The following is a 111,675-nucleotide window of genomic DNA, read 5'->3' as shown; positions in this document are numbered from 1 at the left end:
CGGCGCCCCAGAGCGCGGCGCCGACCCGGGAGCCGGCGCTCGCGTCGAAGGTCTCCGCCGCCAGCGCCGCCTCCAGCTGGGCCACCAGCCCGGGCAGCATCATCGGCCCGCCCGGCCCGCCACCGGGCGCGACACCACCGGTGGCCAGTGCCTGCCACCAGATCCGAGCCAGTGCGGCGCCGCCGCTGCCGTCCACAACACCCCCGTCGACATATCGCGTTCCCCGGACACCGGAGTGTGCCGGAAATGCTGCTGTGATTCTCCGACAATAGTCCCCCGGAGACGAATTCCGGCAGCGCCTCGACCCGGGGGCCGGTCAGTCCAGGCGATTCTCCTCGAAGATCGACCGGCCCTTGTACCGGTGCGTGGTGATCTGCCAGACCCAGGTGGCCTGGACCGCGCCGCGCAGATCGGCCACGTGCGCCGTCACCCGCCCGCCCGGATCGACCTCCGGCCGGGCCGCCACCGCCGCCGCGATCCCCGCGCTGACCTGCCGGAACTCGGTGAGCAGGTCGCGCACGATGGTCGCCGCGCTCGCCACCGCGCCCGCCAGCCCGGCCGCGGGCGCCTCCAGCAGGCACATCGGCACCAGGTTGAAGTCGGCGCCGTCGGCGATGCACTCCTTCTCGAAGGAGAACACGTCGTTCATCAGCGCGCCGATCTCCACGGTGAGCTGGCGCAGCGTGCGCAGCTCCCCGGCGAGCCCGGCCGCCTCCAGCTGCGCCCAGTCCAGGTAGGCGTCGCGGCCGAACTCGCAGAGCGCGATGGCCGGGTACATCCCGGAGACGTGCGAGCGCAGCTCGATGTACCCGGCCACCGAGAGCACGTCACCCCGCGCCCTGGCGTTCTGGTCGCGGATGGCGGGGCGCAGGTGCCCGGCGGTGTCGGCGAGGAAGCCGCGCATCCAGGCCGGGTCCGCGAGCGCGGCGGTGCGCTCCAGGTATTCGTGCGTCGCGGCCTCCACCGGCTCCGGATCGGCGGCGGGGCTGCCGGTTTCGAGCAGCCGGGTGAGCCTGCGCACCGTCTCGGCCGCCGCCGCCTGCTGCTCGGGGGTGAGCGCGGCGAACTTCTCCCGGCCGACGGTGTCGTTGAGCCAGAACAGGATCGCGTTGTAGATGCCGATCAGCGTCATCCGCTCCGCCGTCACCGCGTTCGGGTGCAGGTACGGCGTCATGCTGTTGTAGTGCGAGCCGCCCGGCTCCAGCCAGATGCCGTATCTGCGGCAGAACTTCTCCGCCCCCGCCAGCGCCTCGTCCCCGAATTCATTGGGCGCGAACCCCGCACAGTACGCGTCGATATCGCTCTCCGCGGTGCTGAACAGCTCCCGCAGCGACCATCCTCGACCCGACTCCAGCAACTCGTCGTATTCGGCCCGCATGCGCGCGAGCCGCGCCTCGACGTCCGGCGTGTAACGATCCACCACAGCACTCCTTCTAGCTCCCCTTACACCGTAAGAGGCGGCGGCCGAAAATGTGCGCCGGATGGCGTTCTCCGGTGGTGCAGCGAACACCCTACGGGGCAAGGGAATCGATGGGGCAACCTTGCGCGGCGTTTCCCGGCGGTATATGTTCGTACTTACTTACGTAAGTGGAACCGAACACAATCGACCCGGAGGATGTCGTGAGCGCTGAAGTGGGCCGGTTCGACGAGGACGGCGCGGACGAGGTGTTCCGCGCGCTCGCCGAGCCGCGCAGGCGGGCGATCCTGCGGCTGGTGGGCGCGCACGAGCTGGCGGCGGGGGAGATCGCGGGGGCGTTCGAGATCAGCAGGCCCGCGGTCAGCCAGCACCTGGGGGTGCTGCGGGCGGCGGGGCTGGTGCGCGAGCGGCGCTCGGGGACGCGGCGGCTCTACCGGGCCGAGCCGAGCGGGGTCGAGCAGGCCCGGCGGGCGCTGGCGGGTATCTGGTCGTCCGCGCTGGACCGGGCCGCGCGGCTCGCCGAGGAGGAGACGCCGTGAACGCCGAACCCGAGGGCCGGGTGCTCCCCATGACCCGGCCGCCGATCCGCCGCACCGTGCTGGTCCGCGCCTCCCGGGAGCGGACCTGGGCGGTCTTCGTGGGCCGGATGGCCGAGTGGTGGCCGCTCGACCCGTTCTCGGCGGGGCGCGAGCGGGTCCGCGACGTCACCGTGCAGGCCAGGGTGGGCGGCACCGTCGCCGAGGTGTGGGACGACGGCACCACCATCCCGTGGGGCGAGGTGCTCGCCTGCGCCGAACCCGAGCACTTCGCCATGACCTGGAACATCACCGGCACCCCGACCGAGGTGGCGCTGCGCTTCCGCGCGGTCGCCCCCGCCCTGACGAAGGTCGACCTGGAGCACACCGGGTGGGACCGGCTCGACACCGGGGAGCTGCGCCGCGACTGCGCCCTCCCCGGCGGCTACGAGGGCGGCGCCATCGCCGCCGGGTGGGACCACATACTGGCCGCGCTGCGACGCGCCGCCGCACAGGAGGACGAATGATCACCGACGACGCCATGCTCGCCCTGCTCTCCCGCTCGCGCGGGTACCCCGTCTGCGTGCTGCGCCCCGGCCCGGCCGCCGATCGCGAGGATCGGGACCGGCTGCTGTGGGAGCACGGGCGCCTCAACTGCGACCTGCGGGAGCGGGGGCTGCTCGCCATCACCCTGCGGATCCCGGAGTCGCCGGAGCTCGCCGGGGTCGGGGTGTACGGCTGCGAACCCGAGCGGGTGCGCGAGCTGCTCGCCGCCGACGGCGCGATCGCCGCGGGCGTGCTCAGCTACGAGCTCTACGACGCGCAGGGCATCCCCGGCGACGCCCTGCCCTGAACCCCCCGCGATACGCGTTCCTGATCGGCCGATCAGCACTTCTTCTCGGCCCGCGCGGCGCGCCCCCGCCCGCCTACGCTCGGAGCTGTTCGAGCCGAATCTCCGCTCCCGCAGCGGGATTCGGCGCTCCGACCCGTCGTGAGGGAGCTGCCATGTCCGGCGAGGACGCGCCCAGGCGCGCCGCCCCGAGGAAACTCGCGGTGGACAGCCCGTACCTGCACCGCCTGCAGCGCCGCCACTTCCTGCTCTTCGACGTGGCGCCGATCTTCGGCACGCTGGCCGCGCTGGCCTTCCTGCTGGTGCACCCGCTCGGAATCACCGAGATCGTGCTGCTGATCGGCGGCTGGGCGGCCACCGGGCTGGCCATCACCGTCGGCTACCACCGGCTCTTCACCCACCGCACCTTCCAGGCGCGGCCATCGGTGCAGGTGGCGCTGGCGGTGATCGGCTCGATGGCGGGGCAGGGCGGCGTGCTCTCCTGGGTCGCCATTCACCGCAGGCACCACGAGAACGCCGACCGCGCGGGCGACCCGCACTCGCCGAACCTCTCCGGCGGCGGGCTCCGCGGCCGGGCGCGCGGGCTGCTGCACTCGCACTTCCTCTGGATGCGCCGCCACGAGTACCCGAACATCGTGCACTACGCCCCCGACCTGCTGAAGAACCGCCTGGTGCTGAAGGTCTCGCGGTACTACCACTGGTGGGTCGCGCTCGGCATGGCGATCCCGGCGGTGATCGGCGGGGTGGTGTACCAGAGCTGGACCGGCGCGGTCAGCGGGCTGCTGTGGGGCGGGCTGGTGCGGATGTTCGTGCTGGAGCACATCATCTGGGCGATCAACTCCTTCCTGCACATGTTCGGCACCATGCCGTACCGGGCACGCGGCAACAGCCGCAACGGCGGCGTCTTCGCGCTGCTCTCGTTCGGCGAGTCCTGGCACAACAACCACCACGCCTTCCCGGACTCGCCCTCCTTCGGCCTGCAGTGGTACCGGCTCGACCCCGGCTACTGGCTGATCTGCCTGCTCGCCGCCACCGGGCTGGCCTGGGACGTCGAGGTGCCGTCCCGGGATCGGCTGGAAGCACGGCGCCTCCGCCCCGCCACCGGCGCGGCCACCCCCTGAGAACGGACGGACAACCATGGACCGCACAGAGATCATCACGTGGAGCCGCGGCTACCTGGCCGAGGCGCTCGGCGTGCAGCCCGAGACCATCGACCCCGCCGCCGATTTCGACCGCCTCGGGGTGGACTCCGTGGTGGCGGTGGCGCTGCTCATGGAGATCGAGCAGCGCTACGGGGTCGACATCCCGCCGGACGAGCTCTTCGACGAGCCGACGCTGGACGCGGTGGCGGGCTACGTCGTCGAACGGTCCGGGCAGCCCGCATGAGCGAGTCAGGCCCGGAGGCGGTAGCGGAGCGTGGCCACGGAGGGCCCTCGCTCGTGCGAATGGGCACAGCATGAGCGCCACGGCCGCCGCCGCGCGGGCGGAGTCGGCGGCGGCGGCCGTCCGGCACCACTACGACGTCGGCAACGAGTTCTACGCGCTCTGGCTCGACCCCTCGCTCACCTACTCCTGCGCCATGCCGTCCGGCCCCGCCGACACCCTGGCCGCCGCCCAGCAGCGCAAGCTCAGCTACCACCTGGACGCGGTCCGCGCCCACGACGCCACCGCCCTGCTCGACATCGGCTGCGGCTGGGGCGCGCTGCTCGCCGTGGCCGCGAGCGAGGGCGTCGGGCGGCTGACCGGGCTCACCCTGGCCGAGGAGCAGGCCGCCCACGTGCGCGCCCTCGACCTGCCCGGCACCGAGGTCGCGGTGCGGAACTGGCTGCACTACGAGCCGGAGCACCGCGTCGACGGCATCGTCTCCATCGGCGCCTTCGAGCACTTCGCCACCCCCGAGGACACCCCGGCCGAGAAGATCGCGGTCTACCGCGCCTTCTTCGAGCGCTGCCGGAGCTGGCTGCACCCCGGCGGCGCGCTCTCGCTGCAGACCATCGCCTACGCCAATATGACCCGCGACCGGGCCAGCACCTTCATCCAGCGGGACATCTTCCCGGACGCCGACCTGCCGACGCTGGCCGAGATCGCCGCCGCCGCCGACGGCCTGTTCGAGGTGCGCACCGTGCGCAACGACCGCCTGGACTATGCCTGGACCTGCGAGCAGTGGGCCGCCCGGCTGAAGGCCCGCCGCGCCGAGGCGGTGGCGCTGGCCGGTCCCGAGCTCACCGAGCGGTACGAGCGCTACCTGCGGCTCTCCGCGCTCGGGTTCCGGATGGGCAAGATCGGGCTGCTGCGCATCGTGCTGGAGCCCTACCGCAGCGGCCACTTCACCGGAGGCGGGGCCCGGCGATGACCGCTGCCCCGGTGCGGTTCAACCCGTTCACCGACGAGTTCCGCGCCGACCCGTACCCCGGGTACGCCGCGCTGCGCGCGCAGGCGCCGGTGCACCGCACCATGGGCATGTGGGTGCTGACCGGCCACGCCGAGGTGCGCGCGGTGCTGCGCGACCGGAGCTTCGGCGTCGACGTCATCCCGCTGGCCCTGCGCCGCCAGGCCGACCGGCTCGGCATCACCGGCACCGAGCGCATCGACCGGCTCGGGCTGAAATCCCTGGTCTTCACCGAGAACCCGGACCACGCCCGGCTGCGCGCCCTGGTGAACCGGGTCTTCACCGCCTCCGCCGCCGCCCGGCTGCGCCCGCGCATCACCGCCATCGCCGAGCGGCTCGCCGCCGATGCCGGGCGCGACGGCGAATTCGAGCTCATGACCGCCTTCGCCGGAGAGCTGCCGGTGCTGGCGCTCTGCGACTGGCTCGGGCTCCCCGCGCACCTGCACCCGCTGGTCGGCGGGTGGACGCACGACATCCGCTTCCTGCTGGAGCCGGGGCTCATGACCGCCGCCGACTTCGCCCGGGTGCGCACCGTGGCCGACACCTTCACCGCCGAACTCCGCGCGGTGATCGACCGCCGCCGCGCTGATCCCGGCGACGACCTGATCAGCCTGCTGCTCGCGAGCCGCACCGGCACCGGCGACCGGCTCACCGACGAGGAGCTGGCCACCATCGGCATCATGTGCTTCGTCGCCGGGGTGGAGACCACGAAATCGCTCATCGGCAATGCCGTGCTCGCGCTCACCGCGCACCCCGCCGCCCAGGACCGGCTGCGCGCCGACCCGGCGCTGATCGGCGCCGCGGTGGCCGAGACGCTGCGCTACGACAGCCCGCTGCAGCACACCAAGCGCGTCGCCCGCCGCGACACCCCGCTCGGCGACCGGCTGCTGCGCGCGGGCGACCAGGTGCTGCTCTGCCTCGGCGCCGCCAACCGCGACCCGGCGGCCTTCCCGGAGCCGGACACCTTCGACCCCGCCCGGCCGCCCGCCGCCCACCTGGCCTTCGGCCACGGCCTGCACGGCTGCCTCGGCGCGCCGCTGGCCGAGCTGCAGGCCCGCATCGCGCTGGAGCGGCTGCTCCGGCTGCCGGGCCGGCTGGTGCGCGCGGGCGAGCCGGAGTGGCAGGACCACAGCTTCATCGTGCGCGGCCCGCGCCGGCTGCCGCTCGCCGTCGAGACCACCTGAGGGGAACCCACCGTGCTGCTGCCGGACGTCCTGCGCGAGCGCGCCCGCACCGCACCGGCGGCCACCGCCTACCTCTTCCTGGACGAGCACGGCGCCGAGGTGGCCGCGATCAGTTACGCCGGGCTCGATGAGCGCGCCCGCACCATCGGGGCCCGGCTGGCCGCGGTGACCCGGCCGGGCGACCGCGCGCTGCTGGTCTTCCCGTCCGGGCTCGACTTCGTGGCCGCCTTCTTCGGCTGCCTGTACGCGGGGGTGATCGCGGTGCCGGTGATCCCGCCGCGCCGCGGCCGCGCGCACCCCGCCACGCACGGCATCGTCGCCGACTGCGCCCCCGCGGTCCTGCTCACCGCCGGCGCGCTCGAGGTCGAGCTGCCGATCGCCGAGCGGATCGCCGTCGACGAGGTGCCCGCGCACGGCCCCGCGCTCGACCCGAAGCCCTGTGCCCCGGCCGACCCCGCCTTCCTGCAATACACCTCCGGCTCCACCGGCGCGCCGAAGGGCGTGGTGGTGACGCACGGCAATCTGCGCGCCAACCAGGAGATGATCCGCGCGGCGTTCGGCCACGACGAGCGCTCCACCTTCGTCGGCTGGGCCCCGCTTTACCACGACCAGGGGCTCATCGGGAACCTGCTGCAACCCCTGTACCTGGGCGCGCCCTGCGTGCTCATGGCGCCGCTCACCTTCATCCGCCGCCCGCTGCTCTGGCTCACCGCCATCTCGGGGTACCGCGCGCACACCAGCGGCGGCCCGAACTTCGCCTTCGATGCCTGCGTGCGCCACGCCGAGCGGGCGGGCGTCCCCGCCGGGCTGGACCTGAGCAGCTGGCGGGTCGCGTTCAACGGCGCCGAGCCGATCCGCGCCGAGACGCTGCGCCGCTTCGCCGCCACCTTCGCCCCGCACGGCTTCGACCCCGGCGCGCTGTACCCCTGCTACGGCCTCGCCGAGGCCACGCTGCTGGTGAGCGGGAGCCTCCCCGGCCGCGGTGCGCGGGAACTCCGCGCCGATATCGCGGCGCTGGGGGCGGGCACGCTGCGCGAAGCGGCGCGGGGGGAGCCCGCCCGGGTGCTGGTCGGCTCCGGGCGCCCCGCGCCGGGCGTCGACATCCGGATCGTGGACCTGGAGTCGGGGGAGCCGTGCCCGCCGGGGCGGATCGGCGAGATCCGGCTCGCGGGCGCGAATATCGCCGCGGGGTACTGGCGCGCCCCGGACGCCACCGCCGCCGTCTTCGGCGGGAACTCCCTGCGCACCGGCGACCTCGGCCAGTTCGTCGACGGCGAGCTGTTCGTCACCGGCAGGCGCAAGGACCTGATCATCGTGCGCGGCCGCAACCACTACCCGCACGATCTCGAGCACACCGCGCAGGCCGCGCACCCGGCGGCGCGCGCCGGCGGCACCGCCGCCTTCACCGCGGACGACCAGCCGGTCCTGATCCAGGAGATCGAGCGCGGCACCGAGCCGTCGGCGGCGGCCGAGATCGCCGGCGCCATCCGCGCCGCCCTGCTGCGCGACCACGACCTCGCGCTCGGCGCGCTGGTGCTGACCGTGGCCGGGGCGCTCCCCAAGACCAGCAGCGGCAAGATCATGCGCAGCGCCGCGCGTGCGCACCACCTGGGTGCCGGCTTCGAGCGGTGGGGCACCCCGCCGGTCGAACCGGGCCGCCGGGTGAACCCTGGGCCAATTCACTAGCACGCCCGCCGGTACTTCGTCGTGAGTTAACCGCAGCGCCATGATTCCGGCTTCCGTACGGCCGGGTGGGTTCATCTGCGGTTACCTCGCGCCGCTAGCGTTTTTCCTACGCGGAAGAAGGGGCCGGCGTCATGGAGATCCGTCATCTGGTTTCATTCATCACGATCGCCGAAGAACTGCATTTCGGTCGCGCAGCGCAGCGCTTGCATCTGACCCAGCCGAGTCTCAGCGCCCAGCTGCAGAAGCTGGAGAAATCGCTCGGGGTCCAGCTGGTGGCCCGCAACTCGCACGAGGTCAAGCTGACCCCGGCCGGGCGGGAGTTCGAGGCACAGGCCCGCCTGGTGGTGGCCCAGCTGGACCGGGCCGCCGAGGCCGCCAAGGCCACCGCCGCGGGCCGCTCCGGCCGCCTCGACGTGGGGTACAACCTCCCGGCCAGCAGACACGTCCTCCCGGACGCACTGGCCAGGATGACCGAGCGGCACCCGGACATCGAGGTCTCGCTCTGGGAGAAGCGCACCGGCCCGCAGCTGCAGGCGCTGGCCGACGGCGCGCTCGACATCGGCATGGTCTACGGCCACCCCAGCTCGCCGGAGTTCCGGTACCGGCGGCTGCTGCACCGGGTGCCGCTGGTGGCGGTGGTGGGCCGCAGGCACCGCTGGGCCGAGCGGCCGGGGGTGCCCTTCGCCGAGCTGGCCGGGCAGGATTGCGTGCTCTTCGCCAGGGAGCAGTGTCCGGCCATGTACGACTCGATCTTCCGGGCCGCGGCGCAGAACGAGATCTCGCTCGCGGTCACGCACACCGCCGATGATCCCGGCGCCACCGCGCACATGGTGTCGGTGCGGCCGCTGGTCGGCTTCGCCTCGCTGCCGCGCGCCATCTCGATGGGGATGGGCGGGCCGGGGAACGGCTCGGTGGCGGTGAAACTGTTCGACCCGGTTCCCACTCTGGATTTGTACGCGGTGTGGCGGGCGAACGAATCGAAGCCGGCCGTGGAGATGTTCCTGGATTGCCTGGATTTCCCCGATCCGGTGCACATCGATACTGCCGCCGCCGTTCCGACCCGCGCGGTTGGATAGGCGTTGACATTCGCGCGGTAGGAACAGCTGCCGCCGCCGGAGTTCGGTTCGTGATCCCCCGGAGAATTCTGTGGTGTGAACACAGTTTCGGTGGCCGAGAACGGATTCGACATAGCGGATACCGAGAGTCTGCACTCGGTGGTCGCGGGTGCCGCGCGGCGGCATCCGGAGCGGCTCGCGCTGGGCGGCGCGGACGGCGCCCGGCTGACGAGCGCCGAGCTCGACCGCCGGGTGCGGGCGCTCGCCTCGGCGCTGCTGAGCCGCGGGGTGGCGCCGGGTGACCGGGTCGCGGTCCTGGGCCGCACCACCGTGGAGTGGGCGCTGCTCGACTTCGCGGCGCTGGCGATCGGCGCGGTGGTCGTCACCGTCTACCCGACCTCCTCGCACCCCCAGATCGAGCACATCCTCGCCGACAGCGGCAGCGCGCACTTCGCGGCCGAGTCCGAGGAGGACGCCGATAGGCTGCGCGCCGCCGGCGCCGACCGGGTGTGGCTCTTCGCCGAGGTCGGGGCGTGGTCGACCGGCGCCGAGGCGCCCGGGCTGGACCGGGTGCTCGGCGCGGTGCGCGCCGCCGACCCGGCCATGATCGTCTACACCAGCGGCACCACCGGAGTGGCCAAGGGCTGCGTGATCACGCACCGCAATATGTTCGTCTCCGCCTCGAACACCGTGCGCCGCACCGGCACCCTCTTCGAGGGGACCACGGTGCTCGCGCTCCCGCTGGCCCACGTCTTCGGCCAGACCATGCTCTTCGCCTGCGTCTACGGCGGCAGCACCACGCACCTGCTGCCCGCCATCCCCGACCTGGTCCCCGCGCTGCCCGCGCTGCGCCCGACCTTCCTGCCGATGATCCCGTACGGGCTGGAGAAGATCCGCAAGTTCTGCCGCACGACGCTCGCCGCGGGCGAGGAGGAGGCCGCCGTCGAGCGCGGGCTGGAGCTGCTGCGGCAGGGCGCGATCCCGGAGCCGTCCGAGCACCCGGTGTACGCCGCGCTCGGCGGCAGGCTGCGCGCGGTGATCTCCGGCGGCGCCTCGCTGGACGAGTCCACCCAGGGCTTCTACGCCGGGTTCGGGGTGCAGCTGCTGAACTGCTACGGCCTCACCGAGGCCGCCACCGCGGTCACCGTGAACGCGCCGGAGAGCAATCGCTTCGGCACCGTCGGGCGGCCCATCCCGGCCACCGAGGTCGGCATCGCTCCGGACGGCGAGGTGCTGGTCCGCGGCCCGCACGTCTCGCCCGGGTACTGGGGCGCGGCGGCCAACCAGCCGATGGCCGACGCCGAGGGCTGGCTGCGCACCGGCGACCTCGGCGAGCTGGACGCCGACGGCTACCTCACCATCACCGGCCGCCGCAAGGAGATCCTGGTGACCTCCGGCGGCAAGAACGTCGCGCCCACCCCGCTGGAGGACCGGGTGCGGCTGCACCCGCTGGTCAGCAACTGCATGGTGGTCGGCGACGGCCGCGATTTCGTCACCGCGCTGGTGACGCTCGACCCGGACCAGCTGGCCCGCCGCCGCACCGCCGATCCCGCGCTCGACACCGAGGCCGAAATCGAATCCGCGGTGGCCGACGCCAATTCCCTCGTCTCCCGCGCGGAATCCATTCGCGCATTCCGCATCGTGGACGGCGACTTCACCGTCGAGGAAGGGCTGCTCACTTCCTCCCGGAAACTTCGCCGGGCCGCGATCGAAAAGGCGTACGCGGCCGATATCGCCGCGCTCTACGCACCGCGCACCGTCGCGCGCTAGCCCCTTTTCATTCACCGATCGGAAAGTGAAGCGAAACATGTACGACGTCATCGTTGTCGGTACCCGGGTGGCCGGTTCGCCGCTGGCCATGCTCCTCGCCCGCCAGGGGTACCGCGTCCTCGCCGTCGACCGGGCCACCTTTCCCAGCGACACCCCGTCGACCCACTACATCCACCAGGCCGGCTCCGGCTTCCTGAAGTCGTGGGGGTTGCTGGACCGGGTCGTCGCGACCGGTGTCCCGGCGATCCGGCACCTGAACTTCTCCTACACCGACATCAACATCGCCGGGTTCGCCCGCACCGCGCCGGACGGGGTCGACGCCGTGTACTGCCCGCGCCGCACCGCGCTCGACACCGTGCTGGTGGAGGCCGCGGGCGAGGCGGGCGCCGAGGTGATCCAGGGCTTCACCGTGAGCGGGCTGGTCTTCGACGGCGACCGGGTGACCGGCATCCGCGGCAGCGAGGCGGGCGGCACCGAGCAGGAGTTCCGGGCCAAGCTCGTGGTGGGCGCGGACGGCGCCAACTCCACCGTCGCCAAGGCGGTCGGCGCCGAGACCTACGAGGGCTCCGCGGCCGCGTGCTTCATCTACTACTCGTACTACGACGGCGTCGACTGGGGCATGCAGCACCGCACCGGCTTCGGTGAGCAGCAGTTCGCCGGCTGGCCGACCAACAACGACCAGACCCTGGTCGCGGTGATGCGCAAGCGCGACCGGTTCCGCGAGTTCCGCCAGGACCCCGACGCCGGCGTGCAGGAGGTCGTCAGCCAGGTCGACCCCGAGCTCGGGGAGCTGCTGCGCGACAAGGGCAAGCGGGCCGAGCCGTTCCGCCCGATGCTCTACCCGGACAACTACCGCAGGAAGTCCCACGGCCCGGGCTGGGCGCTGGTCGGCGACGCCGGCTACCACAAGGACCCCTTCACCGGCTGGGGCATCACCGACGCCTTCAAGTACGCCCAGCTGCTCTCCGAGAAGATCCACCAGGGGCTCTCCGGGGAGCGGCCGCTGGACGAGGCGCTCGCCGAGTACCAGACCGAGCGGGACGCGCAGAGCGCGAGCACCTACGAGCTGACGCTGAGCATCTCCGAGCTGAGCCTCACCCCGTACTACGACTCGGTGTTCCGGGCCACCAGCATGGACGCCGAGTACATCAAGAACTTCTTCGGGCTGATCGCCGGTATCTACCCGCCGGAGAAGTACTTCGGCGAGGAGGAGCTGGCCGCGCTCTACGAGAAGGTGAACTTCCCGCTGGCGGCCAGGCACCTCACCAAGGACGGGGTGACCGCGTGAGCGCCGCCCTGGTCGCGCTCGGCGACAGCTTCGTGGAGGGGCGCGGCGACGACGCGCCCGGCGGCGGGTACCGGGGCTGGGTGCCCCGGCTCGGCGGCCAGCTCGGGCTGCGCCCGGCCACCGTGCGCAACCTCGGCGAGCACGGCGCCACCACCGCCGCCGTGGTCGAGCACCAGCTGCCGCGGGCGTTCGCCGCCCGCGCCGGGCTGTACGGCGTGGTCTGCGGGGTGAACGACCTGGTCAGCGACTTCCACCCGGCCCGGTTCGAGCGCAACCTGCGCACCCTGTTCAGCACGCTGCGGGCGAGCGGCGCCACCGTGGTCACCGCGAACCACCCGGACATCCCGGCCCGGCTCCCGGTGCCGCCCGGCATGCGGGCGCTGCTGCGCGAGCGCTTCGCCTTCGCCAACGCGGTGCTCGGCGAGGTCACCGCCGACACCGGCGCGCTGCTGCTCGACCTGGCCGGCGACCCGGCCTGGGAGCGCCCCGAGATGTGGACCGCCGACGGGCTGCACCCGGCCCCGCTCGGCCACCACACCTTCGCCGTCGCCGCCGCAGGCGCCATCGCCGACCGCACCGCGACCACCGTCGCCGCCTGACCCGCCCGGTCCGAGAGGAACTTCCGTGACGGACGAACGACGCCTCGCCCGCACCCCGATCGCCATCGTCGGCATGTCGGGGCTGCTGCCGCAGGCGCGCAACCACCGCGAGTACTGGCAGAACATCATCGACGGCGTGGACTGCACCACCGAGGTGCCCGCATCGCGCTGGAGCCTGGACGACTACCACGACGCCGACCCGGCGGCACCGGACAAGACCTACTCCCGCCGCGGCGCCTTCCTGCCCGACATCGAGTTCGACCCGCTGGAGTTCGGGCTGCCGCCGAACCAGCTCGAGGTCACCAGCACCATGCAGACGCTGAGCCTCGGCGTCGCCCGCGACCTGCTCGCCGACGCCGGCGCCACCGGCTCGGAGTGGTACGACGCGAGCCACACCGGCGTCGTACTCGGCACCACCGGCCCGGTGCCGCTCATGCACCCGCTCGCCGCCCGGCTCTCCACCCCGGTGCTGGAGGAGGCCGCGCGCTCGGTCGGGCTCAGCCAGGCCGACGCCGAGGCGGTCTCGGCCAAGTTCGTCGCCGCCTACGCGCCGTGGGAGGCGAACTCCTTCCCCGGGCTGCTCTCCAACATCACCGCGGGGCGGGTCGCGAACCGGCTCGGCCTCGGCGGCATCAACTGCACCGTCGACGCCGCCTGCGCCGCCTCGCTCGCCGCGCTGCGCACCGCCGTCGCCGAGCTGCAGGACGGCCGCGCCGACATGATGATCACCGGCGGCGTCGACACCGAGAACACCATCTTCATCTATCTGTGCTTCTCCAAGGTCGGGGCGCTCTCCAAGTCCGACCGGATCAGCCCGTTCGGCAGCGACGCCGACGGCACCCTGCTCGGCGAGGGCATCACCATGCTCGCGCTGCGCCGGCTGGAAGACGCCCGCCGCGACGGCAACCGGATCTACGCGGTGCTGCGCGGGCTCGGCTCGTCCAGCGACGGCAGGGCCAAGAGCATCTACGCCCCGCGCGCGGGCGGCCAGCGGGTCGCCCTGGACCGCGCCTACGCCGACGCCGAGGTCTCACCCGCCACCGTCGCGCTGCTGGAGGCGCACGCCACCGGCACCCCGGTCGGCGACAAGACCGAGCTGACCGCGTTGAAGGAGCTGCTCACCGACGCGACCGACGAGCCGAAGTTCGCCGCGCTCGGCAGCGTGAAGTCGCAGATCGGGCACACCAAGGGCGCCGCGGGCACCGCCAGCCTGATGAAGCTGGCCTTCGCGCTGCACCAGAAGGTGCTGCCCGGCACCATCAATGTCACCGCGCCGAACGCCGAGATCGCCCCCGACGACGCGCCGTACTACGTGAACTCGCGCACCCGGCCGTGGATCCGCGACCCCGAGCGCCCGGTGCGCCGCGCCGCCGCCTCGGCCTTCGGCTTCGGCGGCACCAACTTCCACGTGGTGCTCGAGGAGGCCGACGCCGAGCGGCCGAGCGTGCTGCACCGCACCGCGCGGGCCCACCTCTGGCACGCGGCCGACGTCGCCGGGCTGATCGACGCCGTGCGCGGCACCGCGCCGAGCGACGGCGGCGAGATCCCGGAGGCGCACCCGCGCATCGGCTTCGTCTCGCTGGACGACGAGAACGCCGAGCACCTGCGCGGGCTCGCCCTGGACGAACTGGTCCGCAACCCCTCCGCCACCTCCTGGGAGCACCCCGAGGGCGTGTACTACCGCGCCGCGGCGCTGCCGGACCGCAAGGTGGCCGCGCTCTTCGCGGGCCAGGGCAGCCAGTACGTGGACATGGGCGCGGACGCCGCCATCGCGCAGCCCGCCGTCGGCGCCGCCTTCGACGCCGCCAACGAGGCGTTCACCGGGGCACCGCAGCGGCTCTCCGCCGTGGTGTTCCCGCCACCGGCCTTCGACGAGGAGACCGCCGCCGCGCAGGAGCGGGCGCTGCGGCGCACCGAGTTCGCGCAGCCCGCCATCGGTGCGCTCGCCGCCGGGCAGTTCGCGGCGCTGCGCGAGCGCGGGTTCCGCGCCGACGGGTACCTCGGGCACAGCTTCGGCGAGCTCACCGCGCTCTGGGCCGCGGGTGCGCTGAGCAGTACCGACTTCCACAGCCTGGCCAGGGCGCGTGGCGTGGCGATGACGCCGCGCGACGGGGTCGAGGCGGGGACGATGGTGGCGCTGAACGCGACCGTCGAGGTGGCGCGGGAGATCGTGGACGGCATCGACGACGTCTGGATCTGCAACCACAATGCCCCCGACCAGGTCGTGATCGGCGGCGGTTCCTCGGCCGTGGCGGCCGCGGTCGCCGTCTGCGGGGAGCGCGGGGTCGCCACCAGGGAGCTGCCGGTCTCCGGCGCCTTCCACACCCCGTACGTGGCGCACGCGGTGGACGCCTTCGCCGCCGCCCTCGCCGAGGTGCGGATCGGCGCGCCGGACGCACCGGTGCACGCCAACAGCGCGGGCGCGCGGTACGGCGGCGACGCCGCCGCCAACCGCGCGGTGCTCACCGGGCAGCTCGGGCAGCCGGTCGAGTTCGTGGCGGCGCTGACGGCGCTGCGCGAGTCCGGGTGCACCGTGTTCGTCGAGTTCGGGCCCAAGCAGGTGTTGACCTCGCTGGTGCGGCGCACGCTCGGGGACGAGGTGATCGCCATCGCCACCGACTCCGGGCCGATCGGGAACAGTGATCTCGCGCTGTCCCGCGCCGCGGTCCGGCTCGCGGTGCTCGGGTTCGGGTTGTCCGGGATCAACCGGCACGCGGCGCCGGTGCTGGAGCCGCACAAGCCGAGCCGGCCGATGACGGTGACCATCTCGGCGCCCGAGTACGTGCCGGAGGCGCGGAAGGTGGCGTACGCCGCCGCGCTCTCCGACGGGTATCGGGTTCGGCTCGATGGGGCCGCTGCGAACGGGAACGGTTCGGCGCACGGCAATGGAGCCGGTGCCGCGAAGGGTGGTGTCGGCAATGGTGCCGGTGCCGCGACGGGCGGTGCGGGCAACGGTGCCGGCGCCCGCTCGAACGGCGCCGGCGCCGATGCCGCGTCGAACAGCGCGGGCGCCGGTGCCGCCGCGAACGGTGCCGGTGCCGGGAATGGGGCTGGTGCCGGGAACGGTGCCGCCCCGGTCGGGCACGGCTCCGGCAAGCCCGACCGGCCGGGCGCCGCCGCCGCGCCCGCCCGCACCTCCACCGCCGTGGCCACGGCACCCGGCCCGGTTCCGGCGCCGACCAGGTACACCCCCGACCCGACGGAGACCTCCGTGTACTCGACCCAGCAGGACGGCGCCCTGGAAAGCGCGCTGACCCAGCACCTCCGATCCCACCACCAGTTCCTCGACGGCCAGCTCGACATGGCCCGCGCCCTGGTCGGCGCGCTCGACGCCGGCGTACTGACCGAGTCCACCGTGCGCGCCATCGAAGCCGTCAAGGACCACGGCGTGGCCATCGCCGCCAGCCACACCCGCGCCTCCGACGTCCTCGCCCAGCTCGCCGAGCTCGAGGCCGGTTTCGCCCGCCCCTCCGCCCCGCGCCCTGCCTACCAGGCGCCTGCCGTGCCGCAGCACCGTCCCGAGGCGCTCGCTGCCGGGCACACCAACGGTGTGACCGAAGCGCTCCCCGCCGTCCCCGCCCCGGCCGCCGCCTCGGTGCAAGCCCCGGCCGAAACCCCCGCTGCCGTAGCCACGGCAGAAGCATTTACCTCGGCCCCGGCCGCCGCCGCTCCGGCGTCGGGGTCCGCCCCGGCCGCCGCTCCGGCGTCGGCGCCCGCGTCGGCACCGGCGCCCGCGTCGGGCCCGGCTCCGGCCGGAAATCCCGCTGCCGTGGCTACGGCAGCCGCGCCCGCGTCGGCTCCGGCACCGAACGTTCCGGCGTCCGGAACGCCCACCACTCCGGCATCGGGAACGCCCGCCGCCCCGGCCGAAAACTCCGCTGCCGTGGCTACGGCAGCCGCCCCTGCGTCGGCTCCGGCACCGGGAGGCAGCAGGGACGACCTGCGCCAGGCCCTGCGCGAGGTGGTCGCGGAGAAGACCGGCTACCCGGTCGAGATGGTAGACACCGGCATGGACCTGGAAGCCGACCTGGGTGTCGACTCGATCAAGCGGGTCCAGGTGATCGGCGCTCTCCAGGAACGGTTCCCGGCCCTGCCGAACCTCGGCCCGGAACAGCTGGGCACCCTCCGCACCCTCGACCAGATCGCCGACCTCCTCGGCGAGAGCACCACCACCGAGCCCGCCGCGAACCCGCCCGAAGCCCCCGCGGATTCCCCCGCCGGAGACGACAAGGCGGAAACCCTCCGCCAGGCCCTCCGCGAGGTCGTCGCGGAGAAAACCGGTTACCCGGTCGAGATGGTCGACACCGGCATGGACCTCGAGGCAGACCTGGGGGTCGACTCGATCAAGCGAGTCCAGGTCATCGGCGCCCTCCAGGAACGCTTCCCGGACCTACCCAACCTCGGCCCGGAGCAACTGGGCACCCTGCGCACCCTCGATCAGATCGTGACCGAGCTGAGCACCGGCGGTGATGTCCACCCAAAAGCTGAGGCCGCGGCGCGCGCGCCGCGGCACACCGTCGAACTGATCACCCTCCCCGCCGCGGACACCGCGATCAACGCCTACCGCGACAACCCGGTAGCCCTGCTCGTGACCCCCGCGACCAGCGCGGACTCCACCGCACTGACCACCGCGCTCACCGCGCGCGGCTGGTCGGTGCGCACCACCCCCGAACCGGGGGAGCAGCCCGACCTGTGCCTGATCCTGCTCGGCGCGGGCACCCCCGAGGCCGAGCTCACCGACACCATCCTGACCGCGGGCCGCATCACCCCCACCATGTCGGCGGAGCACGGCCGCGCCACCGTCGCGACCCTGATCCGCCTGGACGGCGGCCTCGGCTTCCGCACCGCCGGCGACCCGGGGCGGGCCCTGCTCGCCGGCGTCGGCGGCATCCTGAAAACCCTCGCCGCCGAGCGCCCCGACCTGTTCTGCCGAGCCATCGACATCGACCCGGCGGCTACCCCGGAACGCTGCGCCGACCTGATCCTCACCGAACTGGACGACGCCGCATGGGACATCGTCGAGGTCGGCGTCACCGCCGACGGCACCAGGTCGACCCTGGTTCCCGGCGGCTTCGGCCCGGCCCGCACCACCACCGCGATCCGCCCGCCGGAGCAGCAGCCCGAGCTCACGCTGACCGCCGATGACCTGCTCGTCGTCTCCGGCGGCGCCCGCGGCGTCACCGCCACCTGCGTGCTGGCGCTGGCGGAGCGGGTTCCGGCCCGGTTCGTGCTGCTCGGCCGGACCGAACCGGCGCCGGAGCCGGAGTGGGCGACCGGCATCGCCGACGCCGACCTTCAGCAGGCCGCGCTCCGCGCCCTCGCGGGCACCGGCGCGAAACCCCGCGATATCGCCCGCACCTGCTCCGGCATCAGGGGCGCCCGCGAGATCCGCGCGACACTCGCCGCGCTCGACGGCCGCGCCGACTACGTGGCGGTCGACGCCACCGACGCCGACGCGGTCCGGAAGGCGCTCGCCCCCTGGTCCGGCGCGATCACCGGCATCGTGCACGGCGCAGGCGTGCTCGCCGACTCCAAGATCCCGGACAAGACCGCGGATTCCATTGCCCGCGTGTTGAATCCGAAGATCGCCGGGTTGGCGGCACTGCTCGCCGCGGTGCCGGAGCCGGAGCACCTCATCCTGTTCACCTCGGTGGCGGGCCTCTACGGCAATACCGGTCAGGCCGACTACGCCGCCGCCAACGAGGCGCTCTCCCGCTTCGCGGTGGCCTGGCGCCGGGCGCACCCGGACCGGCACGTCACCGCGATCGACTGGGGTGCGTGGGACGGCGGCATGGTCACGCCCGCGCTGCGCGAGCACTTCCAGGCACTCGGCGTCGAGCTGCTGCCCCCGGAGACGGGAGCCGCGGCCTTCACCGAGCAGTTCACCGCCGAACGCGAAGCCGACACGGTGGTGCTGATCGGCCCGGCCGAGTCGCTCTCCGGCCCGGCTCCGGTGCCGCTCGGCCCGGTTCGGCTGCGCCGCAACCTGATCGGGCTCACCGACGAGCCGATCATCGCGGCGCACCGGGTGGGGGAGCACGTGGTGCTCCCCGCCACCTTCGGCCTCGGCGCCATGGCGCACGCGGCGGAGCGCGCCCTGCCGGGCCGCACCGTCATCGGCGCCAGGGATTTCCAGGTGCTCAAGGGGCTGATCTTCGACCACGCGGTCGAGGCGCTCGAGCTCGAGCTGGAGCCCGGCACCGAAGTGAGCGGCGTGCTCCCGGTGCGGGTCACGGTGCGCGACGGCGCTGTCGCGCACTTCCGGGCGACGCTGGAGCTGGCCGCCGCACCGGCGGATGCGCCGGTGCTCACGGTGCCGACCGGCCCCGCGAGCCCGCTCGACATCTACCGCGATGGCATCCAGTTCCATGCCCCCGCCCTGCAGGGGCTGCGCCGGGTGGTCGCCGACACCGGGGACACCGTGGTCTTCGAGTGCGCGCTGGACGCGGCCCCGGTCGCCGGCGGCGCCTATGCGAGCAGGCTGCACGACCCGGTCCGCGCGGACCTCGTGCTGCAGGGCCCGCCGGTGCTCGGGCACCGGCTGCTCGGCGCGGCCTGCCTGCCGCTCGGCATCGGGCGGGTGGAGTACCACCGGCCGCTGCCGACCGGCGAGCCGTTCCGGCTGGTCGTCGGCAATGCCCGCGCCGGTCGCTTCGACGCCCGCGTCGACGCCACCGCGGTCGCCGCGGACGGCGCGGTGCTGCAACGGTTCTCGGACGTCGTGGTGGTCACGACGCCCGATCTGACGGAGAAGTTCCAGACCTCGGTGAGGCGGTGGATGGTATGACGACACTGGAGTTCGACGGCATTGCGTTCGATCCCGACGCGGTGGAGAAGCCCGCCCCTCCGGCGGAGCCGCAGGCGGCCCCGGCGGTGTCGGCGGGGGCGGTCCCTGCCGCCCGGGCGGTGCCCACGCGGGCGGCTCTCGCCGCCCCGGCGGTGCCGACCACAAGCACCCCGAACCCGCTCGCGCAACTCCGCGCGGGCGTCGCGGACGCACACCGCGCCGCCCTCGCGGCGCAATACGCACTCCAGCGCGCCCTGTGGGAGCGCGCGGGACTGGCGCCGCCGGCCGATGCCGAGCGGGCCGCTGATACGGCCCCCCGGCCGACCACGTCGCACGCCCCCGAATGGGCCTTCAAACCCCAGGCCCGCACCACCAGAACCCATCTCGACCACCCCGCCCTCCGGCAACTCGCCGACGGCGACATCGCAGGCGTCTTCGGCCCTACCTACCACCGCCCCGGCATCCGCCCCGCGGCAAAGCTGGCCGCCCAACACCCCTTGGTCCTCACCGAGGTCACCACCCTCGAACTCTTCGGTGCCGAAGGCCACGGCCGCCTCACCGCCGCCTACGAGGGCGACCCCGGCACAGCGGCAACCCAGGCCGCCGAGGTCTTCGCCCTCTACACGGCGCTCCCCCTGAGCCTGACCGGCTCCACCCTGGTGTCCTCCGGCCCGGCGGGAGCCCCCGGCCCGCACTCCGGCACCCTCGAACTCCGCGTCACCGAGATCGACCTGGTCCCGCGCCCGCACCTCACCGCCGAGGTGCACATCGACGGCGCCGCCCCCCTCTCGGTCGAGGTCACGGCGACCGAGCCGACCGGCGCGGAGATCGGCCCCGGCCGAGCCGACGAAACCCTCCTGCTCAGCGAATTCCACATGACCCACCTCGCCCGCGGCGACCAGGCCATCGCCATGGGCCCGGAGTTCGCCGAGTACACCGGCGTCCGCGCCACCCGTCTTCCGACCGGCGGCCTGCTGCTGGTCGACCGGGTCCTCGACTTCGACGGCGAACGCGGCGAATTGAACACAGCCGCGTACACCACCGAGTACGACTCACCCGCCGATTCCTGGTACTACGGCGACACCGCCAACGAATCCATGCCGCACTTCGTCTACATGGAGACATCGCTCCAGGCGGCGCTGCTCATGGGCTACTACGCGGGCCCCACGCTCACCCAGCCGGGCACCACCCTGAGCCTGCGCAACCTCGGCGGCACCGCCACCGTCCTGCGCCGGGTCGACCTGCGCGACAGCACCATCCGGCAGCACTCGCGGCTGCTCTCGACCACCATCCTCCCCGGCTCGTCGCTGCAGACCTTCGACTACACCCTGAGCACCGGCGGCGAACCCTTCTACCGGGGCGAGACCATGTTCGGCTATTTCAGCGACGAGGCGCTCGCCAACCAGACCGGCCTGGACGCGGGCCGCCCGGCCCCCACCTGGCTGGCCGAGCACCCCGAGGCCGCGACCAGGAACATCGACGTGGCCGCCCGCCGCGCCGACCCGGCGGCCCCGCTCGCCTCGCGCGCCACCCTCGCGCTCATCGACCGCGTCCAGGTGGTCGACGGCGGCGGCAAGTACGGCGCGGGCTACCTGCACTCCCTGCGCGAGATCGACCCCGCCGACTGGTACTTCGACCGCCACTTCCACCTCGACCCGGTGATCCCCGGCTCGCTCGGCGTCGAGTCGGTGATCCACGCCGTCCAGGAGTGGATGCTGGACGCCGGGTACGCCGACGGCCTCGAAGACCCCGCCTTCCGGATCCCCGCCGACATCGCCTTCAGCTGGCGCTACCGCGGCCAGTTCCTGCCTACCGACGGCACCGTGGAGCTGGAGGCGCACATCAAGGAGCTCCGGCACGGCGAGCACGGCGTGATCGCGGTGGTCGACGGCTCGCTCTGGAAGCCGGGGCTGCGCATCTACGAACTCACCGACCTGGCCATCGAGCTCGGCGAGCGGGAGGTTCGGTCGTGACCACGGTGCACCGGCCGGTCGCCGAGACGGCGGCCGAGATCACCGCGCTGCTCCGCGACGTCACCCGGCCGGTGTGGGTGCTGCACCGGGACGGCCGGGTCGGGCTCACCGCCGACCGGGCCGCAACGGCGGGCGCGCAGGTGCTCGCCGCGGTCGGCCCGCTCACCCCGGATCGGCTCGGCGACAGCCGGTTCCGCGCTGCGCACGGGCTGCGCGGCGCCTACATGGCGGGCGCCATGGCCAATGGGATCGCGGCGCCCGCGCTGGTCTCGGCGCTGGCCGGCGCCGGGTACCTGGGCTCGTACGGCGCCGCGGGCGTTACCCCGGACCGGGTGGACGCCGCGCTGGCCGGGCTGCGCGCCGAACTCGGCGAGCTGCCCTACGCCTGCAACCTGATCCACAGCCCGTCCGAGCCCGCGCTGGAGCGCGCCATCGTGGACGCCTGCCTGCGGCACGGCGTGCGCTGCGTGGAGGCGTCGGCCTTCATGAACCTCACCACCGAGGTGGTGAGGTACCGCGCGGCCGGGCTGACCACCGGCCCCGACGGCCGGATCAGGGTCGGCCACCGGATCATCGCCAAGGTCTCCCGGGTCGAGGTCGCCGAGCTCTTCCTGCGCCCGGCCCCGGCCGCGCTGCTGCACCGGCTGGTCGAGTCCGGCGACATCACCGCCGAGCAGGCCCGGCTCGCCGAGCGGGTGCCGATGGCCGACGACGTCACCGCCGAGGCCGACTCCGGCGGCCACACCGACCGGCGCCCGCTGGTGGTGCTGCTGCCGGAGATCATGGCCGCGCGCGACCGGCTCGCCCGCTCCGTCCCCGGCGCCGCCGAGGTGCGGGTGGGCGCGGCGGGCGGCATCGGCACCCCGGCGGCGGCCGCGGCCGCCTTCGCGCTCGGCGCCGCCTACATCGTCACCGGCTCGGTGAACCAGGCGACGGTGGAGGCCGCGCAGTGCGCCGCCACCAAGCAGCTGCTGGCCGGCGCGCAGTTCGCGGACTGCGTCATGGCGCCGTCGGCGGACATGTTCGAACTCGGCGTCCAGGTGCAGGTGTTGCGCCGCGGCACCATGTTCGCGGGCCGCGCGCAGAAGCTCTACGACGCCTACCGCGCCTACGACGGGCTGGACGCGCTGCCCGCCGAGCTCCGCGCCGAGCTGGAGCGCACGCTCTTCCAGCGCCCGGTCGAGCAGGTGTGGGAGGAGTGCGTGCGCTTCTTCACAGAGCGCGACCCGGCGCAGCTGGCCGGCGCCGCCGAGCACCCGAAACGCCGGATGGCGCTGGTCTTCCGCTGGTACCTCGGGCTCTCCTCGGGCTGGAGCATCCGCGGCGAACCCGGCCGGGTCGCCGACTACCAGGTGTGGTGCGGCCCCGCCATGGGCGCCTTCAACACCTGGGCGGCAGGCACCCACCTGGCGGCGCTGCCGAACCGGCGGGCCGCCGAGATCGCCGACCAGCTCCTGCTCGGCGCGGCGTACCTCACGAGGGTGGCCCAGCTGCGGACCGCGGGGGTCCGGCTGCCCGCCGGGTGCGCGGATTTCGTCCCGATTCCGCTGGAGTCCTAGTCCAGGCAGAACTCGTTGCCCTCCGGATCGGCCATGACGATGAAGCCGTGGCTCATCGGCGGGGCCGGTTCGGAGCGGCGCAGCCGGGTGGCGCCGAGCGCGGTCAACCGGTCGCACTCGGCCTCCAGCGCCGCCATCCGCTCGTCGCCGGTGAGCCCGGGCGCCGCGCGCACATCCAGGTGCACGCGGTTCTTGGCCACCTTGTCCTCCGGCACCCGCTGGAAGAAGACCCGCGGGCCGGTGCCGGCCGGATCCTCCACCGCGGAGTTGCTGTTGCGCTGCTCCTCGGGCACCCCCAGCTTCGCGAGGAACTCGTCCCAGGCGGCGAGCGGGTCGGCGCCATCGGCGAGCTCGACCCCGGGCGGGCCGGGGATGACGTAGCCGAGCGCGTCCCGCCAGAAGGTGGAGAGCCCGCGCGGGTCGTGCGCGTCGAAGGTGATCTGGACGGTCCGGCTCATGCGGTGACTCCTCGATGGCTGTGCAGGTAGAGGTCGCGCAGCAGGCAGACCTCGGAGAGATGGTGGATCAGCTCGCGGTGGATGTGCAGGACCAGGTCGGCCATCGGCGCGTCCGGGTGCGCGGGCTCCTTCGGCCCGACCGGGGTGGCGAGCGCGGCCTCGTCCAGCCCGCGCACCCCGGTCAGCCAGGCATCGAGTTCGGTATCCAGTTGTGCCAGAGCCTCTTTCGCGGTTCCGGCGTAGGCCCAGCTCTCGTACGACGCGGCAGGTCCGCCGAAGTGCGCGGCATTGCGCATGGCCAGCACGCCGACGATCACGTGCCCGAGCCGCCAGGCGATGGTGGTGAAGGGCTCCGGGTCGGGGGTCGGGAAGGCGAAGTCGATCAGGTGCTCGCCGGTGCCGAACTGGTTCGCCGACCCGTCGCGCGGCCGCACGTTCCACGGCTCCGGCACCGGTGACCAGGTGTACTCGTCGTCGGTGAGGTCCGCCAGCCGCGGCCGCACCTGATGGTTCCAGTGGTGCTCCCACTGCTCGCGCAGCGCGCGGTTCCAGTCGAGTGTCGGTGTCATGGCTCCACCCTCACAGCACCTGCGGACAGGATCGGTCCGCTAGTCTCGGGACGCTATGGGTGTGGCGGACGAGGAAGCGCGCGGCACGACCGAGCGGGTGCTGATCCTGCTCGGGCTGCTCCAGCAGCGCCGGGTCTGGACCGGTGACGAGCTGGCCGAGCGGCTCGGCGTCACCCCGCGCACGGTGCGCCGCGACGTCGAGCGGCTGCGCGGCATCGGATACCCGGTGCGCGCCGAGCACGGCATCGGCGGCGGCTACCAGCTCGGCCCCGGCCAGGAGCTGCCGCCGCTGCTCCTCGACGACGCGGAGGCCATCGCCACCGCCGTCGCGCTGCTGGCCGGCACCGGCGCCGGGAGCACCGGCGACGCCGCGCTGCGGGCGCTCACCAAGCTCGACCGGGTGCTTCCGGTCCGGCTCCGGCACGAGGTGCGCGCGCTCTCCGGATCGGTCGAATCCTTCGGCGCCGGCAGCACCCCGGTCGACCCCGAGCTGCTGATGACGCTGGCCCGCGCCTGCCGCGACGAGGTCGAGGCCGGGTTCGAGTACCCGTCGAAGGACGGGTTCGGCCGCCGCCGCGTCGAGCCCTACCGCCTCGTCGCCTCCGACCGCCGCTGGTACCTGCTCGCCTACGACCTGGACCGGGCCGGCTGGCGCAGCTTCCGCGTCGACCGCATGACCGAGGTCGCCGCCCGCACCTGGCGCTACCGCCCGCGCCCCGACGCCCCCGACGCCGCCGCCTTCGTCCAGCGCGGCGTGGCCAGCGGCGTCTACCGCCACCAGGCCCGCTTCCTGGTGCAGGCCCCCGCCGCGACGGTCCGCGCCCAGCTCTCGGCCTCGGCCGCCATGGTCGTCGAGCTCGACGCCGCTACCTGCGAAATCCACAGCGGCGCCGACAATCTCGACGTCGTCCTGATGTACGTTGCCACCCTCGGCCACGCCTTCCAGGTGCTCGACCCCCCCGAGCTGGCGGCCCGCGCCGAGGAGCTGGCCGCCCGCCTGCGCGCCGCGGTGCGGCCCTAGACCGACCCCAGGTCGGCCGAGAGCCACTGCTCCGGCCGCATGTACACGGCGACCTGCTCGCCGTGCGACTGCGCGTACTCCAGGTACCCCTCGAGCTTCTCGGCGGGCAGGTACCGCGCCGCCATCTCGCGCACCAGCGCGTCACCGGGCTCGATCCGGGTGACCGGCCCCTCCGCGGTGACGTAGCGGATGGTCGGCTCCAGCACCTGCGCCATGAGGCTGAAGCGCTGCGCCGCGCGGAGCAGCTCCAGCTTCCTGGAGGTGCTGCCGGTGAGCACCCAGAGCTCGCCACCGGGGGTGTACTGGTACCAGATCGGGACGTTCAGCGGGGCCCGGCCGGGGGCACCGGCGACGGCGAGCGCCCCGATGTGCGGCTGGGCGAGGAATTCCTGTCGTTCTTCCAGGGGAAGCGCCATGCGTCCAGCGTAGGCGATCGCTACTTCAACCCGGAGCGCACGAAGGCGTTCACGATGTGCCGCTGCAGCAGCAGGTACATGATCAGCACCGGCAGGCAGGCGAGCCCGGCGAGCGCCATCATCGGCCCCCACTGGTCGCCCTCGGTGCCCATGAAGCTGCGCAGCCCCAGCTGCAGCACGCTGTTCGACTGCCGGAGCACCACCGCGGGCCAGAAGTACTCGTTCCAGGCATTGATGAAGAGCAGGATGCCGAGCGCGGCCAGCGCGGGGCGCAGGTTCGGCACCACCACGGTCCACAGGATGGACCAGGAGGAGCGGCCGTCGATCCGGGCCGCCGCCACCAGCTCCTTGGGGAAGCTCGCCATGTGCTGGCGCAGCAGCAGCACCGCGAGCGCCGAGCAGAGCGTCGGCAGCGCCACCCCGATCAGCGTGTTGATCAGCCCGAGCTGGGTGAGCAGCACGTAGTTGGGCAGCATGGTCACCTGGAACGGCACCAGCCAGGTGCCGACGAACGCCAGGTAGAGCACGCGCTGGAACGGGAAGGTGTACAGCGCGAAGGCGTACGAGGCGAGCAGCGCCACCAGCAGCTGCCCGGCCGCGGAGAACGCCGCGACGAAGAAGGTGTTGCCGATCAGCCCGAGCACGTCCACCTTGTGCGCGGCGTCGGTGTAGTTGGCGATCGAGAGCGGCCACGGGAACGGCGTCAGCGACGTCACGTCTTCCGGCCTGCGCAGCGAGGTCGCGAAGAGCCAGTAGATGGGGAAGACCGCGACCAGCGCGGTGGCGCCGAGGAGCAGGTGGCTGCCGAGCGCGCGCAGCCGGTCAATCGTCATGGAAGGCCACCTTCTCCGAGATCCAGACCAGGGCTCCGGCGAGCACGCCGAAGCCGAGGAAGAGCAGCACCCCGGCCGCGGCGCTGAGCCCGGCGTCGAAGCTGTGGAAGGCGTAGTCCCACAGCAGGTAGTAGATGTTCGTGGTGGCCTGGGACGGCCCGCCCTGGGTCATCGAGTCGATGAGCGGGAAGGTCAGCGCCGGGCTCAGCAGCACCGTGGTGAGCACCATGAACATGAGGGTGGGGGAGAGCAGCGGCAGCGTGATCCAGCGCCGGAGCTGCCCGGGGCTCGCGCCGTCCACCCGGGCGGCCTCGTCGTAGTCGCTGCTGATCCCGGCCAGCCCGGCCCAGATCACCAGCACCGCGAAGCCGAGCAGCTGCCAGCCGGTGATCACGATGATCACCGTGTGCGCGGTGTCCACGTCGTACACCCAGTTGCGGTCGCTGCCGAGCAGCTGCCCGACGAAGCCGCCGCCCGGGTGCAGCAGCCACCGCCACACCGCGGCCGCCGCGACCGGCGCCACCAGGAAGGGGGCGAAGACGAAGGCGTGGTACAGGGTCCGGGCGCGGCCGTGCACCCGCCGCCCGGCCAGCGCGACGAGCAGCGGGAGCAGCACGGTGAAGGGCAGCAGCCCGAGGATGAGCACGCCGGTGCGGCCGAGCGAGTCCCAGAAGGCCGGGAGCTCCAGCAGCCGTTCGTAGTTGCCGGTGCCGACCGGCTTCATGGGCTGGGTCGGCAGCAGGTTCCAGGAGTAGGTGGAGAGCTCGAACGCCTGCACCAGCGGCCGGTAGGTCCACACCACCAGGAGCACCAGCGCGGGCGCCAGGTAGAGGTAGGGGACGAGGCCGCGTCCCAGGCGGCGGAGCCGGGCTCTGGGTGCGACAGGTGTTGCGGCAGCGGGCTTGTCGATGGCTACCGGCGCGTCGAGCACGAACATGACTACCGCGCCTCCGCCGCCAGCGCGGCGAGCTGGTCCAGCGTCGCCTGCTCGTCCCGCTCGTAGAGCACCTCGACCGGCGTCGCCTCCACCGCGGTCGCCACCAGCGACTCGCCGACGACGTCGATCCGGCTGTACCCGAAGGCCGCGTACCCGCGCTGCCTGCCCACCGGGGCGAAGGAGTCCTGCCGGAACGAGGTCGCGGGGCCGACCCACACCGGGATCCCGGCCAGCGCCGAGGCCGCGGTGAGGTGGCTGTGCCCGCAGACGATCAACCGGACGTCGGTGCCGCGCAGCACCTCGCCCAGCCGCTCCGGCTGCCGCAGCCGCAGCAGCTGCGAGACCGGAAGCGCCGAGGGGATGGGCGGGTGGTGCAGCACCAGCAGGGTGCCGTGCGGGGCGGGCTCGCACAGCGTCTCGCGCAGCCGGTCCAGCTGCTCGTCGGTGAGCTCGCCGTGGTGCAGCCCGGGAACGCTGCTGTCCAGCAGCACGATCCGCAGCCCGGCGACCTCGGCCACCTGATCGGTCGCGGCGTCGGCGGCACCGAGCAGCTCGGCGCCGAAGGCGGTGCGCTCGTCGTGGTTGCCGGGGGCGTAGAGCACGCGCGCGCCGAGCTCGGCGGCGACCGGCTCGACCGCGGAGCGCAGCCGCCGGTAGGCCGCGGGCGAGCCGTCATCGGCGAGATCGCCGGAGAAGACGATGGCGTCGATATCGCGGTGCGAGGCGCGCAGCTGGTGCAGCACGTGCGTGAGATTGGCGAAGGTGTCGACGGTGCCGTGCACCCGTTCACCGGTGGCGCGGATATGGGTGTCGGTGAGCTGGACGATGGTCACCTCGGACATGGGGCCCCCTCCGGAACCGCGCGCCCCCGGTCGGGACGCGCGGCTCGATTCGTTGGTCGGTTACGGATGGCCGGTCACTGCTGCGGCATCAGCTGGGCGCCCTGATCACGCGCCGCGCCCAGCGTGGACTTCGGGTCCTTGTTCTGGAAGACGACGGCCTCGACCGCGTCCATCATGCCGTCCCGGATCTGCAGATAGTTGTTGCCCGGCATGGAGATCCAGGGCTCCATGCTCGCCAGCTGGGCCACGTTCGGCGCCAGCAGCGGGTTCTTCGCGGCCCAGCCCTGCAGCCCCGCCGGGTCGCTCATCAGCCCGGTGCGCAGCGGCAGGTAGCCGATGCCCTGCGAGATCGTGGTGTAGGCGCCCTCGCTGGTCAGGAACTTGATCAGCTCCCACGAGGCGCGCTGCTTGGCCGGGTCGTTCGACAGGATGTGCAGCGACGCACCGGAGTTCGTCGGCACCACCGGCTTGCCCGCGAAGGCGGGCATGGGCGCCGCGCGCAGATCCCACTTGTCCTTGGCGCCGGAGACGAAGGTGCCCTGCACCGCGCTGGTCTCCAGGATCATCCCGATCTCACCGCGGCCGAACGCCTCGTACCCCTGCTTCTGCTGCAGCCGGGGCATGCCGCCCGACTCCACCAGCCGCTGCCCGAGCGCGGCCACCTCGACCGCGGGCGTCTCGGCGAAGGTCAGGTTACGCCGGTCCTCGGAGATCACCCGGCCGCCGTTGGAGCGCACCAGCGACTGGAAGCACCAGTCCTTCGCGGTCTTGGTCAGGCAGTCGATGTAGATGCCGCCCTTGCCGGTCGCGGCGATCGCGGCCGCGGCGGTGCTCACCTCGTCCCAGGTGGCCGGGGGCTTGGCCGGGTCCAGCCCGGCCTCGGTGAAAAGCGAGGCGTTGTAGTAGAGCACCGGGGTGGAGAACACGAACGGCACGCCGTAGGTGTGGCCGTCCCAGTCCGCCAGGGTGCGGGCGCGCGGGGCGTAGGGGTGCTTGCTGCCGTCGAAGTTGGCGGCGACGGCGTCCTTGCCGACCAGCGTGTCCAGCGGCTTGGCGCCGAGCTGGTTGATGGTGAAGTCCAGGTCGCTGAAGCCGAGCTGGGCGACGTCCGGCGGGGTGCCCGCCACCATCTGGTTCTGGATGCTGGAGATCGTGTCGGTGGCCGGGTTGGGGCTGTTGCCCTGCGGCTTCTGCGCCGTGACCGCGATATTCGGGTGCGTGGCGCGGAACTCGCCGAGCAGCTTGTCGAAGGTGTCGGTCCACGCGCCCGCGAGGCCGTAGTTGTAGGACTCGAAGACGATCGAGACCTTCTGGTCCGGAGCCAGCTCCGGGACCTGCGAGGTCTGCGCGTCCCCGTCGGACGCGGTCGGGCCGAGGCCGCCGCACGCGCTGAGCGCGAGGACCGCCGCGAACACCAGGCCCAGTACGGGCACGGTGCGTTTCACTGTGTTCTCCTCATCGTGTGGCCTGATCGGATCAGGCGACCGCGACGCGGGCGTCGCGGTCGATCGGGGCGCCGGGCTCCGGTTCGCGCCAGCGCAGCCGCAGCCCGCTCTCGGCGTCGAAGAGGTGCAGGTCGGCCGGGTCGGCGCGGACACCGAGCAGATCGCCGGTGGCCACCCCCGCGGGGCGCGGCACCCGCACGCCGAGGGTGTGCTCGCCGGTGTCGAGGTGCAGCAGCTCCTCGCTGCCCAGGTTCTCCACCATCCGCACGCGGCCGGTGATCGCGCCTGCGGGGTCGGGGCGCAGCCGCTCCGGGCGGATGCCGGCGGTCACCGCGAGCGGCTCGGTCAGCTCGCCCGGCTGCTGCGGCAGCACGATGTCGACGCCGCCCGCGACCAGGTGCAGCCTGCCGTCGCGCGGCGTCACCGTGGCCGGGAAGAGGTTCATCGGCGGCGCGCCGAGGAACCCGGCGACGAAGGTCGAGCGCGGCCGGTCGTACAGCTCGGCCGGGGTGCCGACCTGCTCCACCCGGCCGTCGTTGAGCAGCGCGATCCGATCCGCCATGGTCATCGCCTCGACCTGGTCGTGCGTGACGTAGAGGAAGGTGGTGCCCAGCGTCCGGTGCAGCGTGATGAGCTCCGCCCTGGTCGCCGAGCGCAGCTTGGCGTCCAGATTGGAGAGCGGCTCGTCCATCAGGAAGGCGCCCGGGTCGCGGACCATCGCGCGGGCCAGCGCCACCCGCTGCCGCTGCCCGCCGGAGAGCTTGGCCGGCTTGCGCTCCAGCAGCTCACCGAGGCCGAGCACCGCCGCCACCTCCGCCACCCGCTGCGCGATCGCCGCCCGCGGGGTGCGCCTGGCGCGCAGCGGGAAGCCGATGTTCTTCGCCACCGTGAGGTGCGGGTAGAGCGCGTAGCTCTGGAACACCATGGCCAGATCCCGGCGCTGCGGCGCCTGGTCCGTGATGTCGCGGTCGTCCAGCAGGATCCGCCCCGAGCTCGGCTCCTCCAGCCCCGCCACCATGCGCAGCAGCGTCGACTTCCCGCACCCGCTGGGGCCGAGCAGCACCATGAACTCGCCGTCCGCGATGTCCAGCTCGACCTCGCGCACCGCGACCGCCGCGCCGAACGCCTTCGACACCTTCTCGATTCGCAACCGTGCCATCACGCGCCCCGCGCCCAGGCGGCGATCCGGGCGGCCAGCACCGGCGAATCCTTCACCCAGGTGAAGTGATCGCGGTGCGCGACACCCGAACTCGCGTCCACATGCCAGCGGGTGACCCGCGCGCTCGGCATCCGCTCCACCAGGAAGTCCACATTCGACTTCGGCCCGAGCACATCCTCGTCGAGCGAGATCACCAGCACCGGCTTGGCCAACCGCCGCAGCAGCGAGTTGTACCGCCGCGACGACCCCTTGGGCCGGTAGAAGCTGGTGAGCGAGTGCATCGACCAGTCCCGCATGACTCCGCCCGGCATCGGCGCCGGGATGAGCACGCCACCCGGCCACTGCCCGGTCCGCCGGGCGACCCAGCCGATGTACTGGATCTGGCTCAGCGCCTCCCACCAGCGCCGCACGCCGAACGCGTACCAGAAGACGGTGCCGGTGCCGATGATCCCGACCCCGGCCACCCGCTCCGGCTCCGCGCTCGCGAAGAGCAGCGCGAGCTGCCCGCCCAGGCTGTGCCCGAAGAGGTACAGCGGCGCGTCCGGGAAGCGCTCCCGGACGGCGGCCACGATGGCGGGCAGATCGGTCTCGATCATCTCCCGGTAGCCGAAGTCGCGGTGCTCGCCGAGCGCGGGGGTGGCCTCGCCGTGCGCGCGCAGGTCGGTGGTGGCGACCGCGAGCCCCTCGGCGTGCAGGCTCGCGGCGAGCGCGAGGTAGTGCTTGGCCTTCATGGCCATGGCGGGCAGGATCAGCACGACCGGGGCGGCGGGCTGCTCGGCGGGGAGGAAGCGCACCGTGAAGGTGACGCCGTCCGCCGTCGCGACCGGCGCCGACTCCAGCTCGGTGAACTTGGGCAGCGCGGTGGTCATCGCTCGTCCTCCCCGGGGTTGGTGTCGCAGACGTAGTCAAAGCTGAACTCCGCGACCAGCACATCGGCGTCGTCCAGCAGCGCCGCCGGGATCACGATCTCGAACCGCTCGGCCACGGTGGAGGCGAGCACCCCCGCCACCGCCTCCGGCTCCACCGAGGCGACCGCGCGGATCCGCCCCGCCGCCGGGCGCCGGTACCGCACGCTCGCCCCCCGCAGCACCAGCCGCTTGACCCGGTAGAGCTTGCTCGCCGCCGCCCCGACGAAGGCCGCCGCGCCCGCGATGTCGGCGGCGGTGAAGAGCGCCCCCGCGTGCACGGTGCCCATGTGGTTGGTGGTCGGCCCCCCGGCCGGGATCTCGACGACCGCCCGCTCCGGCCCGATCTCGGTGATCTCGGTGCCGACGTGGGTGCCGAACGGGATCAGGGTGTGCGAGGTCGAGCGCAGGTACTCGTAGTCGACGTGCTCCGGATCCAGGTCCGGGTAGCCCGCCGCGAAGCCGGTGAGTTCACGCGTGGTCATGTGGTTCCCTTTCAGCGGTGCGCGCGCAGGGCGCGGCGGGCGATGGAGGTGCGCAGCACCTCGGACGGGCCCTCGTAGATCCGGAACGCCCGCGCCTCGATCAGGAACCGGGCCACCAGGTGGTCCTCGCAGACGCCGAGCCCGCCGTGCAGCTGCACCGCGCGGTCCAGCACCCGCCAGACCGCCTCGGAGACGAAGGTCTTCGCGATCGAGGCCTCGTGCCTGGACTGCGCGGCGGTCGGCCCGTGCGCGTCGATGGTCTCGGCGGCCGTGCGGATGACCCCGCGCGCCGCGACGATGTCCATCTCGCTGTCCGCGACCAGCGCCTGCGCCATGCCGTGCTCGGCGATCGGCGCCCCGAACGAGGTCCTGGCATTGATGTGCCGCAGCGCCAGGTGGTGCCCGCGCACCGCCAGCCCCAGCCAGTTCATGGCGAAGACCAGCCGCGAGGGCGCCAGCCGCACCTGCGCCAGCGGCAGCCCCTGCCCGACCGTGCCGAGCACCGCGGAATCGGGCACCGCGCACTCCTCGAACAGCACTTCGCAGTGCCCGCCCGGTGCGCTGGTGTAGTCCATGGTCGGCATCCGCCGCCCGACCTTGAAGCCCGGATTGTCGGCATCGACCAGGAACATGGTGGCGCCCTCGTCGGTATTCGCCACGCAGATGACGAAGGCCGCGCCCTGCGCGCCGGTGCAGAAGTGCTTGGCGCCGTTGATCACCCAGCCGTCGCCGGTCGCCCTGGCGTAGGTCTGCAGCATGCCGGGGTCGGAGCCGGCGCCGGGCGCGGGCTCGGTCATGGCGATCGCCGAGCGCACCTCACCGGAGGCGAGCGGCGCCAGGTAGCGCCGCTGCTGCTCCTCGTTCGCGACGTGGGCGAGCAGGTGGATATTGCCGTCGTCGGGCGCCCAGGCGTTCAGCGAGAGCGGGCCGAGCAGGCTCGCACCCGCGGCCTCCAGCACCTGCGCCTGCTCTGCGGTGGTCAGCCCGAGCCCGCCGTGGCGGGGATCGGAGAGCGGGCCGAAGACCCCGGCCTCCTTGGCCCGCTTCTGCAGCTCCAGCCGCAGCGCGTCGTCCATCACCCGACCGTCGACGACGACCTCGCGCTCCACCGGGACGACCTGCTCGTTGATGAACTGCGTGGTCCGTTCCACCAAATCCGCGACGTTGGTCATGGCGCCAGTCTCGGTCGGCGAGTCCCGGGCGTGTCGGGGCGATAGGCGTTCTCGATTGCGCGAATCATCTGCCCGTTCGCGCCCTGCGGTGCGGTCGGTTTCCGGTGACGGTTACCGCATCACACCGTCCGGTGAGGAGACCAGATGAACGACATCACGGTACGGGTGCGCGCCCGCCGGGACGAGGCGGCCGGCGTCTTCGCGCTCGACCTGGCCGACGCCGCGGGCGCGCCGTTGCCGGGCTGGCGTCCGGGTGCCCACATCGACGTCGCCGCCGGCCCCACCGGCGTCCGGCAGTACTCGCTCTGCGGCGACCCCGGCGACACCGGGAGCTGGCGCATCGCCGTCCTGCACGAGCCAGGCGGCCGCGGCGGCTCCGACCACCTGCACCGCACCGCGCTGGAGGGTTCCCTGCTCCAGGTCTCGCCGCCGCGCAACAACTTCGAGCTGGTCGAGGCCGAGGAGTACCTGTTCGTCGCGGGCGGCATCGGGATCACGCCGCTGCTGGCCATGACCACCACCGCCGCGGCCCCCTGGCAGCTCTACTACGGCGGCCGCAGCCGGGCCCACATGGCCTTCGCCGGAGCGCTGGCCGAGCGCCACCCGGCCGCCGTGCGGCTGCTGCCGCAGGACGAGCACGGCCTGCTCCCCATCGCCGAGCTCCTGGACCGCCACCCGCGCGCCACCGTCTACTGCTGCGGCCCCGAACCGCTGCTCGCCGCCACCGTCGCCGCGGGCACCGAGCGCGGAATGCCGGTCCACGTCGAGCGTTTCGCGCCGAAGCCGGTCCAGGCCGGCGCCGACACCGAGTTCGAGGTCCGGCTGGCGAGCACCGGCCGGACCTTCCGGATCCCCCCTGGCCGCTCCATCGCCGACGTGCTGGAGGCGGCCGGCGTCCCGGTCATCACCTCCTGCCGCGAAGGCACCTGCGGCAGCTGCGAGACCACCGTGCTCGCCGGCGCCGTCGACCACCGCGACTCGCTGCTCACCGCGGACGAACAGGCCGCCGGGACCACCATGATGCTCTGCGTCTCCCGCGCCGAGGACCTGCTCGTCCTCGACCTCTGACTACCCGGAGCCCGACCGGGCTGCCGGGTGCACCGAAAACCGAGAGGAAACATCAGGATGAGGAAGATCGTCGCGGTGGCCGCGGGCCTGGTCGCCGCTTGCGGAATCGCGTCCGGCACCGCCGGCGCGGCTCCGGCCGGTGACGGCACCGTCGATTTCACCGCGCACGCCACCGATACCCAGAGCATCATCAGCATCGACGAGGGCTCCCTCGTCGTCGAGGACGCCGCGCTGAAGATCAAGGCCCCGAACGGCGACCTCATCGCCGGGACGCCCCTGAGCTTCCGCATCGACGACTTCGAGTTCCCCATCGTCGCGCAGATCGCCGACCGCACCGCGACGCTGACGCCGCAGCTCGACGTGGCGCAGGCCGTCTACAAGCCGGTCGCGCTGCCGTACGAGGACAAGGCGCCGTTCAAGAACGAGTACGACCGCGAGGTCGCCGCCTGGTCGCGGCTGACCAGCACCATCAGCGCGGGTGCCACCATCGGCACGCTGGTCGGCGGGCTCGTCGGCGGTGCGGCCGGCTGCGTGCTCGGCGGGATCGCCGGCGCCACCGTCGCGTCGGCGACCATCGTCGGGCTGTTCGGGCCGTTCGTTCCGGCCGCCGCCATCGGCTGCATCGGTGGCATTCTCGCCATCGGGGCGCTCGGCACGCTGGCCGGCCAGATTCTGGTCACCGCGCCGGTGATCGTCGGGGCGGCGATCCAGTACTTCTCCACGATCAACGCGCCCGCGCCGGTTCCGCCGGCGGCGAAGTAGGGCGTACCGGCCCGGCGGTAGGTCCGGGGGACAGGCGGCTCCATCCGGTTCGTCCGGGTGGAGCCGCTGTCCGTTCCGCCACCGGCTTCCCGCCACCCCGCCGAGCGGCGTTTACCCGGTTCGCCCGCGGGCATCTCCGGCGATGTGCTGCTCCTGCCCGCCCCCGAATCCGGTGCCTCCGACTCGGTGCTCCCGGGCACCTCCGGCCCGCCCGCCGACCACCGCGCCGCCGCCGTCATCATGCTGGTCTACGGCCTCACGCCGGACCAGGCCGAGTACCTCCTCGGCCTGTGCGCCGAGCGCTCCGGCGAACTGCGCGATCGGTTCGCCGGAGAATTGTGCCGGGCCGCGGAGCAGTCCGGCGATCCGTCCGCGACGGTCCGCGCGCGCCTCGACCCCCTGATCGGCTGATTTCTCGCACGTCCGTTCGGAGCCGGTCGGGCCCGGCGTTTCCCGGGTTTTGTCGGTTTGACCCGGCCATAACACAATCTTCACGGTTGTAGTGACGTGCTGCTACAACATTCGGCGTGCGGCGCTCTAGACTGGCGCAAAAACATCGGCGGTGGAATCTCGATCGCCCAGAGTAGGGAGCGCATGTCCACACCCACGGAGCTCGAGCTGAAGTGCCGACCGGCTTGTTCGGCCGACCTCGCCCGGATCGTCGCCATCGAAGCGAGCGCCTTCCCCGAGCCCTACACCTATCTGATGCTTCGTCAGCTATTCGACGTGCACGGCAGCAAGTGGCTCGTCGCGGAGGCGGAGGGGCTGGTCATCGGATATGCTCTGATGCTCGAGAACGATGATGCGGCACTACTTTTCACATTCGCAGTCGACCCGCGCCACCGCGGCCACGGGTTCGGTAGCGCGCTGTTGCGCGACGCTCTCTCGGATCGGGACAAGCGGGTGTGGCTGACGGTGCGGCCCGACAACGGCGAGGCGATCCGGCGGTTCGAAAAGGCGGGTTTCCGACGGTCGCGATACGAGGAAGAGTATTTCGGGCCGAACGAACCTCGATACGTATACGAGTATCCGATCGACAATTGAAGTAGGACGCTTTATGGGGGGCTTGGAATCGTCGGACGCCTCAATGCAGGATCGCATATCGAATCGTGCGCTCAAGTATGACTCGAATGAGGATGCGAACCGACCGGTACTCCACGAGTTCGATGAGAAAGTCGAGGAGCTACTCGTCTTCTACACGCCGTCGGTCGCTCGGAATCGGTCGCATGCCCTTTTCTTCCATCAGCTGTACAGGGCGGCGATCGACCCCGAGCCCGACGATGCGCCGGGCCCGGTGCCGAGCGCCGTCATCGCGGCCTTCCTCGCCGCCGAACTGGAGTTCCGCAGTCCGCTGCGGCTGAGCGGCAGGCAGAGCATTCAGCTCGCGGCGGAGTTCGAGGCGGTAGCGGGCGTCTTCTCGGCGGCCCGGCTGCATCAGCACGCGGTCCGGGCCTACCAGCGGGCCAAGGCGCTGCACCGGATGACCGAGGACACCGAGGGCGAGGACAGGTGCGGGCTGTTGCTCGCCAGGGCCCGCACGGCCGCCCAGCCCGATGCCTGGCGGCGCGGGATGGGCCGGCTCGCCGACCTGCTGTGCGGTTACGGCTATCGACCCTCGTGGCTCCTGGGCTGGGTGGTGCTGCAGCTGGCGTTCTTCACCACCCTGGTCCTGGCGATCGGGGGTGGCGAATCGAACTGGAACCTCACCTACATGGCTCTGACCACCTTCCTCGGCCCGCTCGGTCCGGGCAACCTCGCGCAGGTCGACGGCGCGGCGCACGTGGTCTTCGGAATCGAATCCTGGGCCGGAGCCCTCACCATGGCGGTCTTCTTCGCCCTGCTCGTGCGGCGCTGGTTCCGGATGTAGCCCCGGGCCGCCTACTGGTCGAACTGCAGGGCCCGCTGTCGCAGGAACTCGAGCGTCGCCACTGCGATACCGTCACGAATCCGCGCGGCCTGGGTGTTCCACTGCCGGGTGAATCCGGGGTCGGTCTGCAGTTCTTTCCACAGGGTGCGCATGGCGGCGGGGGTGCGCGCCCCCGGCATCCACAGCCCCGTGAGGTGTACGAGGGCCGGGCTCAGGAGCTCGAGCTGGTCCCTGCTGGCGGTGCTGAAACGGTCCGCGTCCGAGAGCACCGTGGTGAGCACGGTCAGCAGCCAGTCGTGGGCCGCGAGGTCCTCACAGAATCGTTGCGCGTCCTCGATCCCCGCTTCGTCCCGGATGACGAGCCGCACCGAGCGGGTGGTGTCGTCGTCGAGCGACATGGACATCGACGGCCCGGTATTGCCGCCGATGCGAGCCGTCCACCGCAGCCGCGTGGCACCCACCCGCACCGGGGGCCGCTGGTCCAGCAGGGGGTGGCTGCGGGCGCCGGTCAGCAACCGCTCGCTGATCGAGCCGAGGTCGAGGATGTCCTCGCCGCGGGTGCCGTCCAGAAAGCCGTCCTCGAGTGCCGGGCTCGCCACGGCGCGCTCCGGAATGGAATTGATGACCTCGACCGTCCCCTTCCGGCGCAGGTAGTGCGACCACGGCCGCCGCCGTCGTTCCTCGGCCCGGAGCACCGCTGTCCTGGCGGACGATTGCAGGATCCGGCCGCCCGCCAGCCGGAGATTCGTCGCGACGGTTCCGACGATATGGGCGGGCTCGGGACGAAGCGCGAGCCGGCAATCGACCCCGACCGCCAGCGACGGCGAGATCGCCAGCGTGCCCGGACGCTCCCGCCACCACACGGAACGTCCCGGAATCAGGCTGAGAAATTCCCTGGCCTCCAGCCGGGCGAGCGCGATCGCCGAGGGCAGCAGACAGGTCCGGGTCTCCCCCAGCACGATCAGCGGAGTGCCCGACGGCATTTCACGACCCGTCGAGCAGCAGATGCGACACCCGCTCATTGATATTGCGGGACACCATGATCGGGTTGTCCTCGCTCGCGCCGCGGGCGACGACGTCGTGCGTGATGTCGTCGTCCAGATCCAGGTGGTCCAATATCACCCGGACGGCGTGCTCGATCGGGAGGTACTGCTTCGGCAGCATCGACAGGGTCTTGAACGCGGCGAACGGCGCGGCCGTCGGGTTCAGCTGCATCACCGGCGGCAGGTCCTGCCAGTTGTCCGGCCACGGCCTGCCCTGCCAGAGGTGCGGCTCCGCCACCACCGCTCCGTGGTGCCGCAGCATACCGAGCCGGAACAGGTGCCACACCGAGGCCAGGAACTGGCAGGACCATTGCCGCTCGGGCCGGCCCTGCCCGAGCCCTTGGCTCCAGAGCTCGACGTCGAGAAAGATCGAGTGCGATCGTCGGCCGAATTCCTCCGGTGGCCGATAGGTGCGCGTCCGCATCGCCTGGCTCGGCTCGTACTCCGAGGACCTGCGCCCGTTGCACAGCCACCCCGACTGGGCGGTGGGCGGCCTGCTGCCGTTGTCGGGCGGCGCGGGCTCGGAAACGATTCGCGCCGCGACCATCTCGGCGACCGGAAGGGGTTCACCGCATGCCGCGCCATTGGCGAACGGTGCGGCTCGCCAGCATGCCGATTCCCGCCCGAGATAGTCGATGACCAATCCCGCTTCACTCGCCGCGGTGAGCAGCTCGGGAAGGATCTCCGAGGGGTCGGTTTCCGGCTGGAAGTAGTCGTCGAGCAGGTAGCACGTGCTTATCCGTGCCCCGTCGCCGTGCCGAAGCCGGGTGGATTCCACGAATGCCGAGATCAACGGGACGATCCGGCGGAACTCCGCACGCACGAGAGCGGGGTCGTCGGTGATCTCCTTCAGCCGGAAGTGCCCGACCTCGATCGAAAGGTGCGACAGCGGAACGTGGGCGACCGGTGCGTGCTCGGTGGCCTCGTCGTAAGCGGAGCGAACGGCCATCGCGCTACACCTCCCAGGCCGCGTCGTCGACGAGACGCCGGGCGAGTTCTTGATACGCGGCCACGGTTTCGGGATTGGCGATGTGGGCGTTGATGTCGTTGTCCAGGATCACCTGCTCCCGCCACAGCAGAATCGGTTCGATCGGGGTGATGCCGAGCACCTTGGTCTTTCCGACCTTGTTGGCGGCGGCGAGCCTGCGGAGCACTTCGTCCTGCGCTTGGAGCCACGCTGCCTGAGCGCCACGCTCGGCGCCGACCTGGCCGGGGGAGACCGGCACCGCGGTACGAACGAATCGGGTGGCGCCGAGCAGTCGAGCTCTGTCGTGGCCGCACTGGACACCGAGATCCAGGAGCCCGTGTTGTTCGTAGACAAGGCCCGCGGCCGCCAGGATGTGCTGTCGCGTCCACCGGTGGAACACCAGCCAGCGCGCTGTGGTGCCGCGGAGCGGGCCCTGCGCCGTCGCCCGGAGCGCGACGTCGAGCGCGCCGGTGCGGCCTGCGCTGAGGTCGACGATCACCACGTGGAACTCGCTCGCGAGGTTGGCCAGCAGGGCGGCGCAGCGTTGGACGACCCCGTCATTCGTGGTGAGCAGGTCGGCACCGCCCTCGTCACCGGGGAACAGGAACAGCCTGCCCGCGCGCTGCGCCGCCCGCTTGAATTCCACGCGCTGGGTCGCCGGCCCGACTTCGAGCCGAAGCGCCTCTCCGGTCCTACCGAGCAGATAGGAGTGCATGCCGCCGCCGGTCTTGACGCCGCGCTCGTAGCCATCGATCTCGAAGAGCGCGCCCGCCGTCGGGGATCCGAAATCGAAGTCGACATAGGCGACATTGCGGCCCGCGAGGGTGAGCCTGTGCGCGATATTGCAACTGGTGACCGAGCGCCCGGTGCCGCCCTTGTCGGATGTCGCGAAGACCAGCATCACGGCCTCACCGGGTCGCTTCCCTGCGCGCGTACGCCAGGTCGTCCAGCGCGACGAGCGCCTCCGCCGCCAGGCTGTGCGCGGTGGCCGGTTGTTCGACCAGGATGTCCCGTGCCCGGTCGAGTTTCTGCCGGATCCGGCCGACCTCCCGCTCGCTGGGCGAGAGCTGGTAGCCCTCGATGCGCAGCTCCTCGCGGTTGAGCAGATGCTCGGCCTCGCTGAGCAGATCGACCGCGCGATTGACCATGGTGACGGGCGCGAGCGGATCGGTCTCGAAGGTGTTGTGTGCGACGACCAGGCACTCCATCATCCGTTCGGTGATGAACCAGGAGACGCCCGCACCTGTCGCCGCGGGATCCGGCTCGTCCCAGAGGCCGGCGGCAGCGCCGTTGCCCTTCATCCGAGTCGCGAGGTGCTCCATCGCCGCCTCGGCGAGGCTCATCAGCTGATCGCGGGTGCGCACATCGGTGCGTAACCTGCTCGCCTGCAAGCAGCGCTTCAGCAGCATGGTCGCGTAGTCGGAGACGTACCAGTGCAGCACCGATCCACCGCCGATGTCGCTGCCGGCGAGTTCCATCAGGACGCCCGGGTGATGCAGTGCGACAGCGGGGTCGGCTGTTGTGACCCTGCTGGTGATCCGGCCGCGCCGGGCCAGCTGATCGAAGACCGCGACGGTGCGCGCCAGGTCGTCGGTACTGTCCCGATGAACCAGATCCTGGATCAGAATGGCCGTCACCACCAGGCTGTAGTAATCGGACTCCTGACCGTCCGAGGTGCGCCAGGGAATGTCCTCCAGTGGCCAGCGTCCGCCGCCGAATCGGGCAACCGTGCTCCAGTAGGTCCGCGCCAGCTCGAATCGCAGCTGCAGGGCGTCGCCGAGGGCTCGCTGCTCGTCGTTCAGCAGTTCGAGTTCCTGGATGCGCTGCGAGGCGAGATCGCTGATCCCGTCGAGGGCGACCGCCGTGAAGTAGAGGTACGGCCGGGGCGCGGCGTGCCCCGGCATCCGGCCTACCCGGGTGGGCACGATGTCGACCTCCGCCGCGGTCTCGACGACGCCCCAGCCCCAGCCGCACTCGAACAGCCGCCGGTCGTCGGCGACGTCCACCCCGGAGAGCTGACCGAACCTGACTTCGTTCGAGGCCCGCACCCGCAGCCGCTCCAGTTCGCGCGTGAGCCGCGGAAGTGTCTCCGCCGGCGTGCGGTTCTGGCTCACCATCCGGAGGATCTCCCGGTGCGCGGGCTCCCCCGGCGTGGGAGTGTGGATGACAAAACTGCGGACCAGCCCGGTCATCGCCGCGGTGAGGCGGGCGCTCGTCTTCGCACGGAGTGGTGCTATCCGTTCGAAGACATCCCGGTCGCTTTGACGCAGTTCCCCCGCCAGCGAGCCCTCCAGTCCGCGGAGGAAGCGAAGCGCCGCGATGCACAGGCTCAGGGACATGGAGTAGGAATCGACCACATCGAGCGCGAGTTGCGCATCGGTCGGCTGGCCGTCCGCTGCGCGAAAGTAGGAGCCCGCGCTGAAGATCGGCTCGCCATCCGGTTCGGAGTAGCGCCGCAGATATTCTTCCAGCAGCCCGACCAGCAAACCGCCGACCACGGTCGAATCGCCCCACGGCTCCAGTGCGCGATGCACATCGGGCGCGACATTGTCCGGCTGATGCAGGGCGAAGGCGGTGATCTCGGTCGCCGGGTACAGCAGGCACAGCAGCTGCTCGGCATCGTTGATCGAATTGGATGCGTCGCGCCCGCCGCCGAGCCAGGGGTCCGCGGATCGGTACGTGAAGACTGCTCGCCACAGCTCCAGAAGTTGCTGCCGTGGTTTGATTCTCATGCGGTTCCCGCCCTCGCCGCCGCCTCCAGCCGACGACGTCGGCACTCGCCCCGATTGTGAAGTGGTTTCCGCGCGCGGAGTAGGAAGATCGGGGAATTGCCTACTGCGCGATGTATCGGTCCCTTCGCAACGGGGATCTCGCATCGAAGTCTCGAATCGAGACCCTGCGCCTGGCCGGCGGTTCGACGCGGCCGGGGGCGGGGAGCGGGACTGGCGGACGACGGCGTACGTCGTGCCGGGCCGCCGAATGGAGGAAAACTTCACGATCGCGGAGTTCGAATCACGCTGAGCTGACCCGTCGCCCCACCCCCGCCGAAATGGTCAACTTCTCCGGACAACGCCGGATCGTCGGCGTGCGATTTTCGAGGAAGACCTACCACCGCCATGAGGAATATCCGATTCCGCAGACTTCTGGCCACCGCGACGGTGGCGACCGCTCTCGTGACAGCGCTCGCCGCGTGTGGCGGGCCGTCGAATTCGACGGGGGCGGAGGGGGGTGCTCCGGTCTACGGGGGGACGCTGAACTTCTACGATCCGGTGCAGTACACGGCGTGGCTGCCGACGGCGTCGATCTGGTCGAACAGCCAGGTCACGAACAATCTGGCGGACCGGCTGACCTGGCAGGATCCGGAGTCGGGCGCGGTGCGGCCGTGGCTGGCGAAGTCGTGGGAGATCAGCGCGGACAAGCTGAGCTACACCTTCACGCTGCGCGAGGGGGTGACGTTCAGCAACGGTGATCCGGTGGACGCGGCGATCGTGAAGGCCAATTACGACCAGCACGGTTTCGGGGACAAGGCGCTCGGAATTCCGCCGGATTCGTTCTTCGCGAATTACACCGGTAGTGAAGTCGTGGCGCCGCTCACCGTGAAGGTGAACTTCAGCAAGCCGAATGTGGGCTTCCTGCAGGTGACCTCTTTCTATCGGGCGGGGTCGATTCTGGCGAAGCCGTTCCTGGAGCGGGATCTGAACGGGCAGGGGCAGGCGCAGAACTGGATCGCCTCGGGGCCCTTCGTGGTGGAGTCGGTGAACGGCACGACCGGGATCACGCTGAAGCGGCGCGAGGACTACAACTGGGCGCCGGAGGGCTCCGGGCATCAGGGGCGCGCGTACCTGGAGCGGGTGGTCTTCAAGACGGTGCCGGAGGCGGGGACCCGGGTGGGGGCGCTGCAATCCGGTGAGGCGCACATCGCGCGCAATATCGCCCCGTACGACGAGGAGACGGTGCGCGCGCAGGGCGGGCGCATCGAGGCCTTCGCGGTGCAGGGGCAGACGAACAAGCTGTCGCCGCAGCTGGATTCGACGGCGCCGGTGACCGACAAGAACGTGCGGCTGGCGCTGCAGGCGGCCACCGACCGGGCGGAGATCAACCAGACGGTGCTCTCCCCGAGCTACCCGATCCCGGGCAGCATCCTGGTGCAGGGCACGCCGCAGCGGCCGGACGCCGGTGACGCATTGAAATACGACCTGGGCAAGGCGAATTCGCTGCTGGAGCAGGCGGGCTGGAAGAAGGGCGCGGACGGGATCAGGGAGCGGGACGGCAGGCGGCTCCGGATCGAGATCTGGATCGCGCCGTACTACCAGGTCGCGCAGCCGGTGCTGGAGCTGCTGCAGTCGCAGTGGAAGAAGGCCGGGGTCGAGCTGAACATCAACGCGACCTCGCTCACGGAGTACGAGGCCACCCAGACCGCCCGCGCCGACAGCTGGGCGCTGGTGCAGGGGCAGCTCTCCCGGGCCGAGCCGGACGTGCTGCGCTCGGCCTACGACAGCACCGCCACCAACGAGCTGCACAACCCCACCCCGGACGCGAAGCTGGACGAGCTGGTCCGCGCGCAGGCCTTCGAGTTCGACCCGGCCAAGCGGGCGCAGGCGGTCGCGGCGATCCAGGACTACCTCTTCGCCGAGGGCTACGTGATCCCGCTCTACGACGAGACCCAGGTCTTCGGCCTGGCGCCGACGGTGCACGGCTTCGGCACCGAGTCCACCGCCCGCACCTGGCTGTACGACACCTGGATCGAGGAGTGAGGGGATGCGCGGCTACGTCCTGAAGCGGCTCGCCCAGGCGGTGCTGGTGCTGCTCGCGGCCTACACCCTGTCGTTCGCGCTGCTGAGTGCGCTCCCGGGGGATTCGGTGAACAACCGGATCCAGAACCCGGATGCGCAGATCTCCCCGGAGGCGGGGCGGATGATGCTGGAGTACTACGGGCTGGACCGGCCGATTCCGGAGCAGTACCTGCACGGGCTGGCGGCGGCGCTGCGCGGTGAGTTCGGCTTCTCGCTCGCCACCGGCACCCCGGTCACCGACATGATCGGGGCGGCGCTGCCCGGCACGCTGGCGCTCACCGGGCTGGCCCTGGTCTTCGGGCTGGTCTTCGCCGGGGTGGTCGCGGTGCTGATCAACTACGGGCGGTGGGCGTGGCTGCGCGACCTCGCCGGCTCGGCGCCCGCGCTCTTCGCCTCGGTGCCGACCTTCGTGGTGGGCATCCTGGCGCTGCAGTTCCTCTCCTTCCGCCTCCACCTGATCCCCTCGGTGGACGACGGGACGGCGCTGGCGCTGCTCGCCCCGGCCGCGACGCTGGGGCTGCTGGTGGCGGCGCCGATGTCGCAGGTCTTCGCGACCTCGATCCGGGGCACCAGGCGGCAGCCGTTCGTGCACGTGCTGCGGGCCAAGGGCGCGGGGGAGGGCTTCGTCTTCCGCAAGGACGTGCTGCGCAACTCCTCGCTGCCGGTGCTGACGCTGCTCGGGCTGACCTTCGGCGAGCTCATCGCGGGCTCGGTGGTGACCGAGGCGGTGTACGCGCGGGACGGGATAGGGCAGCTCACGGTGGGCGCGGTGGAGACCCAGGACCTGCCGGTGGTGCAGGGCGTCGTGCTGCTCTCCGCGGCCGCCTACGTGCTGGTGAATCTCGCGGTGGACCTGGTGTATCCCTTCGTGGACCCGCGGGTGCTGGTCGACGGCCGGACGCAGCGTTTCACCAAGGCGGTGCGCAAGCGCAGCCCGCGGGTGGTCGTTCCCCCGCGCGGGCTCCCGGCGGAAGTGGCCATGCCGTGACCGCCGTCCTGGAACACGAGAAGAACGCGCCGGAACGCGCGCAGAAGGCGTCGCCGCTGCGCCGGCTCGGCGCGAACTGGACGCTGGTGCTCGCCATCGCCGTGGTGGCGACCGCGCTGCTCTGGGCGGCGCTCCCGCACCTGTTCGTCAGCTACGACCCGCTGCTGCCGGATCCGGCGAACAAGCTGCGGCCGCCCTCGGGTGAGCACTGGTTCGGCACCGACCAGCTGGGCCGCGACCTCTACACCCGGGTGGTCTACGGTGCCCGCGCCTCGCTGCTCGGCTCGGCGGTCGCGGTCGGCGTCGGGGTGCTGGTGGGGTCGCTGCTCGGCGCGCTGGCCGGGTGGTTCGCCGGTTTCACCGACAGCGCGCTCATGCGGGTGATCGACGTGGTGCTGGCGATCCCGGGCTTCCTGCTCGCCATCACCATCGTGGTGCTGCTCGGCTTCGGGGTGCTGCAGGCGGGGATCGCGGTCGGGCTCACCACATCGGCGACCTTCGCCCGGCTCATCCGCTCCGAGGTGCTCAAGGCGCGGACCAGCACCTATGTGGAGGCCGCGATCACCAGCGGCGCCTCGACGCTCGACATCCTGCGCAGGCACGTGCTCCCGAACTCCATCGCGCCGACGGTCTCGCTGATCACGGTGCAGTTCGGCATCGCCATCATCTGGATCGCCTCGCTCAGCTTCCTCGGGCTCGGCGCGCAGCCGCCGGAGCCGGAGTGGGGGCGGCTGGTCTCGGACGGCCGCAACTACATCGCGACCCGCGGCTGGCTCACGCTCTGGCCGGGGCTCACCGTGGTCGCGGTGGTGCTGGCCACCAACCACATCGCGCACCACATCACGAGGAGGCAGCCGTGACCCTGGTCGACGAGGACGCCCGGACCGCGACGGCGGTGCTCTCGGTGCGCGACCTGAGCGTCGGGTACCGCACCGGCGGCACGCTCGCCCCGGTGCTGCGCGGCGTCTCCTTCGAGGTGGCGCCCGGGCAGGTGCTGGCGCTGGTCGGCGAGTCGGGGTCGGGCAAGACCACCACCGCGCACGCGGTGCTCGGGCTGCTGCCGGAGAACGGCGAGGTGCTCGGCGGGCGGATCGCCTTCGCCGGGCAGGAGCTCACCGAGCTCTCGGAGCAGGGCTGGCGGCGGGTCCGCGGCCGGGCGGTGAGCCTGATTCCGCAGGACCCGGCGGTCTCGCTGGACCCGGTGCGGCGGGTCGGGCCCCAGGTGGAGGATGTGCTGCTGCTGCACACCGACCTGGACGCCGCGGCGCGCCGGGCGCGGGTGTACGAGCTCTTCGAGCTGGTCGGCTTCACCGAGGTGGAGCGGCGTTACCGGCAGTACCCGCACGAGCTCTCCGGCGGCATGCGGCAGCGGGTGCTGATCGCGGCGGCGGTGGCGGCCGAGCCGGAGCTGATCATCGCCGACGAGCCGACCTCCGCGCTCGACGCCACGGTGCAGAAGCAGGTGCTGGACCTGATCGACGACATCCGGCGCCGCCTCGGCACCAGCGTCGTCCTGGTCACGCACGACCTCGGCGTCGCCGCCGACCGCTCCGACGTGATCGGCGTGATGCGCGGCGGCGAGCTGGTCGAGGCCGGGCCGACCGGGGAGATCGTGGCCGCGCCGCGGCACGAGTACACCAGGAAGCTGCTGGACAGCGTGCCCTCCCGGATCGGCCGGATCCGGCCGCGCGCGGCGGCGCCCGCCGAGCGGGAGACGGTGATCGAGGTCGCCGGGCTGCGCAAGGAGTACGGCGACGTGACCGCCGTCGACGGCATCTCGTTCCAGGTGCGGCGCGGTGAGACCTTCGCCATCGTCGGCGAATCGGGGTCGGGGAAGTCGACGACGGCCCGGGTGCTGACCGGGCTCACCCCCGCCACCGGCGGCAGCGCCACCCTGCTCGGCACCGACATCACCCGGCTGCGGCGCAGAGATTTTCGTGCCTTACGGCGCAATGTCCAGATCGTCTACCAGAACCCGTACTCCTCCTTCGACCCGCGCTTCGACGTGTACGACGTGGTGGACGAGCCGCTGCGCTCGTTCGGCGGCAGGCGCCGAGGCAAGCGGCCCAACGAGGAGCAGGTGGTGGCGGCGCTCGAAGCCGCCGCGTTGCCCGCCGATTTCGTCCGGCGGCACCCGCGCGAGCTCTCCGGCGGGCAGCGGCAGCGGGTGGCGATCGCGCGCGCCCTCGTGCTCGAGCCCGAGGTCGTGGTGCTGGACGAGCCGATCTCCGCGCTCGACGTCTCGGTGGCGGCGCAGATCCTGGAGCTGCTCCGCACCCTGCAGGACGAGCGCGGCCTGACCTACCTGTTCATCTCGCACGACCTCGCCGTGGTCCGGGCCATCTCGGACCGGGTCGCGGTCATGCGGCAGGGCCGGATAGTCGAGCAGGGCGCGGTGGAGCAGGTCTTCGCGCACCCCGCCGACGACTACACGGTCCGGCTGGTTGACGCCATCGCCGGGCGCGACCTCATCTCGGGAGGAACCCCATGACCACACAGCCGGAGACCCTGGCCGCGGCGCTGCAGCGCATCCGGGCGGTGCTGGTGCGGCTGGCGAAGGGCGTCGGCGAGCGCGACCTGGCCTTCGTGCACCCGGACGGGCTGATCCAGGAGCTGGCCGACGCCGGTTTCGGGCGGCTGCGGGTGCCGGTGGAGTTCGGCGGCTTCGGCGTCGAGCTGCCGGAGCTCTTCGAGCTGCTGGCCGAGGCCGGGCAGGCCGACTCCAATGTGCCGCAGATCTGGCGCGGCCACTTCACCACGGTCGAGATCCTGCTGCTGGAGACCGATCCCGAGGTGCGCGCGCACTGGCTGCGCAAGATCGGCGCGGGCGCGGTGTTCGGCAATGCGCAGTCCGAGCCGTCGGCGGTGGTCGCGGCGGCGGTCTCCGCCGGTGACCTGGCGCCCGGCTGGGGCACCTCGACCACGAAGGTGCGGACCGCCGCGGACGGGCAGCGGCTGGTGTCGGGCACCAAGTTCTACTCGACCGGCGCGCGCTTCGCCGACTACATCCGGGCGGCGGTGGCCGACGACGCGGGCGGCCGCGGCTTCGTGGTGATCCCGGCCCGGCACCCCGGCGTCACCCACGTGGACGACTGGGACGGCATCGGGCAGCGCCAGACCGGCAGCGGGACCACGCTCTTCGCCGATGTGCCGGTGGAGCCGCACGGCGAGATCGGGACGTTCCGGGAGTCGCTGCGCGGGCTCGACTCCTTCGTGCAGATCGTGCACCTGGCCAACCTGACCGGGATCGCGCGCAGCATCGTCGCCGAGACGGTGGATATCGTGCGCGCCCGCACCAGGACCAGCCTGCACGCGCTCACCCAGAAGGCGGCCGAGGACCCGGAGGTGCTCGGCGTGGTCGGGGTGCTCGAGGCGCGCAGGCTCACCGCCGAGACGCTGCTCCGGCTGGCCGGTGAGCGGTTGCGGGCGGCGCACGCCAGCGGCGCGGAAAGCGATTACACGCGGGCCTATCTGGATACCTCGGCCGCGCAGATCGCGGTGATCGAGGCGGTGCTTGACGCGGCGACCCGCGCCTTCGACGCCGGTGGCTCCTCGACGGCGCGGAACAGCGCGCACCTGGATCGGCACTGGCGCAATGCCCGCACGCTGGCCTCGCACAACCCGGTCGTCTACAAGCCGCGGGTGGTCGGGGCGTACCTGGTGAACGGGGACTTGCCGGAGCCGGGGTACTACCGGAACCGGCCGTCCGCGGAGGCGCAGGCATGAGCAGGCAGCTGCACCTGAATGTCAATATTCTGAATTCCGGTGTGTTCGGAGGCTCCTGGCGCTTCCCGGGCACCGATGGGCTGGCGTCGTACTCGATCGAGCACTACACCTCGATCGCGCGCAAGGCCGAGGAGGCGCGGCTGGACGCCGTCTTCCTGGCCGACGGCCCTCTGCTCGACCCCTCGACCAAGCACCGCACCGGCAACAATCTGGAGCCGACCACGGTGCTGGCCCGGATCGCGGCGCGCACCGAGCGGATCGGGCTCATCGCCACGCTCTCCTCCTCCTACAACGACCCGGCCGAGCTGGCGGGGCGCCTCGGCGACCTGGACCACCTGAGCGGCGGGCGCTTCGGCTGGAACGTGGTGACCACGGCCGGGCCGGTGGCGGCGCGGAACTTCGGCCGCACCGGCGAGCCCGAGCACGGGCTGCGCTACCGGCGCGCGGGCGATTTCGTCGAGCGGGTGGTGGCCGCCTGGGCGGCGCGCACCGAGTACGTGTCGCCGCAGGGGCGGCCGGTGGTGGTGCAGGCCGGTGGCTCGGCGGACGGCAAGCGGCTGGCCGCCCGGGTCGGCGAGGTGATCTTCTCCGCCGAGCAGGACATCGACCTGGCCCGTGACTTCCGCACGGAGTTACGCGAGGGGGCGCGGCAATTCGGCCGCGACCCGGACGAGATCGTGGTGCTGCCGGGGCTCTCCACCGTGCTCGGCAGCACCGAGGCGGAGGCGCGGCAGCGCCGGGAACTGCTGGACGACGTGCTGCCGGACGCCTACGCGCGCGCCCGGCTCGCGAGCCAGCTCGGCTTCTCCCTCGACGGCCTGCCCGACGACGAGCCGCTCCCCGCCGAGCTGCTCGACGCGCCGGACGCCAGCGCCGGGTCGCAGACCTTCAACCGGGTGGTGCGCGACATCATCGCGCGGGAGAACCCGACGCTGCGGCAGCTGCTGAAGAAGCTCTCCGGCGGTGGCGGGCACCGCATCGTGGTCGGCACCCCGGAGCAGGTGGCGGACGATATCGAGCGCTGGTTCCGGCACGGCGCCGCGGACGGCTTCAATGTCATGCCGGACGTGCTGCCCTCCGGCTTCGACGATTTCGCTGACCACCTGGTGCCGGAGCTGCGGCGGCGCGGGCTGTTCCGCACCGAGTACGAGGGGACCACGCTGCGCGACCACCTCGGGCTCGGGCTGCCCGCCGCACCGGCGGTGGAGCGCGGGCCGCTCGAAGCGGCGCGCTGAGGAGATGTGATGACTGTTCCTGTCTTGCTGGAGATCGCCGTGGGCGGGCCGGTTCCGCTCGCCGCGGCGGCGGAGCTGGCCGTCGCGGCCGAGCGGGCTGGCGTGGTGGCGCTGCGGCTGCGCGACACCGCCGCGGCGGGCCGCGCGCTCGATCCGAGCGTCGTGGCCGCCTACCTGGCCGGGCGCACCACCGAGCTCGGCTACCTGATCGACCTGCCGACCACCGGCAACGCCCCCTACAACGCGGCCCGCCGGGTGCTCTCCTTCGACCGGGCGGTCGGCGGCCGGGCCGGGGTCGTCCTGCGCCCCGGCGCGGGCGACGAGGTCAGCGCGGCCGCCGCGCCCGACCCCGCCGCGGATTCGCCCGCCGAGCGCTGGGTGGAGTACGCGACCGTGCTGACCCGGCTCTGGGAGTCCTTCCCCCGCGCCGCCCTGCTCGGCGACCAGGAGCGGGCGCTGGTGCTGGACGACACGCTGATCACGCCCATCGACTTCGCCGGGCGGTACTACCGGGTCGCCGGGCCGCTGGACAGCCCGTCCTCGGTGCAGGGACGTCCGGTGCTCGCGGTCGAGGCGGGTATCGCCGACGCCGGGCTCGCCGACGTGGTGTTCGCCGAGCGCGGCGCGCCCGTCCCCACCGGGTCCTTCGCGGTGATCGGCCGCGCGGAGGTCGCCCCGGACACCGACCTCGCGGAGCTCGCCACCTGGGCCGCCGCTTACGACGCGGTACTCCTGGCCCCGGTCGGCGGCCCCGACGCGGTCCGCGACACCATCGACCGCGTGGTCCCCGCCCTCGCCCGGCGCGAACCGCACCCCACCCTGCGGGCCGCGCTCGGCCTGCCCATCCCGACGATCGAGGAGGTCCCGGCATGACCGCACTGCACGAACCCGCGTCCGGCGGCGCCGCAGGCCATGACCCCAGCGCCCGGCTCACCGAAGTCGAGGAACCGCTCGCCGAGGGCGAGCCCGACTTGTCCGCGGCACCGCCCGCTGAGGGCGACCCGGACTCCACCGCCGCGGAACCGCTCACCGTGGCGGGAATCAGGGCCGCCATCGCCCCGATCCTCGAACGCCTCGCCGCGACCGCGAAGACCCGCGAGGAATCCCGCGACTACGCCTTCGCCGAGGTCCGCGCGCTGGCCGCGGCCGGTATCGCGCTCACCGGCATCGCCGCGCACGAGGGCGGTGCGGGCGGCTCGCTGCGCGACGTCACCGAGGTCGTCATCGGCATCGCCCGCGCCGACTCCAATATCGCGCAGGCGCTGCGCAGCAGCTTCCTCACCGCCGAGCAGGTGGTGGCGCGCCCGGACCGCCCGCACCGCGCCCGCACCCTGGCCCGGCTGCGCGCCCGCGACCTCTTCGCCGGCACCGCCAACGAGCGCACCGGCGGCGCGGGCGGCCAGATCAATGCCACCGCGCGGCCGGACGGCGCCGACTGGATCGTGAACGGCGAGAAGTACTACTCCACCGGCGGCCTCTACGCGACCTGGTTCTCCACCCAGGCGCGCGCCGCGGACGGCACGGTGGTGCGGTTCACCGTCCCGCTGGCGCGCGAGGGCATCGAGCGGCTCGACGATTTCGACGCCGTCGGCCAGCGCCTCACCGCCAGCGGCACCACCCGCTTCACCGAGGTCAGGGTGCGCGCCGACGAGGTCACCGAGCTCGGCACCCCGGAGCAGCCGAACCCGTGGACCGGCGCCTTCGCCCAGCTCTACCTGGCCGCCGTGCAGGCGGGGGTGGCGGCGCGGGCGCTGGACGACGCGGTCTGGTTCGTCCGCGAGCGGGCCCGCCCGATCAAGCACAGCACCGCGACGGCCAGCGTGGACGACCCGTACGTCCGGCAGACCGTCGGCGAGATCGCCGCTCGCGCCCAGGCCGCGCGGGCCGTCGTGCTGCTCGCCGCCGAGACCCTGGAGCGCGTGCACGGGCTCACCGGCGACGCGCTGCGGGCCGCGGGCGCCGCGGCGTCCGTGCACGTGGCCCAGGCGGGCGTGATCGCCATCGAATCCGCCCTGGCCGCCGCCGAACTGCTCTTCGACGTCGGCGGCGGCTCGATCACCGGCCGCGACCTCGGCTACGACCGGCACTGGCGCAATGCCCGCACCGCCGCCAACCACAATCCGCGGCAGTGGAAGCAGGCCGTCGCGGGCGCCTACCACCTGACCGGCGAGGAACCGCCGACCACCGGGCTCTTCTGACCCCCGACAGAACAAGGAAACGCACATCCGATGTCCTATGGCGCATTCGAACTGACCTACTCGGCCGCCCCGAACCGGTACGAGCGGATCCCGTACCGGCGCACCGGGAACTCCGGGCTCGACCTGCCCGCCTTCTCCTTCGGGCTGTGGCAGAAATTCGGCACCGACTACCCGTACGAGACCCAGCGCGAGATCATCCTGCACGCCTTCGATCTCGGCATCACGCACTTCGACAACGCCGATCGCTACGGCCCGCCGCACCGGGCCGCGCAGCAGAACTTCGGCCGGGTGCTCGGCCGCGACCTGGCGCCGTACCGGGACGAGCTCATCCTCTCCACCAAGGCGGGCAACCCGATCGGCCCGAGCCCGTACCTGCGGGGCGGCTCGCGCAAGTCCATCCTGACCTCGCTCGACCACAGCCTGCGCGACCTCGGCACCGACTACGTCGACATCTTCTACCACCACAGCCCCGACCTCTCCACGCCGCTGGAGGAGTCGGTGGGCGCGCTGGTCAGCGCGGTGCAGCAGGGCAAGGCGCTGTACGTCGGCATCTCCAACTACCAGCCGGAGCGCACGCACGAGGCCGCCGAGCTGCTGCGCGCGGCCGGCGTCCCGCTCCTGATCCACCAGGCGCGCTACAGCATCTACGACCGCCGCCCGGAGCAGAACGGCCTGCTGGAGACGGCGCGGGACGACGGCTTCGGCGTGATCGTCTACTCGCCGCTGGCGCAGGGGCTGCTCACCGACAAGTACCTGGGCGGCATCCCGGCGGGCGCGCGGGCGCAGAACAGCACCTTCCTCTCGCCGGAGGTCATCGACGACACCTACCGGCAGCGCACCGCCGAGCTGAACAAGCTCGCCGAATCGCGCGGCCAGTCGCTGGCCCAGCTGGCGCTGCAGTGGGTGCTGCGCAGGCCGGAGGTCACCTCGGCGCTGATCGGCGCCAGCTCCACCGCCCAGCTGGACCACAACCTGGCCGCGGTGAACTTCCCGGAGCTGACCGACGACGAGCTGGCGATCATCGACGAGCACGGCGTGCACGGGACGGGGCTCAAGCTCTGACCCGCCGCTGAACGGGCCGGAACCTTCGAGGTTCCGGCCCGTTTCGCGTTCCCTGATACAGACATACCACTCTTTGTGGTATGTTCATATTATTTGCAAAGGGAGGGCGGAGAGCATGGCGAAGATCGGCAGGTTCACCAGCGCGGCGGGCGAAGCGCGGTTCCGGGCGGCCTACGACGCGGTGGCGGCGCGCTGGCCGGTGCCGTCGACGGAGCACGAGGTGCCCACCTCGTTCGGCAGCACCTACGTGCGGCAGTCGGGGCGGGGGAGCGGCGCCCCGATCGCGCTGCTGCCCGGCATCGGCGGGAACGGGCAGGTCTGGTACCCGTTCATGGAGGAGCTGGCGCGCGACCACGTCGTCCTGACGCCCGACGTCATCGGCTGGGCCGGGCGCTGCCGCCAGACCGCGCCGGTGCGCGACACCGCCGATATCGCCCGCTGGTTCGCCGAGACGCTCGACGGGCTCGGCGTCGAGCAGGTGCACCTGGCCGGGAACTCGCTCGGCGCCTGGCTCGCCGGCGCCGTCGCGGTGCACCGCTCGGACCGGCTCGCCTCACTGACCCTGCTGGAGCCGAGCGCGAGCACCTTCGCCCGCCCGCGGCTCGGGCTGCTGGCCAAGTTCATCGTGAGCGGGCTCAACCCGACGCCGGAGCGGCTGCGTAAGTTCAACCGCTGGCTCATGCCGCGCTACGAGATGGACGACGCCGCACTCGAATTGGTCGGCGCCATCACGAAATTCCGGATGGCCATGCCGTGGGACCGCACGTTCACCGACGAGCAGCTCGCCGCCATCACCGCGCCGACCCTGGTGCTCTTCGGCGCCGAGACCATCGTCGCCGACCCGGAATTCGGCGCCGCCCGGGCGCGGGAGGGGATCGCCCGGGCGCAGGCCGAGATCATGCCCGGCGTCGGCCACGACCTGCTCTGGGCCGACCCGGAGCAGGTGATCCCGCGCTTCCTCGCCTTCATCGAGAGCCACGAGCAGGCAAGGACCTAGGGAGCGGGCGGCCGTGCCACCGGGAGCAGGGCGAGCGCGGCGAGCAGGCAGAGCGCGCCGAGCAGCACCAGGAAGCGCCAGTCCGCGATCCACGCCGCGGCCAGCGGGGTGCCCGCCCTGGAGAGCGCGATCGGCACCGTCATGAGCGCGAGGATGCTGCCGAAGCGCGCCACCCCGAAGGTGTCGGCCACGATGGAGGGCCTGGCCACCACGCTGATCCCGTACCCGAGCCCGAAGGCGGCGACGCAGGCGAGGGTGCGCGGCAGCGAGGTGCCCGCCAGCGGCAGCGCCAGCAGCCCGGCGCCCTGCACGGCGAAGGACACCGCCGTCACCCTGGCCATGCCGAACCGGCGAGCCAACGGCGCCAGCCCCATCCGGGAGGCGATCTGCAGCACCCCCACCCCGATCGGCAGCGCCGCCGCCACCGTCGGCGAGAAGCCGACATCGCGGAACCAGGTCACCATCATGAGCAGGAAGGCCGAGGTCACCCCGCTCTGCGCGACGAAGGCGACGACCAGGTACCAGAAGCCGGGGCTGCGCAGCGCATTCCCGACCGGCACCCCGTGCCGCCCGGTCACCCGCAGGCTGTGCGCGGTGCGCCCGGGAATCGCCCAGAGGTGCGCGGGCACCGCCACCACCGCCAGGATCAGCGCCAGCACCAGCAGCGTCTGCCGCCAGCCGAGCTGCCCCTCCAGCCAGCCCGCCAGGAAGTAGTAGAAGCTGGTGGCGAGGCCACAGATCATGGTCACCGCGATGATGGCGCCGTCCCGGTGCCTGGTATCGGTCACCACCACCAGCACCGCGAACGCCGCCTCGTAGGTCGACATCGCCAGCGCCAGCCCCACCAGCACGAAGGCCAGGTAGAGCTGGGGCAGCCCGGTCGCCCGCGACCACAGCAGCACCGCCGCCACCCCGATCGCCGACCCGGCGGTCATGAGCAGCCTGCCGCCGTACCGGTCGAGCAGGTTCCCGACCGGGACCGCGGCGAAGGCCCCGACCAGGGTCGAGATGGTGGCCGCCACCGCCACCTCCGTGCGCGAGGCGTCCAGCGCCTCCGACATCGGGACGAGCAGCACCGTGAACGCCTGGATGAGCGCGCCGTAGGCGACGGTATTGGTGAGCGCGAACACGCCGACCAGGCGTTTCCAGCGCAGGTCGGGGCGGGTGGGGGGAGCGGCGGTGGTCTCCGCGCTCATCCTCGGAGCAGCGGGAGCAGCTGATCCCCCTGCCTGCCGATCTCGCGCAGGTACGGGGTGTCGGAGAGCACGAAGTGCGTGATGCCCAGGTCCTGGTAGCGGCGCAGCGATTTCGCCACGTCCTCGGCCGAGCCGACCAGCCAGGTGGTGCCCGCGCCGCCGCCGCCGTAGCGGCCGGGCGCGGTGTAGAGGTTGTCGTCGAGCACGTCGCCGCGCTCGGCCAGGTCGAGCAGCCGCTGCTGCCCGACGGCGTTGCGCCGGAACGGGTTCCGGTGGTCCTGGTCGGCCTGCTGCGCCGCCATCTCGGCGACCTTGGCCTCCGCCTCGGCCCACGCCTGCTCGGTGGTGTCGCGCACGAAGGTGGTGACCCGCAGCCCGAACCGCAGCGGGGCGTGCTCGCGGCCCAGCTCGGCGCTGAGCGCCGTCAGCCGCTCGATCCGCTCCCGCACGCCGGAGAGCGGCTCACCCCAGAAGAGCTGCACATCGGCCTCGGTGGCGGCGACCCGCTCGGCCGCCGCGGAGGCGCCGCCGAAGTACAGCGTGGGGTGCCTGCGGTCGCCGCGCCGGGCGATCCGCGGCTGCACCGTGGAGTTCGTGACCTGGTAGTGCTCGCCGCGGTAGGTGACGTCGTCCTCGGTCCACAGCTTGCGGACCAGCTGCATGAACTCCTTCGTCCGGCCGTAGCGGTCGGCCTGGTCGCCCTCGGTGTCGCCGTAGGCGCCGAGATCGTCCTTGCCGGAGACGATATTGACCCGCACCCGGCCGCCGGTGAGGTGGTCGAGCGCGGCGGCGGAGGCGGCGAAGTTCGCGGGGCGCCAGTAGCCGGGGCGGACCGCGATCAGCGGCTCGAAGGTGGTGGTGCGGGCGGCGAGCGCGGTGGCGACGGTGAAGGTGTCGGGGCGGCCCCAGCCCGCGCCGAGCAGCGCGCCGCGCCAGCCGTGCGCTTCCAGCGCCCTGGCCTGGGCGGTGAGCGTCTCCAGGCTGTTGTGGTCCGCCGAGACCGGCTCGCCGCGGTGCCCCGCGACGACCTGATTCGGGATGTACCAGAGGAATTCGAGCGTCATCGAGCGTGGTTCCTGTTCGTGTTCAGCGGGCGAGCCGGGTGAGCTGGGCGCGCCGGACATCGCCGGTCTGCCCCTGGACCAGCACGAAGAGCGCGGAGCGCGCGTACAGCTGCGCGGTGTCGTCGCTGCCGAGGCCGCGGCCGGAGCGGGCGATGAGCAGCGCGCGGGTGAGCGTGCCGAGCGCCTCGCCGCTGGCCGCCTTGGTGGCGAGCCGCTCCGCCAGCCGGTGCGGGCCGCCGCCCCGCGCCAGCGCCTCGTCGGCGAGCGCGTAGGCGGTGTCCCGGATCCGGGCGACCCGGGGGCGCCAGGTCACCGCGACCGCGCGGGCATCCGGGTCGGGGGCGGCCTCCAGCTCCCGCAGCACCGTCTCGGCGAGGCCGAAGTGGTGGCCGCGGGCATCGCTGGCGGTGCCGATATCGTCGTGCCTGGTCTGCTCCAGGGTCTGCGCGGCGAGCACGTGCGCCTCCGGCACGAAGACCGACTCGATCCGCACCCGCGCGGTCCGGCTGCCCGCGACCGCGCCCAGTTCCAGCAGCCCCGCGCTGCGCACCCCCTCGGCGATCGGGACCAGCGCGGTGACCACGGTCTCGGTCGCGGCCTCCACCGCGGCCACGGTGAGCACAGAATTCAGCCCCCAGCCGCTGACCCAGGAGACGGTGCCGTCGAAGATCCAGCCGCCGTCGGCCTTCCGCGCCGCGATGTAGTGATCGGGGAAGCGCCGCACGTCGCTGACCCCGGCGCCGAGCAGCAGCTCGCCGCGCAGGATCCGCTCGGCCAGCTCCGGGATCGGCCTGCCCTGCTTGCGCAGCTCGGTGATCCGCCCGGCCAGCGGCGCGTGCTGGGCCCAGACCAGCCAGGTGTCGAAGCAGGCGCCGGCCAGGATCTCGTGCAGCCTGCGGTCGGTGCTGCGGTCCAGCGCCAGCCCGCCGTACTCCGGCGGGGCCAGGTGGTTGAGCAGCCCGAGCCCGGCCAGGTCGTCGATGTGCGCGCGCGGGACGCCCGCCCGGTCGGTGCGCAGCGCTGCCGGGCGCAGCACCCGCTCGGCGTACTCGCGCACCCGGGCCACCACGGGGTGCGCGTCCGCCGCCGTGACCGCCGCGCCCGCACCCAGCTCCGTCTTCGCCGCCGTCATCGCGGTCCCTCCGTCCGAGCGCACGCCGAACGCGGGCCGCATCCGGACTCGGAGAATTATTGCCCCGGCCACCAGCCCCGCCGCGGTGCGACGTGGCGCCGCGCTCGATTTCCACCGCCGGTGAGCTGCGCGGACTTACTTCAGCGGGAGATAAATTCGCGGCGATTCGAGTGCTCCGCCGCGCGGCCGGTCAGTGCGAGCGCGCGGTCCAGCGGCCGCCCTCGTACCGCACCTCGACCGGGTGGTCGAAGGCGGCGGAGACCGTCTCGGTGGTGATGGCCTCGGCCGCCGGGCCCGAGACCACCTCGCGGCCGTCGGCGATCAGCAGCGCGTGCGTGGTGGAGGTCGGCAGCTCCTCCAGGTGGTGGGTGACCAGGATGGAGGCGACCGCCGGGTGCGTGCGGTCCAGCCCGGCGATGGTCGCCAGGAGCTGCTCGCGCGCGGCCACGTCGAGGCCGGTGGTCGGCTCGTCGAAGAGCAGCAGCCGGGGCTCGGCCACCAGGGCGCGGGCGATCAGCGCGCGGCCGCGCTCGCCCTGCGAGAGCACCGGCCAGGTGCGATCGGCCTTGGCCGCCAGCCCCACCGTCGCGATCATGGCGTCCGCGCGGGCCACCTCCGCCACGCTCGGCTGCCAGCGCATCGGGGTGTCGACGGTGGCGGTGATGCCGGTGAGCACCACCTCGCGCACGGTGAGCGGGGAGCGCAGCGGGTGCCTCGGGTTCACGTGGCCGATGCCGTGCCGCAGCGCGGCCAGGTCGACCCGGCCCATGCGCCTGCCGAGCACGTCGACGGTGCCGGTGGTCGGGAAGGTGACGGCGGCGCAGAAGCCGAGCAGGGTGCTCTTGCCCGCGCCGTTCGGGCCGAGCAGGGCCCAGCGCTCGCCCTCGCGCACGGTCAGCGAGATGCCGTCGATGATCTGCCTGCCGTCCCGCCGGAAGGTGACGTCGGCGAGCTCGAGCACGATATCGCTCATGCGTGTTCCGGCGGGAAACCGCCGGTCGCGATCGGACCCCAGCGCTCGATCGTCACCCTGATGAGCGACTTGTCCTGCCGAGCCATGGCGGCGCGGTACTCGTCCCAGTCGGGGTGCTCGCCCGCGATGCAGCGGTAATAGTCGACCAGCCCGTCCAGCGCCTCCGGCATGTGCAGCACCTCGGCCGTGCCGTCCACCTGCACCCAGGCGTCGTCCCACTCGTCGGAGAGCACCAGCACCGAGACCTGGGGGCGGCGCTCCAGATTCCTGGTCTTGGCCCGCCCCGGGTAGGTGGCGATCACGATCCGCCCGTCCTGATCCACCCCGCAGGTCACCGGGGAGATCTGCGGCCGCCCGTCCGCCCGGACCGTGCTGAGCAGGGCGTGGTGCCGCGGCCGCAGGAACTCCAGCAGCTCGGGGCGCTGCACCACGTCGGCGGTGGCGATACGGGGCACGGGATGTCCTTCCTGAAACGGGTCAGTGGTCCGCGCTGCCGGTCCGGCCGTCGAGGTACGCGCGCAGCGCCGGATCGTCCGACACCAGCCGGTCGACCTCCTCGCCGCCGGTGCAGGGCAGCAGCGCGACGGTGATCGCGCCCGCGCCCCCGGCGATCACCTGCCAGGTGCCGCCGGAGTCGGTCCAGCGGCGCAGCGCCGCCACGGGATCGTCGGTCATGGTGTCCCCGAGCCTAGCCGTGGCCCGCAGCGGCCGCCCCAGCACCATCCTGACCAGCAGCGTGCCGAACTCCAGCTGCCCGCGCACCGGCGGTCGCGGTTGCTCGCGGCCGCGCTCGGGGTCCAGCGGTCGCTCCCGGAGCGGGAATCGGCGTGAACGCGTGTCCGCTCTGCGCGAAACCGGGGGTGGCACCGGGTGGGTGCGGCTCTAGGCTCGATCCATGAGCGAGCAGCGGCGATTCCAGGTGATTCCGGGCGGGCGGGCCGAGACCGAGCCGCTGTGGCGCGAGGTACTCGGCGAACGCCTGCGCGCCCTGCGCACCGAGCGCGGCGAACGCCTGGTGGAGACGGCGGGGCGCGCCGGCATCTCCCCGCAATACCTCTCCGAGGTGGAGCGCGGCCGCAAGGAGCCATCCAGCGAGATGATCGCCGCGCTGGCCGGCGCGCTCGGCTCCTCGCTGGGTGAGCTGGCGGGCGCGGTGGCGGACGAGCTGAGCCGCCCGGCCGCCGCGCCGACCGCCATGCTGCGCGCCGCCTAGGCCGAGCGGGGCGGCAGCACCCGGTCCACCAGCCCGTACTCCACCGCGGCGGTCGCGGTGAAGACGCGGTCGCGGTCGGTGTCGTGGCGCAGCCGCTCCACCGGCTGGCCGGTGTGGCCGGCCAGGATCGCCTCGATGTCGGTGCGCATGCGGACCAGCTCGTCGGCCTGGATGATCAGGTCCGGGATGGTGCCGCGGCCGCTGGCGACGGGCTGGTGCAGCACCACCCTGGCGTGCGGGAGCAGGCTGCGCTCGCCCGGCGCGCCGCCGGCCAGCAGCACCGCGCCGACCGCGATGGCCTGGCCGACGCAGGTGGTGTGCACGGGGGCGTTGATGTGCTGGACGGTGTCGTAGACGGCGAGCATGGCGGAGAGGTCGCCGCCCTCGCAGTTGATGTAGAGCTGGATGGGCTGCTCGTGGTTCTCCGACTCCAGGTGCAGCAGCTGCGCGATGAGCGCGTTGGCGACGCCGGAGTCGATCACCGTGCCCAGGTAGACGATGCGCTCGCTGAGCAGGTGCGAGTAGATATCGGTGATCCGTTCCCCGCCACGGGGATGCGAGGCAACCACATTGGGAATCGTGTAGCTGTTCATGCCGTGATCCCCACCCGCTGCCGCTCCGGCACGACCTGCCCGAACGAATCCACGATGTGATCGATGAAGCCGTACTCGCGCGCCTGCGTGGCGGTGAACCACCGGTCGTGCAGCGAATCCTCGTACACCCGGTCGTAGGGCTGCCCGGTGTCGGCCGCGATCAGCCCGAGCACCGTCTCCACGGTGTAGCGCAGATCCTCGGCCTGCACCTCCACCTCGACCGCGCTTCCCCCGATCCCGGCCGAGCCCTGGTGCATGAGGATACGCGCGTGCGGCAGCGCGTACCGCCGCCCCGGCGACCCCGCCGAGAGCAGGAACTGCCCCGCGCTGCACGCCAGCCCGAGCGCCAGCGTGCTCACCTCGCACGGGACCAGCCGCAGCACGTCCCTGATGGCGAGCATGGACGGCACCGAGCCGCCGGGGGAGTGGATCCAGAGCGCGATCCCGGCCTTCGCGTCCTCCGCGGCCAGGGTCAGGATCTGGGTCATGAGCAGGGTGCCGTTGTCGTCGTCGAGCGCGCCGTCCAGCACCACGATGCGGCGGGCGAGCAGCTGCTCACGGGCCCGCCGATCGAACATCGGGATCTTCTCGTCGTGTGCCATGGCTCCACCGTGCCGCAGCCGCACCGGTTTTCGCGGCCCGCGCTGCCCTGGGCAGATCCGCTCCCAGCAGCGCGGGCCGGGAGTGCTCAGTTCTTTCGTGCGTCGATCAGCTCGGTGAGCAGCCCGAACCCGTCGTGCGCCGCGACCCCGGCGACCGCGCGCTGCACCCCGACCGCCGAGATCTCGAGCGGCTGCATCCGGTCGCTGGCCTCCGCGGTGCAGACCGCGTTCAGGTAGAACTCGGTGGTGGCGGCGCGGTAGAGGGTCCACATGCGCTCGCCGTCCACCGCGACCCCGGCCGCGTCCAGCCGCGCCGCGTACCGCTCGACCAGCCCGCGCTCGACCTTGCGCAGCAGCTCCGGCTCCATCGAGGCGGTGAGGCTGTAGGCCACGTCCCTGATACCCGGCCCCGCGGTCGCGATCTGCCAGTCCAGGAAGCCGGGCCCGGCGTCGGTGAAGTAGAGGTTGCCGAGGTGCGGGTCGCCGTGCATGAGGGTCTGCGGCACCGACGCCCAGAAGGCGTCGATCTCGGGTGCGCGCTGGTAGAAGATGCGGCACTGCGCCTGCATCTCGGCCGGGATGAGCTCGGCGGCATGGCCGTTGATCTTCTCCAGGAACCGCCGCCGGATCATATTCGCCAGCTGGTTCGAGGCGGTGGTGCGCTCGGCGAGCGGGGCGAGGTCGGTCGCGAAGCGGTCGGTGCCCCAGAAGGCGGCGTGCAGGTCGGCGAAGGCGTCGACCAGGGCCTCGGCCTCGGTGTCGCTGATCGAATCGAGCACGGTGCGGAACCGCGCCACCTCGGAGAGATCCTCCAGCACCAGCAGCGAGCGCTTGCGGAACCCCGACACCTTCGCCGCGTAGCAGCGCGGCACCCGCACCGGCGGCTCGTCGCCGAGCGCCCGGTAGGCGATGGTCTCCTTGATGCCCATGCCGAACACGTTCATCATCACGTGCTGCAGGTAGTTCTGCGGCGGCAGCTTGAGGAACAGCTGCTCCGGGATGTCCGCGGTGCTCTCCACCGCGATCCGGGCCCGCGCCGCCGTGCCCGAGTGCTCGTCCAGCACCCGGATGGCGGTGATGCTGCCCTCCGGCAGCCCCATCGCGTTCTCCAGCCACCGCGGCTTGATCCGCTCGGCCTTCAGCGGAATGTCGGCGCCGATGCCGATGCTCCGGTCGAAGGCGGCGCGCAGCGCTTCGCGCACACCCATGCCGATACTCATGGCCGTCGCGACCGGGGTGGGAATCGTCACGTCAATCCTGTCTAGTCTGCCGTGCTTGCAACTCTCGAGGGATCCTAACGAGTTTCGCTCGGGATGGGGTTCGCGGAGAGTCTCCCCAGCGGTGGTGGATCGATCAAAGTATCGCTGCCGGAACGTGATCGGCCTAAACTCGGAGCCGATCGAGGTGCCGCCGCCAGGCGGCGAGGGGGGACGATGGCACTGACCGCGCGATTCCAGCCCGGTGCTACGCGCCGCCCTTTCGTGGACCGGGAGCCGATTCTCGCCGCGTTCGAGAGCGTGCTGGCGGAGTCCGGGCGACGGCCGACGGTCATGTCGATCACCGGGATCGGCGGGATCGGCAAGTCGCGGCTGCTCGGTGAGCTGCGGAGGCGGGCTGGCGCGAATCGCCCGACCGGCTGGCTCGACCTGCAGGTACCGACGCAGCGCCAGGCCGCCGACGCGCTCGCCGTGCTGCGCATCCAGCTCGGCGGGCAGAAGGTCAGGTTCCATCGTTTCGACATCGCCTGCGCCGTGCTCTGGCAGCGGTTGCACCCGCATCTGCGGCTCACCGGTGACGCCTTGGCACTCGCCGAGCACAGCGAGATCCTGACCGAGATCCTGAACGGCTCGACCGGGATCCCGGTCTTCGGGACGGCGGCCAAGCTGCTGGAGTCCGGGGCCAGGACGGCGCTGCGCACCCATCGCATCCGCAACGACGAGGTGCTGCGCGAGCTGGACCGGATGAGCCTCGGCACCCTGGAGGCCGCCGTCTCCTACCTGTTCGCCGAGGATCTGAAGGCCGGAGCTGGCGACCGCTCCTACGTGATCTTCGTCGATGCCTACGAGGCCGTCGCCGGTGGGCGGACGGCCGAGCTGTGGCTGCGGGACGTCGTCGCGCAGCTCGACACCGGGCTGGTGGTGATCGCGAGCCGGGAGCCACTGGATTGGGTCAGGCACGACAGCGAGTGGGCGGAGCGGGTGCGGCGCTTCCCGGTGGACGATCTGCCGCTGCCCGCGCGCTACACCCTGCTCGACGCCTGCGGGGTCACGGACGCCGCGGAACGGGAGGCGATCGCGGTGTCGAGCGGCGGCGTCCCCTTCTACCTGCACCTCGCCATCGATGCCAGGGAGTACCGCCCGGCACGGCTGGTGGACGAGCTCGTATCGCCGGAGGCGATCCTGGACCGCTTCCTGCGCTACGTCTCCCGCGACGAAGTGCGCATGCTGGAATTGCTGAGTGTGTCGCGCACCTTCGACCGGGAGATCTTCCTGGCGATCGCGCGGCGTTTCGCGCTGCCGGACAATCCGGTGCTCTGGCGCTCGCTGGTCGCGTACTCCTTCGTGCACTCGGCCTCGGGCGACCGCTATCAGCTGCACCAGCTCATGATCGCCGCGCTCGGGCACCGCCTGGATTCCGCGACCCGGTCGGAATTGCACGCGGTACTGCATATCCTGTGGTCGCAGCGCGGAATGTCCGCCGACCGGTGGGGCGGCGCGCTCCGGGAGGCCGCTTACCACGGAGTGCGGGCACGGCGGCTGTCGGCGATCGATCTGCTGGGGTACGTGGATCGAATAAGAGCCGTGGGCGGATTCCAGGAAATCGCGGGCGTCGTCGCCGATATCAATGGTTATCTGCGGGAGACGCGGGCGGACGAGTGCGCAGCGGCGGAACTCGTCGAGCTCGCCACCTGCCTGGAGGCCGAGATGGCGCTGCTGCACGGCGATGCCAAGCTGGCCGATCGGCTGACCAGGGATTCGGGTCCGGCGCGGCCCGGCCCGGTCGCCGATCGGCTCGCCGTCGCGGCCGCGAACGCGCGTCGCATTCTCGGCGAGACCGAGGCGGCCCTGGCCATCTACACCGAGGTGTGGGCGCGCGGCGCTGGTCGGGTCCGGGTCGAGGCGGGACACTGGGCGGCCGACCTGCACATGTGTCAGGGGCGGTTCGAGCAGGCCATCGGGTTGTGTGACGAGCTGGCCGGGGCGGCGGACGGTGACCGCGAGATGCTCGGCGATATCGCCCGGCTGCGCCACCTCGCGCACCGGCTCGCCTTCGATACCGAGGCGGCCGCCCGCTATCTCGCGGAGGCCGAGCGGCATTACCGCGCGGCGGGCAGCGTCGTCGGACTCGCGAATATCGCGACGAACCGCGTCGAGCTGCTCGCCCTCACCGATCCGGCGGCCGCGGTCGCGGCGGCCGATCGGGCGATTCGGAGTCAGCGGGAGCTGGGTGCGCTGCACGAGACCGGCAAGGTCTATACCGCGCTCGGACTGGCGGAGCTCACGCTGGGTGAGCTGAATGCGGCGGAGGGCGCCTTCGACATCGCCTGCGATGCGCTGGAACGGGCCGGGTACCGGTCCGGCCGGGCGCGCGCGGAATTGTTCAGGGGCGGAGTTCGCGCCCGCCGGGGGGAGCGCGCGGCGGCGGTCGAGTGTATTCGCTGGGCCGTCCGCGAATTGGAAGAGGCGGACGTCTATCCGGGATTGATCCTCGTCGGTCGTGCGGTGCTGGCGCTGTACGGCTGGACCGAACCGGATATCGCGGCGGCAGCGCTCCGGGCCCTGCACCGCATCCGCCCGCCGGTACCAGGCGCCGATCTCGACCGGGCGGCGCAGCGGCTCACCGCACAGGTGCTCGGAATTCGCCCCGACGAGCTGTATGACGAGGCTGTTCGGAGCAGCGACCGCGCGGCCGGGTACTACAACCACAATATTCGGGTGGACGGCCCCGGTGGGCCGGTCAATGTGCGCATTCCCGTCGCGGGCGCGGACCTGATGGATCTGCGCGAATGGCCGGAGCCCGCGGTGCTCCGCGCGATCGAACCGGTTGTTCGCTCCGCGCCCCGATTGCGCTGGCATTCCGTAGAACCCGCCTATCAGATCCAGGATTACATCGACGGCGACCTACTCGATCGGATCGCTCCGCGCGGCGTAGCGGTGCCATCGCACGTCCCCGGTGATGTCGCCGAGATGTTCGCGACGCTGCGCGATGTCCCGCGGGAGGGGCTCGCCGGTGCCTCGGTCCGCGGGGCCGGTTTCGCCCGGCGGCTCTCGGTGGTTTCGGAGCGGGTGTACCGCGAGAATGCCGACGCCTTCGGCTCGCTCTACCGGGCACTCGCCGTCCCGGAGCGGCCGTTCGACGGTGTCGTCGCGGCCTGGGACACGCTCGAGGACCGCCCTTTTCGGGTGCTGCACTCCGACGTGCACCGGAAGAACATGATCATTCGTGCGGGCCGCGTGATCTTTCTGGACTGGGAACTGGCACTCTTCGGCGACCCCCTCTACGACGTTGCCTCGCACCTGCACAAGATGGGGTACCTACCCGAAGAGCACGCGCGGTTCCTGGCCGCGTGGAGTGCGGCCGAGCCGACCGCGGCCTGCGGCGAGTGGCGCCGCGACCTGCGGATCTACCTCGACCACGAACGGGTCAAGTCGGTGGTGGTGGACGCGGTCCGGTACACGAAGGTGATCGCGGCGGGGGAGCGCGACGCGGCCGGGGAGCGCGCGCTGGTGGCGAGCCTGGTCGGGAAGCTCCGGGCCGCCCGGGAGGTGTGGGGGCTGGGCGACGATGTCGATCCGGACCGGGTCGAGACGGCCGTGCGGGCGTGGCGGTAGGGAGTCAACGCGACGCTCCGTCCAGCGCGAGGGTGACGAGCCGGGCGGCCTGCTCGGCACCGCTGTGCTCCCCGGTCCAGGCGGCGGCGCCGATGAGGGCGTAGAGGTCGGCGGGGGTGAGGGCGGGGACGTCGCCCGCGTGCTTGGCGGCGGTGAGCAGGTCGGCACCGATCTGGTTCATGCGCAGGCAGGCGGCCTCGAGGTCGGTGTCGTCGAGGCCGGTGGCGAGGATGTCGGCGAGGCCGCGGTAGGTGGCGGCGTGCTCGACCACGGCGGTGATCCAGGCGGTGAGCGGTTCCCGGCCGGGGGGAGCGGCGGCGAGGCGGTCGCCGGTGGCGAAGAGCGCGGCATTGCGGTCGGCGAGCAGGGCGGCGATGAGCGCGCGGCGGGTGGGGAAGTGGCCGTAGAGGGTGCCGATGCCGACGCCGGCGGCGCGGGCGATGGGCTCCAGCGGGGCGTCGGTGCCGTCCGCGGCGAAGGCCTCGGCCGCGGCGGTGAGGATTCGGTCCCGATTGCGTCTGGCGTCGGCGCGCAGCGGCCGGGCGGGGGTGTTCATGCCGCAACCTTTCAAGTCGAGGGTGCCTCGAGTTAGTATTCCGAGGGTGCTTCGACTTCAGCAGACCACATGATCCTGGTGACCGGCGCGACCGGTTCCATCGGCCGCCCGCTCGTGGCGGAGCTGCATCGGCGCGGTGCGGCGTTCCGGTCCCTCGTCCGCGACCCCGCGCGGGCGAACCTGCCCGGCGCGGTGGCGGCGGGTGACTTCGACGATTCCGCCTCGCTCGACCGCGCGCTCGACGGCGTCACACGGGTCTTCCTGTGTTCGCCCGGCGCCGTTCCCGCGCCCGGGCCGCAGCCGATGACCGCCCAGCAGACGGCGGTGATCGAGGCCGCGGTGCGGGCGGGGGTGCGACGGATCGTGAAGGTCTCGGTGCAGGGCGCGCGGCCGGGCGGGCTGCTCGCGGAGGGCGCGCACGCGGTGCTCGAGGAGCGGCTGCGCGCGGCCGGGCCGGAGTGGGTGCTGCTGCGGCCCTCCGGATTCATGCAGAACTTCCGCACCGGGACCGGCGCCTTCACCGCGGACGGCGATCTGGTCGGCGCCTACGGCGCGGGCCGGATCGCCTACATCGACGCCGCTGACATCGCGGCCTGCGCGGTACCGCCGCTGCTCGAATCCGGTCACGCGGGCGAGACCTTCGTGCTCACCGGCCCGGAGGCGCTGAGCCACAGCGAGATCGCGGCCCAGCTCACCGCGGCGACCGGCCGCGAGGTCCGCTACCGGGACCTGCCCGCGGCGGACTTCGCCGAGACGCTCATCGCGCAGGGGCTACCCGCCCCGTTCGCCGCCGACGTCGCCGCGCTCTTCGCCGAGGTGGCACAGGGCGGGCTCGCCGCGGTCACCGACGCGGTCGAGCGGCTCACCGGCCGCCCCGCCACCTCGTTCAGCGCCTTCCTGGCCCGCGAGCGCGCCCTAGGGTGACGGCATGCGCATCTTCGACGCCCACCTGCACATCATCGACCCGCGCTACCCGCTGCTCGAGAACGGCGGCTACCTGCCGCCGGAGTTCACCGCGGCGGAGTACCGGGAGCGGGTGGCGGGGCTGGGGATCGCGGGCGGCGCGGTGGTGTCGGGCTCGTTCCAGGGCTTTGACCAGGGGTATCTGCGGGCGGCGCTGGCGGAGCTCGGCCCGGGGTTCGTCGGGGTGACGCAGGTGCCCGCCGGGGTCACCGATGCCGAGATCGCGGAGCTGGACGCGGCGGGGGTGCGGGCGGTGCGGTTCAACGTGCGGCGCGGCGGGTCGGCGGCGCTGGCGGAGCTGGATCGGCTGGCGCGGCGGGCGCACGAGGTCGCGGGGTGGCACGCGGAGCTCTATATCGATGCGCGGGATCTGCCGGAGCTGGCGGGCACGATCGCGGCGCTGCCCGCGGTGAGCATCGATCACCTGGGGCTGCACGCCGACGGGTTGCCGGAGCTGTTGCGGCTGGTGGAGCGCGGGGTGAGGGTCAAGGCGACCGGGTTCGGGCGGGTGGAGCTCGACCCCGCGGCGGCGATGCGCGCGGTGCTCGAAGTCGATCCGTCCGCGTTGCTCGCCGGCACCGATCTGCCGTCGACCCGGGCCCGCAGGCCCTTCGCCGACGCCGATCTGGCGCTGGTCGCCGAGGTGGCGGGCGAGCACGTGGAGGCGGTGCTGTGGGGTAACGCCGCCGCGTTCTACCGGCTCGGCTGAACCCGCTCGACCGCGACGAAGACCGCGTTCAGCGCCGCGGTCTGGGAGAGCGGGTCGACGGTCGCGTCCGCGAGCAGGTTGCGGTTGGCGCCGTGCACCTCGGGGGCGCCGCCGCCGTGCGGGTCGAAGACGCGGGAGCCCCAGCCGTGGTCGATCACGACGACGCCGCGGCGCGGGCGGTCGCTGAGCGCGGCGCGCAGCTCGACGGCGCCGGTGCGGGAGCTGACCCGGATCAGGTCACCGGCGGCGATGCCGAGTGCGGCGGCGTCGTCGGGGTGCAGCAGGGCGTCGTTGCGCTTGCCGCCGGGGTGCAGGCCGGGGAGTTCGTTGAGCCAGGAGTTCATGGAGTGCCTGCGGCGGCGGTTGCCGAGCTGGAACGGGAACGCGGGCGGGGTCTCGGGCCGTGGCTCGGCGAGCAGTTCGCGGGTGCGGGCGAGGAACTCCGGCGGCGCGATCCTGACCCGTTTGCCCTCGGTGCGCAGGGCCGCCCGGAAGTGCCCGTACTCGCGCGGGCCGAGCACCAGGCCGTGTGGCGCGGCGGCGATCTCGCGCCAGCGCGGTCTGCGGCCGCCGACCCGGCGCGCGGCGGCGATCATGAGCCGGTCCACCCAGCGTGCGCCGAACGCCAGCCCGGGGCGGCCGGTGCGCGCGGCGAGCCAGCGGGTGGCGCGGACGAAGGTGTTCAGCCCGCGCGCCCCGAACAGCGGAACCTCCATGGCCAGCGCCAGATCGAGGAAGATCCGCCACTCCTCGCGCACCTGCGGCGGCGGGCGCAGCACCGCGCGGCCGAGGTGCACGAAGGGCTCGTCGTGCATGCCGCTGGTGAGCGCGAGCAGGTCGTCGCGCTCCAGCCAGTGCGCGGCGGGCAGCAGCCAGTGCGCGTGCCGGTGGCTCTCCCGCTGCACCACGTCGATGGCGACGAGCAGCTCGAGGTCGGCGAGCGCGGCGTCGAGCGCCGCGCCGTCCGGGCCGGAGACCACCGGGTTGCCGCAGTTCAGCACCAGCGCGCGGAGCTGTCCGCGGCCGGGGGTGGTGATCTCGGCGGGCAGCTCGCTCACCGCGTGCGCACCGGCGATCAGCGGCCGCCCGGCGATCCGGCTCAGGTGTGGCGTCGCGGGGGCGAGCGCGGTGATGCGCAGGGCGTCGAGCACGCCGGGCTCGAAGCGCCGCCCGCCGGGGCGGTCCATCCGGCCGGTGATCAGGTTGAGCACGTGGCCCAGCCACTCGGCGACGGTGCCCGAGGTGTGCAGCGCGGTCCCGGTGCGGGTGACCACCATGGCGGCGCGGGCGGCGGCGAAATCCCGGGCCACCGCGCGGATTCGGGGCGCCGGGATATCGCAGCGGGCGGCCAGGTCGTCGAGATCGGCGGCCGCGGCGAGCGCGCGCAGCTCGGGCAGCCCGGTGACCAGGTCGGCGCAGTCGCCGCGGTGCTCGAGCCCTTCGCCGAGGATCACCGCGACCAGGGCGAGCAGCAACGCCCAGTCCTGCCCCGGCCGCACCGCCAGGTGCAGGTCGGCGCGGTCGGCGCTCTCGGTGCGCAGCGGGTCGACCACCACGATCGTCGCGCCGGCGCGCTGCCGCTCCAGGGCGCGCCGCCAGCCGCCGGGCGCCGATTCCAGCCAGTTCCACGCGCTCACCGCCGGGTTGGCGCCGACCAGTAGAAAGTAATCGCAGCGGTCGATATCCGAGGTCGGGACCATGATCGGCGAGCCGTAGAGCGCCTCGGCGACCACGTGCACCGCGTTCTGGTCCACCGAGCCGACGGCGTAGCGGTTCTGCGTGCCGATCCCGTCCAGCCAGGCATTCATGAACACCAGGTTCGAGGTGGAGAAGCCCGCCGGGTTGCCGTAGTAGGCGCCGACCGCGTCCGGGCCGCCGTGCTCGACCGCCGCGGTCATCCGCGCCGCGATATCGGCGAGCGCCTCCTCCCAGGTGGCCTCGACGTACCGCTCGCCTTCCCGCCGCATGGGCGCCAGGATCCGGCGCGGGTGCTCGACCAGCCTGCCCGCGGTGCGGCCCTTGCCGCAGAAATCGCGCCAGCTGTGCGGGTTCTGCTTGTCCGGGAAGATGGTGAGCACCCGGTTCTCCTCGACCGTCACCTTCAGCCCGCAGGCCGCCGGGCAGTAGCGGCAGTAGGTGTAGCGGGTCTGCGGGATCGGCTCGGTGACCACGGCGGCTCCTTGCGTTCTCGTCTGAGGAGAGTTCCGTTCTCCGAACGGTACGAGGGAACCGGGCGGATGTCGAGCGCCGTTCAGCCGCGCAGCGCCTCGATGCGCTCGCGCAGGTGGGTCAGGAGCGCCTCGGGGGAGTCGAAATCGGCCGGGTCGATGGGGGCGCCGAAGCGGATGGTGACCGGGCGGGTGCGGTCGAAGCGGCCCCTGCCGTCCGCGCCGCGCAGCGGGAGCACGTCGTCGGTGCCGGTGGTGCCGACCGGGATGATCGGCACCCCGGTAGCGAAGGCGAGCTTCGCGACCCCCGGCTTGTACGGCTCGACCTCACCGGGCCGCACGCAGCGCCCCTCCGGGTAGATGATCAGCACGCCGCCGTGGCGCAGCACCCACTCGGCCTGGTCCAGCGCCGCGCGGCCGGACTCGGGGTCGCGGCGGATCACCGGGATGTGCCCGAGCCTGCGGACCAGCACCCCCACCACCGGCCAGGTCCACAGCTCGGCCATCGCCACCGCCATGGCGCGGCGGCGCAGGGCGCCCCAGAGGGAGACCGCGTCCAGCAGGGAGATGTGGTTGCTCGCCACCAGCACCGGGCCGCGCGCCGGCACCACTTCGCGGTCGTGCACCGTCACCCGGACGATGCGCGCCCAGGCCAGGAAGCGGAGTACCCGGCGCACCAGTTTCGTGGTGACCCAGGCCCGCAGCCCCAGCCCGACCGGCCGCCGCCGCTCCTCCTCGCGCGTCATACCCGCTCCTCCCTGCTCCGCGCCGGTTAGGCTGCGGCCGTGACAATCCTGCTGCTGGTGCTCCTGATCATTGTCATCGTCGGGGTGGTCGGCGGTGTGATCGCGGTGACCATCGTCTTCGTCACCGGCCGGGTGAAGCAGTCGTCGGCGAACGCCGTCGCGGCCGCTTTCGCGCCGGGCGAGGTGCTGCGCAGCGACCCCATGGCGAACTTCTTCGGCTGGGAGTCGAAGGGCGGCAGGCAGCTGCGCGGCAACGGCGCGCTGGTGCTCACCGGGCAGCGGCTGTGGTTCCGGCGCGCGGGTGCGGCCGAGCCTCTGGAGATTCCGCTCACCGCGATCACCGGGGTCGATATCGTGCGCTCGCACAATGGCAAGTCGGTGCGGCAGGAGCTGCTGCGGGTCGCCGTCGCGGGGGACAGCGTGGCGTGGTGGGTGCGCGAGCCCGCGGTCTGGGCGGGGCACCTCCGCTCGCTGCTGCCCCGATGAATCCCGCGCACCGGCAGGGTGCGCACCGGGTGCGCTTCGACTGGGGGCCGGTCGGCGCGGAGGCGGTGCGCGCCGAGGTGACCGTCGTGGTGGATGTGCTGTCCTTCACCACGACGCTCTCGGTCGCCGCCGACCTCGGGATCGAGGTGTTCCCGTACCGCTGGGGGCACGACGGGGTGGCGGAGTACGCCGCCGCGCGGGGCGCGGTCGCCGCGGTCGGGCGCCGGGTGGCGGCGCCGGGGCAGGTGAGCCTCTCGCCGGGGACGCTGCGCCGGGCCGAGCCGTTCGAGCGGCTGGTGTTGCCCTCGCCCAATGGCTCCACGATCGCGCATCGGCTGGCCGCGGCGGGGTCGCTGTGCGTGGGGGCGTCGCTGCGGAATGCGGCCGCGGTCGCCGGGTGGATCGGTGCCGGTCGCAGCGTCGCCGTGGTGGCGGCGGGGGAGCGGTGGCCGGACGGGTCGCTGCGGCCCGCGGTGGAGGATCTGTGGGGCGCCGGGGCGGTGCTGGCGAATCTCCCCGATCAGGAGGGGTTTTCGCCGGAGGCGCGGATGGCGGTGCAGGCGTGGCGGGGGGTCGAGGGGGAGATCGGGGCCGCGCTGCGCGGGTGTGCGTCGGGGCGGGAGTTGATTGCGATCGGGTTCGCGGGGGATGTGGAGATCGCGGGGGAGGCCGGGGTGAGTTCGGCGGTGCCGGTGCTGGCCGGGGAAAGGTTCGTCAGCACCGGTTCCCGATAGGGACCGTCGCCCGGTGGCGATCCCCCTTCGCGCGGATCCCTACCCCGGCGCCTGGACCAAGGTCACCTTGGACCGCTTCCGCAGGGTGAACCCCAGCGTCTCGTACAGGCTGATGGCCGTGTGGTTGTGCGCCACCGCATGCAGAAACGGCACCTCCCCCCGCTCCCGCACGACCGCCCCGACCGCCCGCACCAGCCGCGACGCGTACCCCCGGCCGCGGAACTCCGCGTCGGTGCAGACCGCGCTGATCTCGGTCCACCCGGTCGGGTGCATCCGCTCCCCGGCCATGGCGACCAGCCGCCCGCGCACCCGGATCCCGAGGTAGGTGCCCATCTCGATGGTGCGCGGGGCGAACGGCCCCGGCTCGGTGCGGGCGATGAGCTCCAGGATCTCCGGCACGTCGGCGGCGCTGAGCACCGCGAGCCCGGGGTCGGGTTCGGTGCGCAGGCCGGAGCCGTCGAGCTGCACGGAGTCGAACTCCTTGACCACGGTCCAGCCGGCGGGAATGACGTGGCCGAAGCCGCGCAGCCCGGTGCTGCCGCCGGGGCCGAGGACGGTGGCGAGGTCGATCCAGTCCTGTTCGTCCAGCTCAGGGGGGTGGCCGACGAACTTGGCGACCTCGGGGTGGTAGCGGGCGATGCGCCCGGTCCAGGCGGCGAAGCGGCGGTGCGCGCCGCGTAGCGAGGACCGCACCGGGTCGTCGAGGGGGTGCAGTGCGATCTCGGGGTCGATGGCCGTGTCGATGGTCAACGCGCGCTCCTCCTGCAACGGTGTCCGGCCCCCGGACGTTAGCGAGGCGCACGATCCCGGGCACGGGTTGCGCTCACCGCAATTCCATTCCGGCCCTGTTCCCGCGCGCTCGAGCTGATCCGAATCGTTGACACCCCCGGCGACCTGCGGATCCGGCCCGGGAGCCGCACGAAGGGGGTTTACCGGACTGCGGAACCGCGTTGCACGGACGGAAAGTTCACGCGCACAGAAACGGGAGACGATGGCACCGAAACCCCTCCACATCGGCGTCGCGCTCGACGGTGCCGGGTGGCACCCGGCCGCATGGCGGGAGCCGAACTCCCGGCCCGCCGAGCTCTTCACCCCCGGGTACTGGACCGAGCTGGTCACGACCGCCGAGGCCGGGCTGCTCGACTTCGTCACCCTCGAGGACAGCCTGCGCACCCCGGGGGAGTGGCACGACGAATCCCGCGGCTCCACCGAGCAGGTCCGCGCCCGGATCGATGCCCAGCTCATCGCCGCGCGGGTCGCCCCGGTGACCGGCCACATCGGGCTGATCCCGACCGTCACGGTCACCCACACCGAGCCGTTCCACGTCTCCAAGGCGCTGGCCACGCTGGACTTCACCTCCCGCGGCCGGGCGGGCTGGCAGGCCAGGGTCTCCGCCACCGCCGCGGAGGCGAAGCACTTCGGCCGCAGGGAGATCCGCGACCTGACCACCGCCGAGCACGACGAGGCGCTCGCCACCGGCACCTACCCGGCGCACATTCCCGAGCTCTTCGACGAGGCCGCCGACGTGGTCGAGGTGGTGCGCAGGCTCTGGGACTCCTGGGAGGACGACGCCGAGATCCGCGACGTCGAGCACCGCCGCTTCATCGACCGGGACAAACTGCACCGCGTCGACTTCGAGGGCCGCTTCTTCGCGGTCCGCGGCCCCTCCATCACCCCGCGCCCGCCGCAGGGCCAGCCGGTGGTGACGGCGCTCGCGCACTCCCCGCTGATCTACGAATTCGCGGCGCGCGCCGCCGATCTGGTGTTCGTCACCCCGGGCCGGAAGCACGGCCCCGCGCCGATCGTGGCGCAGGTCGCCGCGGCCGCGGAGCAGGTCGGGCGGGGCGGGGAGCCGCTGCGGGTCTTCGCCGACCTCGTGGTCTTCCTCGACACCGCGGAAGAGAGCGGCGCGCGGCGGCTGGCCCGGCTGAACGAGCGGGCGGGCGCCGAGTACCGCTCCGACGCCGCGGTCTTCACCGGCAGCGCGGACGAGCTCGCCGAGCTGCTCGTGAACTGGGGCGGCCAGGGGCTGGACGGCTTCCGGCTGCGCCCCGGCGTTGCCGTGGACGACCTCGCCGCGATCACCACCGCCCTTGTCCCCGCGCTGCAGCGGCGCGGCGCCTTCCGCACCGGCTACCCGGACGGCACCCTGCGCGCCGTGCTCGACCTGCCGGCCACCGTCCCCAACCGCTACGCGACCGCCTGAGCGAGGCCACCATGAGCAGCAGCAACCGCAAGCAGGTCATCCTCGGCGCCTACCTGGGCGGGGTCAATCACCACACCGCGTGGTGGGATCCGGCCGCGGGCAGCCAGATCGACTTCTCCAGCTTCGAGCACACCGCCCGCACCGCCGAGCGCGGCAGGTTCGACTTCTTCTTCCTGGCCGAGGGGCTGATCCTGCGCGAGCGCGCCGGGCAGATCTTCGACCAGGACATCATCGGCCGCCCGGACACCTTCACCGTGCTTGCCTCGATCGCCGCCGTCACCGAGCACCTGGGGCTGGCCGGCACCATCAACGCCACCTTCAACGAGCCCTACGAGCTGGCCAGGCAGTTCGCCAGCCTGGATCACCTCTCCGGCGGCCGCGCCGCCTGGAACGTGGTCACCTCGTTCGACGCCTTCACCGGGCAGAACTTCCGGCGCGGCGGCTTCCTGCACCGCGACGACCGCTACGTGCGCGCCGAGGAGACGGTGAACGCCGTGCGCGCGCTCTGGGATTCCTGGGCCGCCGACGACATCGTGGCGGACAAGGAGTCGGGGCAGTTCCTGGCCCGGCCGGACGCGGGCGCCTTCGCCATCCGCGGCCAGCAGTTCGACATCGAGGGCCGCTTCACCGTGCCGCGCAGCCCGCAGGGCAGGCCGGTGCTGCTGCAGGCCGGGGTCTCGCCGCAGGGCAGGGCCTTCGCCGCGGCCAATGCCGACGCCATCTTCTCGCCCTACGGCAAGCTGCCGGAGGCCGCCGACTTCTACCGCGACATCAAGGCGCGCGCGGTGGCTGCGGGCAGGCAGCCCGGCGACATCAAGATCCTGCCCTCGGCGAGCTTCGTGCTCGGCGACACCGAGGCCGAGGCGATCGAGAAGTACCACGACGTGCGGAATCAGCAGGTCACCGGGCAGACCGCGCTGATTCTGCTGGAGCAGATCTGGAACCGCGACCTCTCCGCCTTCGACCCCGACGGCCCGGTCCCCGATGTCGAGCCGGACCCGGAGGCGCCGCCGATCATCCAGGGCCGCGCCTTCGTGCACCAGGACCGCTTCGCCACCGTGAAGAAGCTGCGCGAGGTGGCCGAGGCGAAGCAACTCACGCTGCGCGAGGTGGTCATCGACCAGTTCGAGCGCGGCCCGCTGGTCGGCACGCCGGAGCAGGTCGCCCAGCAGATCGACGACTTCGTGCAGAACGACGGCTCGGACGGCTTCATCCTCGGCTCGCACCTGGTGCCGACCGGCTTGGACGAGTTCGTCGACCGGGTGGTGCCGCTGCTGCAGGAGCGCGGCGCGCTGCGCACCGAGTACGACGGCAGCACGCTGCGCGACAACCTCGGCCTGCCGGATCTGCGCAACGCCAACCGGGTCGCCGCCGACGCCTGACCGCACCGGGACGGGCGGCACCGCACCGCCCGTCCCGGCCCCGGCTCAGGCTCAGGCGAAGTCGAACAGCGGCGGCCAGAGCGCGAGCACCACCGCCGCCCAGCTGCCGAAGACCGGCAGGTAGCCGGTCTGCCAGCGCTCGATGTCGGCGAAGCCGCGTTTCCGGCGCAGGAACCCGATGGCCAGGTACGCCGCCCCGGCCAGGTTCACCAGCAGCACCAGGTTCATGCCGAGCGCCGCCGTCTTGTTGGCGGTGGCGCCGAACTCCGCGATCCGGCTGGTCATGGCGGCGAGCATGAGCAGGTCGACGGCGAGCGCCAGCGCGATCAGCAGCAGCTGCAGCTGGTCGAAGAGGTCCGGCGGGCGCAGCGGGTCGCGGGCGGAGATCGCGTAGAGCACCAGCCCGAGCACCAGGATCAGGATGGCGTCCATGGTGATGAGCAGGCCGCGGTCCACCTCGGTGACGCTGCCGCTCGCGGCCAGCGCCACCAGCAGCGCCAGCAGCATGAGGATGGTGAGCGGCGTGAAGACGCGGGTCAGCACCGGGGCGATGTTCTCCACCACGCTCTGCTTCGCCTCCACCAGCCAGGCCGCCACCACCAGCGCGGTGCCCGCGCCGATGGGCAGCACCCAGCCGCCGACGAACTCCTCGGCGTCCAGCCCGACCGCCTGGAAGGCGCCGACGGTCAGCCCGGCCAGCACCCCGCCGCCGAGCGCGAGCAGCGTCAGGTAGACCACCCACTCGCCGGTGAAGCGCACGAAATCCATCCGGCGCCGGTCGGAGCGGAACTCGCCGCCGATATACGCCCAGCCCACCGCGAGCCACAGCACGATCGGCGCGTGCACGATCACGACCACCTCGACATCGCCGTCCTCGGCGAACGGGTAGACATTGAGCAGGATCCCGGCCAGCACGAACGGCACCGGAAGCAGCGCCGCCGCGCGCGGCGCCATGCGCCGCTTCCAGGCGAAGTAGACCGCGAGGAAGGGCAGTGTGAAGAGCCCGATATTGCGCGCGATCAGGCTGTCGTCCAGCTCCAGCAGCCGGGCGAGCTCGAGCACGAGCCCGGCGCCGAGCCCGAGCGCCAGCACCACGAGGAGTTCGAGGTCGGGTTTGCGGCCGCCGGTGCGCTCGGGGGCGGGCGGCAGCACCAGCTGCTTCCACAGCCGATCCGAGTGTTCGCGGGCGAATTCGCGGGAGATGTCGTCGACCCGGCCCATGCGCTTGACCGCGACCAGGAATGCCTCGTCCGGCTCCAGCCCCGCCGCGGTGAGCTCGGTGATCTGGGCGCGCAGGTGGTCTTCCATCTCGTCGGCGTCCTGGGCCGAGATGACCCGGTGCCGCACGACGTAGCCGCGCCACTGCTCGATCTGCGCCTCCAGCGCCACATCGCTCACGCGGGGCTGCCCGCGGTGACCGGGGGCAGGCCCCGCCAGACCTGGTCCAGCGCGTCGGCGACCACCGCCCACTGGCTGCGCCGCTCGGCCAGCACCGCGTGCCCGGCCGTGGTGATGGCGTAGTGCTTGCGGCGGCGTCCAGTCTCGGAGCTGCCCCAGCTCGCCGAGACGTAGCCGGCGCGCTCCAGCCGGTGCAGCAGCGGGTAGAGCATGCCGTCGGTCCACTGCATGCGCCCGCCGGAGAGCTCCCTGACCCGCTTGAGAATCGCGTAGCCGTAGGACTCGCCGTCCGCCAGGATGCCCAGCACCAGCGGCGTCGCCGACGCCGCCACCAGGTCCTTGTCGATATACATGGCACTCCTATGCCTAGTTCCACTAGGTATGCGCTCTGAGCCTAGCAGCTCTAGGTATGGGTGACGCGGCTCACTGTCACAATGAGCCGGGTGCGGTGTCGAAACCGGTATCCGACCCCGACGAAGGGATGCCGCCGTGCCCGCTCTGCCCGTTCTCGACTCGTTCCTGCACTACATCGACACCGGAACCGGTGCTCTGCCGGTGGTGTTCCTGCACGGGAATCCCACCTCCTCCTACATCTGGCGGCACGTGCTGCCGCACGTCTCGGGCCTGGCCCGCTGCCTCGCGCCGGACCTCATCGGGATGGGGGATTCCGGGAAGCCCGAGATCGGGTACCGCTTCGCCGACCACGCCCGCTACCTGGACGCCTGGTTCGACGCGGTCTGCCCGGACGAGGTGGTGCTGGTCGGCCACGACTGGGGTGGTGCGCTCGGCATGGACTGGGCCGCCAGGCATCCGGGGCGGGTGCGCGGGATCGCCCTGGTCGAGACATTTCTGCGGCCGCTGCGCTGGGAGGAGCTGCCGGAGCGCGGCGCCGAGCTGTTCCGCCGGTTCCGGTCGCCGGAGGGGGAGCGGATGGTGCTGCGGGAGAACATGTTCCTGGAGTACAACCTGCCCGCGCAGGTCCAGGGGCTGGCGCCGGAGGATCTCGATGTGTACCGGGCGCCGTACCCCACGCCGGGGTCGCGGCTGCCCATGCTGGCGTGGCCGCGCGAGTTCCCGCTCGGCGGTGAGCCCGCGGATGTGGTGGCGCTGGTCGAGCGGTACGGGCGGTGGATGGCCGATTCCCCGGGCGTGCCCAAGCTGCTCATGGCGGTGGAGAACGGGGTCGGGCTCGGCTCGCCCGAGATGATCGAGTGGGCGGCGGGCGAATTCGCCGCGCTCGAGGTGGTGTCGATCGGGGCGGCCTCGCACCACGCGCCGGAGGATCGACCGGACGCGATCGGTGCGGCGGTGGCGGGGTGGCTGCGGCGAAACGGGCTGGCCGGGTGAGCGCGGTTGCGGCGAGGCCGGGGCGGGGCGACGATCGGGGAATGGTGGGCGGCGCCGAACCGGACGATACCGAGCCGGACCGGGTAGGGCCGGGTGAGGCCGGGGCGGGCGATGGCGAGCCGGGCCAAGCCAGGCCAGGCGGGGCCGGGGCGGGCGATACCGAGCTGGACGGAGGCGCGCCGAGTGGTGCCGGGGCGGGCGAGGCCGAACTGGTCGCCAGGGCGATCGGCGGCGAGGTCGCGGCGGTGGAGGCGGTGCTCCGGCGGGTCCAGGACCCGCTGTACCGGCTGGCGCTGCGCATGACCGGCAACCGCGCCGACGCCGAGGACGCCACCCAGGAGATCCTGCTCCGCGTGCTCACCCACCTCGCCACCTGGCGCGCCGAGGCGGCGCTGCTCACCTGGGCGTACCGCATCGGCCTCAACCACCTGCTGAACCAGCGCCGCCGCTCCCCGCAGGAGCGGGGCGGCATCGACCTGGAGATCTTCGCGAACTCCCTGCTCGACGGCCTCGCCACCGCCGAGCACCGCGGCCCCGAGGCCGAGCTGCTCGCCACCGAGGTCCGGTTGCAGTGCAGCCAGGCCATGCTGCAGTGCCTGGACCGCGCCGAGCGGGTCGGCTTCGTGCTGGCCGAGGTATTCGAGCTGAGCTCGGCCGATGCCGCCTGGATCCTGGGCACCACCCCGGAGGCGTACCGGAAGCGGTTGCAGCGCACCAAGGCCCGGCTCGGCCGCTTCCTCACCGCCAACTGCGGCCGGGTCGACACCCGCGCCCGCTGCCGCTGCACCCGGCGGATCACGGCCGCCACCGAGCGCGGGCGGATCGACCCGAACCGCCCGGCCTTCACCGGCCACCCGGTCACCCCCGGCGGCCGGGACGCCACCGCGGCCGAGCGCCAGATGGTCCGGCTGCACGACGCGGCCGCCGTCTTCCGCGCGCACCCGGATTACGCCGCCCCGGCGGAGAAGGTGGAGGCCGTCGCGGCGCTGGTGCGGTCAGGACGGTTCCCGCTCCTCGAGTGAGACGCCCGCCAGCGCCAGCCGGATCAGTCTGCGGGCGGTGTCCGGGTCGCCCTCGGTCGCGGTGGAGATGGCGGTGGAGAGCCGCAGGAGGTCGGTCGCCGTCACCCCGGGGCGGAGGGTGGTCGCCGCGCGCCGGGTCAGGGTTGTCGCAGCGTCGAAAAGTATGCCGCGGCAGTCCAGTTCGCTCGCGCGCTCGGTGGCGAGGGTGGCGGCGAGGCCGCGGGTGCTCGCGGCGTAAGCGGTGAGTTCCTCGACCCAGCGCCGCAGTGCTCGGCCCGGCTCGTCGTCGGGTTCGTCCGCGCGGCGGGAGAGGGCGGTGACGCCGTCCAGGAAGATCTCGTCCAGGAGCGCGTGCCTGCTGGGGAAGTGGCGGTGCAGGGTCGCGGAGCCGATCCCGGCCTCCCGCGCGATGGCCTCCAGCGAGGCGCCCGCGCCGTCCCGCGCCACCACAGCGGCCGCCACCTCCAGCAGGCGCTGGTGATTGCGCTGCCAATCCGCGCGCTGGGCGCTCACCGGGGTTCTCCGCATCGCTCGACAAAACGGGGTGGTGCCCCATATCGTAGCGACAGATAAATGGGGTGCCACCCCATTTAGTTCGGAGGTGTTGCGATGGAATCGTTCGTACTGGTCAGCGGCGCGACCGGCAGGCAGGGCGGAGCCACGGCACGGGCGCTGCTCGCCCGCGGCCTGCCGGTGCACGCGCTGGTCCGCGACCCCGCGGCACCGCGTGCGAAGGAGCTGGAAACGCTCGGCGCGACCCTGGTGCGCGGCGATCTCGACGACCCGGACTCCATCGCGGCGGCGGTCTCCGGCGCCCGCGCGGTGTTCTCGGTGCAAACCCCCGACCTCTCCGACCTCCTCGGCGACGCCGAACTCCGCCACGGCCGCACCCTGCTCACCGCGGCGCGGGCAGCCGGCGTCCAGCAGGTGGTGCACACCTCGGTCTCCGGCACCGGCAGCGCCGACCTCGCCGAGCTGGACACCGGCCGCTGGGGCGCGCACATGCCGCACTACTGGCGCAGCAAGGCCGCGGTCGAGGAGCTCGTGCGCACCGGCTTCCCCGCCTGGACCATCCTGCGCCCCGCCACCTTCATGGAGAACTTCACCCCCGGCTCGTTCTACTACGACCCCGCCGACCCGAACCGCCTCCTGCTCGCCGTCGACCCCGACCGCCCGCAACCCTTCGTCGCCGTCGCCGATATCGCTGCCGCCGCGGTCGAAGCCTTTTTCGACCCGGACCGCTTCGCGGGGGTCGAGCTGGAACTCACCGGCGACCTGCTCACCTTCCGCGCAGCGGCCACCCTCCTCTCCGAAGCGCGCGGCGTCACCATCGCCCTGCCGGACAGCCCCGAGGACGCCGTCACCCGCGGCCTGCCCGCCGAATTCGCCCGCTCTCAGCGGTACATGACCACGCACACCGCCCCCGCCCGGCCCGAGTTCGCCCACGCGCTCGGGCTGCGCACGACGTCCTTCACGGACTGGGCGAGGGGCTCAGTGCGGCGACCTCGGGGTGATGGGGGAGGCCCGCGGTGAGTCGAGGGCGGGGTCAGCGGGCGGCGGCGAGCGCGGCCAGCGTTTCGGCGGCGGTGTGCGTGGGCTGCCAGCCCAGGTCGCGCTTGGCGCGGGTGGTGTCCATGACCACGGGGGTGCGCACGATGTGCAGCCACTCCAGGGTGGCGGGGACGAAGGGGAGGCGGGCCAGCGCGGCGGAGGCGACGGTGGCGGTCGCGGCGGGCACCCGGACCGGGCGGCCGCCGAGCGCGGCCGCCACCTCGGAGAGGCTCAGGGTGCCGTCACCGGCGATGTTGTACGGGCCGGGCGCGGCGGAGGTGGTGGCGGCCAGGGCGATGGCGGCGGCCACGTCGTCGTGGTGCACCAGCTGCAGCGGGTGCCCCGGGTCGGGGATGACCGGCTTGAACAGCGATGCCGAGCGCATGAGCGCGCGGACCGGGCCGGGCACCTTCTCCCACGGGAGGTCGTGCAGCGCGGGCGCTTTCGGCCCGGCGACGATGCACGGCCGAAGTACGTAGACCTCCAGGCCGGAGTTCGCCGTAATCTCCAGCAGCGCGCGCTCGCAGGCGGCCTTCTGCTCGGAGTAGTAGTGCTCGGGGGAGCCGTCGGGCGGCACGTCCTCGGTGATCGGCGAGGGATTCTCCGGGTGGTACCCGTAGGCGGCGACCGACGAGGTGTAGACCAGGCGGCGCGGGCGCTCCGCGGCCACCGTCGCCTCGAAGACGTTGCGGGTGCCCGCCAGGTTGACCCGCGCGCTCTCGGCGCGCGACCCCATGATGACGAAGGCGAGGTGGATCACCACGTCGGCGTCGGCGACCAGGGCGTCGACCGCGTCCCGGTCCAGGATGTCGCCCTGCCGGTACTCGGTTCTGGTCCAGCCGTGCGCGGCGGGGTCGAAGGGGCGGCGGGCCATGCCGATGACGCGGTCGACGGCCGGGTCGCGCTCCAGTGCGGTGACGGCGGAGATGCCGATCTCACCGGTCGGACCGGTGACGGCGACGGTGATTCCCATGGGGTGGGGATGCCCGCGCCGCCGCCGGCGAAACGGTCAGTCGGGGGGCTCGACGGCTCCGGCCTCCTCGGTGACGTCCTCGTTCTCCGGCACCTCGCGGTGGTCGGGTTCGTGGTCGTCGGGGTGCGCGGTGTCGCTGTGCTCGCCGAGATCGGGCGCTGTGGTGTTTCCGGGTTCGGTCACGCAGACGGGCTACCCATTCGGGGCGCGAATCACGCGTGGATCCGGTTCGCGGCGGTGATCAGGTGCCCGGCAGGTCGAGCAGCCGATACCGCCCGGACGGTATCCCGGTAATCGCGCGTCAGGTGAGCCTGCGCACCACCGAGAGCGGCAGCCCGCGCAGCGCGTACCCGAGCGGAATCCACGGCCACGCGGGGACGTACGCCTCGGCCTTCTCCTTCTCCACGGCCGCCACGATGGCCTTGACCCCGGTCTCGGTGTCGACCATGAACGGCGTCTTCTGGCTGACGTGCTCGTTCATCTCGGAGCGGATGTACCCGGGGTAGATGGTCGAGACCTTCACCCCCGGAATCCGCTCGGAGCGCACCCCCTCGGCCAGGTGCGCGAGCCCGGCCTTGGTGGCGGCGTAGGTGGTGAGCGTCTTGCGCATGCCGCGCAGCCCGGAGATCGAGGAGATCACCACGAGGTGCCCGCCGCCGGCGGCCCGGAAGATCTCCAGCGCCGCCTCCAGCTGCGCCAACGCGCCGACGAAGTTGGTGAGCGCGGTCTCCCGGTTGGCGTCGGCGCGGCCGGTGCCGAGCGGGGCGCCCTTGCCGAGCCCGGCGTTCACGATCACCCGGTCCAGCCGCCCGAACGCCGCCGCGATCTCCGCGAAGACGCCGGGCACGGCGTCGAAGTCGGTGACGTCGAGGGTGCGCACCTCGACCCTGGTGCCGGGGTGGATGGCGGCGATCTCGCCCGCCAGTTGCTCCAGCCGCTCGGTGCGGCGCGCGGTGAGCGCCAGATCGTATCCGCGCGCGGCGAACTGGCGCGCCATCTCGGCGCCGAGCCCGGAGCTGGCGCCGGTGATCAGCACGACCCCGCGGCTCATCGCTTCGCCCCGTGCTTGCCGAGCTCCAGCCGGGCGATGACGCCCTTGTGCACCTCGTCCGGCCCGTCGGCCAGCCGCAACGCGCGGGCGCTGGTCCACGCCGCGGCCAGCGGGAAGTCGGTGGAGAGGCCGCCGCCGCCGTGCAGCTGGATGGCGAAGTCGATCACCTGCTGGGCCATGGCGGGCGCCGCCACCTTGATCTGGCTGACCTCGCTGAGCGCGTTCAGCGGCCCGCCCTCGTCCAGCTTCCACGCGGTGTTCAGCACCAGCAGCCGGGTGGAGTCGATGGCGATCCTGGCCTCCGCGATCCGCTCCCGGTTGCCGCCCAGGTTGACCAGCGGCTTGCCGAACGCGGTGCGCGCGAGGCCGCGCTCGCAGGCGAGCTCCAGCGCCTTCTCGGCGAGGCCGATGAGCCGCATGCAGTGGTGCACCCGGCCCGGCCCGAGCCTGCCCTGGGCGATCTCGAAGGCCCGCCCCGGCCCGGCGATCACATTCGCGAGCGGCACCCGGACATCGGTGAAGGAGACCTCGCCGTGGCCGAAGGGCTCGTCCTGCAGCCCCATGGTGGAGAGCATCCGCTCAACCTTGACGCCGGGCGCGTCGCGCGGCACCAGCACCATGGAGTGCCTGCGGTGCCGCTCGGCCTCGGGGTCGGTGAGCCCCATGACGATGAGGAGCTCGCAGTCCGGGTGGCCGACCCCGGTGGACCACCACTTGCGGCCGTTGATCACCATCTCGTCGCCGTCCACGACGGCGCTCAGCTCCATGGTGGTGGCGTCCGAGGAGGCCACGTCCGGCTCGGTCATGCAGAAGGCGCTGCGGATGCGGCCCTCCAGCAGCGGCTCCAGCCACTCCGCGCGCTGCGCGTCGTCGCCGTACTTGAGCAGCACCTCCATGTTCCCGGTGTCCGGGGCATTGCAATTGAACAGGTAGGGCGCCAGGAAGGAGCGGCCGGTGACCTCGGCGATCGGCGCGTAGTCGGTATTGCTCAGCCCGGCGCCGCCGTCGGTGCCGAACCGCGCGGCGTAGGCATCGCCCTCGCCCGCGGGCAGGAAGAGGTTCCACAGCCCCTGCGCGCGCGCCTTCGCCTGCAACTCGGCCAGCAGCGGCAGCGGCTGCCACGGGTCGCCGCCGGATTCGCGGAGCGCGGCCACCTCGTGGTGGTACCGCGCCTCCACCGGCTCGATCTCGGTGTCCAGGAATGCGCGGGCCCGAGCGGTGAGCTCGGCGGCACGGTCGGAGGGCCGGAAGTCCATGGCCCGACCCTAACCCACTATTGATCGCTGATCGATAAGATCCCGGCGAGGATCAGGTCGAGGCCCGCGGCGAACTGCGCGCGGTCGTCGTGCGCGCGCAGCGCACCGGCGATCCGGTGCACGAAGGGGAACCGCTCCGGGCGCGCGGCCCAGCGCTCCGCGACCGCGCCGAGCAGCGCCGCGCGGTCGGTGTCCCGCCGCCGCGCGGCTTCGACAGCGTTCGAGGCGTTCTGCCAGGCCGCGCCGACGACGTAGTTGGCCAGCACCGTGACGGCGTCGAACCAGGCTCGCTCCGGTACCCCCAGCTCGGGCAGCCGCCCGCCGAGCCCCTCGTAGACCAGCAGCATGGCGTCCTGCCCCGGCTCCCTGGTCAGGTGCGCGCCCGCCCAGGGGTGCGCGTCGATGGCGTCGAAGAGCCCGAGCGCGAACTCCGGGATCGAGTCCCCGGAGACCGCCGCGACCACCTCCTCGGTGGCGGCGGAGAGCAGCTCGGTCTTGTTCGCGACGTGGTGGTAGATGGCGCCGCTGCCGGTGGCGAGCCGGGCGGCGAGCGCGCGGAAGGTGAGCGCCTGCTCACCATCGGCATCCAGGATCTCGATCGCGGCCGTCACGATCCGCTGCCTGCTGAGCGCCTCGGTGCGCCGGGTCGTCATGCTCCCATCTTGACAGGTTTGGAACGTTGTTCCAAGCTGGATTGGAACAACGTTCCAGAAGGGAGATCCACCATGCGGGTGACCATCATCGGCGCGGGGCTGGGCGGCCTCGCCCTCGCGCGCGTCCTGCACGTCAACGGCATTCCGGCGGTGATCTACGAGGCCGAGGAGTCGGCGGGGTCGCGCGCCCAGGGCGGGCAGCTCGACATCCACGAGCACGACGGGCAGGCCGCGCTCGCCGCGGCCGGGCTCACCGCCGAGTTCGAGGCGATCATCCACCGCGGCGCCGAGGCCACCCGCGTGCTCGACCGCGATGGCACGGTCCTGCTCGACCAGCCGGACGACGGCACCGGCGGCCGCCCCGAGGTGCTCCGCGGCGATCTGCGCCGGATCCTCATCGAGGCGCTACCGGCGGACGCCATCCGCTGGGGTCACAAGGTCAGCGGCGTGCGCGCGCTGGGTGGCGGGGCGCACGAGGTGCGCTTCGCGAATGGGGTCACCGCCGGCACCGAGCTGCTGGTCGGCGCGGACGGCGCCTGGTCGAAGGTGCGGCCGCTGCTCTCCGCCGCCGTGCCCGAGTACGCGGGCACCACGCTGCTGGAGACCTACCTGCACGATGTCGACCGCCGCCACCCGGTGGCCGCGGCGGTGGCGGGCAGCGGCGCGCTCATGGCGCTCGCACCGGGGCAGGGCATCTCCGCGCACCGCGAGGCGAACGACATCCTGCACGTCTACATCCAGCTGAACCGCCCAGCGGCGTGGTTCGACGGCATCACCACCGAGCGGGTGGTCGCCGAATTCGACGGCTGGGCACCCGAGCTCGTCGCGCTCGTCACCGACGGCGACACTCCGCTGGTGACCAGGCCCATCCACGCCCTCCCGGAGCAACACCGCTGGGAGCGGGTACCCGGCGTCACCCTGGTCGGCGATGCCGCGCACCTGGCGCCACCGGCGGGCGAGGGCGCGAACCTGGCGCTCTTCGACGGCGCCGAGCTGGGCCGTGCGCTGGCCGCGCGACCGGACGACCCCGAGGCGGCGCTGGCGAGCTACGAGGCCGCCCTGTTCCCGCGCAGCGCCGAGTCGGCGGCCGATGCCCGCCGGACCCAGGAGCTGTGCGTGGGCGAGCGGGCGCCGTTCTCGCTGGTCGAGTTCTTCAGTGCCGCTGGTACGCGGTGATCTGCGCCGCCACCGTGTCGACGGCGTCGCCGAGCGGGAGCGTCAGGTCGGCGACGTGCAGCCCCCAGCCGGGGTCGGGGAACGGGCCGAGCGGCGGGGCGCCCGGCTCCGGCCGGGCCAGCAGCACGTGCGCGCCGCCGACGTGCGCGCACTGCGCCCGGTAGCGCTGCGCGGGCCGCAGCCAGGGGGTCGCCGGAACGGGCAGCGCGGTGCCGAGCGCCTGCGGCGCGGTCCCGGTGCGCACCAGGGTGTGCAGCGTGACCTCGTCGGTGCTGCCCACCGCGGCCGGATTCACGCACGCCACCTCGTACCCGGGCCCGTACGGTTGCGGCGCGGCCTCGGGGGTGGTCGGCGTGGCGCCGTAGCGGGCATCCGCGGGCGGCACCTCGCCGAAGAGCGACCAGGCCAGCGCGCAGTGCGTCTGCGACCGCTCCCGGCACAGCGGAACGGTGCGGAAATCCCCGCCGACATCGGCGCCGCGCGGCACCACCACATTGCCGCCCGCCAGCACCGCCGAGACCAGCCGCGCGTTCACCGCCGGCTCCGGCTCGATCCGTTCGCGGAGCAGTTGCCGGAGCATTCTCGTGCCCTGCGAGTGCCCGATCAGCACCACGCCGCGGCCGCGGTTGTCATTCGCCAGGTACTGCTCCCAGGCCCGCGCCACATCGGCGAAGGCCAGCTCGGCGGCGGCCCGCGCCTGCTCCGGCGAGCCGGGGGAGCGCAGTGCGAGCAGGGTGCGCTGCCGGTAGACCGGCGCGTAGACGTCGCAGACCTGGGAGAAGCGCTGGGCCTGCTGCTCGGCGATGAAGCGCAGCGGCGGCGCGATCTCCTTGCTCGCCGAGTAGGAGAGCTCGGTGGAGACCGTCGGGTAGACGTAGAAGCAGTCCACCCCGTGCTGACCGGTCGCGGGCCGGACCACCTCGGGCGGCCTGCCGTCCTGGTAGACCGTGGTCGCGAGGTCGCCGCGGCACGGGTCGGCGGGCAGGTCGGGGCGGCAGAGCCAGCGCACGTCGTCCGGTTGCTCGGGCATCGCCACCGCGCCCGCCGCCGCGGCGACCAGGGCGAGCAGCAGGGTCAGCAGCGTCGTCACCCCGCGCCGCGGGGAGACCCGGGAGACAAGGGCCACCGGAACCTCCTTCGATCGCGCCCACTGTACGGCGCGCACCCCCGATGGCGGGGTGGGTACGAATCGTGCTGAGCGCAAACGGTGCCCGGCGCGGCGGCGGCTCGTAGCGTCGGGTGTCATGGTCCGTGCGCGCCGCCCCCTCAAGACCGTGACCGGAGTCAGCGGAGGGGCGGATGTCTATGCCGCCGCCGTCGACCCGGCCCGCTCCACCCTGGACACCGCGGTGCGGATCGCCCGGCTCGCCGAGGAGCACCGGATCGACGCGCTCTTCGCCGCCGACCTGCTCTCCTTCGGCGCCCAGGGCGCCATCGGCGCGCAGGAGCCGCTGATCTTCCTGGCCGCGCTGGCCGGGGTGACCGAGCGCGCCGGGCTGATCGCCACCGTCACCACCACCTTCCACCACCCGTACAACCTGGCCCGGCTCTTCGGCACGCTGGACCACGTGAGCAATGGCCGCGCCGCCTGGAACGCGGTCACCTCCTCGCTCGGCGAGGAGAACTACGGCGCCGGCGAGCTGCCGAGCCCGGAGGAGCGGTACGCCCGCGCCACCGAGGTGCTCGAGGTCACCAACGCGCTCTTCGACAGCTGGGCGCCGGGCGCGCTCACCCCCGACGGCAGCGGCGGCGCGGTGCTCGACCCCGCGCTGGTCCGTCCCATCGAGCACACCGGCGAGTACTTCTCGGTGCGCGGCCCGCTCAATATCCCCACGTTGCCGCAGCGCAGGCCGGTGCAGTTCCAGGCCGGGCAGAGCGCGGGCGGCGTCGAACTCGGCGCCCGCTTCGCCGAGGTGGTCTTCACCTCGCTCGCCACCCTGGACGACGCGCTGGTCTATGCGAAGCGCATTCGCTCCCGCGCCGCCGAACTCGGCCGCCCCGACGGCCTCCCGCTCATCTTCTCCTCGCTGCACGCCACCTACGGCGGCACCGAGGAGGAGGCCCGCCGGATCGCCGCCGAGCGCGACGGCACCACCGACCTGGAGGCGGGCCGGAAGGGGCTGGAGGACATGCTCGGCGGCGGCGTCGACCTCTCCGAGCTGCCCCTGGACCGCCCACTCCCGGAGTCGCTGCTCCCCGACGTCTCCTCGGTCAACCGGCGCCGCGGCCGGGCGGAGATCTTCACCCGGCTCGCGCGCTCCGGCAAGACGCTGCGCGAGCTCATCGTGGCCGCCAAGGACACCGGGCACTGGGCCGAGGTCGGCACCGTCGAGCAGATCGCCGACGCCATCGCGGAGCGCTACGACGCCGGCGTGCTCGACCTCATCACCCTGGGCGGGCTCGCCGACCCGAGCGGCCGCGAGTACGTGCTCGACGGCCTGCTGCCGCTGCTGCGCAAGCGCGGCATCGTCGGCGAGGACTACGCGGGCGGCACCTTCCGGGAGAACCTGGAGCTGCCGCCGCTGCCCTGACCGGTCAGTTCGTCGGGCCGCCCGCCACGTAGATCACCTGGCCGGAGACGAACCCCGCGCCCTCGCTCACCAGGAACGACGCGGTGTGCGCGATGTCCTCCGGCTGGCCCGCCCGGCCCACCGGGATCTGCCCGACCACGGCCTCGGTGAACTGCTCGAAGGTCACCCCGACCCGCTCGGCGGTGGCCGCGGTCATATCGGTGGCGATGAAGCCGGGCGCGATGGCGTTCACCGTGACGCCGAACTTGCCGAGCTCGATGGCGAGCGTCTTGGTGAAGCCCTGCAGCCCGGCCTTGGCCGCCGAGTAATTGGCCTGGCCGCGATTGCCGAGCGCGGAGGTGCTGGAGAGGTTCACGATCCGGCCGAACTTCGCCTCGGTCATGAACTTCTGGGTGGCCCGGCTCATCAGGAAGGCGCCGCGCAGGTGCACGTTCATGACCGCGTCCCAATCGCCAGCGGTCATCTTGAACAGCAGGTTGTCGCGCAGGATCCCGGCATTGTTGACCAGCACCGTGGGCGCGCCCAGCTCCTCGGCCACCCGGCTCACGCCGCGCTGCACCGCCTCCTCGTCGGCCACGTCGACCGCGAGCCCGATGGCCTTCCCGCCCGCCGCGGTGATCTGCTCCGCCGAGGCCACGCTGGCCGCCTCGTCGAGATCGAAGACGGCGACCGCGAGGCCGTCGGCGGCCAGGCGGCGCGCGGTGGCGGCGCCGATGCCGCGCGCGGCTCCGGTGACGATCGCCGTGCGGGGTGCGGTGCTGGTCATGTCGGTCCTCTCGTCGGATGTTCCTGATCGATTCATACTCGATCGGCGTCCGGCGCTCTCCGCCGACACGGATCAGCTCGGTGCGGGCGCCAGCCGGTAGTCGCGCCGGCGCGGCCGACCGGCGCGGAGCCGGTACTCCACCAGCGCGCCCGGCCAGTTGTGGGTGTCCCGGCCCGCGGCATCGCGGTACCAGCTGCGGCACCCGGAGTTCCAGACCGGCGGCCGGGCGAAGCGGCGGTCGAGCAGCCGGGACCAGCGGGCGAAGGCCGCCTCGGTGACTTCGAGCGCGGCGCCCGCGGGCGCGGCGGCGAGCCGGGTGACGGCGGCGGTGATGTGCGCGGCCTGGGTCTCCAGCATGAAGAGGATGGAGCCGGAGCCGAGGTTGGTGTTCGGGCCGTAGACCAGGAAGAAGTTCGGGAAGCCGGGCACGGTGAGCCCGAGGTGCGCGCGGGCGCCGTGCGACCAGTGCTCGGCGAGCGGCGTGGTGCGGCCCCTGATATCCAAGGTGGTGGCGAAGCCGCCGGTGTCGAAGCCGGTGGCGAAGATCAGGGTGTCGGCCGGGTACCGGCCGGTGGCGGTGCGCACCGCGCCGGGCTCGATGCCGGTGATCGGCGCGGTGACCAGCGCGACGTGCGGGCGGGTGAAGGCGGCGTGGTACCCGTCGGCCATCAGGATGCGCTTGCACCCGGCCCGGTCCCGCGGCGTGAGCGCCGCCCGCAGCGCGGGGTCGGCGACGGTGCGCTCGAGCACCCTCGCGTGCGCCCGCTCCAGCGGCCGGAGCAGCGCGGGCCAGCGCCAGAAGCCGAGGGTGATCAGCTCCAGCCCGGTCCAGAGCGCCGCCCTGGTCGCGCGCCGGACGGCGGGGAAGCGCCGGTGCAGCGCACGCACCCGGTACGGCACATCGGGTTTCGGCATGACGTAGGGCGCGCTGCGCTGCACGACGGTGACCGCGGCCGCCCGCTGCACCAGCTCCGGGACGAGCTGCACCGCGCTGGCCCCGGTGCCGACCACCACGATCCGGCGGCCGCGCGGGTCGAAGTCGTCCGGCCAGTCCGCGGTGTGCAGCACCCGCCCGCCGAACTCCGCGAGCCCGGGCAGCGGCGGCACGGCAGGCACCGCGAGCTGCCCGGTGGCGGCGACCAGCACCTCGAACCGCTCGGTGCCGCCGTCGCCGAGCGTCAGCAGCCAGTCGCGGCCGGTCCACTCGGCCGCGGTGACCGCCGTGCCGGTGCGCACCTCGAGCCCGTCGGCGCAGCGCTCCAGGTAGTCGCGGATCTCCGCACCCGGCGCGAACCGGCGCGACCACGCCGGCGGCTCGGTGAACGAGTAGCTGTACACGTGCGAGGGCGCGTCGCAGGCGACGCCGGGGTAGCGGTTCGCCGCCCAGGTACCGCCCACCCCGGCGCGCGCGTCGAACACCGTGACCGCCGTGTGCCCGGCCGCGCGCAACCGCAGCGCGGTGCAGATCCCGCCGAACCCGGCACCGACCACGGCCACCCGGATAGCGCGAACATCGTTGGCGCGCATGGCTTCTCCCGCCTGCGCCGGACCTGATCGAACGGCTGGCGCAGCCCCGACGCTAGCCGGAACCTGTTCTAGAAACAAGCGTGGATTTTTATTGACGCGCGTCGAATACGGGCTTAGAGTGCGCTGTGATCGCCGTCACGCTACCGTCGACGGCGCAGTGGCAGGAGGTCCGATGCCCCAACCGACGGTCGCCGTGATCGGCGCCGGGATCAGCGGTTTGACCACCGGGAAGATGCTGGGCGATTACGGGATCCCGTACACCTGCTTCGAGTCGTCGGACCGGATCGGCGGCAACTGGGCCTTCGGCAACCCGAACGGGCACAGCGCCGCCTACCGCTCGCTGCACATCGACACCTCGAAGTACCAGCTCTCCTTCCGCGACTACCCGATGCCGGAGACCTACCCGGACTTCCCGCACCACAGCCAGATCAAGGAGTACCTGGAGGGGTACGCCGACGCCTTCGAGCTGAAGCGCCGGATCGAGTTCGGCAATGGCGTCGAGCACGCCGAGCGGCTGCCGGACGGCGGCTGGAACATCGCTACGCAGCGCGGCGAGCAGCGCCGCTTCGATCTCCTCGTGGTCGCGAACGGGCACCACTGGGACCCGCGCTTCCCGGACTTCCCCGGCGAGTTCACCGGCGAATCCATCCACTCGCACGCCTACGTCGACCCGCGCACCCCGCTGGACCTGTACGGCAAGCGCATCCTCATCGTCGGCATCGGCAACAGCGCCGCCGACATCACCGTCGAGCTCTCCTCGCGCAGCATGGACAACGAGGTCTGGCTCTCCACCCGCTCCGGCGCCTGGGTGGTGCCGAAGTACCTGGCCGGCACCCCCGCCGACCGCTACTACCGCACCCTGCCCTACGTGCCGCTGCGCTGGCAGCGCAAGATGGCGCAGCTCTTCACGCCGATCATCTCCGGCAACCCGGTGAACTACGGGCTGCCCGCGCCGAACCACAAATTCATGGAGGCGCACCCCACCCAGTCGGTCGAGCTGCCGCTGCGGCTCGGCAGCGGCGACGTGACCGCGGTCGGCAATGTGGCCCGGCTGGACGGGCGCACCGTGCACTTCGAGGACGGGCAGGCGAAGGACTTCGACGTCATCATCTACTGCACCGGCTACAACATCACCTTCCCGTTCTTCGACCCGGCCTTCCTCAGCGCGCCGGGCAACAGGATCCAGCTCTACAAGCGGATCTTCAAACCCGGGCTGGACGACCTGGCCTTCGTCGGCTTCGCGCAGCCTTTCCCCACGCTCTTCCCCTTCGTGGAGTGCCAGGCCCGGCTGGTGGCGGCCTTCGCGGCCGGGCACTACCGGCCGCCGGCGGCGGCGGAGATGGAGCGGGTGATCGCCGAGGACGAGCAGAAGTTCATCGGGCACATGATGAACACCGCCAGGCACACCCAGCAGCTGGACTACTGGCTCTACGAGCACGACCTGCGAGTGCGCGAGCTGCCGTCGGGGTTCCGGCGCGCGGGGACGCTCGCCACGTGAACGCTCGGGCACGCACCGACCGGCGGGCGCCGCAGCGCGGTGACCTGCGGCGCTCCGCGCTGCTCGGGGCGCTGGCGGAGCTGCTGAAGGACAGCGGCGGCGATCTGGATCCGATCACCATCGCGGAGATCTCCAAGCGCGCCGGGCTCACCCGCTCGGCCTTCTACTTCTACTTCGAGAACAAGGCCGCCGCGGTGGCCGCGACGCTGGAGGAGATGTACGACGAGATCTTCGCGGTGACCGACGTGCTGGTCGGGGCGGGCGACCCGGCGGTGCGGATCGAGCACACCGCGCGCGGCCTCGTGGAGTTCTCCGAGCGGCACCGGCACCTGCTCCGGGCCGCGCTGGAGGCGCGCTACGCCTCGCCCGAGGTGCGCCGCATGTGGGAGGCGGACCGGCAGGCCTTCATCCCCGCCATCGCCGCCATGATCGACGGCGAGCGCGCCGCGGGCCGCGCCCCGGACGGCGCCGACGCCACCGCGCTCGCCGATGTGCTGCTGCTGCTCAACGAGCGGCTGCTGGAACGGCTCACGCTCGGCGACGGGCTGGACCGGGAGAACTACGTCAATGCCGTGGTCACCGTGTGGCTGCGCACCGTCTACGGCCGGCCGGCCGATCGGGGAACGTCATGACCACACTGCCCGCCGGCGCCACCGCGCTCACCTTCGACTCGGCCGGGACGCGCTGCGAAGCCTGGCATTTCGCGGCCACCGCGGACGATTTCACCGGCCCGGCCGGGCGGCCGGTCGCGGTGCTCGCGCACGGGTTCGGCGGGACCAAGGATTCCGGGCTCGCCGCCTTCGCCACCGCGCTCGCCGGGGCCGGGATCGATGCGCTCGCCATCGACTTCCGCGGGTTCGGGGGGAGTGCGGGGGAGCAGCGGCAGCGGATGCGCATGCGGGAGCAGATCGCCGACTACCGCGCGGCCGTTCGCGCCGCCGCGGCGCTCCCCGGTGTCGACCCGGAACGCATTGTGCTGTGGGGTGTTTCGATGTCGGGCGGGCATGTGCTCGCTCTTGCTGCGGAGAACACCCAGGGCGTCGCCGCCGTGATCTCGCTGACCCCGCTGGTAGACGGCCGCGCCGCGGTCCGGCACGCCGTGCGGCACGGCGGCCCCCTCGCCTCGCTGCGCGGCGCGGCGGGCGGCGTGCGCGCCGGAATCGCCCGCCTGCGCGGCGAACCCGGGCTCATCCCGCTGGTCGGCGCGCCCGGCAGCGGCGCCGCGCTCTCGCTCGACGGCTACGAGCGCTCCTACCGCGCCCTCAGCGGCCCCACCTGGCAGAACGGCATCGATCCCGCTGTGCTGCTGACGCTCCCCGGCTACCGCCCGGCCCGCCGCGCCGCCGAGATCACCGTGCCGGTGCTGGTGCAGATCGCCGACTTCGACCGCGCCGCCCCGCCGCACGCCGCCGCCAAGGCCGCCTTCGCGGCCCGCGCCGAGGTGCGGCACTACCCGTGCGACCACTTCGACGTCTGGCCGGGCGGCGAGTTCCACCCGGCAACCGTCGAGCACCAGCTGCACTTCCTGCGCAGGCACCTCGGCTGAGCGTCAGCCCGGCTCGGCCTTCGGGCGGGCGCGCAGGTGCGCGCGCTCGCCCTGCTTGCCGAAGAGGCTCAGAAACTCCACCGACTCGGCGTCCGCGGAGCCGAACCAGTGCGGCACCCGGCAGTCGAACTCGGCCGCCTCACCCGGCGCGAGCACCAGGTCGTGCTCGCCGAGCACCAGCCGCAACCGTCCATTGAGCACGTAGATCCACTCGTACCCCTCGTGCGTCTGCTGCGTCGGCTCCCGCCTGCCGTCGCCCGCCGGGATCACCAGCTTGTAGGCCTGGATCCCGCCCGGCCGCTTGGTGAGCGGCAGGAAGGTCATGCCGCCGCGGCCGTGCACCGGGCGCAGGTGCACCCGCGGGTCGCCGGTCGGCGGCGCGTCGACCAGCTCGTCCAGCGTGACACCGTGCGCCTTGGCCAGCGGGAACAGGAGTTCCAGGGTCGGTTTGCGGCTCCCCGACTCCAGCCGGGAGAGCGTGCTCACCGAGATGCCGGTGGTCTCGGCGAGCGACGCCAGCGTGGTCTCGCGCTGCTTGCGCAGCGCCCGCAGCCGCGGGCCCACCGCGTCCAGCGCGCGGTCCAGGTCGTCGTCCATCGCCCCATTCTGCGCCCGGTCCAGGCAGAACTCGTTGCCCTCCGCGTCCGGCACGCGCTGTCCGCGGTGAGCACGGGCGGGCGAAGGGCGCGGCTTGCCACCCACCGAGTCATTTTTGCCGCCCCGGCAAACTTCCTTGCCGAATCCGCGGGGGTGCGGGCACCCTCGGGGCCGAGGAGGTGGTCAGGGTGACCGAAGAGATGCGGGACGGCTACGACGTGGTGGTGATCGGCGGCGGTGCCGCCGGGCTGAACGGGGCGCTCATGCTGGCGCGCTCGCGGCGCTCGGTGCTGGTGGTGGACGCGGGCGCGCCGCGCAATGCCCCGGCGGACGGGGTGCACGGGCTGCTGGCCAGGGACGGGATGCCGCCCGCCGAGCTGGTGGCGCGCGGGCAGGCGGAGGTGCGGGGGTACGGCGGGCAGATCGTCACCGGTGAGGTGCGCGCGGTCGCCCGCACGGACGACGGCTTCACCGTGACGCTCGCCGACGGGCGCGCGGTCACGGCGCTGCGGCTGCTGGTCGCGACCGGGCTGGTGGACGAGCTGCCGGAGATTCCCGGGGTGCGCGAGCGCTGGGGGCGGGACGTGCTGCACTGCCCCTACTGTCACGGCTGGGAGGTGCGCGACAAGGCGATCGGCATCATCGCCACCGGGCCCAACGCGGTGCACCAGGCGCTGCTCTTCCGGCAGCTGAGCGCGGATGTCACGGTGTTCGCGCACACCGCGCCGCCCGGGGCCGAGCAGGCCGAGCAGCTCGCGGCGCGGGGGATCGCGCTGGTGCCGGGCACCGTGGAGGAGGTGGTCGTGGCCGACGGCCGGATCACCGGGGTGCGGCTGGGCGACGGCACCGTGCTGCCGCGCGAGGCGATCGTGGTCGGGCCGCGCATGGTCGCGCGCGGGGGGCTGCTCGCCGGGCTCGGCTTGACCACCCAGGAGCACCCCTCCGGTATGGGCGAGACCGTGCCCGCCGATGCTTTCGGCCGCACCGAGGTGCCCGGCATCTGGGTGGCGGGCAATGTCACCGACCTCTCCGCCCAGGTCGGCGCCGCCGCCGCGGCCGGTGCCATGGCGGGCGCCCAGATCAACGCCGACCTGGTCATGGCGGAGACCCGAGCCGCCGTCGAGCTGCACCGCGCCGGGGCGCTCACCCCGTAGCGGCCGGGTTCAGCCCAGCCGGGGGATGATCTGCGGCAGCTCCACGCTGCTGCGGATCCCCGGCTCGGCCGCGCACACCGCCGCCACGACGTTCACCGCCCGGTTGGCGGTGAACGCGGGCGAGACCGCCGCCATCCGCTCCAGCGGCACCGCGAACCGGATATCGACCTCCATCGGCGCATCGCCGCGCACCGAGACGTGCCAGCCGGTATCGCCGAGCTGCCAGCCGGTCGCCAGCTCGCGGGTGCAGTACCACGTCGCCCGGAACCCGACCAGCTCCGCGCCGCCGCGCAGCCCCGACACCGTGATCCGTTGCGCGGCAACCGTTCCAGCGGGGATGGTCCCGGCCGCGATCCGCACCTCGCCGCGCGCGGTCGCCAGCTCCGCATGCGCCACCACATCGTCGAGCGGCAACCCGACCGCATCGCCCACCAACCGCAGCGACGGCCCGAAACTGGCCAGCATGTGCGGGGCGAGCACCTCGTTCACCGCCGCCTGCTCGCGCCCGAACCCCATGACGTCGAAGAGCAGCTCCGGCGAGTCCCGCCGGGACAGATCGGCGTACTCGTCGATCACCAGCCCGCTGAGCTCGCGCTGAAGAGAGGCCAGCACCAGCGGCACCGCCTCGGTGATGAACCCCGGGCTGCTCCCGGTGCTGTGCAGCGTGCTCCCACCCGCCGCGCAGGCCGCCGCGACCCGCTCGCGCAGCACGGGCTCGGCGCTCGCCGGATGGTGGAAGAGCCCGCAGGTCGTCACCACATTGCTGCCCGCCGCGAGCAGCGCGCAGACCTCGTCGGCGTCGAAGGTGAGCGGCATGTAGAGCACGCAGTCCGGGCGCAGCGCCAGCACCTCGTCCAGGGTGCCGACCGCCGCGAGGCCGATCGGCGCCCCACCGGCGATCTCGCCCGCGTCCCGGCCGACCTTGCCCGGCGAGTGCACCCGCACCCCGGCCAGTTCCAGCCCGGGGTGCGCGTGCACCGAGCGCAGCGCGTAGCCGCCGATGGTGCCGGTCGCCCACTGCACGACACGCAGCGGGGCAGGGGTGTGCGTCATGGAAACCTCAGTCCAGGAAGAGATCCGGCGTCGGATTGTCGCCGCCGCCGTAGCGGGCCAGATCGTCGATCCCGGCGTACACCGAGACGGCGTCGGCATCGAGGAAGCAGTTGCCGGTGACCGACTTCGCCGGCTGCGTCACGATGGCGACCGCCGCGTCCGCCATGATCCGCGGGCTGCGCGCCGCCGCCAGCTGATTCTCCGCGTCGGGCAGCGCCGCCACCGCCGAGGTGGCGATGAAGGTCTGCGGCCACAGGCAGTTGAAGGCGATCCCGGCGTCGGCGTACTCGGCCGCCCAGCCCTGGGAGAGCAGCGTCATGCCGTACTTGGAGAGCGTGTAGACCGGGTGCGCGCCGAGCCAGCGCGGATTCAGGTTCACCGGCGGCGCGATGGTGAGCACGTGTGGGTTCGCCGATTCGCGCAGCTGCGGCAGCGCGGCGGCGGTGAGCAGGAAGGTGCCGCGCAGGTTGATGTCCTGCATGAGGTCGAAGCGCTTGGGGCTCAGCTCGTGCGTGGGCTCGGTGGCGATGGCGGAGGCATTGTTCACCACGACGTCGATGCCGCCGAAGCGCTCGACGGCGGTCGTGATCACCCGCGCGATGTCCTCCTCCCGGCGCACGTCGCCGACGACCGCCGCCGCCTTCCCGCCCGCCGCCTCCACCTCGGCGGCGGCGGTGTGCACGGTGCCGGGGAGCCGCGGGTGCGGCTCCGCGGTCTTGGCCAGCAGCACCACGTTCGCGCCCCGCTCGGCGGCGGCGACGGCAATGGCGAGGCCGATGCCGCGGCTGGCGCCGGAGATCACCACGGTGCGATCGAGCAGCGGACGGTCCTGGTCGGGCATGGTTCTCCTAGCGAGCCGGTATTGGCATTCTCATTTTCTGGAAGTAGCATATCCGCCAATGAACAACCACGTGCAAAATTGGTCTCGGACCTGGTGGGAGGCACCGTGCGCATCGGCGTGATGATCGGTCCGGAGAAGGGCGATTCCGGCCGCAAGCTGGAGCGCATGCTGCGCGATATCGAGTGGGCCGAAGCGGCAGGGATGGACACCGCCTGGATTCCGCAGATCCCCACCGATTTCGACGCACTCATCACCATCGCGGCCATGGGGTTGAAGACCTCGCGGATCGAGCTCGGCACCGCGGTGGTCCCGCTGCAGGCGCAGCACCCCATCGCGCTGGCCAGGCAGGCGCTCTCGGCGCACGCGGCGGCCGGTGGGCGGCTCGCGCTCGGCGTCGGGCCGTCGCACCACTGGATCGTCCGGGACATGCTCGGGCTGCCGTACGAGAAGCCCGCCGCCTACTCCCGCGACTACCTCGACGTGCTGAACGCCGCGCTGCGCGGCACCGGCTCGGTGGACGTGGAGAACGACACCTTCACCGTGCACAACCCGCTCGACCTCGGCCCGGTGGCGCCGGTCCCGGTGCTGATCGCCGCGCTCGGCCCGGTCATGCTGCGGATCGCGGGCGAGCGCACCGACGGCACCGTGCTCTGGATGGCCGACGAGCGCGCCATCGAACACCACGTGCTGCCGAAGATCAGCAAGGCCGCCGCCGACGCGGGCAGGCCGGCGCCGCGCATCGTGGCCGGGCTCCCGGTCTGCCTCTGCGCCGCGAGCGAGGTGGCCGAGGCGAAGGCACGGGCCAACCGGATCCTCGGCGAGGCCGAGGTCTCGCCGAACTACCAGCGGCTGCTGGAGCAGGGCGATGCCCGCGATATCGGCGATCTCTGCATCGCCGGTGACGAGGAGGCGATCGCCGCCGGGTTGCGGCGGTACGCCGAGGCGGGCGCCACCGATCTCTCCATCCGGCTGCTCCCCATCGGCGACGACCGGGACAGCCTGGTTGCCTCCAAGCGCCGGACCAGGGAGATGATCGCGGAGCTCGCCCGCGAACTGCGCTGAGCCGCGGCAGGCGCAGGTCGCCCAGGCCTGACCCGGCGGCCTCGTCCGGCGTCGACCTGCCCGATCCGGGCCGGGTCGGCGCCGGGGTCATGCGATTCGTCGTCCGGCCCCCGGGCCGGGCCCGCCGGCGCGAGCGGCCGTCGAGCCACCCGCGCCGATCCGGGCCTCACTCGTAGTCGACGGTGATGTCGGCGGTGTCCGGCACCGCCTGGCAGGTGAGCACGTACCCCTCCTCGACCTCGTCATCGGCGAGCGCGTCGTTGTTGCGCATGGTCGCGTGCCCGGCGGTGACCACGGCGATGCAGGTGGCGCAGTTGCCCGCTTCGCAGGAGAAGGGCGGGGCGAGCCCGGCGCGCCTGGCGCTCTCCAGGAGGGTCTCGCCCGCGCGCCGCGGCACCGCCGTCTTCTTGCCGTTCAGGATGACCGTCACGGTGCCGTCCGCCGGCCCCGACGAACTGGGACTCGCCATGAACAACCTCCTCCTGGTACGTATATTCTAGTGCAAAGAGAATTACATTCTCACCTATGTGACGGGAACTTCCAAGATGGCGGCTGACGGGACGCTCCTCTTCGAGGAGTACGCCTACACCCGGCCCGAGCTGAGCGCGCTGGCGGCAGGGCTGGCGGCCGAGCTGGCCGCCCGCGGCGTCCGGCCCGGCGACCGGGTCGCGCTCATGTGCGCCAACCGCCCCGAGTTCGTGATCGCGGTGCTCGCGGTGTGGCAGCTGCGCGCCGCGGTCGTCCTGCTCAGCCCGGCCTGGAAGGCAGGCGAGGTCGGGCACGCGCTGGCGATCACCGAGCCCGCGCACGCCGTCGGCGACAACGAGCTCCTCGCCGCGCGGCTGCCCATGCGGCACCTGGACGAGCCGATCACCCCGGCCGAGCCGAGCGACGAGCCCTCCGCCCCCGACGCGGACGCCGTGCTGGTCTTCAGCTCCGGCACCACCGGCCTGCCCAAGGCGGTGCGGCACACCCACGGCTCGCTCGCGGTGGCGGTGCGGCAGTGGATCGAGGTGCTCGGGCTCACCGCGGCCGACCGGCTGCAGATCGCCACGCCGCCCTCGCACATCCTCGGGCTGCTCAATATCCTCACCGTGCTGGAGGCGGGCGCGAGCATGCGGCTGCACCGCCGCTTCGACCTGGACACCGTGCTCGGCACCATCACCGCCGAGCGGATCACGGTCGAGATGGCGGTCGCGCCGATCGCACTGGCCCTGGCCGCGCACCCGGAGCTGGAGCGCTACGACCTGAGCTCGCTGCGCTACATCATGTGGGGCGCCACCCCGGTCACCGCCGATGTCGCCGAGCGGGTCACCGCCCGCACCGGCGTGCCCTGGCTGCCTGCCTACGGCGCCAGCGAGCTGCCGGTGATCGCGTGCAACCCGCTCACCGGCGCCCGGCTCGACTCCGTCGGCCGCGCCGCGCCCGGCGTCGAGATCCGGGTCGTCGAGCTGGGCAGCGGCGCCCCGCTGCCGCCGGGCGAACTCGGCGAACTCCAGTGCCGCGCGGCGTCGGTCATGGCCGGGTACCTGCCGGATTCCGCGACCGCGGGCGCCTTCGACGACGGCTGGTACCGCACCGGCGATGTCGGCTGGGTGGACGCCGACGGCTGGATCCGGCTCACCGACCGGGCCAAGGAGATGATCAAGGTGCGCGGCTTCCAGGTCGCGCCCGCCGAGATCGAGGCCGTACTGCACGCGCATCCCGCGGTGCGCGACTGCGCCGTCTTCGGCACCCCCGACCCGCGCGACGGCGAGGCGATCGTGGCCGCCGTGCACGCCGACGGCGTCTCCGCCGACGAGCTGATCGCGCTGGTCGGCACCCATCTGGCCGGTTACAAGCGGCCCCGCCGGGTCGTTTTCGTGCCCGAGATCCCGCGCCTGCCCTCCGGCAAGGTGCTGCGCCGAGTCCTCGAGGAGCGCTATGGACGTCCGACTGACCAGTGAGCAGCGGCAGCTGCGCGATGCCGCGGCGAAACTCGCCGACGACCTCGGCCCCGGTTCGGTGGCCGAGCTGGACGACGCCGCCCGGCTGGCCCGGCTGGAGAAGGCCGTGCGCATCGCGGGCTGGCGCACGCTGCGCTCGGACGGCGCCTCCGGGGTAGAGGTGGCGCTCGTCGCCGAGGAGTTCGCGCGCGGGCTGGTCGACGTGCCGTTCCTCGGCCCGATCCTCGCCGACGACCTGCGCGGTGCGGCCGAGGACGCGACCATCGGGCTGAAGGGCCGCGCGATCGACGTCGCCGGGCGACAGCGGGTCCTGTTCCTCGACGACCGGCAGCTCCTCGCCGCCGAGGTGGGGGAGCGGGCTCCGAGCGCCGACCTCACCCGGCACTCCGCCGCGATCACCGGCACCCCCGAGCAGCTCGGCGAGCTCTCGCCCGATCAGCTCACCCGGTGGCAGGCGCTCGCGACCACCACCACCGTCGCCGACCTGCTCGGCGCGGCCCGCGGCGCCCAGGACCTGGCCGTCGAGTACGCCCGCGTGCGCGAGCAGTACGGCCACACCATCGGCTCGTACCAGGCCGTCGCGCATCTCCTCGCGGAGAGCAGGGCCCTGATCGAGGGCTCGATCAGCGTGCTCCGCCACGCCGCCTGGGCGGTGGACGAGCTACCCCCCGCCGAGGCGCTGCGCGCCGCCCGGATCGCCAAGGTCTACACCGCCCGCGCCGCGCGCACCGTCTGCGAAACCTCGATCCAGGTGCACGGCGGCATCGGCAATACCTGGGAGTGCCTCGCCCACGTCTTCCTGCGCCGCGCACTCACCGCGACCGAACTGTTCCCCGTCCGCCTGGAGGAGATCGACCATGGACTTTCGTGACTCGCCCGCCGAGGCCGAGTTCCGTGCCCGGCTGCGCACCTGGCTGGCCGGGGTCGCGGGCACCTTCCCGACCTCCGGCGACGCCTACTGGGCCCGCGCGGGCGAATGGCACCGCGCCCTCTACGAGGCCGGCTTCTTCGGCCTCTCCTGGCCCGCCGAGTTCGGCGGCCACGCGCTGCCCCCGGTCTACGACGTGATCCTGGACGAGGAGCTGGCCGCCGCCGGCGCCCCCGCCCGGCCCAGCCTCGGCTACCTGGTGGTCGGGCTCGGCAGGCACGCGAGCCCGGAGCTCCAGCAGCGCTTCCTGCCCGGCATGATCGACGGCTCGCAGCGCTGGTGCCAGGGCTTCAGCGAGCCCGGCGCCGGCTCCGACCTGGCCTCGCTGCGCACCACCGCGGTGCGCGACGGCGACGACTACGTCATCCACGGCCACAAGATCTGGACCAGCTACTCCGACGTCGCCGACTGGTGCCTGCTGCTCGCCCGCACCGACCCCGACGCGCCGCGGCACCGCGGCATCTCCGGCTTCATCGTGCCCATGAAGCAGCCCGGGATCGAGCAGCGCCCGCTCACCATGATCAGCGGCGTCACCAAGGAGTTCGGGCAGGTGCTCTTCGACGGCGCCCGGGTGCCCGCCGCGCAGATGGTCGGCGCCCCCGGCGACGGCTGGAGACTCGCCATGACCGTGGTCGGCCACGAGCGCGAGCCCTCCACCCTGGGCTTCGCCGCCCGCTACGCGAAGACCGTGCGGCAGTTGCAGTCCCGGGTGGACGGCCCCCAGCCGCCAGAGCTGGCCTGGGCCGCGGTGGAGACCGAGATGCTGCGGCTGCACGTCCGCCGCCGGCTCTCCGAGCAGCTCGACGGCGTCACCCACGGCCCCGACGGCTCGCTGGACAAGCTGCTCATGACCTGGGTCGAGCAGTCCGTCGGCCACGCCGCGCTCGCCGTCGCCGGGACCGGCGACGAGGAGATGCTCGGCCACTACCTCTACAGCCGCGCCCAGAGCGTCATGGGCGGCACCTCGCAGATCCAGAAGAACATCATCGCCCAGCGCATCCTCGACCTAGGAGCCTGATCATGTACGACCTGCCCGCCGAGATCCGCGTCGAGGCCGATGGCCCGCTCCGGATCATCACGCTGAACCGCCCCGACGCGCTGAACGCCGTGGACGACGCGCTGCACACCGGCCTCGCCGAGCTCTGGCCGCAGCTCAACGACGACCCGGACGCCCGTGCCGCCGTCCTCACCGGCGCCGGGAAGGCCTTCTCCGCCGGCGGCGACTTCGCCTACCTCGCCGAGCTGGCCCAGGATGCGAAGCTGCGCGCCAAGACCATCCGGCACGGCCGGGAGATCGTGCTCGGCATGGCCCGGCTCCGCCTCCCGCTCGTTGCCGCGGTGAACGGCCCCGCCGTCGGGCTCGGTTGCAGCCTGGTCGCTTTGAGCGACGTCGCCTACATCGCCGAGACGGCGTATTTGAAAGACCCGCACGTCCAGGTCGGCCTGGTCGCCGCCGACGGCGGCCCGCTGACCTGGCCGCTGCACACCAGCCTCCTGCTCGCCAAGGAGTACGCCCTCACCGGCGCCAAGATCCCCGCCGAGCGGGCCCGCGAAATGGGGCTGGTCAACCACGTCGTCGCCGACCCGCTCACCGAGGCGCTCGCCGCCGCCAAGCGCATCCTCGAGCTGCCGCAGCAGGCGGTCGAGAGCACCAAGCGGCTCCTCAACTTGCACCTCGAGCGGGCCGTGCTGGCCACGCTGGATTATGCCAACGCCGCCGAGGAGCTCTCCTTCCAGCACCCGGATTTCCATGCGGTGATCGCGAAGCTCACGGCGAACAAGTAGTCATCTCCGGCAGGGCCGACGGCACCCGAGCGGTGCCGTCGGGCTGCGAGCACGGGTGGCACCATGTGCGGCATGGTGAAGGCGACGGTGTACCTGCCGGAAGAGCTGGCCCTCAGGCTCGACGCGGAGGTGTCGGCGACCGGGGTGAGCAAGGCGGAACTTATCCGCCGCGGTATCGCGATGCTGCTCGACGCCTCCGATCGTCCGCGCAACGACGCCCCGCTGCCGGTGTTTCGCAGCGGGCGCTCCCGAGATGCCGATGAGGTGCGTAACGGATCGACGCCGACCAGGATGAACACGAGCGAGCGGTGCGGGTGGTGGAGCAGGAAACCTTGATCATCTCGCCGCCCGTACCAACCGAACTGGATCATTTGCCCCGGCGCGATCTCGGTTTCGCGGCAGCCGTGAGCATCACCGATGCCCTGCTGAATCGTGCCATCGAGGGGCGATATCGGCTTGCCGAGCTGAAGCATCGAACCCTGACCCCGGAGTTCCGCTCGTTCCGAATCTTTCCCACTGATCGGTAGGCGAGCGGCCGGGTTCGCCCTACCGGGCGGCCCGGCCGCCGCCAGGCTCTACCGCGGGGGGAAGCGGAGGGCGCCGTCGAGCCGGATCACCTCGCCGTTCAGGTAATCGTTCTCGATGATCCCGATGGCGAGCTTCGCGTACTCGTCCGACCGCCCCATCCGCTTCGGAAACGGAATCTGCGGAGACCAGTACGCCTCGAGCTTGTCGGCGTTCTGCCCATAGGCGGGGGTGTTGATCGTCCCGGGAGCGATCGAGACGACGCGAATCCCCAGCGGGGAGAGATCGCGGGCGGCGACCAGGGTGATGGCGGCGACCCCGCCCTTGGCGGCGGCGTAGGGCAGCTGCCCGATCTGCCCCTCGTACCCGGCGATCGAGGAGGTGGTGACGATGACGCCGCGCGCCCCCTCCTCCAGCGGCTCACTGCGCGCGATGCCCTCGGCGGAGAGCCGGAGCACGTTGAAGACCGCGGTCAGGTAGAACTCGATCGTGGTGCGGAAACCATCCAGCGCCAGCGCTTTTCCATCCTTGCCGATGAGCCGCCCGCCGGTGGCGGGGCCGCCGTGGGTGTCGACCGCGATGCGCAGGGGGCCCAGAGATTCCGCCTCCTCGACGGCGGCGCGCACCGAGTCCTCGTCGGTGGCGTCGGTGTGCACGTAGCGGATGCCGAGTTCGCTCGCGAGCTCCTTGCCCTTGTCGTCGGCCACGTCGGCGACGACGATGCGCGCGCCCGCGGCGTGCAGCCGGCGCACCGTCGCCTCGCCCAGCCCGCCGGTGCCGCCGACGACGAGCGCGGAGCCTCCTTCGATCTGCATGTCGCAATCCCTTCTCGCAAGTCGTACTCTCGAATTGAAAGAATACTATTCTCACCACGAGCCGGGGAGGCCCTCCATGCCCGAAGCCGTCATCGTCTCCGCGCTGCGGACACCGATCGGTACCGCGAGGAAGGGGACGCTGCGCGATACGAACGCCTTCGACCTGGCCCACCACGTGGTGAGCGCCGCCGCCGAGGGGCTGGACACCGGCCGGATCGACGACGTGATCCTGGGCGAGGGCCGCTACGGCGGCGGGGTGCTGGCCAGGCACGCCGCGGTGACCGCGGGGCTCACCACGGTGCCGGGGCTGGCGCAGAACCGGCACTGCGCGGCGGGAATGGCCGCGGTGCAGTCCGCCGCGGCCGGGATCAGGTCCGGGATGGACGAGCTGATCATCGCGGGCGGGGTGAACAGCGACTCGACCGCGCCGCGCGCCCGCTTCCGGGTCGGTGAGGACGAGTGGATCGATCCGTGGACCTCGCCCAGCCACCCGGACCGCCCGGACGCCCCGGCCATGGACATGTCCATCACGGTCGGCTGGAACGCCGCCGTGCGCGCGGGGCTGACCCGCGAGGAGCAGGACGCCTGGGCGCTGCGCTCGCACCGCAATGCCATCGCGGCGATCGACGAGGGGCGCTTCAAGGAGGAGATCGTCCCGATCGAGACCCCGCACGGCCTCTTCGACACCGACGAGCACCCGCGCCGGGAGACCAGCCTGGAGAAGCTCGCCTCGCTCAAGGTGCTGCACCCGGAGATCGAGGGCTTCTCGATCACCGCGGGCAATGCCTCCGGCGCCAACGACGGCGCCGCCGCGCTCGCCATCGCCAGCGACAAGCTGGGGCTGCCCGCGCTCGGGTACATCCGGGCCTGGGCGTCGGTCGGCGTCGACCCGGCGGTCACCGGGCTCGCCCCGATCGAGGCGATCACCAAGGTGGTGCGGCGGGCGGGAATCTCGCTGGGGCAGGTGAAGCTGATCGAGATCAACGAGGCGTTCGCCTCGGTGCCGATCGCCACCATCCGGGCACTCGACCTGAACCCGGAGATCGTGAACTACAGCGGCAGCGGCTGCTCGCTCGGCCACCCGGTGGCGGCGACCGGCGCCCGCATGATCGTGACGCTGGTGCACGAGCTGCGCCGCCGCGGCGGCGGCTACGGCATCGCGGCGCTCTGCGCGGGCGGTGGCATGGGGTCGGCGACCGTGATCGAGGTCCCGGCCCCCTGAAACGGGTGAGCGAGCGGAGGGCGGCGTCCCTCCGCTCGCTCACGCGTGCGTTCGTTCTCTCCGGCGGCCCACCGGACACCCTCACCGTGTCCGGACCCGGGGATTCGTGCCTTACCCGCGCGCGAAACCGTGCGCGCAGAAGTTCCACACCTCGGTGGCGGTGATGGGGTGCTGCGTCTCCTCGTCCACCGCGCCGGTGGACTGGGCGGTGAACATGACCGTCTGCATCACCATGGCGGCGGTGCGGCGCGAGTTCATGTCGGCGCCCAGTTCGCCCTTCTCCTTGGCCAGGTCCATCAACTCGGTGAAGAGCGCGAGCATGGGCGCGTGCGCCACCTTCACGTGGCCCGGGTGCGAGACGAGCAGCTGGGGGGCGAAGTCGGTGAAGAGCGGGCGCTGCGCGGCCGGATCCGGGCGGCAGAGCTCGAAGAGCAGCTCCACCGCGACCTGGAGCTTGTCCATCGGGTCGGTCTGGCCGTCGGCGGCGGCGCGGAGCTGCTCGGAGGTGCGCGCCAGCGCATCCTCGAAGAGCGCGAGCAGCAGCTCGTGCTTACCGTCGAACTGCAGGTAGAAGCTGCGCAGCGACTGGCGGGAGCGGTCGACGACCTCCTGCACGGTGAAGTCGGTGCTCCCCTTCTCCGTGATGATGGCCTGGGCGGCGTCGAGGAAACGCTGCACGCGCTCCTCGGCGCGTAGCTTCGCCGAGCGCAGCGACCGCTCGATCGCGCGCTGCTTCCAGGCCGGCTTCTCGCTCGGGCTGGTCACGGGCACCTCGATCCCCGGTCATATGAAGAGAACATGAATGCACTGTACCGGAGAACGTCATGCGACACTGCCGTCACGGTACGCATGTTCCGTCTTTGTAGAGACTATTACTTCCGCAACTGAGAATGTTATTCTCGCTCCCATCGCACCCCGGCGGCAAGGAGCACGTCTTGTACATCCGTTACGAAGTCGCGGACCGCATCGCCACCATCACCCTGGACCGGCCCGAGGTGGCCAATGCCCAGAACGGTGAGCTGCTGGACGAACTCGACGCCGCGTGGACCCGCGCCGCCGAGGACGCGGAGGTCGCGGTGATCGTGCTGCGGGCGGAGGGCAAACATTTCTCCTCCGGGCACGACCTCAAGGCAGGCAAGGGCTGGACGGACAAGATCACGCTGGAGCAGATCTACGGCTCCGAGTCGCAGCGGTACCTCGGGTACTCGCTGCGCTGGCGCAACGTGCCCAAACCGTCCATCGCCGCGGTGCAGGGCCGGTGTATCGCCGGTGGCCTGCTGCTGTGCTGGCCCTGCGACCTGATCGTGGCCGCCGAGGACGCGCTGTTCTCCGATCCCGTGGTGATGATGGGGATCGGTGGCGTCGAATACCACGGCCACACCTGGGAGCTCGGCGCCCGCAAGGCGAAGGAGATCCTGTTCACCGGCCGCCCGGTCACCGCCGAGGAGGCGCGCCAGGTCGGCATGGTGAACACCGTGGTGCCGCGGGACGAGCTCGACTCGCACACCAGGGAACTGGCCGCGCACATCGCGACCATGCCCGCCTTCGGCCTGCGCCAGGCCAAGCGGGCCGTCAACCAGACGCTGGACGTACAGGGCTTCTACGCGGCCATCCAGTCGGTGTTCGACTCCCATCAGACCGGGCACGGGAACGCGTTGAGCGTCAACGGTTTCCCGGTTCTGGTTCATCTGGACGACATGAAGGCCAAGATGCAGTAGGGCCGGAAGCCGTCCGATCCCTCCCCCCTGAAACGAGGAAGTTTCATGCGCGATTCTCTCTTCCGCAAGGCGACAGCCTGTCTCGGTCTCGCGGTCGTCGCGTCCGCCGTCCTGGTCGGTTGCGGCTCGGACGACGAGTCCGACACCGCCAGCAGCACCAAGGCCGCCGCCACCACGACCGCCGCGCCCGCCACCGCCGACGCGGCCACCACGCAGGCGATCACCCAGGCCTACATCACCTTCTTCGACGCCACGCAGCCCGCCGACAAGCGGGCCGCGCAGGTGCAGAGCGGTGACGCCTTCCTGCCGATCCTGCAGGCGCAGGCGAGCAACCCGCAGGGGCAGGGCACCTCGGTCTCGGTCGGCGCGATCAAGCTGGTCGACGCGAGCAATGCCGATGTCGGGTACTCGCTGCTGATCAACGGCGCGCCGGTGCTGCCGGACCAGACGGGTCAGGCGGTGAAGGAGGGCGGCACCTGGAAGGTCGCCTCGGCCACCTTCTGCGCGCTGATCGCCATCCAGGGCGGTACCTCGCCCGCCTGCTGAGCCGTCGGGTTCGCCGATCGCCCGGTGCCGGATATCGTTCCGGTGCCGGGCGTTCCGGTGTCAGCTGCAGGGCGGCGATCCAGCCGGGTGGGCTACTCCGGTGTCCGGAACCCGCCGATCTGCTGCTCGAGGAGTTCGGCCAGCCGTAATGGGGTGCGGTCCTCGAACATCGGGCCGAGGAGCTGCACTCCCACCGGCAGCCCCTCGGGGGACCGGCCCGCGGGGACGGCGGTGGCGGGCAGGCCGGGCATGCCGGCGACACCGGCCCAGAGGAGCTGATCGAAGTATGGGTGCGCGGAGCCGTCGATGTCGACGCGCCTGGTCTCCAGATCGCCGGTGTGGTCGTGCGGGAAGGCGGGGGTGGGCGTGATCGGGCACACGACGGCATCGAACTCTCCGAAAAGCCGCCGCCAGCCGTGGCGGTGGAGTTCGCGGCGGTTGTTCGCCTCGACCCAGTCGCGATGGCTGAGAGCCATGCCGCGCGCTCGTACCGCGTCGAGACCACGATCGCCGGGGTCGACGGCGGTGGCGCGGAGCTGTAGCTGTTCGTAGACGTCGGCGGGCGCGCCCGCGGTGGCGTTCGACAGCATCAGCAGCAGGTAGAGCGTCGCCGCTTCGGTCGGGTCGGGCAGCAGCGGGCTGTGTCGTTCGACGCGGGCGCCCCCGTCGGCGAGCGCTAGGGCGACCCGGTTCACGGCGGCCCGTACCGCCGAGCCGGTCGGGATGAGGGGATGGTCCTCGACGATCAGGACCCGGAAGTCCGGCAGCCGCTCGTGCCGCGCGGGCGGCAGGGTGAGGTCGTAGGCGAGGCCGTGGGTGAGCGGGTCCGGTCCGGCCATCACGTCGAGCAGCAGCGTGAGGTCGGCGGCGGTGCGCGCCATCGGGCCAGCGACGGCGATGTCGAGGTCGGTCGGGAGCGCCGGTGCGGGCGGGGCCGCCATACCGCGGGTCGGTACCAGCCCGAGTGTCGGCTTGTGCGCGTAGACGCCACAGAAATGCGCGGGGGTGCGCAGCGAACCGGCGAGGTCGGAGCCGATGGACAGCGCGCCGAAACCGGCCGCCAGGGCCGCGGCCGAACCGCCGGAGGAGCCACCCGGGGTGCGATCGTGATCCCACGGATTGCGGGTGGTGCCGTAGAGGTCGTTGAAGGTCTGGATATCGCGCAGCATGAACGGCACATTGGTCTTGCCGAGGATCACCGCGCCCGCCGTTTTCAACCGCGACACCTGCACCGCGTCCTGGGCAGGCACGTGATCCCGGTACGCCGGCATGCCCCAGGTCGTGGGCAGGCCGGCGATATCGTAGGACTCCTTGACCGTGACCGGGATACCGAGCAGCGGCCGCTCCGCGCCGCGTGCTCGCGCCTGGTCGGCGCGGTGCGCCGCGGTCCGCGCGCGGTCGAAATCCGGGGCGCAGATCGCGTTGATCGCCCGGTCGTCGCGTTCGATTCGGGCGATCGCGTCCTCGGTGAGCTCCACCGAGGTCACCTCGCCGGCCCGCATGGCCGCTGAGAGCTCTCCCGCCGAGCACAGATTCCACTCCATGGATCCGACGCTATCGGCCCGCCGCCGAGGGCACGAAATGCTCTTTCGCACAAGCGGTTACCGATGTCGAGAACGTCTCGGCACGGCCGCTCGCGAGCGCGACCGTGGACGTGCTGGTCCGGGTCAGAGCTGGGCGAGCCTGGGGGCCGCGCCCGCGCTCCGGATGTAGGCGCCTGCCTCGCGGGTGAGTTCCCGCGTGCTGCCGAGCAATCCGTCGAGGACCAGGGTGCGGCGGATGTGGGACTGCAGGGCGTGCTCGGCGGTGAAGCCGATGCCGCCGAGCACCTGCTGGCAGTGTTTCGCCGCGGTGAGCCCGGCCTGTCCCGCCGCGGCCTTCGCCAGCAGGGCGGCGTGTACCGCGGCCTCGGCCGGATCGAGGCCGTGCGTGGCGGGGGCGTCGTCCGTATTCCGCGCGGCGTCGGCTGTCTCGTCGGCGATGAGCAGCGCGGCTTCGGCGCCGTCCAGGGCGACCAGGGTTTCGGCGAGGCGGTGCCGGACCGCCTGGAACGAGGCGAGCGGGCGGCCGAACTGGGTGCGCTCCAGGACGTGGGTGCGGGCCAGGGTGAGCATGGCGTGGCCGGTGCCGAGGAGCCACCAGCCGAGGGCTCGGCGGCCCTCGGCGAGGGCATGGGCCGGGAGCGTCGTCCCCGCCGCGGCGGCGCGCAGGGGTAGTGCCTCGTCCACCGAGCCGGGCTCGGACGCGCCGCTTTCGCTCGCGCCGGTGCTGTCTGCGTCCGAGCTGATTGCGTCCGAGCCGATTGCGTCCGAGCCGGTTCCGTTGACGCCGGCGCCGCTTCCGCCCGAGCCGTCTGCGCCCGCGCCGGCACTGCCTGAGCCGGTGCTACCCGAGCCGGGCTCGGACGCATCGGCTCCGCCCGCTGGGAGCGGGTCGCCCCACTCCACCCACCGCCCGCCCGCGAAGGGCAGCGCCGAGGGGGTGGCGCCCGCGTGCCGGAGCACGTCGAGCAGGAACGGGCCGTGCGCGCCGGTCTCGCCGAGCAACCGGAAGACGAGCGGCACGGCGAGTTCCGGTGCGTCGTCGAGCAACTGCGGCCACCCGAGCTCACCGAGCGCGTCGACCAGCTCCGGCCCGGAGGCGCGGGACATGGTGCGCCGCAGGGCGTCGGTGAGCATCGCCAGTTCGGCGGGGTCCAGACCCACGCTCACTCCTTTCCGAGGTCGAGCAGGCGGCGCGCGATGATGTTGCGCTGGATCTCGGCGGTCCCGCCGTAGATCGTCGCCGCCCTGGAGTACAGGAACTCGGTGCGCCACACCCCGTCGTCCAGCTCGACCGCGCCGGGCAGCAGCTCCCGGGCGGTGTCGAAGAGCCGCTGTTCGGCGGTGGCGAGCAGCACCTTGTCGATCGAGGTCTCCGGGCCGAGCCGCGCGCCGTCGGCGAGCCTGCGCTGGGTGCCGCGGGAGCGGCAGCGGACCTGGTGCAGCGCCAGGTAGGCGGCGCCGAGCGCGGCGTCGTCGGGCTGCGCGGTCTGCTCGAGCACGTGGTCGAGGCGGGTGAAGAGGTAGGCGATGCGGTGCCAGAAGCAGGTGGAGCGCTCGTGCGGGAGCAGGTCCATGGCGACCCGCCAGCCGTCGCCGGGGTTGCCGAGCATGCGGTCGGCGGGGACCCGGACGTCGTCGAAGAACACCTCGGCGAACTCGTCGACGCCGTGCATGGTGCGCAGCGGCCGGACGGTGATGCCGGGGGAGTCCATGTCCACGAAGAACGCGGTGATCCCGTCGTGGCCCGGTCCGGTGCGGGTGAGCAGCACGCAGCGCGCCGCGTACTGCGCCAGGCTGGTCCAGACCTTCTGCCCGGAGATCACCCAGTGGTCGCCGTCCTGGACGGCCTTGGTGCTCAGCGAGGCCAGGTCGCTGCCGGAGCCGGGCTCGGAGAAGCCCTGGCACCACTGCTCGCGGCCGGAGAGCAGCAGCGGCACCATCTCGGCGGCCAGCTCGGGGCGGGCGTAGGAGATCATGGTCGGCGCCAGCACCTCGATCATGGACCAGATGCCCGGCTCGGCCAGGTCGCGGGAGGCGATCTCCTCGCCGAGCACGGCGCGCAGCGCGGC

108 protein-coding genes (2 of these 108 only partly in view) are annotated in these 111,675 nt (G+C 72.6%); 58 read left to right on the top strand and 50 right to left on the bottom strand.

The genetic code is table 11. The features are described 5' to 3' along the window. Positions 1 to 196: the beginning of a diguanylate cyclase gene (locus AB0H71_RS20710; protein ID WP_357023096.1), read on the bottom strand. Its footprint begins 1,055 nt before the window's first position; 196 of the gene's 1,251 nt are visible here — the first part of the coding sequence; its start codon is at positions 194 to 196; the stop codon falls past the left edge of the window. Positions 197 to 316: 120 nt separating this feature from the next. Continuing rightward, positions 317 to 1,420 carry a terpene synthase family protein gene (locus AB0H71_RS20705; RefSeq protein WP_357023093.1) on the bottom strand — a complete coding sequence of 368 codons (1,104 nt, stop codon included), beginning with the start codon at positions 1,418 to 1,420 and terminating at the stop codon, positions 317 to 319. 200 nt (positions 1,421 to 1,620) lie between these two features. Between AB0H71_RS20705 and AB0H71_RS20700 the strand changes: the two genes are divergently transcribed. The 15 genes from AB0H71_RS20700 to AB0H71_RS20630 all read left to right on the top strand — a co-directional run bounded on the left by AB0H71_RS20700 (position 1,621) and on the right by AB0H71_RS20630 (position 23,072). Beyond that, positions 1,621 to 1,956, top strand: a complete 336-nt coding sequence (locus AB0H71_RS20700; protein WP_357023090.1) for a metalloregulator ArsR/SmtB family transcription factor — start codon at positions 1,621 to 1,623, stop codon at positions 1,954 to 1,956. Then, a complete protein-coding gene (locus AB0H71_RS20695) occupies positions 1,953 to 2,459 on the top strand; it encodes an SRPBCC domain-containing protein (RefSeq protein ID WP_357023087.1) in 507 nt (168 codons plus the stop codon). Before AB0H71_RS20700 ends, AB0H71_RS20695 begins: the two co-directional genes overlap by 4 nt. Continuing rightward, the gene (locus AB0H71_RS20690; RefSeq protein WP_357023083.1) at positions 2,456 to 2,785 is read left to right on the top strand and encodes a hypothetical protein; all 330 of its coding nucleotides are present in this window, start codon (positions 2,456 to 2,458) and stop codon (positions 2,783 to 2,785) included. The genes AB0H71_RS20695 and AB0H71_RS20690 overlap by 4 nt, the downstream gene beginning before the upstream one ends. 152 nt (positions 2,786 to 2,937) lie before the next feature. Continuing rightward, a complete protein-coding gene (locus AB0H71_RS20685; RefSeq protein WP_357023080.1) occupies positions 2,938 to 3,903 on the top strand; it encodes an acyl-CoA desaturase in 966 nt (321 codons plus the stop codon). A gap of 16 nt (positions 3,904 to 3,919) precedes the next feature. Next, entirely contained in the window at positions 3,920 to 4,168 is a 249-nt protein-coding gene (locus AB0H71_RS20680) for an acyl carrier protein (RefSeq protein WP_357023077.1), read from the top strand. 70 nt (positions 4,169 to 4,238) lie between these two features. Further along, a complete protein-coding gene (locus AB0H71_RS20675; protein ID WP_357023074.1) occupies positions 4,239 to 5,135 on the top strand; it encodes a cyclopropane-fatty-acyl-phospholipid synthase family protein in 897 nt (298 codons plus the stop codon). Then, the gene (locus tag AB0H71_RS20670) at positions 5,132 to 6,355 is read left to right on the top strand and encodes a cytochrome P450 (RefSeq protein ID WP_357023072.1); all 1,224 of its coding nucleotides are present in this window, start codon (positions 5,132 to 5,134) and stop codon (positions 6,353 to 6,355) included. The genes AB0H71_RS20675 and AB0H71_RS20670 overlap by 4 nt, the downstream gene beginning before the upstream one ends. A 12-nt stretch (positions 6,356 to 6,367) precedes the next feature. Next, a complete protein-coding gene (locus AB0H71_RS20665; RefSeq protein ID WP_357023070.1) occupies positions 6,368 to 8,041 on the top strand; it encodes a fatty acyl-AMP ligase in 1,674 nt (557 codons plus the stop codon). Between the two features lie 131 nt (positions 8,042 to 8,172). Continuing rightward, positions 8,173 to 9,117: a LysR substrate-binding domain-containing protein gene (locus tag AB0H71_RS20660; protein ID WP_357023067.1), complete on the top strand. Its 945-nt coding sequence runs from the start codon at positions 8,173 to 8,175 to the stop codon at positions 9,115 to 9,117. A 75-nt stretch (positions 9,118 to 9,192) separates the two neighbouring features. Continuing rightward, on the top strand, positions 9,193 to 10,866 hold the full coding sequence (locus tag AB0H71_RS20655; protein ID WP_357023064.1) for an AMP-dependent synthetase/ligase: 1,674 nt from the start codon (positions 9,193 to 9,195) through the stop codon (positions 10,864 to 10,866). Positions 10,867 to 10,891: 25 nt separating this feature from the next. Further along, on the top strand, positions 10,892 to 12,154 hold the full coding sequence (locus AB0H71_RS20650) for an NAD(P)/FAD-dependent oxidoreductase (protein WP_357023061.1): 1,263 nt from the start codon (positions 10,892 to 10,894) through the stop codon (positions 12,152 to 12,154). After that, positions 12,151 to 12,753, top strand: coding sequence for an SGNH/GDSL hydrolase family protein (locus tag AB0H71_RS20645; protein ID WP_357023059.1), 603 nt, complete (start codon positions 12,151 to 12,153; stop codon positions 12,751 to 12,753). The genes AB0H71_RS20650 and AB0H71_RS20645 overlap by 4 nt, the downstream gene beginning before the upstream one ends. Before the next feature lie 25 nt (positions 12,754 to 12,778). Beyond that, entirely contained in the window at positions 12,779 to 19,540 is a 6,762-nt protein-coding gene (locus AB0H71_RS20640; RefSeq protein WP_357023056.1) for an SDR family NAD(P)-dependent oxidoreductase, read from the top strand. Further along, the gene (locus tag AB0H71_RS20635) at positions 19,537 to 21,513 is read left to right on the top strand and encodes a beta-ketoacyl synthase (protein WP_357023053.1); all 1,977 of its coding nucleotides are present in this window, start codon (positions 19,537 to 19,539) and stop codon (positions 21,511 to 21,513) included. The genes AB0H71_RS20640 and AB0H71_RS20635 overlap by 4 nt, the downstream gene beginning before the upstream one ends. After that, entirely contained in the window at positions 21,510 to 23,072 is a 1,563-nt protein-coding gene (locus AB0H71_RS20630; protein WP_357023051.1) for a PfaD family polyunsaturated fatty acid/polyketide biosynthesis protein, read from the top strand. Before AB0H71_RS20635 ends, AB0H71_RS20630 begins: the two co-directional genes overlap by 4 nt. Here AB0H71_RS20630 and AB0H71_RS20625 read toward each other — a convergent pair. Together AB0H71_RS20625 and AB0H71_RS20620 are read right to left on the bottom strand one after the other, a co-directional pair. Then, entirely contained in the window at positions 23,069 to 23,530 is a 462-nt protein-coding gene (locus AB0H71_RS20625) for a VOC family protein (RefSeq protein ID WP_357023048.1), read from the bottom strand. The genes AB0H71_RS20630 and AB0H71_RS20625 overlap by 4 nt on opposite strands. Then, positions 23,527 to 24,099 carry a DinB family protein gene (locus AB0H71_RS20620; RefSeq protein ID WP_357023045.1) on the bottom strand — a complete coding sequence of 191 codons (573 nt, stop codon included), beginning with the start codon at positions 24,097 to 24,099 and terminating at the stop codon, positions 23,527 to 23,529. Before AB0H71_RS20620 ends, AB0H71_RS20625 begins: the two co-directional genes overlap by 4 nt. 55 nt (positions 24,100 to 24,154) lie before the next feature. Here AB0H71_RS20620 and AB0H71_RS20615 point away from each other — a divergent pair, with 55 nt between their 5' ends. Further along, positions 24,155 to 25,120 (top strand): YafY family protein, encoded by a 966-nt coding sequence (locus AB0H71_RS20615; protein WP_357023042.1) that lies wholly within the window; start codon positions 24,155 to 24,157, stop codon positions 25,118 to 25,120. Here AB0H71_RS20615 and AB0H71_RS20610 read toward each other — a convergent pair. The 9 genes from AB0H71_RS20610 to AB0H71_RS20570 form a co-directional block, all read right to left on the bottom strand. Further along, positions 25,117 to 25,536, bottom strand: a complete 420-nt coding sequence (locus tag AB0H71_RS20610) for a pyridoxamine 5'-phosphate oxidase family protein (RefSeq protein WP_357023039.1) — start codon at positions 25,534 to 25,536, stop codon at positions 25,117 to 25,119. The two genes, AB0H71_RS20615 and AB0H71_RS20610, sit on opposite strands and share 4 nt — an antisense overlap. Positions 25,537 to 25,556: 20 nt before the next feature. Continuing rightward, positions 25,557 to 26,369 (bottom strand): carbohydrate ABC transporter permease, encoded by an 813-nt coding sequence (locus AB0H71_RS20605; protein ID WP_357023036.1) that lies wholly within the window; start codon positions 26,367 to 26,369, stop codon positions 25,557 to 25,559. Beyond that, positions 26,359 to 27,306 carry a sugar ABC transporter permease gene (locus AB0H71_RS20600; protein ID WP_357023034.1) on the bottom strand — a complete coding sequence of 316 codons (948 nt, stop codon included), beginning with the start codon at positions 27,304 to 27,306 and terminating at the stop codon, positions 26,359 to 26,361. Before AB0H71_RS20600 ends, AB0H71_RS20605 begins: the two co-directional genes overlap by 11 nt. 2 nt (positions 27,307 to 27,308) lie before the next feature. Continuing rightward, complete coding sequence (locus tag AB0H71_RS20595) at positions 27,309 to 28,148, bottom strand: metallophosphoesterase (protein ID WP_357023031.1); 840 nt, start codon at positions 28,146 to 28,148, stop codon at positions 27,309 to 27,311. A 74-nt stretch (positions 28,149 to 28,222) separates the two neighbouring features. Further along, positions 28,223 to 29,593, bottom strand: coding sequence for an ABC transporter substrate-binding protein (locus tag AB0H71_RS20590; protein WP_357023028.1), 1,371 nt, complete (start codon positions 29,591 to 29,593; stop codon positions 28,223 to 28,225). 31 nt (positions 29,594 to 29,624) lie between these two features. Next, positions 29,625 to 30,752 (bottom strand): ABC transporter ATP-binding protein, encoded by a 1,128-nt coding sequence (locus AB0H71_RS20585; RefSeq protein WP_357023025.1) that lies wholly within the window; start codon positions 30,750 to 30,752, stop codon positions 29,625 to 29,627. Next, positions 30,752 to 31,621, bottom strand: a complete 870-nt coding sequence (locus AB0H71_RS20580; RefSeq protein WP_357023022.1) for an alpha/beta fold hydrolase — start codon at positions 31,619 to 31,621, stop codon at positions 30,752 to 30,754. Before AB0H71_RS20580 ends, AB0H71_RS20585 begins: the two co-directional genes overlap by 1 nt. Further along, a complete protein-coding gene (locus AB0H71_RS20575; RefSeq protein ID WP_357023019.1) occupies positions 31,618 to 32,142 on the bottom strand; it encodes a YiiD C-terminal domain-containing protein in 525 nt (174 codons plus the stop codon). Before AB0H71_RS20575 ends, AB0H71_RS20580 begins: the two co-directional genes overlap by 4 nt. An 11-nt stretch (positions 32,143 to 32,153) precedes the next feature. Beyond that, on the bottom strand, positions 32,154 to 33,314 hold the full coding sequence (locus tag AB0H71_RS20570; RefSeq protein ID WP_357023016.1) for an acyl-CoA dehydrogenase family protein: 1,161 nt from the start codon (positions 33,312 to 33,314) through the stop codon (positions 32,154 to 32,156). 144 nt (positions 33,315 to 33,458) lie between these two features. On the opposite strand from AB0H71_RS20570, the gene AB0H71_RS20565 reads away from it, so the two are divergent. The 5 genes from AB0H71_RS20565 (at position 33,459) to AB0H71_RS20545 (ending at position 37,011) form a co-directional block, all read left to right on the top strand. Continuing rightward, positions 33,459 to 34,382, top strand: a complete 924-nt coding sequence (locus AB0H71_RS20565; protein WP_357023014.1) for a PDR/VanB family oxidoreductase — start codon at positions 33,459 to 33,461, stop codon at positions 34,380 to 34,382. A gap of 51 nt (positions 34,383 to 34,433) precedes the next feature. Further along, entirely contained in the window at positions 34,434 to 35,144 is a 711-nt protein-coding gene (locus AB0H71_RS20560) for a hypothetical protein (protein ID WP_357023315.1), read from the top strand. A gap of 57 nt (positions 35,145 to 35,201) precedes the next feature. Next, positions 35,202 to 35,555 carry a hypothetical protein gene (locus tag AB0H71_RS20555; RefSeq protein ID WP_357023011.1) on the top strand — a complete coding sequence of 118 codons (354 nt, stop codon included), beginning with the start codon at positions 35,202 to 35,204 and terminating at the stop codon, positions 35,553 to 35,555. Positions 35,556 to 35,738: 183 nt separating this feature from the next. After that, positions 35,739 to 36,188 carry a GNAT family N-acetyltransferase gene (locus AB0H71_RS20550; protein WP_357023008.1) on the top strand — a complete coding sequence of 150 codons (450 nt, stop codon included), beginning with the start codon at positions 35,739 to 35,741 and terminating at the stop codon, positions 36,186 to 36,188. 250 nt (positions 36,189 to 36,438) lie between these two features. Continuing rightward, positions 36,439 to 37,011: a hypothetical protein gene (locus tag AB0H71_RS20545; protein ID WP_357023005.1), complete on the top strand. Its 573-nt coding sequence runs from the start codon at positions 36,439 to 36,441 to the stop codon at positions 37,009 to 37,011. 11 nt (positions 37,012 to 37,022) lie between these two features. Here the strand turns inward: AB0H71_RS20545 and AB0H71_RS20540 are convergent, their stop codons facing one another. From AB0H71_RS20540 to AB0H71_RS20525, 4 genes are read right to left on the bottom strand one after another with little or no spacing between them, the layout of a single operon-like run. After that, positions 37,023 to 37,994 carry an SCO2521 family protein gene (locus AB0H71_RS20540; protein ID WP_357023003.1) on the bottom strand — a complete coding sequence of 324 codons (972 nt, stop codon included), beginning with the start codon at positions 37,992 to 37,994 and terminating at the stop codon, positions 37,023 to 37,025. A gap of 1 nt (position 37,995) precedes the next feature. Beyond that, entirely contained in the window at positions 37,996 to 39,003 is a 1,008-nt protein-coding gene (locus AB0H71_RS20535) for an SCO2522 family protein (RefSeq protein ID WP_357023000.1), read from the bottom strand. Positions 39,004 to 39,007: 4 nt separating this feature from the next. Then, entirely contained in the window at positions 39,008 to 39,922 is a 915-nt protein-coding gene (locus AB0H71_RS20530; protein ID WP_357022996.1) for an SCO2523 family variant P-loop protein, read from the bottom strand. 7 nt (positions 39,923 to 39,929) lie between these two features. Further along, a complete protein-coding gene (locus tag AB0H71_RS20525) occupies positions 39,930 to 41,753 on the bottom strand; it encodes an SCO2524 family protein (RefSeq protein ID WP_357022994.1) in 1,824 nt (607 codons plus the stop codon). A gap of 384 nt (positions 41,754 to 42,137) precedes the next feature. On the opposite strand from AB0H71_RS20525, the gene AB0H71_RS20520 reads away from it, so the two are divergent. From AB0H71_RS20520 to AB0H71_RS20475, 10 genes are all read left to right on the top strand, one after another. Continuing rightward, the gene (locus AB0H71_RS20520) at positions 42,138 to 43,775 is read left to right on the top strand and encodes an ABC transporter substrate-binding protein (RefSeq protein ID WP_357022991.1); all 1,638 of its coding nucleotides are present in this window, start codon (positions 42,138 to 42,140) and stop codon (positions 43,773 to 43,775) included. A 4-nt stretch (positions 43,776 to 43,779) separates the two neighbouring features. Continuing rightward, complete coding sequence (locus tag AB0H71_RS20515; protein WP_357022988.1) at positions 43,780 to 44,802, top strand: ABC transporter permease; 1,023 nt, start codon at positions 43,780 to 43,782, stop codon at positions 44,800 to 44,802. Next, positions 44,799 to 45,662 (top strand): ABC transporter permease, encoded by an 864-nt coding sequence (locus AB0H71_RS20510; RefSeq protein ID WP_357022985.1) that lies wholly within the window; start codon positions 44,799 to 44,801, stop codon positions 45,660 to 45,662. The genes AB0H71_RS20515 and AB0H71_RS20510 overlap by 4 nt, the downstream gene beginning before the upstream one ends. Next, positions 45,659 to 47,293, top strand: a complete 1,635-nt coding sequence (locus AB0H71_RS20505; protein ID WP_357022982.1) for an ABC transporter ATP-binding protein — start codon at positions 45,659 to 45,661, stop codon at positions 47,291 to 47,293. The genes AB0H71_RS20510 and AB0H71_RS20505 overlap by 4 nt, the downstream gene beginning before the upstream one ends. After that, positions 47,290 to 48,528 (top strand): acyl-CoA dehydrogenase family protein, encoded by a 1,239-nt coding sequence (locus AB0H71_RS20500; protein WP_357022980.1) that lies wholly within the window; start codon positions 47,290 to 47,292, stop codon positions 48,526 to 48,528. Before AB0H71_RS20505 ends, AB0H71_RS20500 begins: the two co-directional genes overlap by 4 nt. Beyond that, complete coding sequence (locus AB0H71_RS20495) at positions 48,525 to 49,763, top strand: LLM class flavin-dependent oxidoreductase (RefSeq protein ID WP_357022977.1); 1,239 nt, start codon at positions 48,525 to 48,527, stop codon at positions 49,761 to 49,763. Before AB0H71_RS20500 ends, AB0H71_RS20495 begins: the two co-directional genes overlap by 4 nt. Positions 49,764 to 49,772: 9 nt before the next feature. Then, positions 49,773 to 50,636, top strand: coding sequence for an LLM class flavin-dependent oxidoreductase (locus AB0H71_RS20490; protein ID WP_357022974.1), 864 nt, complete (start codon positions 49,773 to 49,775; stop codon positions 50,634 to 50,636). Further along, on the top strand, positions 50,633 to 51,961 hold the full coding sequence (locus AB0H71_RS20485) for an acyl-CoA dehydrogenase family protein (RefSeq protein WP_357022971.1): 1,329 nt from the start codon (positions 50,633 to 50,635) through the stop codon (positions 51,959 to 51,961). Before AB0H71_RS20490 ends, AB0H71_RS20485 begins: the two co-directional genes overlap by 4 nt. Before the next feature lie 30 nt (positions 51,962 to 51,991). Beyond that, complete coding sequence (locus AB0H71_RS20480; RefSeq protein WP_357022968.1) at positions 51,992 to 53,023, top strand: aldo/keto reductase; 1,032 nt, start codon at positions 51,992 to 51,994, stop codon at positions 53,021 to 53,023. 115 nt (positions 53,024 to 53,138) lie between these two features. Next, entirely contained in the window at positions 53,139 to 54,020 is an 882-nt protein-coding gene (locus AB0H71_RS20475; RefSeq protein ID WP_357022965.1) for an alpha/beta hydrolase, read from the top strand. On the opposite strand, the gene AB0H71_RS20470 is transcribed toward AB0H71_RS20475, so the two are convergent. The 6 genes from AB0H71_RS20470 to AB0H71_RS20445 form a co-directional block, all read right to left on the bottom strand. After that, positions 54,017 to 55,216, bottom strand: a complete 1,200-nt coding sequence (locus AB0H71_RS20470; protein ID WP_357022962.1) for an MFS transporter — start codon at positions 55,214 to 55,216, stop codon at positions 54,017 to 54,019. The two genes, AB0H71_RS20475 and AB0H71_RS20470, sit on opposite strands and share 4 nt — an antisense overlap. Continuing rightward, entirely contained in the window at positions 55,213 to 56,280 is a 1,068-nt protein-coding gene (locus tag AB0H71_RS20465; protein ID WP_357022960.1) for an LLM class flavin-dependent oxidoreductase, read from the bottom strand. Before AB0H71_RS20465 ends, AB0H71_RS20470 begins: the two co-directional genes overlap by 4 nt. 22 nt (positions 56,281 to 56,302) lie before the next feature. Beyond that, the gene (locus AB0H71_RS20460) at positions 56,303 to 57,412 is read right to left on the bottom strand and encodes an acyl-CoA dehydrogenase family protein (protein ID WP_357022957.1); all 1,110 of its coding nucleotides are present in this window, start codon (positions 57,410 to 57,412) and stop codon (positions 56,303 to 56,305) included. A 190-nt stretch (positions 57,413 to 57,602) separates the two neighbouring features. Next, positions 57,603 to 58,385: an ATP-binding cassette domain-containing protein gene (locus AB0H71_RS20455; protein WP_357022954.1), complete on the bottom strand. Its 783-nt coding sequence runs from the start codon at positions 58,383 to 58,385 to the stop codon at positions 57,603 to 57,605. Then, the gene (locus tag AB0H71_RS20450; protein ID WP_357022952.1) at positions 58,382 to 58,840 is read right to left on the bottom strand and encodes a PPOX class F420-dependent oxidoreductase; all 459 of its coding nucleotides are present in this window, start codon (positions 58,838 to 58,840) and stop codon (positions 58,382 to 58,384) included. Before AB0H71_RS20450 ends, AB0H71_RS20455 begins: the two co-directional genes overlap by 4 nt. A 22-nt stretch (positions 58,841 to 58,862) precedes the next feature. After that, complete coding sequence (locus AB0H71_RS20445) at positions 58,863 to 59,147, bottom strand: hypothetical protein (protein ID WP_357022949.1); 285 nt, start codon at positions 59,145 to 59,147, stop codon at positions 58,863 to 58,865. A gap of 133 nt (positions 59,148 to 59,280) precedes the next feature. On the opposite strand from AB0H71_RS20445, the gene AB0H71_RS20440 reads away from it, so the two are divergent. Then, on the top strand, positions 59,281 to 59,598 hold the full coding sequence (locus tag AB0H71_RS20440; protein WP_357022947.1) for a helix-turn-helix transcriptional regulator: 318 nt from the start codon (positions 59,281 to 59,283) through the stop codon (positions 59,596 to 59,598). On the opposite strand, the gene AB0H71_RS20435 is transcribed toward AB0H71_RS20440, so the two are convergent. The 3 genes from AB0H71_RS20435 to AB0H71_RS20425 all read right to left on the bottom strand — a co-directional run bounded on the left by AB0H71_RS20435 (position 59,595) and on the right by AB0H71_RS20425 (position 62,043). Continuing rightward, positions 59,595 to 60,191 (bottom strand): ATP-dependent Clp protease proteolytic subunit, encoded by a 597-nt coding sequence (locus AB0H71_RS20435; RefSeq protein WP_357022944.1) that lies wholly within the window; start codon positions 60,189 to 60,191, stop codon positions 59,595 to 59,597. The two genes, AB0H71_RS20440 and AB0H71_RS20435, sit on opposite strands and share 4 nt — an antisense overlap. Next, entirely contained in the window at positions 60,188 to 60,793 is a 606-nt protein-coding gene (locus AB0H71_RS20430; RefSeq protein WP_357022940.1) for an ATP-dependent Clp protease proteolytic subunit, read from the bottom strand. The genes AB0H71_RS20435 and AB0H71_RS20430 overlap by 4 nt, the downstream gene beginning before the upstream one ends. A gap of 86 nt (positions 60,794 to 60,879) precedes the next feature. Continuing rightward, positions 60,880 to 62,043: an aminoglycoside phosphotransferase family protein gene (locus AB0H71_RS20425; protein ID WP_357022938.1), complete on the bottom strand. Its 1,164-nt coding sequence runs from the start codon at positions 62,041 to 62,043 to the stop codon at positions 60,880 to 60,882. 183 nt (positions 62,044 to 62,226) lie between these two features. Here AB0H71_RS20425 and AB0H71_RS20420 point away from each other — a divergent pair, with 183 nt between their 5' ends. Then, positions 62,227 to 65,625, top strand: a complete 3,399-nt coding sequence (locus AB0H71_RS20420) for a hypothetical protein (RefSeq protein ID WP_357022935.1) — start codon at positions 62,227 to 62,229, stop codon at positions 65,623 to 65,625. A 4-nt stretch (positions 65,626 to 65,629) separates the two neighbouring features. On the opposite strand, the gene AB0H71_RS20415 is transcribed toward AB0H71_RS20420, so the two are convergent. Beyond that, positions 65,630 to 66,181 (bottom strand): TetR/AcrR family transcriptional regulator, encoded by a 552-nt coding sequence (locus AB0H71_RS20415; RefSeq protein ID WP_357022932.1) that lies wholly within the window; start codon positions 66,179 to 66,181, stop codon positions 65,630 to 65,632. Positions 66,182 to 66,250: 69 nt separating this feature from the next. Here AB0H71_RS20415 and AB0H71_RS20410 point away from each other — a divergent pair, with 69 nt between their 5' ends. Beyond that, positions 66,251 to 67,105, top strand: coding sequence for an NAD(P)H-binding protein (locus tag AB0H71_RS20410; RefSeq protein ID WP_357022930.1), 855 nt, complete (start codon positions 66,251 to 66,253; stop codon positions 67,103 to 67,105). Between the two features lie 4 nt (positions 67,106 to 67,109). Further along, positions 67,110 to 67,853: an amidohydrolase family protein gene (locus tag AB0H71_RS20405; RefSeq protein ID WP_357022928.1), complete on the top strand. Its 744-nt coding sequence runs from the start codon at positions 67,110 to 67,112 to the stop codon at positions 67,851 to 67,853. On the opposite strand, the gene AB0H71_RS20400 is transcribed toward AB0H71_RS20405, so the two are convergent. Next, positions 67,838 to 70,009 carry a molybdopterin-dependent oxidoreductase gene (locus tag AB0H71_RS20400; RefSeq protein WP_357023312.1) on the bottom strand — a complete coding sequence of 724 codons (2,172 nt, stop codon included), beginning with the start codon at positions 70,007 to 70,009 and terminating at the stop codon, positions 67,838 to 67,840. The genes AB0H71_RS20405 and AB0H71_RS20400 overlap by 16 nt on opposite strands. Before the next feature lie 95 nt (positions 70,010 to 70,104). Beyond that, positions 70,105 to 70,767, bottom strand: a complete 663-nt coding sequence (locus AB0H71_RS20395; RefSeq protein ID WP_357022926.1) for a lysophospholipid acyltransferase family protein — start codon at positions 70,765 to 70,767, stop codon at positions 70,105 to 70,107. A 39-nt stretch (positions 70,768 to 70,806) separates the two neighbouring features. Here AB0H71_RS20395 and AB0H71_RS20390 point away from each other — a divergent pair, with 39 nt between their 5' ends. Continuing rightward, positions 70,807 to 71,253, top strand: a complete 447-nt coding sequence (locus tag AB0H71_RS20390; protein ID WP_357022924.1) for a hypothetical protein — start codon at positions 70,807 to 70,809, stop codon at positions 71,251 to 71,253. Then, positions 71,250 to 71,987 (top strand): 2-phosphosulfolactate phosphatase, encoded by a 738-nt coding sequence (locus AB0H71_RS20385; protein WP_357022921.1) that lies wholly within the window; start codon positions 71,250 to 71,252, stop codon positions 71,985 to 71,987. Before AB0H71_RS20390 ends, AB0H71_RS20385 begins: the two co-directional genes overlap by 4 nt. Positions 71,988 to 72,026: 39 nt before the next feature. On the opposite strand, the gene AB0H71_RS20380 is transcribed toward AB0H71_RS20385, so the two are convergent. Beyond that, positions 72,027 to 72,737, bottom strand: a complete 711-nt coding sequence (locus tag AB0H71_RS20380) for a GNAT family N-acetyltransferase (RefSeq protein WP_357022918.1) — start codon at positions 72,735 to 72,737, stop codon at positions 72,027 to 72,029. A 241-nt stretch (positions 72,738 to 72,978) separates the two neighbouring features. On the opposite strand from AB0H71_RS20380, the gene AB0H71_RS20375 reads away from it, so the two are divergent. Then, positions 72,979 to 74,193: an LLM class flavin-dependent oxidoreductase gene (locus AB0H71_RS20375; protein WP_357022916.1), complete on the top strand. Its 1,215-nt coding sequence runs from the start codon at positions 72,979 to 72,981 to the stop codon at positions 74,191 to 74,193. Between the two features lie 11 nt (positions 74,194 to 74,204). Beyond that, on the top strand, positions 74,205 to 75,575 hold the full coding sequence (locus AB0H71_RS20370; RefSeq protein WP_357022915.1) for an NtaA/DmoA family FMN-dependent monooxygenase: 1,371 nt from the start codon (positions 74,205 to 74,207) through the stop codon (positions 75,573 to 75,575). Between the two features lie 51 nt (positions 75,576 to 75,626). On the opposite strand, the gene AB0H71_RS20365 is transcribed toward AB0H71_RS20370, so the two are convergent. Both AB0H71_RS20365 and AB0H71_RS20360 read right to left on the bottom strand, forming a co-directional pair. Further along, the gene (locus tag AB0H71_RS20365) at positions 75,627 to 76,973 is read right to left on the bottom strand and encodes a permease prefix domain 1-containing protein (RefSeq protein ID WP_357022913.1); all 1,347 of its coding nucleotides are present in this window, start codon (positions 76,971 to 76,973) and stop codon (positions 75,627 to 75,629) included. Further along, a complete protein-coding gene (locus AB0H71_RS20360) occupies positions 76,970 to 77,326 on the bottom strand; it encodes a helix-turn-helix transcriptional regulator (protein ID WP_357022910.1) in 357 nt (118 codons plus the stop codon). Before AB0H71_RS20360 ends, AB0H71_RS20365 begins: the two co-directional genes overlap by 4 nt. 136 nt (positions 77,327 to 77,462) lie before the next feature. Between AB0H71_RS20360 and AB0H71_RS20355 the strand changes: the two genes are divergently transcribed. Both AB0H71_RS20355 and AB0H71_RS20350 read left to right on the top strand, forming a co-directional pair. Then, positions 77,463 to 78,320 (top strand): haloalkane dehalogenase, encoded by an 858-nt coding sequence (locus AB0H71_RS20355; RefSeq protein WP_357022907.1) that lies wholly within the window; start codon positions 77,463 to 77,465, stop codon positions 78,318 to 78,320. A 41-nt stretch (positions 78,321 to 78,361) separates the two neighbouring features. Continuing rightward, complete coding sequence (locus AB0H71_RS20350; RefSeq protein WP_357022905.1) at positions 78,362 to 79,342, top strand: RNA polymerase sigma factor; 981 nt, start codon at positions 78,362 to 78,364, stop codon at positions 79,340 to 79,342. Here AB0H71_RS20350 and AB0H71_RS20345 read toward each other — a convergent pair. After that, entirely contained in the window at positions 79,316 to 79,855 is a 540-nt protein-coding gene (locus AB0H71_RS20345; RefSeq protein WP_357022902.1) for a helix-turn-helix domain-containing protein, read from the bottom strand. The genes AB0H71_RS20350 and AB0H71_RS20345 overlap by 27 nt on opposite strands. A gap of 96 nt (positions 79,856 to 79,951) precedes the next feature. On the opposite strand from AB0H71_RS20345, the gene AB0H71_RS20340 reads away from it, so the two are divergent. Beyond that, positions 79,952 to 80,875 (top strand): NmrA/HSCARG family protein, encoded by a 924-nt coding sequence (locus AB0H71_RS20340; RefSeq protein ID WP_357022899.1) that lies wholly within the window; start codon positions 79,952 to 79,954, stop codon positions 80,873 to 80,875. Positions 80,876 to 80,888: 13 nt separating this feature from the next. Here the strand turns inward: AB0H71_RS20340 and AB0H71_RS20335 are convergent, their stop codons facing one another. The 5 genes from AB0H71_RS20335 to AB0H71_RS20315 form a co-directional block, all read right to left on the bottom strand. After that, a complete protein-coding gene (locus AB0H71_RS20335; protein ID WP_357022896.1) occupies positions 80,889 to 81,866 on the bottom strand; it encodes an NAD-dependent epimerase/dehydratase family protein in 978 nt (325 codons plus the stop codon). Between the two features lie 36 nt (positions 81,867 to 81,902). Then, complete coding sequence (locus tag AB0H71_RS20330) at positions 81,903 to 82,049, bottom strand: hypothetical protein (protein ID WP_357022893.1); 147 nt, start codon at positions 82,047 to 82,049, stop codon at positions 81,903 to 81,905. A 118-nt stretch (positions 82,050 to 82,167) separates the two neighbouring features. After that, positions 82,168 to 82,917, bottom strand: coding sequence for an SDR family oxidoreductase (locus tag AB0H71_RS20325; protein WP_357022891.1), 750 nt, complete (start codon positions 82,915 to 82,917; stop codon positions 82,168 to 82,170). Then, complete coding sequence (locus AB0H71_RS20320; RefSeq protein WP_357022888.1) at positions 82,914 to 84,173, bottom strand: acyl-CoA dehydrogenase family protein; 1,260 nt, start codon at positions 84,171 to 84,173, stop codon at positions 82,914 to 82,916. The genes AB0H71_RS20325 and AB0H71_RS20320 overlap by 4 nt, the downstream gene beginning before the upstream one ends. A gap of 17 nt (positions 84,174 to 84,190) precedes the next feature. After that, complete coding sequence (locus AB0H71_RS20315; RefSeq protein WP_357022885.1) at positions 84,191 to 84,826, bottom strand: TetR/AcrR family transcriptional regulator C-terminal domain-containing protein; 636 nt, start codon at positions 84,824 to 84,826, stop codon at positions 84,191 to 84,193. Positions 84,827 to 84,898: 72 nt separating this feature from the next. Between AB0H71_RS20315 and AB0H71_RS20310 the strand changes: the two genes are divergently transcribed. Further along, positions 84,899 to 86,002, top strand: a complete 1,104-nt coding sequence (locus AB0H71_RS20310; protein WP_357022882.1) for an FAD-dependent monooxygenase — start codon at positions 84,899 to 84,901, stop codon at positions 86,000 to 86,002. On the opposite strand, the gene AB0H71_RS20305 is transcribed toward AB0H71_RS20310, so the two are convergent. Further along, on the bottom strand, positions 85,980 to 87,128 hold the full coding sequence (locus tag AB0H71_RS20305) for a DUF3089 domain-containing protein (RefSeq protein ID WP_357022879.1): 1,149 nt from the start codon (positions 87,126 to 87,128) through the stop codon (positions 85,980 to 85,982). The two genes, AB0H71_RS20310 and AB0H71_RS20305, sit on opposite strands and share 23 nt — an antisense overlap. A gap of 118 nt (positions 87,129 to 87,246) precedes the next feature. On the opposite strand from AB0H71_RS20305, the gene AB0H71_RS20300 reads away from it, so the two are divergent. Next, on the top strand, positions 87,247 to 88,533 hold the full coding sequence (locus AB0H71_RS20300; RefSeq protein WP_357022876.1) for an NtaA/DmoA family FMN-dependent monooxygenase: 1,287 nt from the start codon (positions 87,247 to 87,249) through the stop codon (positions 88,531 to 88,533). A gap of 4 nt (positions 88,534 to 88,537) precedes the next feature. On the opposite strand, the gene fabG is transcribed toward AB0H71_RS20300, so the two are convergent. Next, the gene (gene fabG, locus AB0H71_RS20295) at positions 88,538 to 89,299 is read right to left on the bottom strand and encodes a 3-oxoacyl-ACP reductase FabG (RefSeq protein WP_357022873.1); all 762 of its coding nucleotides are present in this window, start codon (positions 89,297 to 89,299) and stop codon (positions 88,538 to 88,540) included. A gap of 72 nt (positions 89,300 to 89,371) precedes the next feature. Further along, a complete protein-coding gene (locus AB0H71_RS20290) occupies positions 89,372 to 90,826 on the bottom strand; it encodes an NAD(P)/FAD-dependent oxidoreductase (RefSeq protein WP_357022870.1) in 1,455 nt (484 codons plus the stop codon). 172 nt (positions 90,827 to 90,998) lie between these two features. On the opposite strand from AB0H71_RS20290, the gene AB0H71_RS20285 reads away from it, so the two are divergent. The 3 genes from AB0H71_RS20285 to AB0H71_RS20275 are packed head-to-tail and all read left to right on the top strand — an operon-like array spanning position 90,999 to position 93,870. Beyond that, on the top strand, positions 90,999 to 92,324 hold the full coding sequence (locus AB0H71_RS20285) for an NAD(P)-binding domain-containing protein (RefSeq protein ID WP_357022867.1): 1,326 nt from the start codon (positions 90,999 to 91,001) through the stop codon (positions 92,322 to 92,324). Further along, positions 92,321 to 92,956, top strand: coding sequence for a TetR/AcrR family transcriptional regulator (locus AB0H71_RS20280; RefSeq protein WP_357022864.1), 636 nt, complete (start codon positions 92,321 to 92,323; stop codon positions 92,954 to 92,956). The genes AB0H71_RS20285 and AB0H71_RS20280 overlap by 4 nt, the downstream gene beginning before the upstream one ends. After that, positions 92,953 to 93,870, top strand: coding sequence for an alpha/beta hydrolase (locus tag AB0H71_RS20275; protein WP_357022862.1), 918 nt, complete (start codon positions 92,953 to 92,955; stop codon positions 93,868 to 93,870). Before AB0H71_RS20280 ends, AB0H71_RS20275 begins: the two co-directional genes overlap by 4 nt. 3 nt (positions 93,871 to 93,873) lie before the next feature. Here AB0H71_RS20275 and AB0H71_RS20270 read toward each other — a convergent pair whose 3' ends face one another. Further along, positions 93,874 to 94,467 (bottom strand): XRE family transcriptional regulator, encoded by a 594-nt coding sequence (locus tag AB0H71_RS20270; RefSeq protein WP_357023310.1) that lies wholly within the window; start codon positions 94,465 to 94,467, stop codon positions 93,874 to 93,876. 200 nt (positions 94,468 to 94,667) lie between these two features. On the opposite strand from AB0H71_RS20270, the gene AB0H71_RS20265 reads away from it, so the two are divergent. Then, positions 94,668 to 95,621: an NAD(P)/FAD-dependent oxidoreductase gene (locus AB0H71_RS20265; RefSeq protein ID WP_357023307.1), complete on the top strand. Its 954-nt coding sequence runs from the start codon at positions 94,668 to 94,670 to the stop codon at positions 95,619 to 95,621. A gap of 9 nt (positions 95,622 to 95,630) precedes the next feature. Here AB0H71_RS20265 and AB0H71_RS20260 read toward each other — a convergent pair whose 3' ends face one another. Next, the gene (locus AB0H71_RS20260; protein ID WP_357022859.1) at positions 95,631 to 96,674 is read right to left on the bottom strand and encodes a dihydrodipicolinate reductase; all 1,044 of its coding nucleotides are present in this window, start codon (positions 96,672 to 96,674) and stop codon (positions 95,631 to 95,633) included. Between the two features lie 7 nt (positions 96,675 to 96,681). Continuing rightward, complete coding sequence (locus AB0H71_RS20255) at positions 96,682 to 97,515, bottom strand: SDR family oxidoreductase (RefSeq protein ID WP_357022856.1); 834 nt, start codon at positions 97,513 to 97,515, stop codon at positions 96,682 to 96,684. A gap of 105 nt (positions 97,516 to 97,620) precedes the next feature. On the opposite strand from AB0H71_RS20255, the gene AB0H71_RS20250 reads away from it, so the two are divergent. After that, positions 97,621 to 98,577, top strand: a complete 957-nt coding sequence (locus AB0H71_RS20250; protein ID WP_357022853.1) for an LLM class F420-dependent oxidoreductase — start codon at positions 97,621 to 97,623, stop codon at positions 98,575 to 98,577. A gap of 166 nt (positions 98,578 to 98,743) precedes the next feature. Here the strand turns inward: AB0H71_RS20250 and AB0H71_RS20245 are convergent, their stop codons facing one another. Beyond that, positions 98,744 to 99,046 (bottom strand): 2Fe-2S iron-sulfur cluster binding domain-containing protein, encoded by a 303-nt coding sequence (locus AB0H71_RS20245; RefSeq protein ID WP_357022850.1) that lies wholly within the window; start codon positions 99,044 to 99,046, stop codon positions 98,744 to 98,746. Positions 99,047 to 99,122: 76 nt separating this feature from the next. Between AB0H71_RS20245 and AB0H71_RS20240 the strand changes: the two genes are divergently transcribed. The 6 genes from AB0H71_RS20240 (at position 99,123) to AB0H71_RS20215 (ending at position 103,763) form a co-directional block, all read left to right on the top strand. Further along, entirely contained in the window at positions 99,123 to 100,523 is a 1,401-nt protein-coding gene (locus tag AB0H71_RS20240) for an AMP-binding protein (protein WP_357023304.1), read from the top strand. Then, complete coding sequence (locus AB0H71_RS20235; protein ID WP_357022847.1) at positions 100,501 to 101,394, top strand: acyl-CoA dehydrogenase family protein; 894 nt, start codon at positions 100,501 to 100,503, stop codon at positions 101,392 to 101,394. Before AB0H71_RS20240 ends, AB0H71_RS20235 begins: the two co-directional genes overlap by 23 nt. Beyond that, the gene (locus AB0H71_RS20230) at positions 101,381 to 102,469 is read left to right on the top strand and encodes an acyl-CoA dehydrogenase family protein (RefSeq protein ID WP_357022844.1); all 1,089 of its coding nucleotides are present in this window, start codon (positions 101,381 to 101,383) and stop codon (positions 102,467 to 102,469) included. Before AB0H71_RS20235 ends, AB0H71_RS20230 begins: the two co-directional genes overlap by 14 nt. Positions 102,470 to 102,471: 2 nt before the next feature. Beyond that, positions 102,472 to 103,236 carry an enoyl-CoA hydratase/isomerase family protein gene (locus AB0H71_RS20225; protein ID WP_357022842.1) on the top strand — a complete coding sequence of 255 codons (765 nt, stop codon included), beginning with the start codon at positions 102,472 to 102,474 and terminating at the stop codon, positions 103,234 to 103,236. A gap of 72 nt (positions 103,237 to 103,308) precedes the next feature. Next, positions 103,309 to 103,572, top strand: coding sequence for a ribbon-helix-helix protein, CopG family (locus AB0H71_RS20220; protein ID WP_357022839.1), 264 nt, complete (start codon positions 103,309 to 103,311; stop codon positions 103,570 to 103,572). Continuing rightward, complete coding sequence (locus AB0H71_RS20215) at positions 103,554 to 103,763, top strand: hypothetical protein (protein ID WP_357022836.1); 210 nt, start codon at positions 103,554 to 103,556, stop codon at positions 103,761 to 103,763. The genes AB0H71_RS20220 and AB0H71_RS20215 overlap by 19 nt, the downstream gene beginning before the upstream one ends. 48 nt (positions 103,764 to 103,811) lie before the next feature. Here the strand turns inward: AB0H71_RS20215 and AB0H71_RS20210 are convergent, their stop codons facing one another. After that, positions 103,812 to 104,576, bottom strand: a complete 765-nt coding sequence (locus AB0H71_RS20210) for an SDR family NAD(P)-dependent oxidoreductase (RefSeq protein ID WP_357022833.1) — start codon at positions 104,574 to 104,576, stop codon at positions 103,812 to 103,814. A 76-nt stretch (positions 104,577 to 104,652) separates the two neighbouring features. Here AB0H71_RS20210 and AB0H71_RS20205 point away from each other — a divergent pair, with 76 nt between their 5' ends. Then, on the top strand, positions 104,653 to 105,798 hold the full coding sequence (locus AB0H71_RS20205) for a thiolase family protein (RefSeq protein WP_357022831.1): 1,146 nt from the start codon (positions 104,653 to 104,655) through the stop codon (positions 105,796 to 105,798). A 111-nt stretch (positions 105,799 to 105,909) separates the two neighbouring features. On the opposite strand, the gene AB0H71_RS20200 is transcribed toward AB0H71_RS20205, so the two are convergent. Further along, positions 105,910 to 106,563 (bottom strand): TetR/AcrR family transcriptional regulator, encoded by a 654-nt coding sequence (locus tag AB0H71_RS20200; protein ID WP_357022829.1) that lies wholly within the window; start codon positions 106,561 to 106,563, stop codon positions 105,910 to 105,912. A gap of 170 nt (positions 106,564 to 106,733) precedes the next feature. On the opposite strand from AB0H71_RS20200, the gene AB0H71_RS20195 reads away from it, so the two are divergent. Continuing rightward, positions 106,734 to 107,516 (top strand): enoyl-CoA hydratase, encoded by a 783-nt coding sequence (locus AB0H71_RS20195; RefSeq protein WP_357022826.1) that lies wholly within the window; start codon positions 106,734 to 106,736, stop codon positions 107,514 to 107,516. A 45-nt stretch (positions 107,517 to 107,561) separates the two neighbouring features. Next, the gene (locus AB0H71_RS20190; protein WP_357022824.1) at positions 107,562 to 108,062 is read left to right on the top strand and encodes a hypothetical protein; all 501 of its coding nucleotides are present in this window, start codon (positions 107,562 to 107,564) and stop codon (positions 108,060 to 108,062) included. A 92-nt stretch (positions 108,063 to 108,154) separates the two neighbouring features. On the opposite strand, the gene AB0H71_RS20185 is transcribed toward AB0H71_RS20190, so the two are convergent. From AB0H71_RS20185 to AB0H71_RS20175, 3 genes are all read right to left on the bottom strand, one after another. Beyond that, complete coding sequence (locus AB0H71_RS20185; RefSeq protein ID WP_357022821.1) at positions 108,155 to 109,606, bottom strand: amidase; 1,452 nt, start codon at positions 109,604 to 109,606, stop codon at positions 108,155 to 108,157. Between the two features lie 123 nt (positions 109,607 to 109,729). Further along, positions 109,730 to 110,767 carry an acyl-CoA dehydrogenase family protein gene (locus tag AB0H71_RS20180; protein ID WP_357022818.1) on the bottom strand — a complete coding sequence of 346 codons (1,038 nt, stop codon included), beginning with the start codon at positions 110,765 to 110,767 and terminating at the stop codon, positions 109,730 to 109,732. A 2-nt stretch (positions 110,768 to 110,769) separates the two neighbouring features. Beyond that, positions 110,770 to 111,675 carry the 3' portion of an acyl-CoA dehydrogenase family protein gene (locus tag AB0H71_RS20175; protein WP_357022815.1) on the bottom strand. Its footprint extends 183 nt past the window's final position, so only the last 906 of its 1,089 coding nucleotides appear in the window; its start codon lies beyond the right edge, outside the window; it ends in the stop codon at positions 110,770 to 110,772.

Source organism: Nocardia sp. NPDC050697, from assembly GCF_040654395.1.
Classification (GTDB): Bacteria; Actinomycetota; Actinomycetes; order Mycobacteriales; family Mycobacteriaceae; genus Nocardia.
Note: the sequence above shows the minus strand (reverse complement) of the source record. Positions and strands in the feature narration are given on the sequence as shown.

Coding starts and splice junctions, on each gene's coding strand:
- AB0H71_RS20455 (WP_357022954.1), bottom strand. CDS start 58,385: ATGAGCGATATCGTGCTCGAGCTCGCCGACGTCACCTTCCGGCGGGAC.
- AB0H71_RS20420 (WP_357022935.1), top strand. CDS start 62,227: ATGGCACTGACCGCGCGATTCCAGCCCGGTGCTACGCGCCGCCCTTTC.
- AB0H71_RS20415 (WP_357022932.1), bottom strand. CDS start 66,181: ATGAACACCCCCGCCCGGCCGCTGCGCGCCGACGCCAGACGCAATCGG.
- AB0H71_RS20270 (WP_357023310.1), bottom strand. CDS start 94,467: ATGGACGACGACCTGGACCGCGCGCTGGACGCGGTGGGCCCGCGGCTG.
- AB0H71_RS20515 (WP_357022988.1), top strand. CDS start 43,780: ATGCGCGGCTACGTCCTGAAGCGGCTCGCCCAGGCGGTGCTGGTGCTG.
- AB0H71_RS20190 (WP_357022824.1), top strand. CDS start 107,562: ATGCGCGATTCTCTCTTCCGCAAGGCGACAGCCTGTCTCGGTCTCGCG.
- AB0H71_RS20325 (WP_357022891.1), bottom strand. CDS start 82,917: ATGAGCCGCGGGGTCGTGCTGATCACCGGCGCCAGCTCCGGGCTCGGC.
- AB0H71_RS20335 (WP_357022896.1), bottom strand. CDS start 81,866: ATGGGAATCACCGTCGCCGTCACCGGTCCGACCGGTGAGATCGGCATC.
- AB0H71_RS20245 (WP_357022850.1), bottom strand. CDS start 99,046: ATGGCGAGTCCCAGTTCGTCGGGGCCGGCGGACGGCACCGTGACGGTC.
- AB0H71_RS20530 (WP_357022996.1), bottom strand. CDS start 39,922: ATGCTGGTCTTCGCGACATCCGACAAGGGCGGCACCGGGCGCTCGGTC.
- AB0H71_RS20575 (WP_357023019.1), bottom strand. CDS start 32,142: ATGACCACGCGTGAACTCACCGGCTTCGCGGCGGGCTACCCGGACCTG.
- AB0H71_RS20320 (WP_357022888.1), bottom strand. CDS start 84,173: ATGGACTTCCGGCCCTCCGACCGTGCCGCCGAGCTCACCGCTCGGGCC.
- AB0H71_RS20235 (WP_357022847.1), top strand. CDS start 100,501: ATGGACGTCCGACTGACCAGTGAGCAGCGGCAGCTGCGCGATGCCGCG.
- AB0H71_RS20475 (WP_357022965.1), top strand. CDS start 53,139: ATGGCGAAGATCGGCAGGTTCACCAGCGCGGCGGGCGAAGCGCGGTTC.
- AB0H71_RS20360 (WP_357022910.1), bottom strand. CDS start 77,326: ATGTATATCGACAAGGACCTGGTGGCGGCGTCGGCGACGCCGCTGGTG.
- AB0H71_RS20405 (WP_357022928.1), top strand. CDS start 67,110: ATGCGCATCTTCGACGCCCACCTGCACATCATCGACCCGCGCTACCCG.
- AB0H71_RS20255 (WP_357022856.1), bottom strand. CDS start 97,515: ATGCCCGACCAGGACCGTCCGCTGCTCGATCGCACCGTGGTGATCTCC.
- AB0H71_RS20205 (WP_357022831.1), top strand. CDS start 104,653: ATGCCCGAAGCCGTCATCGTCTCCGCGCTGCGGACACCGATCGGTACC.
- AB0H71_RS20285 (WP_357022867.1), top strand. CDS start 90,999: ATGCCCCAACCGACGGTCGCCGTGATCGGCGCCGGGATCAGCGGTTTG.
- AB0H71_RS20430 (WP_357022940.1), bottom strand. CDS start 60,793: ATGGCACACGACGAGAAGATCCCGATGTTCGATCGGCGGGCCCGTGAG.
- AB0H71_RS20615 (WP_357023042.1), top strand. CDS start 24,155: ATGGGTGTGGCGGACGAGGAAGCGCGCGGCACGACCGAGCGGGTGCTG.
- AB0H71_RS20690 (WP_357023083.1), top strand. CDS start 2,456: ATGATCACCGACGACGCCATGCTCGCCCTGCTCTCCCGCTCGCGCGGG.
- AB0H71_RS20350 (WP_357022905.1), top strand. CDS start 78,362: ATGGTGGGCGGCGCCGAACCGGACGATACCGAGCCGGACCGGGTAGGG.
- fabG (WP_357022873.1), bottom strand. CDS start 89,299: ATGACCAGCACCGCACCCCGCACGGCGATCGTCACCGGAGCCGCGCGC.
- AB0H71_RS20230 (WP_357022844.1), top strand. CDS start 101,381: ATGGACTTTCGTGACTCGCCCGCCGAGGCCGAGTTCCGTGCCCGGCTG.
- AB0H71_RS20520 (WP_357022991.1), top strand. CDS start 42,138: ATGAGGAATATCCGATTCCGCAGACTTCTGGCCACCGCGACGGTGGCG.
- AB0H71_RS20670 (WP_357023072.1), top strand. CDS start 5,132: ATGACCGCTGCCCCGGTGCGGTTCAACCCGTTCACCGACGAGTTCCGC.
- AB0H71_RS20185 (WP_357022821.1), bottom strand. CDS start 109,606: ATGGAGTGGAATCTGTGCTCGGCGGGAGAGCTCTCAGCGGCCATGCGG.
- AB0H71_RS20480 (WP_357022968.1), top strand. CDS start 51,992: ATGTCCTATGGCGCATTCGAACTGACCTACTCGGCCGCCCCGAACCGG.
- AB0H71_RS20495 (WP_357022977.1), top strand. CDS start 48,525: ATGAGCAGGCAGCTGCACCTGAATGTCAATATTCTGAATTCCGGTGTG.
- AB0H71_RS20500 (WP_357022980.1), top strand. CDS start 47,290: ATGACCACACAGCCGGAGACCCTGGCCGCGGCGCTGCAGCGCATCCGG.
- AB0H71_RS20300 (WP_357022876.1), top strand. CDS start 87,247: ATGGTCCGTGCGCGCCGCCCCCTCAAGACCGTGACCGGAGTCAGCGGA.
- AB0H71_RS20375 (WP_357022916.1), top strand. CDS start 72,979: ATGGCACCGAAACCCCTCCACATCGGCGTCGCGCTCGACGGTGCCGGG.
- AB0H71_RS20625 (WP_357023048.1), bottom strand. CDS start 23,530: ATGAGCCGGACCGTCCAGATCACCTTCGACGCGCACGACCCGCGCGGG.
- AB0H71_RS20525 (WP_357022994.1), bottom strand. CDS start 41,753: ATGAGAATCAAACCACGGCAGCAACTTCTGGAGCTGTGGCGAGCAGTC.
- AB0H71_RS20290 (WP_357022870.1), bottom strand. CDS start 90,826: ATGCGCGCCAACGATGTTCGCGCTATCCGGGTGGCCGTGGTCGGTGCC.
- AB0H71_RS20605 (WP_357023036.1), bottom strand. CDS start 26,369: ATGACGATTGACCGGCTGCGCGCGCTCGGCAGCCACCTGCTCCTCGGC.
- AB0H71_RS20310 (WP_357022882.1), top strand. CDS start 84,899: ATGCGGGTGACCATCATCGGCGCGGGGCTGGGCGGCCTCGCCCTCGCG.
- AB0H71_RS20340 (WP_357022899.1), top strand. CDS start 79,952: ATGGAATCGTTCGTACTGGTCAGCGGCGCGACCGGCAGGCAGGGCGGA.
- AB0H71_RS20370 (WP_357022915.1), top strand. CDS start 74,205: ATGAGCAGCAGCAACCGCAAGCAGGTCATCCTCGGCGCCTACCTGGGC.
- AB0H71_RS20585 (WP_357023025.1), bottom strand. CDS start 30,752: ATGGCACGGTTGCGAATCGAGAAGGTGTCGAAGGCGTTCGGCGCGGCG.
- AB0H71_RS20600 (WP_357023034.1), bottom strand. CDS start 27,306: ATGTTCGTGCTCGACGCGCCGGTAGCCATCGACAAGCCCGCTGCCGCA.
- AB0H71_RS20595 (WP_357023031.1), bottom strand. CDS start 28,148: ATGTCCGAGGTGACCATCGTCCAGCTCACCGACACCCATATCCGCGCC.
- AB0H71_RS20565 (WP_357023014.1), top strand. CDS start 33,459: ATGAACGACATCACGGTACGGGTGCGCGCCCGCCGGGACGAGGCGGCC.
- AB0H71_RS20660 (WP_357023067.1), top strand. CDS start 8,173: ATGGAGATCCGTCATCTGGTTTCATTCATCACGATCGCCGAAGAACTG.
- AB0H71_RS20620 (WP_357023045.1), bottom strand. CDS start 24,099: ATGACACCGACACTCGACTGGAACCGCGCGCTGCGCGAGCAGTGGGAG.
- AB0H71_RS20440 (WP_357022947.1), top strand. CDS start 59,281: ATGAGCGAGCAGCGGCGATTCCAGGTGATTCCGGGCGGGCGGGCCGAG.
- AB0H71_RS20635 (WP_357023053.1), top strand. CDS start 19,537: ATGACGACACTGGAGTTCGACGGCATTGCGTTCGATCCCGACGCGGTG.
- AB0H71_RS20610 (WP_357023039.1), bottom strand. CDS start 25,536: ATGGCGCTTCCCCTGGAAGAACGACAGGAATTCCTCGCCCAGCCGCAC.
- AB0H71_RS20580 (WP_357023022.1), bottom strand. CDS start 31,621: ATGACCACCGCGCTGCCCAAGTTCACCGAGCTGGAGTCGGCGCCGGTC.
- AB0H71_RS20210 (WP_357022833.1), bottom strand. CDS start 104,576: ATGCAGATCGAAGGAGGCTCCGCGCTCGTCGTCGGCGGCACCGGCGGG.
- AB0H71_RS20465 (WP_357022960.1), bottom strand. CDS start 56,280: ATGACGCTCGAATTCCTCTGGTACATCCCGAATCAGGTCGTCGCGGGG.
- AB0H71_RS20410 (WP_357022930.1), top strand. CDS start 66,251: ATGATCCTGGTGACCGGCGCGACCGGTTCCATCGGCCGCCCGCTCGTG.
- AB0H71_RS20260 (WP_357022859.1), bottom strand. CDS start 96,674: ATGACGCACACCCCTGCCCCGCTGCGTGTCGTGCAGTGGGCGACCGGC.
- AB0H71_RS20315 (WP_357022885.1), bottom strand. CDS start 84,826: ATGACGACCCGGCGCACCGAGGCGCTCAGCAGGCAGCGGATCGTGACG.
- AB0H71_RS20550 (WP_357023008.1), top strand. CDS start 35,739: ATGTCCACACCCACGGAGCTCGAGCTGAAGTGCCGACCGGCTTGTTCG.
- AB0H71_RS20225 (WP_357022842.1), top strand. CDS start 102,472: ATGTACGACCTGCCCGCCGAGATCCGCGTCGAGGCCGATGGCCCGCTC.
- AB0H71_RS20535 (WP_357023000.1), bottom strand. CDS start 39,003: ATGGCCGTTCGCTCCGCTTACGACGAGGCCACCGAGCACGCACCGGTC.
- AB0H71_RS20485 (WP_357022971.1), top strand. CDS start 50,633: ATGACCGCACTGCACGAACCCGCGTCCGGCGGCGCCGCAGGCCATGAC.
- AB0H71_RS20675 (WP_357023074.1), top strand. CDS start 4,239: ATGAGCGCCACGGCCGCCGCCGCGCGGGCGGAGTCGGCGGCGGCGGCC.
- AB0H71_RS20435 (WP_357022944.1), bottom strand. CDS start 60,191: ATGAACAGCTACACGATTCCCAATGTGGTTGCCTCGCATCCCCGTGGC.
- AB0H71_RS20570 (WP_357023016.1), bottom strand. CDS start 33,314: ATGACCAACGTCGCGGATTTGGTGGAACGGACCACGCAGTTCATCAAC.
- AB0H71_RS20490 (WP_357022974.1), top strand. CDS start 49,773: ATGACTGTTCCTGTCTTGCTGGAGATCGCCGTGGGCGGGCCGGTTCCG.
- AB0H71_RS20395 (WP_357022926.1), bottom strand. CDS start 70,767: ATGACGCGCGAGGAGGAGCGGCGGCGGCCGGTCGGGCTGGGGCTGCGG.
- AB0H71_RS20265 (WP_357023307.1), top strand. CDS start 94,668: ATGCGGGACGGCTACGACGTGGTGGTGATCGGCGGCGGTGCCGCCGGG.
- AB0H71_RS20685 (WP_357023080.1), top strand. CDS start 2,938: ATGTCCGGCGAGGACGCGCCCAGGCGCGCCGCCCCGAGGAAACTCGCG.
- AB0H71_RS20275 (WP_357022862.1), top strand. CDS start 92,953: ATGACCACACTGCCCGCCGGCGCCACCGCGCTCACCTTCGACTCGGCC.
- AB0H71_RS20540 (WP_357023003.1), bottom strand. CDS start 37,994: ATGCCGTCGGGCACTCCGCTGATCGTGCTGGGGGAGACCCGGACCTGT.
- AB0H71_RS20460 (WP_357022957.1), bottom strand. CDS start 57,412: ATGACGGCGGCGAAGACGGAGCTGGGTGCGGGCGCGGCGGTCACGGCG.
- AB0H71_RS20470 (WP_357022962.1), bottom strand. CDS start 55,216: ATGAGCGCGGAGACCACCGCCGCTCCCCCCACCCGCCCCGACCTGCGC.
- AB0H71_RS20385 (WP_357022921.1), top strand. CDS start 71,250: ATGAATCCCGCGCACCGGCAGGGTGCGCACCGGGTGCGCTTCGACTGG.
- AB0H71_RS20680 (WP_357023077.1), top strand. CDS start 3,920: ATGGACCGCACAGAGATCATCACGTGGAGCCGCGGCTACCTGGCCGAG.
- AB0H71_RS20240 (WP_357023304.1), top strand. CDS start 99,123: ATGGCGGCTGACGGGACGCTCCTCTTCGAGGAGTACGCCTACACCCGG.
- AB0H71_RS20220 (WP_357022839.1), top strand. CDS start 103,309: ATGGTGAAGGCGACGGTGTACCTGCCGGAAGAGCTGGCCCTCAGGCTC.